General features: G+C 42.1%; 80 protein-coding genes and 3 tRNA genes. 17 read left to right on the plus strand and 66 right to left on the minus strand.

Annotated elements, in window-relative coordinates; genetic code table 11:
- Window positions 1-123: 123 nt before the first annotated feature.
- The 5 genes from WMO37_RS11770 to WMO37_RS11790 form a co-directional block, all read right to left on the minus strand.
- Entirely contained in the window at window positions 124-1,812 is a 1,689-nt protein-coding gene (locus WMO37_RS11770) for an NADH-dependent [FeFe] hydrogenase, group A6 (protein WP_349155107.1), read from the minus strand.
- The gene (locus WMO37_RS11775; protein ID WP_349155108.1) at window positions 1,806-3,641 is read right to left on the minus strand and encodes an NAD(P)-binding protein; all 1,836 of its coding nucleotides are present in this window, start codon (window positions 3,639-3,641) and stop codon (window positions 1,806-1,808) included. Before WMO37_RS11775 ends, WMO37_RS11770 begins: the two co-directional genes overlap by 7 nt.
- A 248-nt stretch (window positions 3,642-3,889) precedes the next feature.
- Window positions 3,890-5,647, minus strand: a complete 1,758-nt coding sequence (gene thrS, locus WMO37_RS11780; protein WP_349155109.1) for a threonine--tRNA ligase — start codon at window positions 5,645-5,647, stop codon at window positions 3,890-3,892.
- A gap of 107 nt (window positions 5,648-5,754) precedes the next feature.
- On the minus strand, window positions 5,755-5,901 hold the full coding sequence (locus WMO37_RS11785; protein ID WP_227090428.1) for a hypothetical protein: 147 nt from the start codon (window positions 5,899-5,901) through the stop codon (window positions 5,755-5,757).
- Window positions 5,902-5,976: 75 nt separating this feature from the next.
- On the minus strand, window positions 5,977-6,702 hold the full coding sequence (locus tag WMO37_RS11790; protein ID WP_022432077.1) for a hypothetical protein: 726 nt from the start codon (window positions 6,700-6,702) through the stop codon (window positions 5,977-5,979).
- Between the two features lie 178 nt (window positions 6,703-6,880).
- On the opposite strand from WMO37_RS11790, the gene WMO37_RS11795 reads away from it, so the two are divergent.
- Window positions 6,881-8,284: an MATE family efflux transporter gene (locus WMO37_RS11795; protein WP_349155110.1), complete on the plus strand. Its 1,404-nt coding sequence runs from the start codon at window positions 6,881-6,883 to the stop codon at window positions 8,282-8,284.
- Window positions 8,285-8,385: 101 nt separating this feature from the next.
- Here the strand turns inward: WMO37_RS11795 and WMO37_RS11800 are convergent, their stop codons facing one another.
- Genes WMO37_RS11800 through WMO37_RS11815 form a run of 4 tightly spaced genes read right to left on the minus strand, consistent with a single transcriptional unit; the run spans window position 8,386 to window position 9,803 of the window.
- On the minus strand, window positions 8,386-8,841 hold the full coding sequence (locus tag WMO37_RS11800; protein ID WP_349155111.1) for a GNAT family N-acetyltransferase: 456 nt from the start codon (window positions 8,839-8,841) through the stop codon (window positions 8,386-8,388).
- An 11-nt stretch (window positions 8,842-8,852) separates the two neighbouring features.
- Window positions 8,853-9,083, minus strand: a complete 231-nt coding sequence (locus WMO37_RS11805) for a hypothetical protein (protein WP_022432080.1) — start codon at window positions 9,081-9,083, stop codon at window positions 8,853-8,855.
- A 1-nt stretch (window position 9,084) separates the two neighbouring features.
- A complete protein-coding gene (locus WMO37_RS11810) occupies window positions 9,085-9,588 on the minus strand; it encodes a DUF3990 domain-containing protein (protein ID WP_349155112.1) in 504 nt (167 codons plus the stop codon).
- The gene (locus WMO37_RS11815) at window positions 9,585-9,803 is read right to left on the minus strand and encodes a DUF3791 domain-containing protein (RefSeq protein WP_022432082.1); all 219 of its coding nucleotides are present in this window, start codon (window positions 9,801-9,803) and stop codon (window positions 9,585-9,587) included. Before WMO37_RS11815 ends, WMO37_RS11810 begins: the two co-directional genes overlap by 4 nt.
- A gap of 188 nt (window positions 9,804-9,991) precedes the next feature.
- On the opposite strand from WMO37_RS11815, the gene WMO37_RS11820 reads away from it, so the two are divergent.
- Both WMO37_RS11820 and WMO37_RS11825 read left to right on the plus strand, forming a co-directional pair.
- Complete coding sequence (locus WMO37_RS11820; protein ID WP_349155113.1) at window positions 9,992-11,320, plus strand: MATE family efflux transporter; 1,329 nt, start codon at window positions 9,992-9,994, stop codon at window positions 11,318-11,320.
- A gap of 40 nt (window positions 11,321-11,360) precedes the next feature.
- Complete coding sequence (locus WMO37_RS11825; RefSeq protein ID WP_349155114.1) at window positions 11,361-12,239, plus strand: YitT family protein; 879 nt, start codon at window positions 11,361-11,363, stop codon at window positions 12,237-12,239.
- Between the two features lie 105 nt (window positions 12,240-12,344).
- Here WMO37_RS11825 and WMO37_RS11830 read toward each other — a convergent pair whose 3' ends face one another.
- On the minus strand, window positions 12,345-12,644 hold the full coding sequence (locus tag WMO37_RS11830; protein ID WP_331464631.1) for an ATP-binding cassette domain-containing protein: 300 nt from the start codon (window positions 12,642-12,644) through the stop codon (window positions 12,345-12,347).
- A 315-nt stretch (window positions 12,645-12,959) separates the two neighbouring features.
- On the opposite strand from WMO37_RS11830, the gene WMO37_RS11835 reads away from it, so the two are divergent.
- Window positions 12,960-13,493 (plus strand): LacI family DNA-binding transcriptional regulator, encoded by a 534-nt coding sequence (locus tag WMO37_RS11835; RefSeq protein WP_022432086.1) that lies wholly within the window; start codon window positions 12,960-12,962, stop codon window positions 13,491-13,493.
- On the opposite strand, the gene WMO37_RS11840 is transcribed toward WMO37_RS11835, so the two are convergent.
- Window positions 13,484-14,275: an AAC(3) family N-acetyltransferase gene (locus WMO37_RS11840; RefSeq protein WP_349155115.1), complete on the minus strand. Its 792-nt coding sequence runs from the start codon at window positions 14,273-14,275 to the stop codon at window positions 13,484-13,486. The two genes, WMO37_RS11835 and WMO37_RS11840, sit on opposite strands and share 10 nt — an antisense overlap.
- Before the next feature lie 399 nt (window positions 14,276-14,674).
- On the opposite strand from WMO37_RS11840, the gene pckA reads away from it, so the two are divergent.
- Complete coding sequence (gene pckA / locus WMO37_RS11845; RefSeq protein ID WP_022432088.1) at window positions 14,675-16,279, plus strand: phosphoenolpyruvate carboxykinase (ATP); 1,605 nt, start codon at window positions 14,675-14,677, stop codon at window positions 16,277-16,279.
- Window positions 16,280-16,459: 180 nt separating this feature from the next.
- Here pckA and WMO37_RS11850 read toward each other — a convergent pair whose 3' ends face one another.
- Window positions 16,460-18,109, minus strand: coding sequence for a SulP family inorganic anion transporter (locus WMO37_RS11850; protein ID WP_349155116.1), 1,650 nt, complete (start codon window positions 18,107-18,109; stop codon window positions 16,460-16,462).
- Between the two features lie 317 nt (window positions 18,110-18,426).
- On the minus strand, window positions 18,427-19,596 hold the full coding sequence (tig, locus tag WMO37_RS11855; RefSeq protein WP_349155117.1) for a trigger factor: 1,170 nt from the start codon (window positions 19,594-19,596) through the stop codon (window positions 18,427-18,429).
- A gap of 205 nt (window positions 19,597-19,801) precedes the next feature.
- Between tig and WMO37_RS11860 the strand changes: the two genes are divergently transcribed.
- The 4 genes from WMO37_RS11860 to WMO37_RS11875 all read left to right on the plus strand — a co-directional run bounded on the left by WMO37_RS11860 (window position 19,802) and on the right by WMO37_RS11875 (window position 23,696).
- Window positions 19,802-20,797, plus strand: a complete 996-nt coding sequence (locus WMO37_RS11860; RefSeq protein WP_349155118.1) for an FAD:protein FMN transferase — start codon at window positions 19,802-19,804, stop codon at window positions 20,795-20,797.
- 100 nt (window positions 20,798-20,897) lie between these two features.
- Window positions 20,898-21,617, plus strand: coding sequence for a lysophospholipid acyltransferase family protein (locus tag WMO37_RS11865; protein ID WP_349155119.1), 720 nt, complete (start codon window positions 20,898-20,900; stop codon window positions 21,615-21,617).
- A 73-nt stretch (window positions 21,618-21,690) separates the two neighbouring features.
- Window positions 21,691-22,143: a hypothetical protein gene (locus WMO37_RS11870; protein WP_022432093.1), complete on the plus strand. Its 453-nt coding sequence runs from the start codon at window positions 21,691-21,693 to the stop codon at window positions 22,141-22,143.
- Window positions 22,144-22,247: 104 nt separating this feature from the next.
- On the plus strand, window positions 22,248-23,696 hold the full coding sequence (locus WMO37_RS11875) for a nicotinate phosphoribosyltransferase (protein WP_349155120.1): 1,449 nt from the start codon (window positions 22,248-22,250) through the stop codon (window positions 23,694-23,696).
- Window positions 23,697-23,731: 35 nt separating this feature from the next.
- On the opposite strand, the gene WMO37_RS11880 is transcribed toward WMO37_RS11875, so the two are convergent.
- The 10 genes from WMO37_RS11880 to WMO37_RS11925 form a co-directional block, all read right to left on the minus strand.
- Window positions 23,732-24,022 (minus strand): MarR family winged helix-turn-helix transcriptional regulator, encoded by a 291-nt coding sequence (locus WMO37_RS11880; RefSeq protein ID WP_320055238.1) that lies wholly within the window; start codon window positions 24,020-24,022, stop codon window positions 23,732-23,734.
- Window positions 24,023-24,179: 157 nt separating this feature from the next.
- Entirely contained in the window at window positions 24,180-24,947 is a 768-nt protein-coding gene (locus tag WMO37_RS11885) for a PD-(D/E)XK nuclease family transposase (protein WP_349155121.1), read from the minus strand.
- A gap of 275 nt (window positions 24,948-25,222) precedes the next feature.
- Window positions 25,223-26,254, minus strand: a complete 1,032-nt coding sequence (locus tag WMO37_RS11890; protein ID WP_349155122.1) for a branched-chain amino acid aminotransferase — start codon at window positions 26,252-26,254, stop codon at window positions 25,223-25,225.
- Window positions 26,255-26,394: 140 nt separating this feature from the next.
- Window positions 26,395-27,369, minus strand: coding sequence for an aldolase catalytic domain-containing protein (locus WMO37_RS11895; RefSeq protein WP_022432098.1), 975 nt, complete (start codon window positions 27,367-27,369; stop codon window positions 26,395-26,397).
- Between the two features lie 134 nt (window positions 27,370-27,503).
- Window positions 27,504-31,118, minus strand: a complete 3,615-nt coding sequence (gene mfd / locus WMO37_RS11900) for a transcription-repair coupling factor (protein WP_349155123.1) — start codon at window positions 31,116-31,118, stop codon at window positions 27,504-27,506.
- Between the two features lie 26 nt (window positions 31,119-31,144).
- Window positions 31,145-31,705, minus strand: coding sequence for an aminoacyl-tRNA hydrolase (gene pth, locus WMO37_RS11905; RefSeq protein WP_022432100.1), 561 nt, complete (start codon window positions 31,703-31,705; stop codon window positions 31,145-31,147).
- A gap of 462 nt (window positions 31,706-32,167) precedes the next feature.
- Window positions 32,168-33,889, minus strand: coding sequence for a methyl-accepting chemotaxis protein (locus tag WMO37_RS11910; protein ID WP_349155124.1), 1,722 nt, complete (start codon window positions 33,887-33,889; stop codon window positions 32,168-32,170).
- A gap of 215 nt (window positions 33,890-34,104) precedes the next feature.
- Complete coding sequence (locus WMO37_RS11915) at window positions 34,105-38,904, minus strand: right-handed parallel beta-helix repeat-containing protein (protein ID WP_227090414.1); 4,800 nt, start codon at window positions 38,902-38,904, stop codon at window positions 34,105-34,107.
- Between the two features lie 367 nt (window positions 38,905-39,271).
- A complete protein-coding gene (locus WMO37_RS11920; RefSeq protein WP_227090413.1) occupies window positions 39,272-43,279 on the minus strand; it encodes a pectinesterase family protein in 4,008 nt (1,335 codons plus the stop codon).
- Window positions 43,280-43,457: 178 nt separating this feature from the next.
- Window positions 43,458-47,621, minus strand: a complete 4,164-nt coding sequence (locus WMO37_RS11925; RefSeq protein WP_349155125.1) for a right-handed parallel beta-helix repeat-containing protein — start codon at window positions 47,619-47,621, stop codon at window positions 43,458-43,460.
- A 293-nt stretch (window positions 47,622-47,914) separates the two neighbouring features.
- Between WMO37_RS11925 and WMO37_RS11930 the strand changes: the two genes are divergently transcribed.
- A complete protein-coding gene (locus WMO37_RS11930) occupies window positions 47,915-48,754 on the plus strand; it encodes a helix-turn-helix transcriptional regulator (RefSeq protein WP_227090411.1) in 840 nt (279 codons plus the stop codon).
- Between the two features lie 83 nt (window positions 48,755-48,837).
- Here WMO37_RS11930 and spoVG read toward each other — a convergent pair whose 3' ends face one another.
- From spoVG to WMO37_RS11945, 3 genes are read right to left on the minus strand one after another with little or no spacing between them, the layout of a single operon-like run.
- Window positions 48,838-49,107 (minus strand): septation regulator SpoVG, encoded by a 270-nt coding sequence (spoVG, locus tag WMO37_RS11935; RefSeq protein WP_022431600.1) that lies wholly within the window; start codon window positions 49,105-49,107, stop codon window positions 48,838-48,840.
- Between the two features lie 59 nt (window positions 49,108-49,166).
- Window positions 49,167-50,282, minus strand: a complete 1,116-nt coding sequence (gene glgD / locus WMO37_RS11940; RefSeq protein ID WP_022431599.1) for a glucose-1-phosphate adenylyltransferase subunit GlgD — start codon at window positions 50,280-50,282, stop codon at window positions 49,167-49,169.
- The gene (locus WMO37_RS11945) at window positions 50,279-51,553 is read right to left on the minus strand and encodes a glucose-1-phosphate adenylyltransferase (protein WP_349155126.1); all 1,275 of its coding nucleotides are present in this window, start codon (window positions 51,551-51,553) and stop codon (window positions 50,279-50,281) included. The genes glgD and WMO37_RS11945 overlap by 4 nt, the downstream gene beginning before the upstream one ends.
- Before the next feature lie 495 nt (window positions 51,554-52,048).
- Between WMO37_RS11945 and murC the strand changes: the two genes are divergently transcribed.
- The 4 genes from murC to WMO37_RS11965 all read left to right on the plus strand — a co-directional run bounded on the left by murC (window position 52,049) and on the right by WMO37_RS11965 (window position 57,135).
- Window positions 52,049-53,431 carry a UDP-N-acetylmuramate--L-alanine ligase gene (gene murC, locus WMO37_RS11950; RefSeq protein ID WP_349155127.1) on the plus strand — a complete coding sequence of 461 codons (1,383 nt, stop codon included), beginning with the start codon at window positions 52,049-52,051 and terminating at the stop codon, window positions 53,429-53,431.
- Between the two features lie 263 nt (window positions 53,432-53,694).
- Entirely contained in the window at window positions 53,695-54,852 is a 1,158-nt protein-coding gene (locus WMO37_RS11955; RefSeq protein WP_349155128.1) for a DnaD domain protein, read from the plus strand.
- A 13-nt stretch (window positions 54,853-54,865) separates the two neighbouring features.
- Window positions 54,866-55,858 (plus strand): ATP-binding protein, encoded by a 993-nt coding sequence (locus tag WMO37_RS11960; protein WP_349155129.1) that lies wholly within the window; start codon window positions 54,866-54,868, stop codon window positions 55,856-55,858.
- A 92-nt stretch (window positions 55,859-55,950) separates the two neighbouring features.
- Window positions 55,951-57,135, plus strand: coding sequence for a ribose-phosphate pyrophosphokinase (locus WMO37_RS11965; protein ID WP_022431594.1), 1,185 nt, complete (start codon window positions 55,951-55,953; stop codon window positions 57,133-57,135).
- A 187-nt stretch (window positions 57,136-57,322) separates the two neighbouring features.
- Here WMO37_RS11965 and WMO37_RS11970 read toward each other — a convergent pair whose 3' ends face one another.
- The 14 genes from WMO37_RS11970 to WMO37_RS12035 all read right to left on the minus strand — a co-directional run bounded on the left by WMO37_RS11970 (window position 57,323) and on the right by WMO37_RS12035 (window position 70,912).
- Window positions 57,323-59,530, minus strand: coding sequence for a transglycosylase domain-containing protein (locus WMO37_RS11970; protein WP_349155130.1), 2,208 nt, complete (start codon window positions 59,528-59,530; stop codon window positions 57,323-57,325).
- A 12-nt stretch (window positions 59,531-59,542) separates the two neighbouring features.
- Window positions 59,543-61,540, minus strand: a complete 1,998-nt coding sequence (locus WMO37_RS11975; protein ID WP_349155131.1) for a hypothetical protein — start codon at window positions 61,538-61,540, stop codon at window positions 59,543-59,545.
- Between the two features lie 31 nt (window positions 61,541-61,571).
- Window positions 61,572-62,717: a class I SAM-dependent methyltransferase gene (locus WMO37_RS11980; RefSeq protein ID WP_349155132.1), complete on the minus strand. Its 1,146-nt coding sequence runs from the start codon at window positions 62,715-62,717 to the stop codon at window positions 61,572-61,574.
- A gap of 102 nt (window positions 62,718-62,819) precedes the next feature.
- Window positions 62,820-63,689: a YwmB family TATA-box binding protein gene (locus WMO37_RS11985; RefSeq protein ID WP_227090403.1), complete on the minus strand. Its 870-nt coding sequence runs from the start codon at window positions 63,687-63,689 to the stop codon at window positions 62,820-62,822.
- Between the two features lie 65 nt (window positions 63,690-63,754).
- Entirely contained in the window at window positions 63,755-64,159 is a 405-nt protein-coding gene (gene atpC, locus WMO37_RS11990) for an ATP synthase F1 subunit epsilon (RefSeq protein WP_227090402.1), read from the minus strand.
- A gap of 42 nt (window positions 64,160-64,201) precedes the next feature.
- Entirely contained in the window at window positions 64,202-65,593 is a 1,392-nt protein-coding gene (atpD, locus tag WMO37_RS11995) for a F0F1 ATP synthase subunit beta (RefSeq protein WP_227090401.1), read from the minus strand.
- Window positions 65,594-65,633: 40 nt separating this feature from the next.
- Window positions 65,634-66,494, minus strand: coding sequence for an ATP synthase F1 subunit gamma (gene atpG / locus WMO37_RS12000; protein ID WP_022431587.1), 861 nt, complete (start codon window positions 66,492-66,494; stop codon window positions 65,634-65,636).
- A gap of 30 nt (window positions 66,495-66,524) precedes the next feature.
- The gene (gene atpA / locus WMO37_RS12005) at window positions 66,525-68,030 is read right to left on the minus strand and encodes a F0F1 ATP synthase subunit alpha (RefSeq protein ID WP_022431586.1); all 1,506 of its coding nucleotides are present in this window, start codon (window positions 68,028-68,030) and stop codon (window positions 66,525-66,527) included.
- 35 nt (window positions 68,031-68,065) lie between these two features.
- Window positions 68,066-68,614 (minus strand): ATP synthase F1 subunit delta, encoded by a 549-nt coding sequence (gene atpH / locus WMO37_RS12010; RefSeq protein ID WP_022431585.1) that lies wholly within the window; start codon window positions 68,612-68,614, stop codon window positions 68,066-68,068.
- Window positions 68,602-69,153 (minus strand): F0F1 ATP synthase subunit B, encoded by a 552-nt coding sequence (gene atpF / locus WMO37_RS12015; RefSeq protein WP_022431584.1) that lies wholly within the window; start codon window positions 69,151-69,153, stop codon window positions 68,602-68,604. Before atpF ends, atpH begins: the two co-directional genes overlap by 13 nt.
- 53 nt (window positions 69,154-69,206) lie before the next feature.
- Window positions 69,207-69,464: an ATP synthase F0 subunit C gene (gene atpE / locus WMO37_RS12020; protein ID WP_022205028.1), complete on the minus strand. Its 258-nt coding sequence runs from the start codon at window positions 69,462-69,464 to the stop codon at window positions 69,207-69,209.
- A gap of 39 nt (window positions 69,465-69,503) precedes the next feature.
- Window positions 69,504-70,220 (minus strand): F0F1 ATP synthase subunit A, encoded by a 717-nt coding sequence (gene atpB, locus WMO37_RS12025; protein WP_022431583.1) that lies wholly within the window; start codon window positions 70,218-70,220, stop codon window positions 69,504-69,506.
- Between the two features lie 16 nt (window positions 70,221-70,236).
- Complete coding sequence (locus WMO37_RS12030) at window positions 70,237-70,641, minus strand: ATP synthase subunit I (RefSeq protein ID WP_349155133.1); 405 nt, start codon at window positions 70,639-70,641, stop codon at window positions 70,237-70,239.
- Complete coding sequence (locus WMO37_RS12035; protein ID WP_349155134.1) at window positions 70,616-70,912, minus strand: AtpZ/AtpI family protein; 297 nt, start codon at window positions 70,910-70,912, stop codon at window positions 70,616-70,618. Before WMO37_RS12035 ends, WMO37_RS12030 begins: the two co-directional genes overlap by 26 nt.
- Before the next feature lie 193 nt (window positions 70,913-71,105).
- On the opposite strand from WMO37_RS12035, the gene WMO37_RS12040 reads away from it, so the two are divergent.
- The gene (locus WMO37_RS12040; RefSeq protein ID WP_022431580.1) at window positions 71,106-71,615 is read left to right on the plus strand and encodes a ribonuclease FAU-1 family protein; all 510 of its coding nucleotides are present in this window, start codon (window positions 71,106-71,108) and stop codon (window positions 71,613-71,615) included.
- 175 nt (window positions 71,616-71,790) lie between these two features.
- Here WMO37_RS12040 and WMO37_RS12045 read toward each other — a convergent pair whose 3' ends face one another.
- The 8 genes from WMO37_RS12045 to WMO37_RS12080 all read right to left on the minus strand — a co-directional run bounded on the left by WMO37_RS12045 (window position 71,791) and on the right by WMO37_RS12080 (window position 79,139).
- Window positions 71,791-72,276 (minus strand): deoxycytidylate deaminase, encoded by a 486-nt coding sequence (locus WMO37_RS12045; RefSeq protein WP_022431579.1) that lies wholly within the window; start codon window positions 72,274-72,276, stop codon window positions 71,791-71,793.
- Between the two features lie 32 nt (window positions 72,277-72,308).
- On the minus strand, window positions 72,309-72,734 hold the full coding sequence (gene rpiB / locus WMO37_RS12050; RefSeq protein WP_227090400.1) for a ribose 5-phosphate isomerase B: 426 nt from the start codon (window positions 72,732-72,734) through the stop codon (window positions 72,309-72,311).
- A complete protein-coding gene (locus tag WMO37_RS12055) occupies window positions 72,715-73,143 on the minus strand; it encodes an arsenate reductase/protein-tyrosine-phosphatase family protein (RefSeq protein WP_264473969.1) in 429 nt (142 codons plus the stop codon). The genes rpiB and WMO37_RS12055 overlap by 20 nt, the downstream gene beginning before the upstream one ends.
- An 81-nt stretch (window positions 73,144-73,224) precedes the next feature.
- The gene (locus WMO37_RS12060) at window positions 73,225-74,280 is read right to left on the minus strand and encodes an L-threonylcarbamoyladenylate synthase (protein ID WP_022431576.1); all 1,056 of its coding nucleotides are present in this window, start codon (window positions 74,278-74,280) and stop codon (window positions 73,225-73,227) included.
- Between the two features lie 37 nt (window positions 74,281-74,317).
- Window positions 74,318-75,064 carry an N-acetylmuramoyl-L-alanine amidase CwlD gene (cwlD, locus tag WMO37_RS12065; protein WP_349155135.1) on the minus strand — a complete coding sequence of 249 codons (747 nt, stop codon included), beginning with the start codon at window positions 75,062-75,064 and terminating at the stop codon, window positions 74,318-74,320.
- Between the two features lie 52 nt (window positions 75,065-75,116).
- Window positions 75,117-76,823, minus strand: coding sequence for a glycosyl hydrolase family 18 protein (locus WMO37_RS12070; RefSeq protein WP_349155136.1), 1,707 nt, complete (start codon window positions 76,821-76,823; stop codon window positions 75,117-75,119).
- Window positions 76,824-77,074: 251 nt separating this feature from the next.
- Window positions 77,075-77,734 carry a CpaE/TadZ family protein gene (locus WMO37_RS12075; protein WP_349155137.1) on the minus strand — a complete coding sequence of 220 codons (660 nt, stop codon included), beginning with the start codon at window positions 77,732-77,734 and terminating at the stop codon, window positions 77,075-77,077.
- Window positions 77,688-79,139 carry a serine/threonine-protein kinase gene (locus tag WMO37_RS12080; protein ID WP_349155138.1) on the minus strand — a complete coding sequence of 484 codons (1,452 nt, stop codon included), beginning with the start codon at window positions 79,137-79,139 and terminating at the stop codon, window positions 77,688-77,690. Before WMO37_RS12080 ends, WMO37_RS12075 begins: the two co-directional genes overlap by 47 nt.
- Window positions 79,140-79,297: 158 nt before the next feature.
- Between WMO37_RS12080 and WMO37_RS12085 the strand changes: the two genes are divergently transcribed.
- Entirely contained in the window at window positions 79,298-80,158 is an 861-nt protein-coding gene (locus WMO37_RS12085; RefSeq protein WP_349155139.1) for an adaptor protein MecA, read from the plus strand.
- Between the two features lie 100 nt (window positions 80,159-80,258).
- Here WMO37_RS12085 and WMO37_RS12090 read toward each other — a convergent pair whose 3' ends face one another.
- The 3 genes from WMO37_RS12090 to WMO37_RS12100 all read right to left on the minus strand — a co-directional run bounded on the left by WMO37_RS12090 (window position 80,259) and on the right by WMO37_RS12100 (window position 81,095).
- Entirely contained in the window at window positions 80,259-80,465 is a 207-nt protein-coding gene (locus tag WMO37_RS12090) for a DUF1858 domain-containing protein (protein ID WP_022431570.1), read from the minus strand.
- Between the two features lie 97 nt (window positions 80,466-80,562).
- The gene (locus WMO37_RS12095; RefSeq protein ID WP_349155140.1) at window positions 80,563-80,736 is read right to left on the minus strand and encodes a hypothetical protein; all 174 of its coding nucleotides are present in this window, start codon (window positions 80,734-80,736) and stop codon (window positions 80,563-80,565) included.
- 80 nt (window positions 80,737-80,816) lie between these two features.
- On the minus strand, window positions 80,817-81,095 hold the full coding sequence (locus WMO37_RS12100) for a carbon storage regulator (RefSeq protein WP_349155141.1): 279 nt from the start codon (window positions 81,093-81,095) through the stop codon (window positions 80,817-80,819).
- 268 nt (window positions 81,096-81,363) lie between these two features.
- Between WMO37_RS12100 and fdxA the strand changes: the two genes are divergently transcribed.
- Window positions 81,364-81,534: a 4Fe-4S ferredoxin gene (gene fdxA, locus WMO37_RS12105; RefSeq protein ID WP_022431567.1), complete on the plus strand. Its 171-nt coding sequence runs from the start codon at window positions 81,364-81,366 to the stop codon at window positions 81,532-81,534.
- Window positions 81,535-81,643: 109 nt separating this feature from the next.
- On the opposite strand, the gene dnaB is transcribed toward fdxA, so the two are convergent.
- The 15 genes from dnaB to WMO37_RS12180 all read right to left on the minus strand — a co-directional run bounded on the left by dnaB (window position 81,644) and on the right by WMO37_RS12180 (window position 91,889).
- On the minus strand, window positions 81,644-82,990 hold the full coding sequence (gene dnaB / locus WMO37_RS12110) for a replicative DNA helicase (protein WP_022431566.1): 1,347 nt from the start codon (window positions 82,988-82,990) through the stop codon (window positions 81,644-81,646).
- Window positions 82,990-83,439 carry a 50S ribosomal protein L9 gene (gene rplI, locus WMO37_RS12115; protein WP_349155142.1) on the minus strand — a complete coding sequence of 150 codons (450 nt, stop codon included), beginning with the start codon at window positions 83,437-83,439 and terminating at the stop codon, window positions 82,990-82,992. The genes dnaB and rplI overlap by 1 nt, the downstream gene beginning before the upstream one ends.
- 2 nt (window positions 83,440-83,441) lie before the next feature.
- Window positions 83,442-85,502: a DHH family phosphoesterase gene (locus WMO37_RS12120; RefSeq protein WP_022431564.1), complete on the minus strand. Its 2,061-nt coding sequence runs from the start codon at window positions 85,500-85,502 to the stop codon at window positions 83,442-83,444.
- Between the two features lie 109 nt (window positions 85,503-85,611).
- Complete coding sequence (gene rpsR, locus WMO37_RS12125) at window positions 85,612-85,875, minus strand: 30S ribosomal protein S18 (protein WP_022431563.1); 264 nt, start codon at window positions 85,873-85,875, stop codon at window positions 85,612-85,614.
- A gap of 17 nt (window positions 85,876-85,892) precedes the next feature.
- Window positions 85,893-86,351, minus strand: coding sequence for a single-stranded DNA-binding protein (locus WMO37_RS12130; RefSeq protein WP_022431562.1), 459 nt, complete (start codon window positions 86,349-86,351; stop codon window positions 85,893-85,895).
- A 51-nt stretch (window positions 86,352-86,402) separates the two neighbouring features.
- Window positions 86,403-86,690: a 30S ribosomal protein S6 gene (rpsF, locus tag WMO37_RS12135; protein ID WP_022431561.1), complete on the minus strand. Its 288-nt coding sequence runs from the start codon at window positions 86,688-86,690 to the stop codon at window positions 86,403-86,405.
- A 100-nt stretch (window positions 86,691-86,790) separates the two neighbouring features.
- On the minus strand, window positions 86,791-86,970 hold the full coding sequence (locus WMO37_RS12140) for a DUF951 domain-containing protein (RefSeq protein ID WP_022431560.1): 180 nt from the start codon (window positions 86,968-86,970) through the stop codon (window positions 86,791-86,793).
- A 12-nt stretch (window positions 86,971-86,982) separates the two neighbouring features.
- Window positions 86,983-87,702 (minus strand): NAD-dependent protein deacylase, encoded by a 720-nt coding sequence (locus WMO37_RS12145; protein WP_227090390.1) that lies wholly within the window; start codon window positions 87,700-87,702, stop codon window positions 86,983-86,985.
- Window positions 87,695-88,273 (minus strand): P-loop NTPase family protein, encoded by a 579-nt coding sequence (locus WMO37_RS12150; RefSeq protein ID WP_349155143.1) that lies wholly within the window; start codon window positions 88,271-88,273, stop codon window positions 87,695-87,697. The genes WMO37_RS12145 and WMO37_RS12150 overlap by 8 nt, the downstream gene beginning before the upstream one ends.
- Before the next feature lie 15 nt (window positions 88,274-88,288).
- On the minus strand, window positions 88,289-89,548 hold the full coding sequence (locus tag WMO37_RS12155; RefSeq protein ID WP_349155144.1) for a YveK family protein: 1,260 nt from the start codon (window positions 89,546-89,548) through the stop codon (window positions 88,289-88,291).
- Between the two features lie 16 nt (window positions 89,549-89,564).
- Window positions 89,565-90,491, minus strand: coding sequence for a nucleotidyltransferase family protein (locus WMO37_RS12160; RefSeq protein ID WP_022431556.1), 927 nt, complete (start codon window positions 90,489-90,491; stop codon window positions 89,565-89,567).
- Window positions 90,492-90,569: 78 nt separating this feature from the next.
- Window positions 90,570-91,367, minus strand: coding sequence for a hypothetical protein (locus tag WMO37_RS12165; RefSeq protein WP_022431555.1), 798 nt, complete (start codon window positions 91,365-91,367; stop codon window positions 90,570-90,572).
- 224 nt (window positions 91,368-91,591) lie between these two features.
- Window positions 91,592-91,662: transfer RNA gene (locus WMO37_RS12170), tRNA-Cys, on the minus strand.
- 33 nt (window positions 91,663-91,695) lie between these two features.
- Window positions 91,696-91,767, minus strand: a tRNA-Glu gene (locus WMO37_RS12175).
- A 50-nt stretch (window positions 91,768-91,817) separates the two neighbouring features.
- Window positions 91,818-91,889, minus strand: a tRNA-Asn gene (locus WMO37_RS12180).

Here is a 91,889-nt window from a genome sequence, read left to right on the forward strand (position 1 = left end):
GTAACTTAAAAATCGTATTTTTATAGGAAAAAGAGGCTGGTACCCTAACGATTTTCAATCGTTAAAGCGACAGCCCCTTTCCTTTTCCATTATAAATTATTCATTTGTGTTAAGTGCCGCCACTTATTCCTCTACGTGCAGCAGCTCGTGCGCGCGATGTGATAATGGTTTTTCAAAATATTCCTTGTAGCAGGCCTGAACGGAAGGATTTTCGTGTGAAAATCTGATACTATTATGACGGTCAAGACCGTAAAGCACATTTTTGCGGGCTTCAACGTCTGAGGCATCTTCTTTGTATGGCTGTCCGCCGCCATTGATACAGCCGCCCGGACAGGACATGATTTCCACAAAATCGTAATGCACTTCTTTGTTTCTGATGGCATTCATCAGGCGGCGTGCGTTGCCAAGCCCGCTGGCAACCGCCACACGGATATCCGTTCCCGCAAGATTAAACTTCGCTTCTTTCCAGCCGTCCAGACCACGCACGGACTGGAATGCATCTGCCTCCGGATTTTTACCGGTTACCAGAAAATAAGCGCTTCTAAGCGCAGCCTCCATAACACCGCCTGTTGCACCAAATATAACACCTGCACCGGTACCACTGCCTAATGGGTCGTCAAATTCGTCCTCACCCAGTTCCTCCGGTTTGATGAAAAATGCTTTAAACATTCGCTCAACTTCTCTTGTTGTAAGCACTGCATCAACATCTTTTCCGCCGTCCCATGTACATTCATCTTTTTTCGCGATACACGGCATAATTGATACGCAGAATATCTTTTCCGGGTCCACACCGAGTTTTTCGGCATAATAAGACTTTGTTACCGCACCAAACATCTGCTGTGGTGACTTTGCACTTGAAAGTCTGCCTGCCATATCCGGGAACTGGCTCTTTATGAACTTTACCCAGCCCGGACAGCAGGAGGTAAACATCGGAAGCCCCGACTCCTTAATCTCCGGAAGCCGTTCAAGGAACTCGCTTCCTTCTTCCATGATGGTCATATCGGCGGCAAAGGTTGTGTCAAATATGTAGTCAAAACCAATTCTTCTAAGTCCTGCAACCAGTCTTTGTGCTGTTGCAAAATCTTTTGAAAGTCCGAAGCTTTCGCCCCATGCTGTTCTTACGGCAGGTGCTACCTGTACCACCGTTATGATATCCTCATTTTCCACAGCATCGAGCACGATACCTACATCGTCACGCTCTGTCAGCGCACCGACAGGGCAACTGCTCACACATTGTCCGCACAATGTGCAGGCAGTTTCATGGATTTTGTGGTTTCCACGCACATTTACAGTTGTACGGGAACCTGTATTTACAACGTCCCACACATGCATACCCTGAATATTGTCGCATACCTGCACACAGCGCATACACTTGATACATTTTCTTGCATCACGGATTAGTGGAAATGTTTTATCCCAGTTGTCCTTTTCTAATATTGAATCATACGGCATTTCTGAAATGTTCAGTTCATTTGCCAGTGACTGCAATGTACAATTTCCGCTTCTGATACAGGTACCGCATTTATAATCATGCTGGGAAAGTATCAACTTTACATTGGTCTTTCTGGTTGTACGCACCTTCCTGGAGTTTGTGTATACTACCATGCCCTCCTCAACGAAATTATTACAGGCTGTAACACAGCGTTCTGTACCCTCAACCTCTACAACACAGACTCTGCACGCACCAATCTCATTGATGTCTTTCAGATAACACAAGGTTGGTATCGTTTCACCAATGGATTTGGCAGCATCAAGGATTGTCGTACCTTCTTTTACGGATACATCACGTCCATTAATCTTTAAATTTACCATTTTTCTTCTCTGCCTCCTCTGAATGAACCGAAACCAAAATGGTCACATCGTAAACAGCGCCCTGATTCCTGACACGCTTCTTCACATGAAAAACCATATTCGATTGGCTCAAAGTCTTTCTTTCTGTCTGCGGCATCACGGAGTGCTACCTCAACCCGTCCGCAAGGCTCTTTGTCTTCATAACCGGCATAAGGTATCTCGACATCACTTGTAATCTGATGGTGGAAGCCTAAATATTCATCAATATTGGCTGCTGCCACCTTTCCTGCCGCAATTGCCCTGATAACGGTTGCCGGGCCGGTAACGCAGTCTCCGCCTGCAAATATTCCTTTGTGATCCTTGATTTCACTGGTATCAAGTGCCTCAATCGTACCACGCTTCACCGTAACACCATGCTCCTCAAAATATCTTGTTTCGATACCCTGTCCGATTGCCACAACAATCAGGTCGCACGGAATCAGCACCTCAGCCTTTTGTGCTGTCTTCGGGGCTGGTCTGCCACCTCTTATTTTACTGATCATCTGCGGCTGTACCCAAAGACCAACAGCTCTGTCATGCTCGTCTTTTTCTATTCTTACCGGTGACATCAGTTCAAGGATATCGCAGCCTTCTGCTTCTGCGCCCTCAACTTCTTCTTCAAGCGCCGTCATGTCTGCCTTACGTCTTCTGTATACAATGCTTACCTTTTCTGCCCCCAGTCTGACAGAAGAACGGGCAACGTCCATTGCTACATTGCCGCCGCCGATAACAACGACTTTCTTGCCTGTATAATCCGGCATTTCATCATCGCCGATGACACGAAGCATTTCAACTGCTGAAGTCACACCTTCTTTTGCGTCCTCACCTTCAATGCCCATTTTTTTGTCTGCATGGGCACCGATTGAAATGTACATCGCATCGTATTCTTTATGTAACTCCTCAATTGTCACATCGACACCGACACTGACATTTTTCCGAACCTCAATGCCTGTAGAAAGAATGGAGGCAATCTCATCATCTAACTTCTTTCGCGGCAGTCTGTAATTCGGGATTCCGTATCTTAACATACCGCCAAGCTGTTTTCTCTGTTCAAAGATTGTAACCTTATGTCCCATCAGTGCCAGATAATACCCAGCACTCAGTCCGCCCGGACCGCCGCCGATAATTGCAACCTTCTTTCCGGTGGCTTCACCACATTCCGGCACCGGAACATTTCCTGCATTATCCACAGCCATTTTCTTCAAACCTCTGATATTGACAGGTGCGTCAATCAGTGTTCTCTTACATCTGTTTTCACATGGATGTTCACAAATATAAGCACAGGTTGTCGGCAGCGGATTATCCCTTCTGATTAAGCGCACTGCATCGGCATATCTTTTTTCATGCACAAGTGCAATATATCCCGGAATATCCACACCTGCCGGACAAGACTTCACACAGGACACCGGCTGGCTGCTGTTACATGAACAAAAACCTCTCTCAATATGGGATTTAAAATCATCTTCACAGCCATCAATACATTTTAATACCAGCTTTGCCGCCTCATATCCAATCGCACAGTCCGCTGAATAATAGATGCCCTCTGCCGTAAGCCTGATGACATCAAGCGTTTCCTGTGTTGCATTGCCGTCCAGCACATCATCAAAAAGTCTGGCAAGCTGTCTTAAACCCACACGGCATGGGACACATTTGCCACATGACTGTGCAAGACACATTTTTATAAATGATCTGGTAAGGTCAATCGTACACAATCCCGGCGGACTTGCGACAATTCTGCGTTCCAGATCCTGATACAAAGACTCCATTGTTACCTGAGCCTTATCCTTTGTTATAATTGTTAATCTGCTCAAAATCTGCTCCATTCCTGCGTGTGAAACATTTATTTATATTATGTGTTGTATTAATATAGTCATACATTTCACCGCAAAACATTCTTACGCAATATTTTACACAATAATTTACTAAAAATAAAGCAAAGTTATTTTTTTCACATAGTTATGGTGTTAGTATGAACGAAAATACAAAACAGCCGGCAGTCCCGTTTTATCAGGTCTGCCGGCTGTCTGCCGTTATTATCCCATCACAAAGCCCAATGGAATTATCTTAACTTATTCTTGATTTCATTTTCAATCTTTTCTACAAATTCATTCAGCGGCAGGACTGTTGTGTCGGCTTCGCCGTGGAGTCTGTAGGATACGGTCTTGTTTTCCTGTTCGTTGAAACCGATGACGAGCAGATACGGTACTTTCTGAATCTGACCTTCACGCATACGGTAGCCGAGCTTTTCGGCACGGTCGTCTAATTCCACTCTTACGTTCTTTTCTTCAAGTGCGTCACAGATTTCGTGTGCGTATGCCATGATTTCTTCGTTATCGGTCTTAACCGGCATTACCTTGACCTGAACCGGTGCAAGCCATGTCGGAAGATTTCCCTTTGTTTCCTCTAAGATGTAAGCCATAAATCTGTCGAGTGAACCAAGGATTGCTCTGTGAAGAACAACCGGTGTCTTCTTTTCGCCATCCTTATCAATGTATGACAGGTTGAATTTTGCCGGAAGACAGAAGTCAAGCTGGCATGTTGATAAAGTATATTCATTGCCGACAGCCGGTTTTACATTCACATCAAGCTTCGGACCGTAGAAAGCGGCTTCGCCGATTTCTTCTGTATATTCGATACCGAGGTCGTTCATAACTTCTCTTAATCCATTTTCTGCCTTGTTCCACATTTCATCATCATCGTGGTACTTTTCCTTATTTTCAGGGTCACGTAAGGACAGTACGCAGCGGTAATCTGTAATACCGAAATCCTTGTATGTGCTGAAAATCAAATCTACAACCTTTGTAAATTCATCTTTAATCTGTTCCGGTGTTACAAACAGATGCGCATCGTTCTGGCAGAAATGTCTTCCTCTTTCGATACCCTTTAATGTTCCGCTGGCTTCAAAACGGAAATCGTGTGCAATTTCACCGATACGGATTGGTAAATCCTTGTAAGAGTGCATTCTGTTTGCATAAATCATCATGTGGTGCGGACAGTTCATCGGTCTTAATACGAATGATTCACCATCCACTTCCATTGCCGGGAACATATTTTCCTTGTAGTGGTCCCAGTGACCGGATGTCTTGTAGAGGTTTACTGTACCGACACAAGGTGTCATGACATGAAGGTAGCCGAGTTTTCTTTCCTTATCTTTAATGTAGTTTTCCAGTTCCTGCCAGATTGTGTAACCCTTTGGTAAGAACATCGGAAGTCCGCGTCCGATAAGGTCGTCCACCATGAACAGTCCCATGTCTTTACCGATTTTTCTGTGATCTCTTTCCTTTGCTTCTTCAAGCAGTCTTAAATGGTCTTCGAGTTCTTCCGGTGTCGGGAAACATACGCCGTAGATTCTCTGTAATACTTTATTATTGCTGTCGCCCTTCCAGTATGCGCCGGAATGTCTGATTAACTTAAAGTTGCGGCATAATTTTACGTTGTCTACGTGCGGTCCGCGGCAGAGGTCTGTAAAATCCCCCTGCTCGTAGCATGAAATTGTACCGTCTTCCAGATTGGAAATGAGGTCTAATTTATATTCATCATTTTTGAACATTTCCATAGCTTCTTCTTTGGAAATTTCTTTTCTGATAATTTTCTTGCCGGATTTTGCAATCTTTTTCATTTCCTTTTCGATTGCTGTAATATCCTCGTCACGGATTACGTCATCTCCCAGATCGACATCATAGTAGAAGCCTTCTGCTACAACCGGTCCTACCCAGAACTTTGCCTGTGGGAAAAGATGCTTGATTGCCTGTGCCATTAAATGTGCGCAGGAATGGTTTAATGTGCTTAACTGTTCATCTTCTTTAAAATTTACCATTGTGATTTCTCCTTTTCTTGATTTATATTGAAAAAAAGCACCCTTAGATACTGTAACAATATCTAAGGGTGCTTACACACGGTTCCACCTTACATTTCACTCTTTGCTTATAACGCAGCTACACGGTAACGCTTCAAAACCTTGATTTCTTCTACGCACAGCTCGGGAATGGTCTTCATGTACCTTTTGCATAAACAGCTTCCACCAAATGCTGTTCTCTCTGTATGTTCCGGATACACTACTGTTTCTGTCATCGCTTTTTCAATATAGTTTTTTGTTTTTCTGAGTGCTATTGTAGCACAATGCGTTTTTTTTCACAATAGGTTATTTTATGGAATTGATTCTTTTACAAAATCAACTACTTCCATATTCTTTTTTTCAATATTCTCATCGTGTTCCATTTCTTCCAGTGTCATCCAGTAGTAATGCCTGCCGTTTAAAACAAAATCCGTCTGTCTGGTCTGCTCCGGAAAATGGTGTATCTTTAATTCATATAATCTGTGATTATAAACTCTATTCTCTCCATGGCTGACAGAATATTTTTCCTGTACTCTTGATGTAATGTAATGACATTCCATATCTTCCCTATTCAATGCCAAATCTGCTGCAACTCTGTCCAGAATAGAATTTTCATTATCTCTATCCATTGTCTTATAATTCAGAAAAAGTTTGCAGTCCCATTTTTCATCATAATAGACAAGGAATTTCTGCTTGTTTTCTGTAAACAAATTTCTTATTACTACCAGTGAATGATTATGCTGTATCATGTCTAACCCTGTTATATCTTTCATTAAATCGTTATAGTCGTATTTATCCTTATACATATGAAAAATATCTTTTGCTATCTTCATACAATATAAAATACCTATCATACAAAAAATCGTTTTTAATACAATACCGGGAATCCCCAAAATATCATCATAACTAGCTGTAAACACTGAAAGCAAAAATGAAACTCCTGCAATAATTGTATCTATTGCGACTTTATTTCCGATAAATTCTCTTTTCTTTTCCAGAAGTAATTCTAAGTCCTTTTTATCTATTAATAACCTCATTATCCCACCTTATGTAACCTTTTAACAAATTATAACTGAATTTATCGAATAGCACAAGAAATTTTGACTTTTATCTCTATTTATACTATACTTTTTGCGCAGATAATGAATTACATTATTTTCGTGCTTCTGACATATTACAGCAGCATTTTAAAGACATTTGAAAGGATACCGATTTATGAAATCATCAGATACAACACCGGAAACTTCAAAGGACAATCCTTTAGGATATGAAAAAGAATCCAAGCTTTTAGTCGGATTTGCGATTCCGTGCATTATTTCCATGCTGGTAACGGCACTTTACAACATTGTCGACCAGATTTTTATCGGACAGGGTGTCGGAATGCTCGGAAATGCGGCAACCAATATTGCCTTTCCGCTTTCGACCACCTGCACGGCGATTTCCCTTTTACTCGGAATCGGCAGTGCCACCAACTTTTCACTCCACCTCGGTGCCGGTGAAAAAGACGAATCCGCAAAATACGCAGGAAATGGCATGTGCCTTATGGCAGTTTTCGGAATCAGCCTTTTCCTTCTGACAACGATTTTTCTGACACCGATGCTGAAATTTTTCGGTGCAACCACAGACGTGCTTCCGTATGCAGAAGCTTATACACGCATTACGGCAATCGGCTTTCCGTTTCTGATTGCCAACACCGGCATGAGCAAATTGATTTTAGCTGACGGTAGTCCGCGCTACTCTATGATTTCCATGCTGATTGGCGCTGTCGTGAATACGATTTTAGACCCTGTTTTTATTTTTGTCCTGAATATGGGCATGACCGGTGCGGCGCTTGCAACGATTATCGGACAGATGATTTCATTTTGCATCAGCCTGCGCTATATGTTTCATTTTAAAACAATACGGCTGACAAAAGACAGCTTTCATGTTACCGGAAGACACTGCCGCAATATTTTCATGCTGGGTGCGAGTGCCTGCTTTAACCAGATTGCCATGACCGTTGTACAGATTGTCATGAACAACACGCTTGCACACTACGGCGCACAGTCCGTGTACGGCGGTGATATTCCGCTTGCCTGCTCCGGCATTATTACAAAGGTCAATATGATTTTCATGTCCTTTGTCATCGGCATTTCACAGGGAACACAGCCGGTTATCGGTTTTAATTACGGTGCTAAAAAATACCGCCGCGTAAGCAATACCTACCTGCTGGCACTTAGTGCCGCTTCGGTGTTGTCCGTGATTGCATTTATCTGTTTTCAGGTTTTTCCGCGACAGATTATCAGCGCTTTCGGAAACGGAAGCGAGCTGTATTTCCAGTTTTCGGAGCGTTACTTTAGAATTTATATGTTCCTTACGATTATCAACGGAATCCAGCCGGTAACGTCAAACTTTTTCAACTCTATCGGCAAATCGCGGCTGGGTGTCTTTATGTCACTGACAAGACAGATTTTGTTCCTGCTTCCGTTGATTGTCATTTTCCCGATTTTTATGGGAATTGACGGCGTGATGTATGCCGGTCCGATTGCCGACGGGGCGGCAGCGGTTGTCTGCGGTTATTTTACCGTGCGGGAACTGCGGGAATTAAAACAGCTTGAAAATAATGCTGCTGTAAATTAAAAATCAGGGGAAAGACTTCGTCAGAAACTTCTTTCCCCTGATTTTCTTATTTATCTGTATTACATTGTCTACGGCTGTCAAAACTTCTTTTACAAATTTTTCTACTCGTTGGTTATCATTTCCATGTAAGGCAATACGTGAAATCCGTTCTTTTCATAAACTTTTACTGCCCGTTCATTTTCTTCTTCCACTTCCAGACGAATGACACAGCCTGCATAGGTCTTTTTGACATGCTCTATAAAGCGGCTTCCGATTCCAAGTCCTCTGTAGGAATCTTTGATATAAATGTCTTCAATCCATGCACACGGCTTGCCAAATTCCGTTGAAAAGCTTTTTGCCACCATGCCATAGCCCTGTATTTCGCCCGAATCCGCCGCAGCAAATATATATCCGTCCAGATACGGATTTTTTCCCGTACACGCCTCTATATCCTGTAAAAATATATTTTCTGAACCGTTGCTAAATACCGCCGGAGATGTATAAAACACCCGCATCATTTCAATCACGGCTTGCTTGTCCTGTTTGGTCATTTTTCTGATATTTGTATTACTGCTCATGTTTTTCCTCTCTATATTTCTGCTTGTATGATGTGTCCGAAGTTCATTTCATCTTTAAAAAGGTCATATACATATGCTGAACTTTCCTTATATAAACCGGTTTCTTCATCCTGGAGCTTTTCAAATACTTCTGAATTATAAAACTTATTCATTGCTTCATCATATTCCATTTCCTGCTGGACAGTAAGCATTTCAATAATGTCCTGAATGATATACTCCATTAACTGCTGTTGTAAACTCAACTCAATCTTCCACCTTTCTTAAAAGTCTGATACTTTTTTCTGTATGAAACGAATATTGTGAAGATGTTTTCTTATATACCATGCCTTTTAATAATGTTTGAAAATCTATTATTTCATTTTCATACTGACGAAATAACAATGCCATGTTATCGTCTGCTACCGGTCCGATAACAATATCATATTTATTATCCTGATTGCATAATATATCCTCTATGTTGTCAAAGGAATGATTTCTGTTATTCATAACAAATCTTGCCCATTCCTCTGTTGTCTGTTCCCCAAAATCTTTTATTTTAATCCCCGGCAGTTCTCTAAAATCATCTTGTATATCAAAAACATTTAAAACCGGACTACCACCATAAATTTTAGCTACCCTCACTGCCATTTTTTCTGCCTGCTCTCTTATATCCGTCAGGTAAAATCCTATTCCGAAATCTTTATACGGTCTGCACATTGCAAGATTAATACTGTTGATACCTGTATTGCTTCCATGATATAATCTCATAATTTTCCCCCGTTTCTCCTACACAAAATTCCTAAGTCCTCTAATACCGTATCAAACGACAATGTATGCTCTGCTTCATAATTTTCCTTTATAAATTCAATGCCTTTAAACTGAAATAAATACTGAAATGCTTCTTTTACGCTGAGATTATTTTTTTGAGCAAATTCATCTACACAGGCAACTGTGAAATTAATTTTATTTTTCAACTCACTCATATCAACCCTCGCTCTCATTTTTATAAGTTCATTATACCCTGTATCCCGCCGTTTTTCCACTCCTGTTTGTTTCTACATTTTTAATGCATTTTTTGACACAAAACTTGCCCCGGAACTCTTATCAAATAAAAGAAAGTGTGCTAAAATAGCCCTGCAAAAAGATACTGCTTATTGAAATGGAGTTTTTTATGGAAAAGGATTTAACGACCGGAAAAATAACACCACAGCTTATCGGCTTTACAATACCGCTTGTGCTGGGAAATCTCTTTCAGCTCACCTACAATGCCGTTGACAGCATTATTGTCGGACGGTATGTTGGAAAAGAAGCGCTTGCTGCTGTGGGTATCTGTAACCCGATATCGACTTTATTTATACTGTTTTTAAACGGACTGTGTATGGGCGCCAGTATTTTAATGGGCAACCAGTTCGGTGCAAAGGATTATGACCGCCTGCACCGCCAGATTAGTACCACCATGCTGTCCGGTATTGCATTTTCACTGATTTTGTCGGTGCTGTGCATTGTCTTTGCCCGCCCGATTCTGCTTTTAATGCAGGTCGACGCGTCTATCATGGGTATGACAATCAATTATCTGCGCATTATATTTGCAGGACTTTTATTTACCTTTATGTATAACTGCTTTGCAAGCACCCTGCGCGCGCTCGGTGACAGCCAGTCGCCGCTGTACTTTCTGATTACCAGTGCCGTTATCAATATTCTCGGCGATTTGTTTTTTGTCCTATTTTTAAATATGGGCAGTGAGGGCTGTGCGATTTCTACCGTTTTAAGTGAAGCACTTTCCTGCCTGCTGTGTATCATTTACATTCAAAAAAAAGTGCCGATTTTGCAGTTAGGGAAAAAATGGCTGGTATTTGATAAGGCTCTGCTTGGCAAAACGATTTCCTACGGCTGGGCATCTGCCATGCAGCAGGCAACCGTCCAGCTTGGAAAGCTTGGGATTCAGGCAATTGTCAATTCCATGGGTGTTGCCATTGCCGCCGCATTTGCCGTTGTAAACCGTATTGACGACTTTGCCTATACACCGGAGCAGAATATCGGACACGCTATGACGGCGCTTATGGCTCAGAGCAAGGGTGCCGGAAAAAAGAGCCGTTTAAAAGAAGCTTTCCGGTGCGGCATGCGCATTGAAATGGTGTACGGTGTCATCATTTTTATCATCTGCTTTGTATTTGCCAATCCGCTGATGCGGCTGTTTACAAGTGATACAGATGTCTGCCGCCACGGTGTCACCTACCTGCGGCTGATTTCCATTATGTATCTGCTGCCTGCGGCAACCAACGGTATTCAGGGATATTTCCGCGGTATCGGCGATTTAAAAATCACTTTAATCAGCAGTTTTGTCAACATGGGCGTGCGTGTCATTGCCGCCGCCATTCTTGTATTTGCATTTTCATTGCAGATTGAAGCCCTGCCGTATTCGTACCTTGCAGGCTGGATTGGCATGCTGATTGCGGAACTGCCGTTATTAATAAGAAGCTATCGGAATTATGATAAATAAAACACTTGCGACAAAGTCGCTTATCAGAAAGGAGAATTGTATGTTTCAATCTTTAGAGATGAAGCACCCGAAGTTTTATCAGGTGTTTCGGTTTTTTGTGGTGATTGCCGCATCGATTTTTTATGCTTGGAATTTACGCTGCTTTGCTAAGACTGCCGGACTGTTTCCGGGAGGATTTTCGGGACTTTCCCTGTTGTTACAGGAAATCGGACTGGCCTTTTTCGGGATTAGTATTCCATATACCTTATTAAACGTCCTGTTAAACCTGTTTCCGACCTATATCGCTTATAAATACATCGGAAAACGGTTTACGCTGTATTCAATTGTTGTCATTGTACTGTCGAGTATTTTTGTCGATATTCTGCCACCGTATATGTTTACGGACGACATTTTACTGCTGAGCGTGTTCGGCGGTATTTTAAACGGCTTTGCCACCAGTCTGTGCTTAAATGTCGGAACGACAACCGGCGGAACGGACTTTATCAGCATTTTCTTTGCACATGAAAAGGGCATTGATGCATGGAATTATATTTTAATCGGAAATGTGATTATGCTTGTCATTGCGGGTGCGCTGTTTGGCTGGTCGAGTGCGCTGTATTCGATTATTTTCCAGTTTTGCAGCACACAGGTTATTCAGGTACTGTATAAACGATACAAAAAAGAAACACTATTTATTATTTCCGATAAATCCGATGAGGTTTATCACGCTATCCGTGAAATGACAAATCACGATGCCACGCTGTTTAAGGGTATCGGCTGTTATGAAGGAAAGGAAAAGACACTGATTTATTCGGTTATTAATTCCGAAGCCAAGCGGGAACTGCTTCCGCTCATCCGCTCGATTGATGAGCATGCGTTTATCAATGTGGTAAAAACAGAAGAATTAGACGGTCGTTTCCACGACATTCCGCACGATTGAGAATGTTTGGCATGTTGAGAATGTGATGAATGTTGAAAGCATTGAGAATGTTGAATTTCTTTCTGCATCTGGATTCTTGTCAGGGCATCCAGCGCTCCGAACGGTTCATCCAATAAAAGAATCTTCGGATTGTTGACAAGCCCTCTTGCGATTGCCGCACTGCGGTCCCGGTCCTTCGACCTTATGTCCGTTGCGCTCCACAATGCCGTCCTCATATTCTGCCAGCCCCGATATAATACGAAGCAGTGTGCTTTTTCCGCAGCCGCTGTGTCCCACAATTGTAACGAACTCGCCTTCCTTGATTTCAAGCGATATATCCTTTAATACATCTACCGGTTTCTTATCGACAATGTATTGTTTGTTTAAATGTTCTATCCGAATAATAGCCTGCTTTTCCTCTCTCATTTTTCCAGTCCTTTCTTTTGCGCTTTGCATTTCCTACTTTTGTTATATGGATTATATGAATTGATGCCTCATTTTTCCAGTCTAATCTGTGAAACCGTTTTCATTCCTGTGGGATTTTTCACTGTTTTCATGAAATATAGGGGGATTTTTTAGAAAAAAAGACTTTTTTTTATAAATCAAGCCGTTTTATACAACTTATCGTGAAATCGTTTTCACTTTTTATTCTTCTGCGTTTGCGGCAAATGTGATGCAATACCGATAGACTTACTAGACTATTAACTTTGATTTTCAAAGATTTTCAGAAAGGAGCTGCTTATGTCTATTAAAAAAATTGCAGAAATAACCGGAACTTCCCCCGCAACCGTTTCGCGGGTTTTAAATAATCCTTCTTATAAATGTGCCGTACCGGGACTGCGCGATAAAATATGGAGGGCGGCAATGGATTTTTTTTACCCGGAATATGTGATTGAAACATATCAGACCGAAAAAGAAGGTTTTCAGACCATGCAGAAGTTTTTGAAATTAAAAGAACCGCCGACCGGCATTTACTGTGCCAATGACATTACCGCAATCGGCATGTTAAAATGCCTGAACCGGTACAGCAGCATTTTATACCGCCCTTCGATTATTTCCTGTGATGATATTGAAGAAGGACAGTTTATCAAGCCGATGCTTTCAACCGTCCAGCTTCCGAAAGAAAATATGGCGCGTTTCGCATTATTTGTCCTGCTCGACAGAATCCGCGGCGGACATAAAGAAGTGATTCGCATTGAACTGGAAGGAAAACTGCTGCTTAGAAGCAGCTGCTGCCGCGTGGAAGACGTCAGCCAGCCGGAGTATTATATATAATCCGCCCACCGTTCCTTCTCAATCCGCTCCCGCGTCACCAGACACTCCGGCTCCGGCGCAAGCACATGGCGCGTGACATCAAACACCTTTGCCGCATCACACAAAATGCAATCCGCACTGCCAAGCACCGTGTTTTTTGCCGCGCCACAGTCTGTAAATGCCTGCGTTAATTTCACAAAATCCTCTGAAATATGCGGCTGGTCGGGATTATAATGCTTTCTCATATAAACGTCCCTCTGCCCCTGCGGCCAAACCACCGTCAGCTTCACAGGCTTATCTGACAGGCGGTTTGGCACATTCAGCACTTCTTCCACGCTGTGAATATACGTATTTCGTTCATGTCCCACCCCGACAAGCAGAATTTTTCCGCCTGCGTCTTTTAACCTGTCGTAACAACCGCCCGGCGTACACGGTGTATTGCGGTATTCTTCTCCTGCAAGGTATTCTGCCGCATGTTTACCAAAGCCCGCCATGCTGTGGGTCGGGTGCAGGGAGCGCACAACACCTTCCCGCTTCATAAACAGATTGGTTAAAACGCCGACGCAGGACGGCTCTTTTTGGCTGTCAAAAACCGGGTGGCTTTCATTAACCGTTTTCCATGTATGCGTCGGAAGCAATAACAGACCTTCCTTAAAATACTCCATCCACGCATCCAGCACGGTTTCCGCACCGCCCTCTACATCGCCGATTGCTTTCATGGACGAATGAATCAGTATGGTTTCCGTTCCGTTAAGCCCCATTTGATAAAGCTGTTCTTTTAAATGCTTTTTTGTATACTGCATACATGTACCCTTTCCACTCTGAAAAAATCTCCAAATAACACCAGACACAGGCTGTATCTGCCGTGTAAACTATCCCCTCTGTTTCTATTATTTCTACTATACCGTACTTCTCTTCACATTGCAAATGTCCTGTTCCAAATACAAACCTGCATGCAGTCCCGGCACATTTTCATATACCGGAAGTTTTCCGGGTCAGTTTTGTCTAACCTCGTTATAACATATTGAGATCTGAAATGAAATTACAAAATTTAATGTTTTTTTATTGATTTTGCCAGTGAATTATGTATAATTATGGTAAGGCATGTGAAATTTTTCACTTATTGCATATGAATATTGTAAGTTCCGCACTTTGCGGCTTCTTACATATTACTATTATGAAGGAAAGAGGTTAAATTCAAGATGGCAGGAATTGATTTAAGCAAGTATGGTATTACAGGTTCAACTGAAATCATTCATAACCCTTCTTACGAATTATTATTCGAAGAAGAAACATCTTCTAAAAACGAAGGTTATGAAGTCGGTAAGGAAAGCGAACTTGGCGCAGTAAACGTTATGACAGGTATCTATACAGGACGTTCTCCTAAGGATAAGTACATCGTTGTTGATGAAAATTCTAAGGATACTGTATGGTGGACATCTGACGAATACAAGAACGATAACCACCCAATGTCAGAAGATGTATGGGCTAAGGTTAAGGATATTGCAAAGAGCGAACTTTCTAACAAGAGACTTTTCGTAGTTGATGCATTCTGCGGTGCCAATAAGGATACAAGAATGGCTGTCCGTTTCATCGTTGAAGTAGCTTGGCAGGCACATTTCGTAACAAATATGTTCATCAAGCCTACAGCAGAAGAACTTGAAAACTTCGAGCCTGATTTCGTTGTATACAACGCTTCTAAGGCTAAAGTTTCTAATTATGCAGAATTAGGTTTAAATTCTGAAACTTGTGTAGCATTCAACATCACAAGCCACGAACAGGTTATCATCAATACATGGTACGGCGGAGAAATGAAGAAGGGTATGTTCTCTATGATGAACTACTACCTTCCATTAAAGGGTATGGCTTCAATGCACTGCTCAGCTAACACAGATATGAACGGTGAAAACACAGCAATCTTCTTCGGTCTTTCAGGTACAGGTAAGACTACACTTTCAACAGACCCTAAGAGACTTCTCATCGGTGATGACGAACACGGCTGGGATGACAACGGTGTATTCAACTTTGAAGGCGGCTGCTACGCTAAGGTTATCAACCTTGATAAGGAATCTGAACCGGATATCTACAACGCAATTAAGAGAAACGCTCTCCTTGAAAACGTTACTCTTGATGCAGACGGTAAGATTGACTTCGCTGATAAGAGCGTAACAGAAAACACCCGTGTTTCTTACCCAATCGACCACATTAAGAATATTGTACGTCCGATTTCTTCAGCTCCTGCTGCTAAGAACGTTATCTTCCTTTCAGCTGATGCTTTCGGTGTACTGCCTCCAGTATCTATCCTGACACCGGAACAGACACAGTACTACTTCCTTTCAGGATTTACAGCTAAGCTTGCAGGTACAGAACGTGGTATCACAGAACCTACCCCTACATTCTCAGCTTGCTTCGGACAGGCATTCCTTGAGTTACATCCTACAAAGTATGCTGCTGAACTTGTTAAGAAGATGGAAAAGAGCGGAGCTAAGGCTTACTTAGTTAATACAGGTTGGAACGGAACAGGTAAGAGAATCTCTATTAAGGATACTCGTGGTATCATCGACGCTATCCTTTCAGGTGCTATTAAGACAGCTCCTACAAAGCAGATTCCAATGTTCAACTTTGAAGTACCTACAGAACTTCCGGGCGTTGACTCAGGTATCCTTGATCCTAGAGATACATACGCTGATGCTTCTGAATGGGAAACAAAGGCTAAGGATTTAGCTGAAAGATTCAACAAGAACTTCGTTAAGTACACAGGCAACGAAGCTGGTAAGGCTTTAGTAGCTGCCGGTCCTCAGCTTTAATCTGAAACTTCAATTAAATACTATAGGTCTTTGCCTATGATTTACAGCGGCTGTTGCTTTTTAAAGGAACAGCCGCTGTATTTATCTGAATCTATAAATAAAAACACCGAATATCTCTTATTGTAGAGATACTCGGCATTTTGGTCTGACTTTTGTTGAATTTTCGTATTTTGCGGGTTTTTACCGGTCAATTTCCGCTGCGTGTGCAAGTGCCGCATCAATATTGGCACAGAAGTTTTCTTCTCCGACCAGTTCCACAAAGCCTGCTTTTTCCATCATCGCACGCGGCTGTTCCTGTACATGGGAAAGCACCAGCGTAATGCCCTTCTTTTTGCAGATTTCATGAATATTCGTTAATGAGCGCAATGCGGTTACGTCCATTGCCGGTACACCGCGCATACGGATAATAACTACCTTAATGCCCGGTTCTGCTGAAATTTCCAGAAATTTATCTGCGGCGGCAAAGAACATCGGTCCGATAATTTCGTAAACCAGTGTATGCTTTGGCACAACCTTTAAAGAAATCTTATCTGGGTCATTATTTTCATCAATCTCACTTCCAAGGTACTTCCAGCTCTTTACCGCTGTAACATCAGACATTCTCTTTAAGAATAAAAGCGCTGCCAGTACGATACCGACTTCGATTGCCACAACAAGGTCAAATACAACAGTCAGTACAAAGGTAACAAGTAGCACGGCAACATCACTCTTTGGGGATTTGCGCACTAATTTAACAAATTCTCTCCAGCCGCTCATGTTATATGCAACCATAAACAAAATGGCGGCAATCGCAGGCATTGGAATCCATGCGGCATACGGCATTAATACAACAAGTACTAAAAGCAGTGTCACGGAATGAACCATTCCCGCAACCGGTGTTCGTCCACCGTTTTTTACATTGGCTGCGGTTCTTGCAATCGCACCTGTCGCCGGGATACCGCCAAACAGCGCTGATACAATGTTTCCGGCGCCCTGCGCAACCAGTTCCATATTCGGCTTGTGGCGGCTGCCAATCATACCGTCGGATACGACACAGGATAACAGGGATTCAATTCCTGCAAGCACCGCAATTGTCAGTGCATCCGGGAATAAATCACGAATCATGCCAAGACTTATTTTCGGCATGGAAATGCCCGGTACTTTATTGGATATTGTATACAAATCGCCAATCGTCTTTACATTCATGTGAAGCAGCTTTACCATTAAAATTGCTACGATAACTGCAATCAATGACGGTGGAATTTTTTCCGTGACCTTTGGAAACACAATCAGAATCGCAAGGGATACCAGTCCGACAATTAATGCCTGCACCTGAATTGTTCCGATACACGTAACACATTCTTTAACCTTGTCTATGGTTTCCACCGGTGAATATGTAAATGTCAGTCCCAAAAAGTCCTTGACCTGTCCGATAACAATCGTTACGGCAATACCAAAGGTAAAGCCCGATGTAATCGTATACGGAATGAAGCGGATTAAATTTCCGAACTTTAAAAGTCCCATTATAATAAGAAGGATTCCCGCCATAACGGTTGCCACAACAAGACCTTCCATCTGGTGTTCTGCGACAATTCCGGCTACAATCGTTGCAAATGCGGCGGTCGGTCCTGCAATCTGCACACGGCTTCCGCCCAGAAACGAAATGACAAATCCGGCAAAAATTGCCGTGTAAATACCCTGTTCCGGTCCAACACCGGAAGCAAGGGCTAACGCAATCGACAGCGGAAGCGCAATAATCGCCACAATAATACCGGCAATCACGTCTTTTACAAACTGCTCTTTTGAATATCCTTTCATGCAGTCAAACAACTTTGGTACAAACTGATTCATTTTTCTAACCTTTCTCTTTCTTTTCTTTGAAACACGCTGTTATACACCACATCCACGCGTGACAGCATTTCCTCTTACAGGCATGTCCAATTATAAATTTAATGTAAAAATTTTATAAACAAAAAACGTTTCTATTATAGCACACCTGCATAAATTTGCAAGCAAAAAAAGCAGGCCGGAATGTGCCGTCCCTCAAAGGATAAACCTTTTGGGAAACGGTCATTCCGACCCGCTTTATATGTCATACCTTATAAGTCCTGTCTTATATACTATGGCTTTATGTGTTTATAAACCAATACAAATGCACTGCGAGCTGTTTATGACTCAGATTCTACCGCATTATCATTTAAGAAATTCTGTACCTTCTGATACAGCACTTCGTAACCGACTTCTGAATTCATTTCATTGCCGTAGTTGTCTAAGATTTCCTGATAATTTGTGTATCCGTAGTAATCTGCAAGCTGTGCACCCATGTCGTTAATTTCATCGGCAGAAACCGTGATTTTTTCATTCGATGCAATCAGTGTCAGCACCATTTTTTCAAGAAGGTACTGCTGTGCATATTCTACTGCATAATCATTAAAAGCGTCCTGTGATTCAAATCCGTATACCTGTGAAAGATATGAATCTAAATCAGAAATGCCGTAAGATGAACCGTATGAGTTAAACTCTGATTCAACATTAGACTTTAATGTATTTACAAGGCTGTCTAATTCTTCCTGCGGATAACCGCTTGGTGTCAGATTTTCGCTGAGCTTGGAATAAACTGCCTGATATTTGTCACTTGCAAATGTAGATTCTGCCTGTGATGTCAGGTAATCCTTTACATAGCTTCTTAATTCAGCAACTGTTGTTGCTTCTACGCCGAGTGTAGACGCATTTTCAGCAACCCATGCATCTGTCAAATCCGGCACAGTGCTTTTCTGGATAGACTTTACGGTTACAACGAAAATAACATCTTTTCCCGCAAGGTCAGAGCTTGAGTAGTCTGAAGGGAACGTACACGGAATATTATATTCCTGACCGACTGTCAGACCGATAAGTCCCTGGTCTAAATCGGTAATAAACTTGCCTGAACCGATGGTATAGCTGGCATCCGTTGCTGTACCACCTGAGAACGCTTCTCCGTTTAACAGACCGCTGTAATCAAGCTTTACCGTATCGCCGGAAGCCGTCACGCCTTCTGTAACCGTTTCTGTTGTAGCTGTCTGTGATAATAACTTTGAAATGTAGCTTTCTACGTCATCATCAGATACCGTAAGAGATGAACGGTCTACAGATACTTCAACGCCCTTGTAATCCGGCAGTGTTACATACTGCTTGTAAACATCTGCATTGGATGTAATTGTTCCTGCATATTCTTCTGCTGTAACCTCTTTATTCACTGTAGATGCCGCATTATCCTGTGATGTCTTCTTGCCTCCGCAGGCTGTCAGGGACACTGCTAAAGATGCGGCAAGCATAACACCGAAAAATCTTTTTTTCATAAATCAAATTTCCTTTCGTTTCATCATTCCTATATTTTGATGTGTCACAATTTTACATGACTATATTGTTATAGCATAAATCATGATAAAAAAAAAGCCGTTTCACATTTTTTTCATGATTCCGGCGCAATTCTTCTTAATTTTTATAGATTTTATACGAAATATCCGCTATAATCATTTTGTTATGAAAATATTTTTTAGAAAATTGAAAACGGCTTTTTTTACACCGCTGCTGATACTCTGCATGCTTTCGGCCTGCGGCTGCCAGACACGGCTCTCTGACCCGGTCACCGTCACCGGATATAAGCTCAATACTTATGTACAGATTTCTTCCTATATAAATGTATCCAGATCCGTTTTAAACGGCTGTCTGGATTTGTGCGATACGTATGAACAGCTCTGCTCCCGTACTTTAGAGAGCAGTACGCTTTATGCCGTGAACCACCACCAGACCGATGAAATTCCGGCAGAGCTTGGTGAGCTGATTGCCACCGGCTTAGACTACTGCCGCATTTCCGACGGTGCGTTTGATATCACTATCGGAAGTGTCTCACAACTCTGGGATTTTACCGCAGAACAGCCGGCCGTTCCGGATGCTGCCGCCATTGCCAATGCATTGCAATATGTCGATTATACAAAAGTGGAACTTACACCGCTTGAGAACGGCAATTACCGCATTACCATGCCGGAGGGTACGATATTGGATCTCGGTGCGATTGCAAAGGGCTATATTGCGGATAAGATCAAAGATTATCTGTTAGCACATGATATTACAAGTGCCATGATTAATCTGGGCGGCAATGTGCTGTGTGTCGGCGGAAAAAGTGACTCGAAGGATTTTACGGTCGGTGTAAAAAAACCATTTACACAAAGCAATGAACTTTTGCTGACGTTAAATCTGCGGGACTGCTCTGTGGTGTCTTCCGGCACGTATGAACGGTATTTCTATGAAAATGATACCTTTTATCATCACATTTTAAATCCCGCAACCGGTTATCCTTACGACAACCGGCTGACAGATGTCACCATACTCTCTGCCGTTTCGCTGGACGGCGACTGTTTAAGCACCACGTGTTTTGCACTGGGGTTAGACGACGGTCTGGCACTCATTGAATCGCTGGACAATATCGAAGCCGTCTTTGTCACCACGGATGGAAGCATTTACTATTCCAGCGGCATGAGCCGGTATCTGAATGAGTGATACCGCAAATAAAAATTTGGAGGAAAAATCCTCTCCTCGCTTTAGGAGAAATGTGAGTAAACTCACATAGGATTTTCCTTCGGAAAACATGGAGGATTATATGATTCGTTCTTTTCTTGTTATTGTGTTCCTGATCCTGTTCTTTATCTTCAGCCTGATTGCGCTGCCGGTTGAATGGGTTATCGGAAAATTCAATCCCGATGTAAAGGCAGTTTCTTCCCTGCGGATTGTGCAGGGCGCTTTTCACATCATTTTATTTTTAGCCGGTGTGCATACAACTGTGACCGGACTGGAAAATATCCCGGACGATGAGCCGGTTTTATTTATCGGAAACCACCGCGGTTTTTTTGATGTGATTATTTCTTATACGTATATGAAACGTCCGACCGGATTTGTTGCCAAAAAGGAAATGAAAAAGGCGCTGATTATCCGCCGCTGGATGGACAATTTATTCTGTCTGTTCTTAGACCGTGAAAATATGAAGGAAGGCTTAAAAACCATTTTAAAGGGAATTGACTACATTAAAGACGGCAAATCCATTGTTATTTTTCCGGAAGGCACACGCAATAAAGGCGAAGGTGTTCAGGATTTCCACGCCGGAAGCTTTAAATTTGCAGAAAAAACAGGCTGTAAGATTATTCCGATGGTACAGACCAATACCGACTGCATTTTTGAACGTCAGTTTCCGCGCTTAAAGGCAACACACACCACGCTCGCTTTCGGCAAACCGATTGATGTTAATTCTTTCCCAAAGGAAGAACGCAAAAAAATTGCCGCCTATACGCATGATGTCATTGTAGAAATGTATGAAAAAGAATAACTTTTTTCTTTTCAAATACGGGCATATATGCTATACTTTTATAGATATTTTAATAATTTAGGAGGACGATACTATGCCAGTCTGGGGAATCGTTTTATTAGTAATTTTCGTCATTTTACTTGCCGTATTTATCGGTTTAATGATTTTTGGAAACAAGCTCCGTAAACAGCAGGACGAACAGCAGGCGCAGATTGATGCGGCAAAGCAGGTGATGTCCATGTTAATCATTGATAAAAAGAAGATGAAGCTTAAAGATGCCAATCTTCCAAAGATGGTTTTAGAGCAGACACCAAAGTATCTGCGCGGCAGTAAGATGCCTATTGTAAAAGCTAAAATCGGACCGAGAATCATGACACTTATGGCAGACCCGAAGGTTTTTGACCAGCTTCCGGTTAAGGCCGAAGTCAAAGCTGAAGTCAGCGGTATTTACATTACAGGAATCAAATCTGTACGCGGCGGTAAAGTCGTTGCAGAACCGGCTCCGAAGAAAAAAGGACTTAAAAAATTTTTCAGTAAGAACAAATAATTAATTTACATAAGGGCTGTTGCAGAAAGTATTCCTATTTTTTGCACAGCCCTTTCATCTAATTGAGTGCCATGTATCCGATGATACATAAGAATGGAGGATTTATGCGTAATCTCACACTTTTAACAGATTTATATGAACTGACTATGATGCAGGGATATTTTAAAACCGACAATAACCGCACGGTTATTTTCGATGCCTTTCACAGAAAAAATCCATGTGACGGCGCTTATGCGATTTCCTGCGGCTTAGAACAGGTCATTGACTACATTAAGAATCTTCATTTTACAGAAGATGATATTGCATACCTGCGTAGTCTGTCTATCTTTGATGAAGACTTTCTGGAATATTTAAGTAACTTCCACTTCACAGGTGATATTTATGCCATTCCGGAAGGTACGGTCATTTTCCCGCGTGAACCGATTGTCAAGGTCATCGCACCGATTATGGAAGCACAGCTTGTTGAAACAGCTATTTTAAATATTATCAACCACCAGAGTTTAATTGCCACAAAGGCCGCCCGTGTCTGCTACGCCGCAAAGGGTGACGGTATTATGGAATTCGGTCTGCGCCGCGCACAGGGACCGGACGCCGGTATTTACGGTGCAAGAGCCGCTGTTATTGCAGGCTGTGTCGGTACGAGCAACGTCCTGACCGGTCAGATGTTTGGTGTGCCGGTAAAGGGAACACACGCCCACAGCTGGATTATGAGCTTTCCGGATGAATATACTGCATTTAAAACCTATGCCGATTTGTATCCGGATGCGTGTATCCTGCTTGTCGATACGTATGACACCCTGCGTTCCGGTGTACCGAATGCGATTCGCGTATTTAAGGAAATGCGTGAAAAAGGCATTGATTTAAAGGACTACGGTATCCGTCTGGATTCCGGCGATTTAGCTTATCTGACAAAGAAAGCGCGTAAAATGTTAGACGATGCCGGATTTGAAGATGCCATTATTTCCGCTTCCAGCGACTTAGACGAATATCTGATTGACTCCTTAAAGACACAGGGTGCGGCGATTACTTCATGGGGTGTCGGAACCAATCTGATTACTTCTAAGGACAACCCGGCATTCGGCGGTGTTTATAAGCTTGCCGCAGTGATGGGCGATGACGGCACATTTATTCCGAAAATCAAGCTGTCCGAAAATTCAGAGAAAATCACAAATCCGGGCAACAAGACGGTTTACCGTGTCTACGATGCCGACGGCATGATTAAGGCGGATTTAATCGCGCTGGCCGATGAAACGTATGATGAATCACAGCCTCTGCTTTTATTTGACCCTGTGGAAACGTGGAAAAAGACACTGATGGAGCCGGGCGAGTATTCTATGCGTGAGATTATGGTGAAAGTATTTGATAAGGGCGAGTGTGTTTACGATTCGCCAAATGTCATGGACATTCAGAAATACTGCAAACAGGAGCAGGCAACGCTTTGGGATGAATCCAAGCGGCTGATTAATCCTCAGGTTGTTCATGTCGATTTATCACAGAAGCTTTATGATTTAAAGCAGGAACTCCTGCACAATTACGGACGGGAAAAGCTGTAGCAATACGGCTTCCCGCCCTTTTTTAATTTGCTTTTCTATTTTTCCAGTGTATTTAACAGTTCATACAGAAGCGTATACAACTGTGCAGCTTTTTCCTGCGGAAGTGCCGCGCATGCCATCATTTTCTGCGGAATCAGCACCGCTTCGTCTTTTAAGTCTTCTCCCTTTGGCGTAATGGCGGCAATTAACACCCGCTCGTCTTCTTCGCTTCGGGTATGTGTCACATAGCCTTTCTGCTCTAATTTTTTTAAGAGCGGCGTGAGTGTTCCGGAATCTAAAAACAGGCATTTGCCCAGTTCCTTGACACTGATTTGCTTTTTTTCCACAGCACCATCATGGCGATGTACTGTGTATAGGTTAAATCTATTTTTTCAAGAAATGGTGTATACCGCTTGATAATCTCTCTGGAGCAGGCATACAGCGGAAAACACAGCCCGCCGGACATTTCATGATTATCTGACGGACTGTGTTTTAACTCATTTTTTACTTTTGATTCTGCTCAAGCTGTTCCAGCTTTTCCGCCATTTCCCGTAACCGGCGTCTGGCTGCTTCCAGTTCTTCTTTTTGTGTGTCAATGGTTGCTTTCTGTGAATCAATCGTTTCCTGCTTTGCTTCCAATTCTTCCTTCTGCGTGTCAATCTTTTCCTTCTGAACATCAATCGTATCCTGCATTTCATCTATCATGTACTGCACCGTATTTCTATCCAGTTGAATCAATTCCTTTGAAAACATTTCCATCACCTTTTCCACATTCTGGCACATGACATAGATTTCTTCGTACATTTCTTTAAACTCCGGGTACTGACTGATTAGTTCAATGATAATCTCCGGTTCGTCTGTACTTAGAAATGTGAGCCACGCTTCTGTCTTATTCCTAAGATTATTGTGGTAGATTCCACGGAAAATGTCAAGCGGTATGAACACATATTTTTGCAGTAATTCCAGTTCCAGACCTGTGTCTGACTGCTGTTTGAATTTGTGAATGTAGTTTTGTGGATATTCATGAAATTCTTTGATACTTGTTTCAAAGAATACTATCGTATAGACGGATTTTATATCCTTATAACTGAAGGCTTTTTTCTTTTCGCCTTTGACCCCGGTGCAGTAGTCTAAAAATTCTTCCTGCTGTTCTTCGTCCCATTCCCGATATTTTTCTAAAAGTTTTGGATTCTCGCGGATTTCTCTTTCAATATCCTCCCGCTCACGAATCATCGGAAAATACTGTTTTAATTTTGTTGTGCTTTTTGGCAATCGCATCGCCCCTTTCTTTCGCATTTTATTCATCATTCAACAATATTTATAAATATTGTTGATGTATATAATATACTTCATATAATAAACCTTGTCAATATATTTTTTACACTATACAAATAGCATTTAAAACCATTTTCCTCCGTCCTGACAAAGTCCCTTTAATACAAAAAGAGCAGACACAAAAATTCCTTCTGTATCTGCTCTCTATCTGCTTTTTAACACTTTATCACAAAACCGTATCAACAAAATTCATGATAAAATCATTAGACGAATTATTCTACTGTATAAATCCAGCCCTTAGGTGCTTCAAGCTTGCCCATCTGGATACCTGTTAAAGTATCGTACAGCTTCTGGATTGTAGGACCCATCTTTTCCATACCGCTTGGCATGCAGATTTCCTTGCCGTGGTCAACAATCTTACCAACCGGTGAGATAACAGCTGCTGTACCGCAAAGACCACATTCTGCGAAATCCTTTACTTCTTCCAGTGTAACTTCACGTTCTTCAACCTTCAGTCCTAAGATTTCCTTCGCAACATATACGAGTGAACGACGTGTAATAGAAGGAAGAATACTGTTTGACTTTGGTGTTACAACTGTACCGTCTTTTGTAACGAACAGGAAGTTTGCACCGCCTGTTTCTTCTACCTTTGTTCTTGTTGCCGGGTCTAAGTACATATTTTCTGCGTAGCCTTCTTTATGTGCTGTTACGATTGCATGTAAGCTCATGGCATAATTTAAACCGGCCTTGATATGACCTGTTCCGTGAGGTGCTGCTCTATCGAAATCAGATACCTTAATTGTAAGAGGCTTTGCGCCGCCCTTGAAATACGGACCAACCGGTGTTGTAAGGATTCTGAACTGATATTCATCAGCCGGCTTTACACCGATAACCGGATTGCTGCCGAACATATATGGACGGATGTATAATGTAGCACCTGAACCAAATGGCGGTACCCATGCTGCATTTGCCTTTACTGTATCTGTAACAGCCTGTACAAACTTGTCTACAGGGAATGGCGGCATTTCCAGTCTTTCGCAGGAATCATGCATTCTCTGTGCATTGAGGTCCGGACGGAACATAACAATATGACCGTCTTCTGTTGTATAAGCCTTTAAACCTTCAAAACAAGTCTGTGCATACTGAAGTACACCTGCACACTCATTTAACACGACCTTATCATCATCTGTAATGACTCCGTCATCCCACGCTCCATCTTTATAATTTGCTACAAATCTTTTATCTGTCTTTACATAACCGAATCCAAGATTTGCCCAGTCAAGATTTTTCTTTTCCATCTTCATTACTTCCTTTCGCGTCTAGTCGGATTGTTACGAAATGATATCTTTTACTTCATTCCACTCAATTCTTAACAGTTATTTTACTGCGATACCTTGTGAAAGTCAATATCCCAGTTTCTGCATTTTTAGGAAGTTTCATCATTTTATTCCCGATCTAATAATGACTGATAAAATGCCGCATAATCTTCACGTTGTTCTGCCGTAAACGCAATGGCAGTTCTTGGGTGCTGATTCTGCTGTCCTGTCAGCATATACTGTACATCACAGCCCCATACAAGCCCTGTCTTCTTTAACGGAAGCATCTGGTTCTGTAAAAATTTTAATACCGGATTCAAACTGTACTTCGGATTTCTAAGGAAGCCTAACAGCAGTTCCATGTTGCAGTTTCCTGCACCGCGTCCCATGCCGCTCATCGTTGCATCCAGATAGCTGACACCTACGGTGCAGGCTTCAATCGTATTTGCAAATGCAAGCTGCTGGTTGTTGTGTGCATGGATACCGACCTTCTTGCCGTATTTTTCTGCAACCTTCAAATACTTATCCGCCAGTCTGCGGATCTGTTCCGGATATAAAGAACCATAGCTGTCAACCAGATAAATCGTGCCGACCTCGCTCTGTGCCAGTAAATCCAGTGCCAGATCCAGCTCAGATTCTGCCGCTGTGGAAACTGCCATAATATTAATCGTGGTTTCATAGCCCATCTCCGCACAGTAATGAATCATCTCGATTGCCGCCGGAATTGTATTAATATAAGTAGCAATACGAATCATGTCAATCACGCTGTCTGTCTTTGGAATAATATCTTTTTTATAATCGGTACGTCCGACATCTGCCATAACGGAAATCTTTAAATCGGTGTTGTTATCACCGACAATATCACGGATATCCTGCTCATCACAGAACTTCCACTTGCCGAATTCCTTAACGTCAAAAATTTCCTTTGAAGCCTTATAACCGAACTCCATGTATTCTACACCTGCTGCCACGTTGGCGGTATATAAATTTCTTACAAATTCATCGTCAAAATAAAAATTGTTGACCAATCCTCCGTCTCTGATTGTACAATCAACGACCTTAATATCCGGTCTGTAAGAAATTAATTCGCCCTTCTGTTCCATTTCCTTTTCCTCCAATATCTGCTTTTGTTTTATTTTTCACTTTAAAGCGTTAAACTTTAACGTATTATAGCACACTTTTTTCAAAATGCAAACCCCTTTCAGAAGAATCCTTTCCAAAATGCTTTATAACCGATTTACGTCAGCTGCTGCATATCCTTTACCAGGGCTTTTAATCCTGCCAGATATTCCTGCGCATTGCTGAATTTCTTCTTTGTCACCCTCCAGACAAATTTCGGTTCCGGACTGCTGATAAACCGCACCGCACCGCCGTATCCGGCTACAAAATTTTCGATTTTATCCCCCTGAATGTCCGCTTTCGGATAAATCTTCATGACCGTCCGCCACTGCGATGCACCCGGTGTTTCGTCCGTTCCGCCCTGAATCTCGGTAATGCCGATTTTGTGTGCCATAGACTTAACCAGTGCAATATTTAAAAGATTGGAGGCACTTGCCGGCAGACTGCCGTAACGGTCACCGAGTTCGTCGCACATATCCGACAGTTCCTCCTCGCTTTCAATACCCGCAATCCGCTTGTAGACATCCAGCTTCTGATATTCGCTCTTAATATAAGAAGACGGAATAAATGCATCTACATTCAAATCCACATTTGTTTCAAAACCATATTCATTTTTAATGCCCTTCAAATCATTCACCGCCTGATTGAGCATTTTACAGTACAAATCATATCCAACCGCCGCCATATGCCCATGCTGGGAGCGTCCAAGCACATTTCCTGCGCCACGGATTTCAAGGTCTTTCATCGCAATCTTAAAACCGGAGCCGAAATCCGAAAATTCACGAATCGCACTTAAACGTTTCTCTGCCACTTCCGTGAGCATTCTGTCCCTGCGGTACAATAAAAATGCATAGGACGTTCTGCTGCTTCGTCCGACACGCCCGCGTAACTGGTAAAGCTGTGAAAGCCCGAATTTATCCGCATCTTCGATAATCATGGTATTGACATTTGAAATGTCCACACCGGTTTCGATAATCGTGGTTGAAATTAAGACATCAATTTCTCCGTTGATAAATTCGTACATGATTTTTTCAAGCATACGTTTTTCCATCTGACCGTGTGCATAGGCGACATTGGCCTCCGGCACCAGTTCCTCAATGTGTGCCGCCACCTCATCAATGCTGCGGACACGATTGTATACATAATACACCTGTCCGTTTCTTGCCAGCTCTCTGTGAATCGCCTCCCGGATCATTTCATCGTTATGTTCCGTTACAAAGGTCTGTATCGGCACGCGGTCTGTCGGCGGTTCTTCCAGTACACTCATATCACGGATACCGACAAGGCTCATATGCAGTGTTCTAGGAATCGGGGTCGCACTGAGCGTCATGACATCCACATCATTTTTTAATTTCTTAATCTTTTCCTTATGGGTTACACCAAAACGCTGTTCCTCATCAATAATCAACAGTCCCAGGTCCTTAAACTCCACGTCCTTGGATAACAGTCTGTGTGTACCGATTACAATATCTACAAAACCTTTTTTTAACTCGGAAATACTTTCCTTGATTTCCTTGCTTGTACGGAAACTTGACAGCTGTGCCACCGTCACCGGAAAATTTTTCATCCGCTGTTCAAAGGTGTTGTAAATCTGCTGGGCAAGAATGGTTGTCGGCACAAGATATGCCACCTGCTTGCCCTCCTGTACCGCTTTAAATGCCGCACGGATTGCGACTTCAGTCTTGCCATAGCCGACATCACCGCAGATTAAACGGTCCATAATGCGGGTACTTTCCATATCACGCTTGGTGTCTTCTATCGCCGTCAGCTGATCCTGCGTTTCCTCATACGGAAACATTTCTTCAAATTCCCTCTGCCATACGGTATCCGGTCCAAACTGATAACCCTTTTCCTTCTGCCGCGCCGCATACAGCGCAACCAGATCCTTTGCCACTTCTTCAACCGCGCCGTGTACCTTGGATTTTGTTTTATTCCACTCCTGTGTCCCCAGCTTATTGAGTTTCGGCTTCTTTTCGGTATCCGCCGCCGCATATTTCTGTAAACGGTCAAGCTGTGTCGCCAGCACATAAAGGTTACTGTTTCCGGCGTATTCAATCTTGATATAATCCTTTTCCACGCCCTCGACCGTAATTTTTTCAATACCCTTATACACACCCAGTCCGTGACTTTCATGCACGACAAAATCGCCGATATTCAGTTCGTTAAAACCGGCTATCGACTTTCCGTCATACTTTTTCTTCTTTTCACGTTTTTTGTGCCTGCTTGCAAAAATATCATTTTCCGCAATCACGACAAACTGCAGAAGCGGATACTCAAAGCCCTTGTGCAGACTGCCGTAAGTGACCATAATCGTGCCTTCAAGCATTTCATTTTCAAAATCTTCACTGAAATACGCCGTCAGCCCCAGATCCGCCAGATCCTGCACAATTCTTGCCGCACGCGTTCTCGAATTGCACACCAGGATACTCTTATACCCCGAACGCTTATATTTTTTTAAATCGTCCGCAAGATACTCAAAGCTGTTGTGGTACGGACTGATACTGCGGGTATCAATGCGCACATATTCCGCCACGGCAAATTTTTCCGGCTTGTAATCCAGCGCCGACAACAGCAGGGTACGTTTCTTTTCAAGTCCCACATAAATGCTTTCAATCCCGTGAATCATATCGGTCTGTCCCGGCAGAATATATCCGCCCTCCAGACGGTTTTTCATACTTTCCGTATATTCATATAAAATAAGTTCCATCCGCTCATTTAAGCGGTTCGGCTCATCTAATACAAACAGCGTGTCTTCCCTTGGAAAATAGCTTAAAAATCCGGTCAGTTCCTCTGCAAACATCCGCAATGCCTTGCTGTAATCACCGGTACGCTCCATATCTGCCACATTTCTGCGGATACGGTTGCATTTCTCAATATCCTCTGCCGTCTTTTTCTTCTTATCATTACCAAAGGCGGTCAGCTGTCCTGCCAGTTCTTCCTGTAACTTTTCCCTGCCGCGCGCAATTTCTTCTTCGCTTAACAGGCATTCTGTCGCCGGAAAAGCTTCAAACCGCTCAATCTTTTCAATGGAACGCTGGCTCTCCACGTCAAACAAACGGATTGAATCCACCTCATCGTCCCACAACTCAATGCGCACCGGTGTTTCTTCCGTATACGGGAAAATGTCGATAATACCGCCGCGCACCGCAAATTTGCCCTGTCCGTCCACAATCGCACATCGCTCATAGCCAATCTGTACCAGTTTCTTTGAAAGTGCTTCTAAATCAAGAACCTGTCCTTTTTCAAATGAAATCGTGGCATTTTTATATTTTTCAAGCGGAACGAGCAAATCAGCACAGCCGTCAATCGTTGTCACAACCGTAAGTCCCGCCGCATTTTTGTTTTCCGGCTGTATGCCGTCTGTTTTACCGTTTGAAATACTGTCTTCACTGATATGCTTCTGCGCCTGAATGATTTTGTAAATGCATGCAAGCCGCTCTCCCGCAAGCTGGTTGCCATGCACATCGGCGCTGTAAAAGATAAAATCCTTGGCAGGATAGTAAATACTGCTCTTATCAAAAAAGAGACAATCCTCACAAAGCTGTCTTGCCTTGACCTCATCGCTAGTAATCACGACCCGGATTGGATACTGCTCCCCGAGTGCTTCCAGCAGATGTGCTTTCTGCGTGTCAATGCAGCCGCTGACCATTACCGCATGCCCCAGCCGGCTAAAAGACTTTTTAATTTCTTCTATCCCTGCCATCCCCTGCACAGGCTCAAAAAATGTTTTCATACTTCCTCAATTCTACAATTTTTATTTCATCCATTAAATTTATTCATCGCACCGGTAATACCCTCTGTCATGATACAGGCAACCGCTTCGCAGGCTCTCTGATTGGCATCCCGCAGTGTATCGTATAAATCTGCCGGGAATTTTCCGAGTACCCAGTCTGCAAGGTCCCAGCCCTTCGGTTTGTCACCGACACCGAACTTAACACGCTTGAACCGGTCACTGCCAAGCTGCGCGATAATACTTTTAATACCGTTGTGTCCGCCTGCGCTTCCCTTTGCCCGCAGACGCAGTTTGCCCGGTTCTAAGCTGATGTCGTCAAAAATAACGATTAAATCATCGATATCCGCCTTATAATAATCCATGACTTCACGGATACATTCCCCGGACAGATTCATATACGTCATCGGCTTTACAAGAATGACCTTCTCTCCCTCAATCATACCCTTGCCAATCATCCCTTTGTGTTTTTGTGTGTCTACGCTGATATTATATTGATCTGCCAGCGCATCTATCACAGAAAATCCTGCATTGTGTCTTGTTCCCATATACTGTGTGCCGGGATTTCCCAGCCCCGCTATAATATACATACATACCTCTTTCTGAGCGATTTCCCATCTGCCATCATAGATGTTTGCTTTCGCCCGGAAGCAAACATCTGTGTGAACAAGCTTTTGTTTATGGCTTGTTCACACTTCGCAGGCATTTTAATGCCGGAGGAACCGCGAGCCAAATGTCAGATTTGGCTCTGCGATAAAAGCTATTTTGTGACGCCTGCGGCACAAAATGCTGTGTGAAAAATCAGCACATCAGTGTGATTTTTCACACTTATCTCCATTTCTGAGCAACTTGTTGCAAAGTGGCGATGAGAAATTCGCATAGGCGATTTCTTATCTGTCATTATAGATGTTTGCTTTCGCTCAGAAGCAAACATCTGTGCAAAAAAGCGCGAAGTCCATTTTTCATGACTTCACGCTTATCTGTTCTGTATGCTTTCACTGCGTGTCTACGCATTTTTAAATTCTAGCATATTCTGATATCAGTGTCAAAAATTACTTTTTCAGCTTAAACTGCTGTACAAGTTCGTTCAGTGAAATAGATTCTGCTGAAAGCTCTTCACTTGTTGCAGAAGATTCTTCCGCAATAGCGGCATTGCTCTGTACAACCTCTGAAATCTGGTTAACACCGGCTTCAGCCTGCTTCATCTGTTCTGTCTGTGTTTCTGAAAGCTCCTCTAGCTCTTTAGACTTTTCTGCGACTTCATTAATACCCTGAACCAGTTCAATAATCGTCTTAGAAGTCTTCTCTACGGCACGGTTACCATTTTCAATTTCCTGAATAGAATTCATAATGAGTTCTCTTGTATTCACTGCAGACTGAGCACTTTCGTCAGCAAGCTTGCCAATCTGTGTTGCAACAACAGCGAATCCGCGTCCGGCTTCTCCGGCCCTTGCGGCTTCAATAGAAGCATTTAATGCAAGCAGATTGGTCTGTTCAGCAATTTCTTCGATTTCACCGATAATGCTTTCAATCTTCTGAGACATTTCACTCATACGCTGCATAGCTTCCGTAACCGCCTGCATCTCCTGCTGGCTTCTGTCTGCTTCTTTTGCATATTTCACAGATAAATCATACGAAACGCTTGCACTGTCATGTGTATGTTCTACACCTTCTGTAATACTTGCAAAAGAGGCAAGTAATTCTTCAACTGCACCGGCCTGGTCTGTAGAACCTTCTGCAAGACTCTGTGACCCCTCTGCAAGGTTGCCTGCACCGATTGATACCTGAGCGGCAGCTTCTTCAATGTGGCGCATTGTATCGTTCATATCTTCGTTCATCTGATGGATTGCATCATTCATGGCTGCAAAATCACCCAGATACTTTTCAGGAATTGCAGACGAGCCTGTATAATCATTCTTTGCCAACAGTTCCATACGGTAATTAACATCCTCAATAACTGCTGACAGATTCTCTGCCATATCCTTTGCAACAGTAACCATATCAGATACTTCATCTTCTGATTCCATTACCGGAAATTCACTTGTCAAATCACCCTGTGCAAAGGCCTTAAAACGTTCTGCCAATGCATCGAGCGGATTTACAATATTTAACGCAAGCGCATCGCCCAGCTTCCTTGCGATTAAAATTGCTGCAATAATAATAAGAACAACTACCGCCAGTAAGACATATGTTAATACCTTTAAATTCGTTTCCAATTTGTTACCTTCGCTGGTATTGGCGTCCATCAGCTGTACCATATTCTCATAAATTGCTTCGTACTTCGGTACCACTTCATCTTTTGCCAGTCGCTGTGCCTGATTTCTCTGATCGATATTCGTTACATCTTTACCCATCTGTACTACCTTATCAGCTGATGTAAAATAATCTTCCATACCGCTCATGATCTGATCATACAATTTACGTTCTTCAGCGGAAGCAACTGTTTCTTCTACTATAGCTGCATAATCCTTACATGCCTGCTTCTTTGTTTCATACGCTTCGTAGGTTTCCTGTACCAGTGTCTTATCCTGATAACCGATTGCCGCCCGCAGGTTACTTCTGGTATCTGCAAATGTAATCATCATCTTACCGATATCACCCTGCGAAAAACCATAATTGGTTAATGCGTAATGGTACTGGATACCCATTACTAACATGGCAGTTCCTCCAAGAATACCAGAAAAACTTACCAATATTGCAACTATTAAAATTGCAGATGAAATACGCTGCCGCAGTCTTTTCCCATTCAATTTTTTGACCATTGCCTGAATCATATGTTGTTCCTCCTTACTGCTGTTTTCTCGTGTCGTCTATGTCACTTTTTTCATATCTAATTATTTTAATTATACCATTGTATCCAACCTGTTTCAATAAAATATTACATGTTTTTTTGTTAAGGTTTTTTGTTAAATAGAAAAACCGGCAGAGATGCTGCAATGCGCTGCACCTCTGCCGGTCTTTTTATAAATTCAATCTTAGTTTGTCAGATTTATGCTTTTACAGCATATCCATTGGTTACGGTATAATCCTGTCCGCCAAAGCTGATTGTACCTGAATAATCAAAAGCGATTGTTCCGTCTTTAAAGTACCAGTCGCCGTATTCATTACTGCCGACACCCGTAAATGTTAAATCAAGCAGACCATTGTTAAAATACCACCAGCCGTATTCATTTAATGCCATTCCGGTATAGCTTAAATCCAGAACACCATTGTTAAAGTACCACCAGCCATAGTCATTTAATGCCATTCCGGTATAGGTATTACTGATATAACCATCTGTAACATATACCCATGTATCGCCGTTTAATATCATACCTGTAAAGCCTGCATTTAAAATACCGTCTGTAAACAGCCATGTACCATATTCATTTGTGGCAAATCCGTTATAGCCAAAATCAATCTGTCCATTGCTGAAATACCACCAGCCATATTCATTCACTGCCATTCCGGTATAGGTAAAGTCAACCTTACCATCCTTGAAATACCACCAGCCATAGTCATTTAATGCCATTCCGGTGTAATCTGTCAGTACCTGTCCGTTCTGAACATAAAGCCACTCGTTCTCCGGAATAATCATTCCTGTAAAGTCGAAGTTTAACTGTCCGTCTGTGTAGAACCATGTTCCGTATTCATTGCTTGCAAGTCCATAGAAGGTCAGGTCAAGCTGTCCGTTGTTGAAATACCACCAGCCGTATTCATTGCATGCCATACCGGTATAAGTGAAGTCTACATCACCATTCTTGATATACCACCAGCCATATTCGTTTAATGCCATGCCGCAGTAATCCGTTGCAATTTTATCATTTGCATAGTAATGCCAGTTGCCGTCTGCATCCTGACGCATTTCATATACAACCTTTTCTTCTTCAACAACCGTTGTCTTTGCCGGTTTTACGGATTTTGCTGCATCACTTGTTACATCTAATACTGCACCTGTGTTCTTAGTTGTATCCTTTAAAAGAAGCAGACCGTGCATATTGATTGTACCGTCTTCATTTCTTGTCGGTTTTACAGATGTATCTACATTTTCAAACCAGTCTTCTGTAGCCTGTTCGCCCTTATTGTTATAAGAAGCTGCACCGTCATAGATATAGTTGTTTTCACTGTGAAGTGCGAATGGGATTAAATCCTCCAGCTTTGTATTCTTGCTGTTGTTTAATGAAATTAATCCTGTTACTTCCCAAGCCTTGATGTTAGAATCCTTTGTATTTAATCCTACATTGTATGCACTGTTATCCAGTGAGTTGTTGTAAGAAATACAGTTGATAATCTTACAGTCAGGACAGCTGTTTGAAGTAATACCCTTTGCATGGTTGTCAAATGAAATACTGTTCTTTAATACATGAGCACCCTTCATCTGACCACCGCCAAGCTTGAAGCCGTTACCTTCGCCGTATTCATAGCCTTTAGCTGTTACATCATCTGTTGTCAGCCAGCCGTTGTTATAAGTTACACAGTTTTCAATTGTTACAGCACCGATTTCACCGGATACGGATTTTGCATATAAATCCCATCCATCATCGATGTTGTTATGGCTGATACAGCCATAGAACTTATTGTCTTCACCACAAGTCAGCTTTGCTGCAAAACCATCGGCATCATTACGTCCTTTATCACAGTTATCAAATGATTCACAGTTCTTAATGAGGTTGCCTGTAGGCCATAACTTGCCCTTTCTTCCGGCATCATTATCTGCACCGCCTTCACGGCTGATCTGGATACCTGAATTTGCTGCGTGGTTTACTGTACACATTTCAATTGTATTGTAGTTACCGCAAATCTGGATACCTACACCCGCTGAATCTTTTACATACAGACCATATACATGCCAGTATGAACCTGTGAGCCTTACTTCACCTGTAAATACTACACCGTCTGTTCCGTCTGTAGAAAGTGATTCTGCTACAAGGTTGATATTCTTATCTGCTGTACCGCTGACACTTCTTTCAACCTTTGCACCGCTGTAAGTACCATTCTTTAAGAAGATGGTCTGACCCGGCTGTGCATACTTTAATGCATTAGACAGGCTCATCGGGCTTTCTTCTGTTCCCTTACCTTCTGCATCAGCATCTGCGGATACAATGATTGTCTGACCTTCCTGTCCGTATGACTGATGATCAACAACTGTTTCCTTAATAACTGCTACTGTGCTTGCAATGTTATCTGCTGCTGTTGGCTTTAATGTTGACTTTACAGTATTCTTTCCGTTGTTTAACGGAACATTTACTCTTACAACTTCATTTGCAGCAACTGCCTGATCTACAACTACATCTGTATCACCGTTTGATACTGTCAATGTACCTGCACAATTTGGTACATAGATGTATTCATAATTTGAAGAACCACTTGTACTTGTTGAGTATACTCTTCCGTCCGGTGTAATCTTTGTATCACCGTTGTCATTTGATGTAATACCCTTGCTTTCAGACTTTGAAAATTCAACATCAGATACCTTTACAGATACCTTTCTGGATACTGCAATACCAACTACAACTGTTCCATCTTCCTGTACAGATGTAAAGGAATTATCAGAAAGCTTCTGCTCTGAACCGTTGCAGGCTGCTGTATAACCTTCGTCTGTCTTTTCTAACGAAAATGTATATTTGTTGCCTACTTCAAATTTAACTGTCTGGTCTGTAAACCTAGCATTTGTTACACTTCTTTCCACACCGTCATTGCTTGATGTATCAGCTGATGTATAACCTGTAACCGTTCTCATAAACGGATTACTCTGCTTTGAGCTAAACATCATAGAAGATGCATAGTTGAAATACTTATGTACATAATCCGGATTGCCCCATACATTTAATCCAAGTGCATCGGCTGCAACAATACCAAAACCGGTCTGATTATCCGGTGTGAGAGAAGTATCCGTAATCTCAAATGTTGCACTCAGCTTAAAGTTTTCTTTGTTCGGATCAATCTTTGTATAGTAATATGTAAATCCGTCTTCATCATCAGAAATCTTACCGCTTGCCTGTCCCTTAACTTCCAGTGTTCCGGCTGTTCCTGCAATTGCCGGTGATTCCTGATTATTACTCTTTGCTGCGCTATTGTCAGATACGGAAAGCTTTACATTATCCGTCTGACCGTCAGCCGTTGTAAATGTAACATCGCCTGCCTGTGCAGAACCTACGATTGCCGTATACCATGGCTGTTCTTCTGCTGTTGTTACTTCAAAATCTTTTTCTGTATAAACAGATTCAAAACCGTCTGACTTTCTGAGTGCCTTAATCTGGATATCATAAGACTTGCCTGCTGTCAGTCCTGTCAGTGTATAATTGCCCGTTTCTGCAGATAATGCTGATTCTACAACCGTGTAATCTGCTGTGCTTCCGGATTCCTTATAAGCTACAGAATAAGAATCTGCATCTTCAATATTAATCCAGTCTAAGTAAACATCGCCGTTACCCTTGTTCTGTGCCCATGTGATAACCGGCTTCTTCACTGCCAGTACATAATCCTTGTATGTATAAACTTCACTTGCCTTATCAGCTTCGCCATATCTTTGTGCAACCACTACGAATGTGTAAGTACCTGAACGGTATGGTGCAAATGTAGCTGTTGATGCCTGCTTTGTAAATGTCTGTGTAGATACTTCCAGACCATCCTGTAACATTGTAACCTTTACATCATCAGCACCCTTGTATGCATCAATGACTGCTGAGAAGTCTACAACGAAATCTCCGGCTTCATCTGTTGTTACACTGTTAATCACCGGTGCTGCAACATCTGCCCATGCAGTCTGCTTCTTTTCACCGACTGCTAAGGATACCTGGAAGATGTTTGCTGTTGAACCTGACATATATGCATAGTAGGTCTTGCCTTCTTCCACATCAATTGTAATGGTATCATATGTACTTGCTGAACCTGATGTCTTTGTATCCTTTACAACTCCGTCTGAATCTACTACATAGAAGCTCTTATTAGACTTCTGTGTCTTTTCCATAATTGTCAGCTTACCGTTTTCGGTCGCCGTATACTGTAAGTAGCATCCTGCTGTCGGAACTGCGCCATTATTTGGTGTCGGCTTTACACCTCCTGCCTTTACATAATCTCCTGCTCCAAATGCTTCTGCTCCGGCTGTATCTGTTCCGCTTGTCCAGCCGTCACCCTTTAAGGATACGCCGTTATCCTCTGTTGTTGCTGCTGCAAGTAAGCTTGCTGCATCCCATGTTCTTACAACCTGTGTCGGTGTATATACAACCTGGAAAATGTTGGCTGTTGAACCTGACATATATGCATAATAGGTCTTGCCTTCTTCTACATCAATTGTAATGGTATCGTATGTACTTGCTGAACCTGATGTCTTTGTGTCTTTTACAACACCGTCTGAATCTACAACATAGAAGCTCTTATTAGACTTCTGTGTCTTTTCCATAATTGTCAGCTTACCGCTGTCGGTCGCTGTATACTGTAAGTAGCATCCTGCTGTCGGAACTGCGCCATTATTTGGTGTCGGCTTTACACCTCCTGCCTTTACATAATCTCCTGTTCCAAATGCTTCTGCTCCGGCTGTATCTGTTCCGGTTGTCCAGCCGTCACCCTTTAAGGATAAGCCATTATCCTCTGTTGTTGCTGCTGCCAGTAAGCCTGCTGCATCCCATGTCTTAATGTTGGTTACGCTGCCTACAGTTGCTGCTGTTTCCTCCTGTGCTGCCACACCGGCATCTGCACTTACCTCTTCTGCCAATACATTGTAAGGTATTAACACACCATACGGTACAGAACTGCTAGCCATCAGTACTGCTGATAAAAGCGCTGCTGCCTTTGTCACCTTTCTTCTCATAATCGTCCTCCTGATTTGTTTTTAGTGTTTTTATAAAAGCATTCCTGAAACCTCGTATTTTTAGCACATTTTTAAAAAATCACGAACTTTTTAAAAAACTTTTATAAGTTTTCACCAATTGTTTTTATTATATTATTTTTAAATCAGATAGTCAACCATGATTGCAGTTATTTTTGCTACTCAACTACTGATATTTGTCACATTTTTTGTGCATTTTACATATTTTTCACTCTTATATCAATTTATATGCAAATTCTTACATATATCTTTCCCAAAACCGTCTACCGGCAATGCAAAAAGGCTGCCACGAAATTTTTGAATTTCCATGGCAGCCCCGCGGGCTATCAAATTTGAGTAATTATCTTTTTTATCTGCGAATCAGCTTTCTTTTTCTAAGAAATTCATAAGCACCTGCTCCTGCCGCTGCAACTGCTGCTGCAAGGAATCCAAATCCATTGGCTGTATCTCCTGTCTGTACGCCTGTATCCGCAGACTGCTGTGCATTTTCTGATTTCTCTGACACATCACCGGTATTCTCACCCTGCTGTGTTCCTGAACCTGCATCATCCTTCTTTACATCGTCTGTTTTTGTATCATCCGGCTTGGTGATATCATCGTTTTGTACCGTTTTATTCTCATAGTATACTGCAAACGGACTGAAGCTGTCTGCCTCAAAACGGATACCTTCGCTTGTAAGCTGTGTTTCCAGCTTTTCAATGACACCGGTCTTTTCATTCAGATGATATACAATTACATTCACTTTACTGTAATCAATTCCTTCTTTATAAGCAAATGTAATCTGGATTTTACCGCTTTCAAGCATAACTGCCTGACCGTTCTCATCCTGTAATTCAATGTCATAATAATCTACTGTACTTCCGTCAGCAATTAATATTCCGCCGGCTGTAAAGCCTTTCATAATTGAGTCAATTACGCTGTTTCCGGCTTTTTCAATGACAACACTGACTTCTCCCGGATTTACGGTTTCACCGGCTGCATTTTTAATTACGGCATTTTCATCAACCGCTACATTCTTAACAACCTCTGCCTTATCAACAACCGTTATATCTGTTTTCGGTTTTTCCTGCTGTGTTCCATACAATGTAGCAGTTCTTGCACTGTAATCATAGTCCCCCATGACTGTGTCCGTCTTAAATTTTGCTGCCTGTGCACTTGTCAGGTATGGGCGCTTATTATTTACTGTATATCCCGGACCGTAAGAACCGTATTCTGCAAATCTTGCATTTTCAGCTAAGTTACCGCTCATGTCGCCGTAAGATGTTTCCAGTGAAATCGCCCTGCCTAAGTAACAGTTCATAAATGTTGTTGAATCATCTGCGCCCCACGGACGTGCCATTCTGTATGCACCGTCTGCTACGCCTTCTTCTGCAAGGAAGCGGCAGTTGTTAAATACGTATCCGTAAGGTGTGGAAGCATATGTTCTTCCGGCTGTATAGCATCCGTCTGATTTGTATTCTGTATATCTTGCAACAATATCACAGTCTTCAAATACGGAAGTACCTGCACCATAGATAAAGTCAACATTACCTGTAATATAACATTTATTGAAATACTGTCTTGTCACAGCATAATTGCCGTTTTCATCTTTCGTTCTTGTATCGGTCAGCAGGGTATCCTGATAGCCGATTAATCTTACATTAATACATGCTGTCTGGTCAGCCACAATACACAGGGCATCTGCCTGCTGGTCCGAACCGTTTGTATAGTCATAAGAATTTTCAACCGTCAGATTTTCTGCCGTGAAGCCTGTCGCTGCCGTATCTACATACATTGCATTACGGTTCCACATACTGTCTGCATTTCCGTTGGCAACACATACAGAATAGAATAAATGGGTCTTTTCACTGTCCTGTCCGAGAAGACTTACATATGGTGATTTTACTTCAACCCGTTCATTATATTCACCATTTTTAATGTAAATCACTTTGGCTTCTGCATTATCTTCCGGCACTGCATTGACTGCTGCCTGAACAGTCTTGTATACCGGCAGTCCGTCTGACTCTGCACCGTCTTCGCCTGTATATGCCGCATCTACAACAATATCAACATCCGGGTTTGCAACAAAATTAAATGTCTTTCTTGTCGCATTGCCCTCTGCATCAGTAAATATAACAGTAACGTCATTTCTGCCTTTCTTTAATTTAGGTTCAAACTTCATTTCATCGCCCGCACCGACAGTTTTGGTATCTGCCAGCACGTCATTTACATAAAGCTGTGCTGTTCCTGCTTCGTCTGCTGTAAGAACCAGCAGTGCATTATCATCAAAAACAGTATCATTGGACTTATATGCTACTGTCAGTTTTGTTGCTTCATTTTCATATACATAAGCACCTGTATGGCCGTCTGATGTCAGTACCTGCATCGTTGCTGACGGATTACTTGTATTCTTGTCATTTTTTGCTATAACATAGTAATAATACGGTTCTTCTTCGACAACATCTGTATCTGTAAATGCATTCTCTGCTGTTGTCTTAACCAGCACTGCTTCACCGTCAGAACCCAGTTTTCTGTATACATCATAAGAAGATGCACCTTCTACGGCATTCCATGACAGTTCTACCTTAGATTTGCTGCCTGCGGCTGTTAATTCAGCCTGTGCAAGCGGTGCCTGATAGTCCGTTATTTCAGTTTCTACGGCTGTTCCCATTGTTGTTCCGCCATAAGGCACAATCTTAAACTGATAGTTTCCGTCGCCGTCCATTCCGGCATAACTGAAGCTGTTCACCTTAGAATCAGAAATCTTTGTATATTCACCGCCATCCTTTGATACATATACGGCATATTTAATATTGCCTGAGCCTTCTTCTGCGACATCCCATGTAATATTCATGCTCTTTCTGTCAGAAGCTACTTCTGTTGCGGCATTTGTAATCACCGGTGCAACACCGACTGCCACATAATAATCGTTCTGGTCATATACAACCGTACCTTCTGCATTCTTTAAGGTCAGGTTACTGATTTCTGCCGTAACACCTGAAAATGCCAGACCATAGCGTACTGTCTGTCCTGTCTGCAGGTCTGCATAAGACTGTGTCAGGTCAAATTCGCCCGGATTTGCTTCTGAACCCATAAGCACCGTTCCGTCTGCGCTTACAACCTGCATTTTAGCGGTATTGCCACTCTTTGTGTAAGTCAGTGTATATGTGCCGCCCAGCTCATATCCGTTTGCTGTGTCAGTTTTTTTGCCAACCTTTGGAGAACCGCAGTTACCCGTTCCGCTGACCGTTGAAAATGTATGCTGGATCACAATATTTTTCTGGATATGTAATACGTCACACTTCATGGCGCTGCCGGTCTTCGCGTTAAACTGTCCGATGGCAAGCCCCTGCTTATCTGTACCGGAATCCAGCTTTGTCACTGTAATATCTGCTGAAATCGTCATATCTTCTGATGTTTCCGGGAACAATAAGTAATCCATTCCTTTATCATCTCTGATATTTCCTTTCACTGTTGCGCTTCTTGTATGATTTACGGATAAAATGTTGCCGTTTGCGGAAGTTTCAAAGGAATTTCCGGCATCATAATTTCCTGAGTAATCTTTACTGCTTGACTGTGAGAAGTTTACTTCTCCTGCCTCTGAATCAAAAATCTGCTTGTTTACCGCAGCACCGTCATCCGTTGTATATGCAGAAGTTACCGTTACATCCGAAAATTCTGCAGTTACTCCTTCTGTTGCAAAGAAACCGATTGTCTTTGCTGATAATCCGGAAATTGTCTGTGTCTTTACCTTTTCATCTGAAAAATCAGCTGTCGAAGCAACGTGATAGGTTGCTTTATTCTCTGAAACTTCTAATTTAATATAAATGTCAGAAGAAGCGGTTGTGACTGCCGTATTGACCTGTGATGCACCGCCGCCTGCTGCTTCTTTATGGTATCCGTAACGGATCTGATTCTTGCTTCCATTTGCAAAATCTGCATACAGTGCTGCACTGGCACTTCCCGCTTCATCTGCGGCATTACGGATTAACAGTCCTGCGTATCCTGCATTGCCGTTATTATTGACGGTCATCTTCGCTGTAATGGTTAAATCTCCTTTACCCTCAAAATAAGCGTAGAATAAATCATCACTTCCTGCTGATTTATCAAATTTTGTACCGGCACCGTTTACCGTCACCGTCTTTGCTGCTGCATCATACGCATAAGTTCCTGTTCCCTCGTGTGTACCGACTTCCTGCGTTTTCCAAAGTGTTGTAAGCGGCTTTGTACTCTGCGCCGTTTCCTCAGCATAAGCTGTTACCCTTCCTGCTGCATTTCCCAAAATAGAATCCACTGTCTGTACCGGTACTGCACTTACAACCAGACATGTTGCCAATGCCATGCTCAGCAGTCCGCTCGTCCTTCTGTTTTTAATCATTGTAAAAAAACCTCCCTTTTTGTTCTTTTCCAAAAGAAAATACATATCTTTTTGCAATTAATTTAATTGTCAAAATATATATTTTCTTTAAGAAAAGAACCCCCTTATTAAGTCACCTCAATAAAGGGGTTCCTTGACTTTTATATTCGTTTATATTCGTCTGAATCCGGCATCATGCTTATGCGTGCTTTCTTTTCTTAGAAGCTGCATATACACCTGCTGCACCAAGCAGTAAGAGGATATAAAGCATCATATTTGCCATATCACCTGTTTCTACAGATTCACTGCCTGTTGTCTTCTGGAATAACAGACCACCTGTCATCTTACCGCTCAAATCAATCTTTGCAGAAGCCTGACCGCCTACAACAGCGCCAGCCTTTGCATTGGCTGTAAGTACCAGTAAGCCGTTCATATTGATTGTATTGTCACTGTTTCTTGTAACCGGAATCGCTGCATATACGTGTGTGTCATAATTCATCTTTGTGTCTGTAGATACAAACCAGTCTGCCGTTACGGCTGTTGTACTATTATTTGTTCCTGCTTCCGTGCAGTTCCAGAAATAGTTGCTTGACTGATATACCTTAGAAGCATCCTGTGTACCCTTGAACTTAAATGTTTCATTCACACTTGTCTTCTGTGTTCTCCATGAAAGAACACCTGTTGCCATAAAATCGGTATTTGCTGCATCATTTGTATACATGGCTACGTTTGAACCGCCATTATTGTATGATGTAGAATTGGTTACCTGAATATCCGGACAGCTGTTAGAATCAATACCCTTTGCCTTGTTATCAAATGCTACGGAATTGATTAACTTGTGGTATCCTGACATGCTTGAACCACCCATCTTAAATCCGTTACCGTTACCGGCATCAGTACCGTCTTCCAGATAACCGTTGCCATAAGCTACACAGTTCTGGATTGTTACAGCACCGATTGAGCCTGTTTCTACCTTTGCAAATAAATCCCATCCGTCATCTGCATTGTTGTATGCGATACATCCGTCAAATACATTGCCTTCACCGATTGTCAGCTTTGCTGCAAATCCGTCTGCATCTTCATAACCCTCATCGGCATTGCCGTATGATGTACAATTTAATACTAAGTTGTTGCTTGGCCATTCTTCTTTAGTATCTGTTGATGTAAAACGGCTGATCTGTAAACCGGTGTTACCGTTGTGATAAGTCCGTACGTTATCTACTGTACAGCTGCTTCCGCAAAGTCTGATACCATCCTTTGCATTTGCTGAATTTGTTACATCAAATCCCTGATAATACCAGTGATCACCAGCTAATACCATACCTTCACAGTTCTTGCCGAAATCAAATACCGGTCTGTCTGTAGAAGACTCTGCTGCCATAATGATTGGCTGGCTTTCCGTACCGTCGATACCCGGCTGTACCGTAACTGTTGATTCTAAGTTGTATGTACCTGAAAGGAGTACAATCTTTTGTCCCGGTGAAACATATTTTACTGCTGTGTAAATGTCAATCGGATTTTCCTTTGTACCGACACCGTCTGATGCCGCATCCGGTCCGACATAAATCACGTCACCATCAAACTTGTTGTATGTTACCTTATAAGTAAATGTTGAAGCTTCATAAGAATCCAATACTTCAAATTCACTTGGTCTGTAACCTTCCACCGGTGTCATCGTTACTGTAAATGTATTCTCACCTAATGTTAATGTCGTTTCCCATACATATTTCTGACCGGCTGTTACATCTTCATCTGCAATGACCGTTCCGTCTGCTGCAGTAACAACAACGTGACCGTCTGCATTGGCTACATAAGATAACTTGTAGCTTTCTGAATTGGATACAGAAGCAGATGTTACTTTATATGAAGGTGCTACAGTTGTAACCGGCTGTTCTTCTTTTGCCACATCATTTTCAGGTGAAATCGTTGTTAAGTTAATATCTGTTACGCTAATCTTTGCTGTTCTTGAAGCAAAGAAACCAACATATACATTGTCTTCATCTAACTGTTCCAATGCCTTTGTATCATAGTATTTCTTTGTCACAGTTTCGCCTGCTTCGTTGGTATAGCTTACGAAATAACCTGTGTTATTTTTCTGAATAGACATCTTAAAGGTTGTCAGCGGATTCTCAACAGTTCCTGTAACATCCTTTGTTGCATTGCCAATCAGATTTCCCGTTACACCGGAGCTTTCCAGTGTTGTCATCTTTGAACTGAATTCATTGTTTACGGTTGCTGTATCGTTTGCTTCAAGCTTAGAAAGGTTTGCCTTTGTAACACCTGTCTTTTCCTGTGAGCCGATACCTAACTTCATTGTTGCCTTTACAGAACCCTCCGGTGCTGTTGTGCCACCCTGCTTAATCGTGTCTAATGCCATGCTGCCATCTGCGTTTACATAGTATTCAACCTTTGTGACAGATGCCATATAGGAGTTGTTCCAGAATACAGAAGAATCACCGTTCTTACCAACTCTGTCGGCCGCCATTAAACCAAAGCCTTCCTGACCGTTTGTCAATGTCCATTCATCAACTGTTACGGTTGCTGACAATGTAAAGTTCATATTAGAAGGAATGGCTGTATAGTAGAAGGATAAACCGTCTGTAGAAGCCGGTACAATCTTACCCTTGCTGTTTAAATTCCAAAGTGTTACCTTTCCGTCATTCGCACTGCCTTCATAGCCTGCATTCTTTTCATCTGAGCTGACGCCCTGACCGAATGCTGAAAAAGCCCATACCTGCTGTGCTTCTGCAGTTGCTTTTGCTGTAATCGTTGCAGCTTCTGAAACGGCTGCCGGTAATACTCTGACTGCTGTCAGCTTGAAAGTATATTCCTTGCCGACTGTCAGTCCTGAAACGACATATTCTGTTCCTGTTACAGATACAGGCTGTGTAAAGTCTGTTCCGTTTTCGCTGTATGATACTTCATAAGAAGAAGCTTCTGTCACTTCGTCCCATACGAGTGAAACCTTACCACCGCCCTGGCTTGTTGCACTCTGGAAAGACGGCTTAGCAAGAGGAAGTTCAAAGCCCTTAAATTCCTTATCTGTTCCTGTCTTGTCTGCTTCATCTTTTCTTGCTGCTGTAATTGTAAATGTATAATCACCGCTTGCAGCCGGTGTAAATGTAACTACACCTTCTGCTGCATCTTTTGCATAATTTTCTGTGGCTACAACCGTTCCTGCTGCATTCTTCATATCAACGGATACACTGTCTGCACCGTCATAGCCGATTACCATTGTAAACGGAACTGTAATTTTACCGTCTGCTGCCGTAATCTCACCAATTGCCGGTGCTGCTACGTCTTCCCATGCTTTTCTTGCCGGTCTTTCGCCGCTTGCTGTCTGCTCTGCCGTAAAACTTAATACTCTGGCACCTCTGTTACGTTCTGCATCTTCCGGTGATACAATCTGATAAATACCTGCCGGTAAGCTGCTGTATGTAAGCTTTGTTGCGTTTGTTCCCTTAACAATAGTTGTTCCTGCATCTTCTGCAACCGTACTGTTGTCTGCTGTATTTACAAGTGCAATTGCCGATTCATTCGAACCGCCTGTACTGCTTGCTTCAAAAGATACTGAAGCAGTACCTGTTACAGTAAACTGTAATGCACCGGATGCCTTTGAACCAAGTTCAATTGCCTTTAATGCACTGAAATCGGAAGAACTCTTTGTTCTGAATGTTGCTGTTCCGACAGTCTTTACATAATCAGAAGCAAAGACTGTTCCTTCAGCAATTGCTGTCTTATCGGCTGTTACGCTGTAAGCTGCCGGTGAAAGGTCTGCAACTGCGAATGCATAAGTTGTTGTAACTGCTGCAGCTTCTTCTTCCTCAACAGTAATGTCTAAGAATCTTGCGCCTCTGTTACGTTCTGCATCTTCCGGTGATACAACCTGATAGGTACCTGCCGGTAATGCTGTATACTTTAACTCTGTCTTTTTTGTTCCTGCTACAACAGCTGTTCCTGCATCTTCTGCAACCACACTATTGTCCGCTGTATTAATCAGTGCCACTGCGGATTCATTAGAACCGCCCGTACTGCTTAATCCTACTACTACGGAAGAAGTGCTTTCCGTTGTAAACTGCACGGCACCTGCCGCCTTAGATGCCAGTTCGTAAGCCTTTATGCTTCCGTCACTGTTGGTTCTCTGGGTCACTTTTCCTACGATTTTAAAGTACCCGTCATTAAATGTTGTTCCCTCTGCAATCACGGCTTTGTCATCCCCAACTGAAGCCTGCGCTGTTGCATCAAAAGAGTGGACTGTACTTGCTGCTGCCTTTGTTACAGCCCAGTCCATAGGCATAATACCTACTGTGAGTAAAACCGCCATTACGACCGCCATTACTCTTTTTGACTTTTTAGTCTTCATAATTACTCTCCTCTCGTGAAATTAGCCCTATTGTCAATTTTTAATCAAAAATGTAAAATTCGTGTTACATTTTTGTTAAATCTCTCCAATGACTCTAATCTATCACAAACATCCCACCTTTTCTACAAAAAAATAGTGATTTTTGCTCTTGTTTACTGATTATTTTAGGTGTAAAATATAGTATATGTTAATATTACGCAAATATATTATGATTTTTTGTGCATTTTTACCATTTTATATTCAAAAAACATCCGAACAAAATTTTATAAAATTGTTCAGAAACGAGGATTCCTATGGCTGTAACATCACGATTTGAAATTTCCAAAAAGACCCATCAGGCGTCTTACCATATGCACTCTGCGCATGCACATTCTTATTATGAAATGTTTTACCTGATCAGCGGCGGGTGCGATTTATTTATCAAAAACAATGTCTACCACCTGACGCCCGGCAATATTACATTTATTCCCGCAGATACACTGCACCGCACTTCTTACTCAGATGCTGCCCTGCATGAATGTGTATCGATTGAATTTACACAGAGTTATTTAAGTGAGCTGGTTGCAGAATTCGGCACAGTATGGCTGCAAAGCCACCTGTTTTCCAAAATCTTTTATCTGCCGGAGGACTGCCGCAGTGATATCAATGCCATGCTGAGTCTGATTCTTGCCGAACACCAGTCGTCTGATATTTTTTCAAACTGCATGTTAAAAATGTATTTTCAGACCTTGGTCGTGCGTATTTTACGATATATTAATGATGCTTCAATTCTGATTGTCAACAACAACACGCGCGCCACCGATGAAGCACTCCAGATTGCCGTTGACTATATTAACGAACACTTTAAAAATAATATTACACTGGATGACATGGCAGAACTGCTGCACTTAAATCCTTCGTACTTTTCCAAAAAATTCAAGTCTGCAAACGGTCTGGGGTTTAAAGAATACTTAAATAATGTGCGGATTAATCATTCTGAAAAACTGCTTCTGGAAACCGGCATGAGCATTACGGAAATCGCCTTTGAATGCGGCTATGATAACAGCAACTACTACGGCGACGCCTTTAAGAAAGTAAACGGCGTGTCCCCATCGACATTCCGGAAACTGAAAGGGAATATTGTTGACCGGTGATACGGAATACAAGAAATAAAAGCTGCACAGATACTACTTTTTCTGTGCAGCCTTTTTATTTTACTTTACAATTTTATTGCCTGTTATTCCTCTGGCGATTCTTCTGCCTTTTCATAGGCTTCCAGAATCACCGCCTGTAACCGTTCTCTTGTCGAGGTGTTGATTGGGTGGGCTACATCCCTGTACTCACCGTCTGACGACCTTCTGCTTGGCATCGCAATAAATAACCCCTTATCGCCTTCGATAACCTTAATATCGTGTACAACAAATTCATCATCTATTGTAACCGATACAACTGCCTTCATCTTTCCTTCTTTGCTGATTTTTCTAACACGTACGTCTGTAATATTCATAAGCGCCCCTTCTGCTGCCCCCTGTTGCAGCCATAATCTTTTTGTGTCGTTGCAGTTTTTTAGTAATAAATCGGACTGTTTTCATCAAGAATCAGCGGTTCACCCTCACCCTTGTAATTGGTATTGGCTTTAATGGTACTTCCGCTTTCCACAATGCAGTTCTCCAGATAAGAGTTATCTCCAATATATGCATTATTTAAAATAATGCAATTCTTTACCACACTGTTATTTCCGATATAAATCTTTTTAAACAAAATCGAATTTTCAATTGTACCGTTGACAATGCAGCCGCTTGATACAAGGCTGTTGCTGACCTGTGCACCACAGTTGTACTTTGCCGGCGGTAAATCTTCTACCTTTGAATAAATATCCGGATACTGCTTAAAGAAATAATCACGGACATCTTTCTTTAAAAAGTCCATATTCGTTTTATAGTAAGACCTTACGGATGAGATATTGCTCCAATAGCTTTCCAGCTTATATCCGTAAATCTTTTTAATATTCTTATAACGTATCAGAATATCCCTTACAAAATCATGACGGTCTTCTGAAGCTGCCTTTTCAATCAGTTCAATCAGCAGTCTTCTGCGGATTACATAGATTCCTGTTGAAACAGTGGAAAGATTGGTTTCCAGCGGTTTCTCATCGATATCGGTAATCCGTCCTTCCTCTGTCATCGTTACCAGTCCGAAACGGTTAATCTCCGAACGGTCTGTCATTTTCTTGACAACCATCGTAATATCCGCTTTCTTTTCGATATGGTACTCCAGCACTTTATTATAATCCATCTTATAAATACCGTCACCGGATGCGATAACAACATACGGCTCATGGCTTGTCTTTAAGTAATTCAGATTCTGATATAAAGAATCTGCCGTGCCGCGGTACCAGTAGCTGCTGTCTGCTGTAATTGTCGGTGTAAATACGAACAGTCCGCCCTGCTTTCTTCCGAAATCCCACCATTTTGATGAACTTAAATGCTCATTTAAAGAACGGGCATTGTACTGTGTAATAACAGCCACTTTATTAATACGGGAATTGGACATATTACTTAATGCAAAATCAATTGCCCTGTAGCTTCCCGCAACCGGCATTGCCGCGATTGCCCTCTTTTTTGATAAATCTTTCATCAGTTTGTTATTGCCACCGGCCAGAATAATTCCTATTGCTTTCATACATTATCACCTGCCTTAATTATGATGCCTCCGCTTGCAAGCTGCCCTTCCTGATAATCATCAATGGTCGTCTCGCCGGAAATAGCTGTATTCTTACCTACTGTTACATTGTCCGGGATAACGGAACATTCACCGACTGTAACAAGGCCTGAATTATAAATTTTTGGTTTAAATACATTCTCTGCTTCTTCGCCTGCCCCAAGTTCAACATGGCTGCCAATCTGAACATCTTCTGCAATAATCGACTTTGTAACAATACTGTCTTTTCCGATAACAGAATTGTTCATAATAATTGAATCACGTACCACCGTGCCTTCTTCTATGACGACGCCGGCACCGATAACGGAATTATAAACCTTTCCGTAAATTTCCGTTCCATCACCGATAATACTCTTTTCTATGTAAGCATTTTCCCCGATATACTGCGGCGGAATCGTATCCGTGCGGGTATAAATCTTCCAAAATTCTTCATACAGGTTAAACACCGGGATAATATCAATCAATTCCATATTTGCTTCCCAATAAGAACTGAGTGTTCCGACATCTTTCCAGTATCCGTTGTACTCATACGCAAAAATGCGTTTATTGTTCTCGAAGCAGTACGGAATAACATGCTTGCCAAAGTCACATTCATTCTGGTCTTTCAGCTTGATTAAAGCTTCCTTTAATACCTTCCAGCTGAATATGTAAATACCCATTGACGCCAGATTGCTCTTTGGCTGCGTCGGTTTTTCCTCAAATTCTGTAATGCGGTTATCTTCATCTGTTACCACGATACCAAAACGGCTCGCTTCTTCCATCGGAACCGGCATTGCGGCAATCGTAATATCCGCATTGTTCGCCTTATGATAATCCAGCATGATTTTGTAGTCCATCTTATAAATATGATCTCCTGACAAAATCAAAACATAATCGGGATTATACTGTTCCATATACTCCAGATTCTGATAAATGGCATTGGCTGTTCCTGTATACCACTCACTGTTTGAACTCTTTTCATACGGCGGAAGTACGGTTACACCACCGACATTTCTGTCCAAATCCCACGGAATACCAATACCGATATGCGAGTTCAGTCTTAACGGCTGATACTGTGTCAGCACACCTACCGTATCAATGCCTGAATTAATGCAGTTACTCAATGGAAAATCGATAATCCTATACTTTCCACCAAAAGATACCGCAGGCTTCGCTACCTTTGCAGTCAGCACTCCCAGTCTGCTGCCTTGTCCCCCTGCCAATAACATGGCAATCATCTCTTTTTTAATCATGCTATCACCTCTGATGTTATAATAATAAACCTGTTTTGATAAAACAATTATATCATATGTGACTCATTAAGTAAAAAGAATTTTGTAAAATTCTAAATATTTTTATCCTTTAATAAAACAATTACACTTGTATATAACACATACGCAATACAATTTACATTTTATGCGGATATTTTCAAATAATACCTATTTTTCCGATATAATTTAAGATGTCAAGGTCATAATCCTTATCACCGCGATGCGCTCGCGCAAGCGCGGCTGTAAGGATTCATGACCCGCCCAGTATTCGCATAAAAGTAAAGCGAATGCTTCACGATATGCGAATACTGGGCAGGATTGTGAAAGTGCGCAGCACGGAGCAATCCATATGACATCTGTACCGTAAATATTATGTCAGCACCGGTGAAAATAAAGTTTGAATTTTTCCGCAATACGTTTATAATATGATTGTATGATGTTTTTCATCTGCTATATTTAATAAGAAAGGATTCAACCATGTATCATATTAATTTTAATAATCCTATTCATGTACATTTTATCGGTATTGGAGGAATCAGCATGAGCGGTCTTGCACATATACTGCGGGATAAGAATTTTACCGTATCCGGCTCAGATGCTGCTGAATCTGCACTCACGAAAGAACTTACTGCCGCAGGCTGTCATATTGTATACAACCAGACGGCTGACAATATTACCAGTGACATTGACTTAGTAGTCTACACAGCTGCCATCAGGGACACCAATCCTGAACTTTCGGCAGCAAGAGCTGCGGGTATTCCTACGATTACCCGTGCTGAACTGCTCGGACAGATTATGACCAACTACAAAACTGCTGTCAATATCGCCGGTACACACGGAAAAACAACGACAACTTCCATGCTGACGGAGATTTTAATGGCAGGTAACTGTGACCCGACCATTTCTGTTGGCGGCATTTTAGACAGTATCGGCGGTAATATCCGTGTCGGACAGTCCGGTATTTTTGTAACAGAAGCCTGTGAATATACCAACAGCTTCTTATCCTTCCACCCGACCATGAACATTATTTTAAATGTCAAGGAAGACCACCTCGATTTCTTTAAGGATATTGACGATATCCGTCATTCCTTTAAGCTGTTTACGGAAAAGCTTCCGGCAGACGGTACTTTAATTATCAATACCGATATTGACAATTACGAATACTTCTATCAGGACACTTCCTGTGAAGTCATTACTGTCGGTTCTGACCCGGCTAAGAGCATGTACAGCGCTGCAGATATTGCTTTTGATGAAATGGGCTGCTGCACGTACACTCTTTTAATAGAAGGAACACCTTCCGGCCAGATTCATCTTTCTGTTCCCGGCGTGCATAATGTATACAATTCTCTTGCCGCCATTGCCGCCGCAAAAAAGCTGGGACTTTCACTTGAAGTGATTGCCACCGGTCTTTCAGGTTTTCACGGTACAGAACGCCGCTTTGAAAAGAAAGGCGAATTTAACGGTGTCACAGTCATTGACGACTATGCCCACCACCCGGATGAGATTAAGGCAACGCTTGCTTCGGCTGCCCATTATCCGCACAAAACCGTCTGGTGTGTATTCCAGCCGCATACGTATTCGCGTACCAAAATTCTGCTCACGGAATTTGCAGAAGCGCTTTCCCACGCAGATAAGGTTGTTCTTGCCGATATTTATGCTGCAAGAGAAACGGATACACTGGGCATCAGCTCTCTTGATTTAAAACACGAAATCGAAAAACTGGGCAAAGAGTGTTTTTATTTTGGCTCTTTTGAAGAAATTGAGAAATTTTTATCAAAAAATTGTATCAACGGCGATTTGTTGATAACTATGGGTGCCGGAAATGTCTATCAAATCGGGGAAGCCTTGATTTCTCAATAATTTCAGTAAAATAGTTTGGTTTTCAACATAGTTATCCACATTATCCACATACTTAATCACATTTTTGTTGATTCTGTGTGTGGATTTCCTGTTTATAAGGACTTGTCCACAATTCCGCTTTTTACACGCATTTCATTTTTCTTTTACAAGTTATCCACATTATCCACAATATCCCCAGTGGATAACCCTGTGTTTTCCACCTGTTGATTTTGTTTTGGTGTGTGTTATAATGAAGAAACTGAATTGATAAGGAAGTTTTTTGTATGAATACAATTACATTACATATGGAAAACCGTGCGGATAACACCGCCGTTTCCAATTATTTTATTGACACCTTAATGCCACAGGCAAATGGTGAATTTGTAAAAATATATTTGTATCTTCTGCGTTGTGTGTCTGCCGGTCACATTTCTTTATCTGTGTCTGAAATGGCAGATTTATTCAACCAGACGGAAGCCGACATTCTGCGCGGGCTGCGCTACTGGGATAAAATGAATGCCCTGCGCTTAAATTTCAGCCCGGACGGCATGCTGACAGGCATCTCCTTTACGGATTTATCCGCTTCGTCCGCTTCCAGGGGGGCTGACCCCCGCTATGCAGACAATTCTGGCATGCCAAATGCCATCGTAAACAGTCCGGCTGTCAATACTGCCGTGTCAGCTTCTGCACCTCACACTATGACATCCGCTGTGGCTCCTCTGATGGAAACGGCAGCCGCAAAAGAAACCGCCGGTCCGGAATCCTATTCCATGACCCGCATCAGCGAATTTAAACTTGGCGATGAAAATTTTGCCATGCTTTTATTCGCCGTAGAAGAATACATGGGCGAACCTCTTGGTTCTTCTGCACTTCAGCGGATTGCCTATTTTTACGACACCTTAAAACTGCCCGCAGACCTGATTGAATATCTGGTCGGCTACTGCGTACAAAAGGGTCATAAGAGTATGCGCTATATTGAAAAAATTGCTGCCAGCTGGGCAGAAGCCGGAATTACTTCCGTCAAACAGGCAAAGCTTGAAACAGCAAACCACAATATGACCATTTACTCCGTGATGAATGCTTTTGGCATCGGAAGCCGCGACCCCGGACAGCGGGAACGGGAGTTTATCACCAAATGGACGGACACGTACTGCTTTGATGCCGATATGATTATTGAAGCCTGCAACCGCACTTTAAAGGCAACGCATCAGCCGAGTTTTGAATACGCAGACTCTATCCTTACCAAGTGGAATAAGGCAAATGTAAAAACACCCGAAGATATCCGCAAATCAGATGCTGAATATGAACTGCTGCGCAATCAGAAAAAAGCATCCAATGCAGCTTCTGCTCCCGGCACGAATAACAACCGTTTTCACAATTTTCACCAGCGTGATACCGACATTGACAGCTTAGAGAGCGCTTTAATCAGCAATAACAGCTAGAAAGGACAAGGTTATGGCACTTACCAATTCCCAACATGATGCAATTATGCGGACTTACGATGCGATCCGCACCGAAAACCGACATATCCAGAATGAACGGTATGCGCAGGTGACTGCCGCATGTCCTGAAATTGCCCAAATCGAAGACGATATTATCGGGCTTTCCATGCAGGCGGCGGCAGAAATGTTAAAAAATCCGGATTACAAGACCGCCTACCGGAAAAAGCTTTCAGAACTTGCAGACCGTAAAGCCGCCTGTCTTGCCGCTCTTGGCAGACCTGCAGACTATTTAGAACCTGTCTATACCTGTCCGAAATGCAAGGATACCGGCTATATCGGTCAGCATAAATGTGCCTGCTTCACCAAAAAAGCCATTGAGCTGGTGTATCACGATTCTAATTTAAAAAATATCATCACGACGGAAAATTTTGATACCTTTTCCTATGAATGGTATGATAAAAAAACGCCGATTCCGTCCATTGGACTGACACCCTATAATAATATGCAGAATATTGTGTCCATATGCCACCGCTTTGTGGATGAATTTGACACCACCTATGATAATCTGCTGCTTTTTGGCGATACCGGTGTTGGAAAGACTTTTTTAACCAACTGCATTGCAAAGGAACTGCTTGATTCTTCGCACAGTGTCATTTACCTGACTGCCGTGGAATTGTTCCAGTGCTTTGAACAGCAGGATTTTAACAAGCCGGATACATCTGATACGGCAATTGACAGCAGCTACATTTTAGACTGTGATCTGCTCATTATTGATGACCTCGGCACGGAATTTGCCAACAGCTACACCAGTTCCCGCCTGTTTTACTGTATCAATGAACGGATTCTCAGAAGAAAAAGCGTGGTTATCTCAACCAACCTTTCGCTCTCAGATATCCGCAACATGTATTCGGAGCGAATTTTTTCGCGCCTCACCAGTGCTTATAAGCTGTTAAAGCTTGCGGGTGCCGATATCCGTCTTTTGAAAAAAACAGGGCAAAAACCTTAGGAAATCATTGACTTATCGGCAAAGAATGATTATATTTTATATTGTGTTAAATACAAATTTGTATCGTATTATACTAATGGAGGATTTTAATTATGCCACGAGACGAACGTCACACACAAACTATTCCATATGGTACCTTAGGTATCGTTCCTTTAGCCAGCTGCTCAGAATTAGGCAAAAAGGTAAATAATTATCTTGTTGACTGGAGAGAACAGCGCGACCACGAAGATGAATCTACACTCGCTTTCAGCGGATATAAAAGAGATTCTTATATCGTAAGTGCAAGCACCCCTCGTTTTGGTTCCGGTGAAGGAAAGGGTGTTTTAAACGATTCCGTACGTGGATATGATTTATATATCATGGTTGACGTATGTAATTACAGCCTTGAATATTCTTTATGCGGTTATAAGAACCATATGTCACCGGATGACCACTATGCAGATTTAAAGCGTGTTATCGCTGCTGCCGGTGGTAAAGCACGCAGAATTACCGTTATTATGCCATTCCTGTATGAAAGCAGACAGCATAAACGTTCAGGACGTGAATCCTTAGACTGCGCACTTGCATTAAAGGAACTCACAGATATGGGTGTGGATAACATCATTACATTTGATGCACATGACCCGCGTGTACAGAACGCAATTCCGTTAAAGGGATTTGAATCCGTTTCTGCTACGTATCAGTTTATTAAATATCTTTTACTGGGTGTTGACGATTTACACATCGACAGCGACCATATGATGGTTATCAGCCCGGATGAAGGCGGTATGGGACGTGCTGTTTACTTTGCAAACGTCCTCGGTCTGGATATGGGTATGTTCTATAAAAGACGTGACTATACAAAGATTGTCAACGGACGTAACCCGATTGTTGCCCATGAGTTCTTAGGCTCTAACGTAGAAGGAAAAGATGTTGTCATCATCGACGATATGATTTCTTCCGGCGAAAGCATGATTGATGTTGCTGCTGAATTAAAGAGAAGAAAAGCAAAGAGAGTCTTCTGTGCGACAACCTTTGGTCTGTTCACAAATGGATTTAAGAAATTTGATGAAGCTTATGAAAACGGCGTTATCGACCGTGTTCTTACAACGAACCTTGTATACCAGCCGGAAGAACTGCTTTCTAAGCCTTGGTATATCAATGTAGATATGAGCAAATACATTGCTTTATTAGTTGATACGTTAAACCACGATTCTTCTATCAGCAACTTATTAAGCCCTGTTGAAAGAATCCAGCAGCGTGTTAAGGAATACAACGAAACACATTACGGCAAGTAATATTAATGTATGCAGGCTTTGGGCGCTGCCCGGCAAAAAGGGATAGGAAAATGTTGATTCACATTTTCCTATCCCTTTAATTTATGGCTTGTTCGATTTCTCATCTACCCGCATCAACGGACGACTTTGTGCCGCTGTCGGCACAAAGTGTTATGTGAACAAACTTTGATTTATGGCTTGTTCACATTTACCACTCTCCGCGTGCCGTTGCATCGGGATCGGTTCTTGTCGTGGCGTCAATATCGCCATACTGCATCGGTGCCGTTGTCTTTGGCTGTGCCGGTGCTGTCGTCCATCGCTGATACGGTGTTGTTGTTGGCACCTGTGCTGTCGTGGACGGAACCTGCTGCGGTGTTACCTGTTCAATACCTGTCGTTTCCGGCACAATTGCTGTAGTTTCCTGCGGTAAGGATTCCGTTTCCTCCTGTACTGCCGCTGTCGTCTCCGGTTGTGTTGTCTGCTGTGTAACCGTACTGAAATCTGTTACAGGCAGATTGGTATGCACCGCCGTCATAAAATCTTTAAAGATTGCATTGACACGGCTGTTGACACCGGACATTTCTTTTGGATAATCGTATCCTGCCCATACCGTTGTGGTGTAATACTTGCTGTATCCGCAGAACCATACATCTTTGCTGGCATTTGTCGTTCCCGTTTTTCCGGCAACAACTGCATTTTCCACATTTGCTGATGTTCCCGTACCGCTTAATACAACTTCTCTTAACATCTGTGTCATCATGCGCGATGCACTTTTATCATAAACCTTGCTGTCACGGTTCGTTTCATTGACAACCGTTTTATTGGAAGCATCTACAATAAGACGGATACAGGTTGCTTTTCTGTATACACCGTCATTGGCAAGTGCTGCATATCCGCCTGCCATTTCTTCCGTTGTCACACCATACGTAAAACCGCCTAATGCACCGGCATTGTAATCTTTATCCACCCAGATTTTATGAAATCCCATTTTTATTAAAAAGGAACTTCCCGTCTTTGGCGTAATCTGCTGATAAATGTTCCATGCAACCGTATTTTTAGACCATTTTACGGCATCTGTCAACGTCATCTCTCCGGCATAGCTTGCATCGGCATTGGCAGGACCGCCGTCAATCTGCGAATCGGTAACCTTCGTATCCGGCGTATTGCCAAGCTGCAAATACGGTGTGTAGACATTTAACGGCTTAATACAACTGCCCGGCTGGCGGTAACTCTGATACGCACGATTTAAAACATAGCCCTTGATGTCTTCCTGACTGCGCGAACCGACAATCGCCACCACATTTCCGGTGCTGTTATCCACACACGTTGCCGCTCCCTGCATACTGTATACACCTTCCGAAGACTTTTCCGTATATGCCGCCAGATTGTTATCTACTGCCTGCTGTAACTGATTTTGTATATTCATATCAATGGAGGTGTAAATGCTGTAGCCACCGCTTAAAAGCTTCTGCTGACACATATTGTAAAATGTATCATACGTAGCTTCATATGCATTATAATCGTCTTCCGAACTGAAATTATAGCGGAAGGTAAAGCCCGATACACTCATCAGCGATTCGGTTGCACAGTGCCTTGCATACGTTACAACCGAATTGTTAATCTCCTCTGTCTGATGCGGATTTAAGACAACCTCTTCTATTTCAGCCATATAGCGGTCGAGCGAACCAATATCATCCGCCTCGTAAAGCTGCTGTAAAATGAGGTTTTTACGCTGGACGGTATTGTCATAATTTGTCAGCGGATTATAGCGTGTCGGATTGTTGGGAATCGCCGCGATAAAAGTCTGTTCCGCAAGCGTAAGCTCTGACACGGATTTGTCAAAATATCCTCTTGCCGCAGCTTCCACGCCATAATATCCGTTTCCGAAATAAATATTGTTCAGGTAAAATTCCAGAATCTGATTCTTACTGTACTTCTTTTCAAGACCGACCGCAATAAAAATCTCCTCAACCTTACGCTGCCATGTCACTTCCTGCGACAGGAAAATATTTCTTGCAAGCTGCTGGGTAATGGTACTTGCCCCCTGCGCAATATCATTGCTTTTCTGATTAATCACAATGGCACGCAGAATTGCCTTGATATCATAACCGGAATGTTTATAAAACTGGCGGTCTTCCATGACGACAAAGGAATTGACCAGTGTCACCGGAATCTCCTGATACGACACATAATACATATCCTTTGTATTCTTCATTGTACAGAGTTCCTGGTCATTCGTATCATAGATAATCGTTGTCTTTGAATCTTTAAAGGTACTGACCGAGCTTGCCGCTACATAAGAATCCGCCGCACGTTTTAAACGCACAACCGTAATCACTTTTGGAATCAGATAAATGAGTCCCGCAAGCACCGCAAGCACCAAAACTGCCCGTATGATTTTCTTAAACTTTTTCATGCAAACCTCTCATTAGTGTTTCATTAATAAATCCGATGTTTCATCCTTCTTAAAAATCATCTTATCTGAGTAACGCACCGTGATATTATTCACATTAGAAATCGCTTTTTTTAACACAAGAATCACCTCGGTCTTTCGGTTGGTCGTTGAAATGGTATCAATAACCAGACCGTCACTGGTGCTGTTTTCTTCCCGGTTAATCAGCTGATCCATCGTTGTTTCTGAAAAACTGCCGTCTGCATTTTTCACAACACGGTACAGATTCACACGCAGCTTATCGACAATCGCATTAGACACATAAATGCCCGGCTCATTATATTCTTTCTGCATAGTATAATCCGATGCCATAATATTCACCTGATACATCGGGAAAAAAGTATTGCCGTCGCCTTCGGATACAATGTCCTCTGCATCAGCAATGCCATAAATAAAATCTGAATTAATGTAGCCCAGCACCTTGAGCTTTTCACCCGCATCTGCACGAATGGTATAATCCGTGCCATCCTGCATATTGAAAATGCGGATACTGTCCGTATCATATTGCGAATGATTTTCGCTGTATGCAATCATATTTCTGCCTTTAGAAACGGCATACGTTCCCTGTGCCAGCCCTGAAACTTCTGTCATGACTTCACGGCTGATTAAATTAATGGCATACAATGTATCGTCAATTAAAATATAAAACAAATTGTTGTCATTCACATAAGCAATGCCGCCAATGCGTTCTTCCATACTCTCATAGGAAACATCTACCGGCAGATACAGTTCTTCCTGCACCACATTTTCCCCATAATTATACGAACACAGCGAAATGCCCATTTCCCCTTCATGCGCACCACGGCTCATGTAGCCGCAGATCAGAAAATAAAGGCTGCCTTCGTCCGATACGCTCATAATGCGGATTTCATGCTGGCTGCCGCGTTCCCGGATATTGTCCGAATCCTCTGCATCAAATGAAAAGACCTTTGTTAATTCTGAATTGTCCGAATCCAGTTCCCAGAGTGTATTCCGGCTGACAAATGCCGTATACTGCCCATTATCACTTGCCTGCGCCATCACATCCGTATCCGGCTGTATACCCAGATTAATTTTGGAGGATGACAGAAAATCATTCTGACCGTCAAAATACTGCCCTGCCTCACGCTCATAATCGAGCAGATACAATTTACTGCCGGACTGGCGTATTTTATAGTAATCTTTTACACGATATGTATCATAGGAATTATTATCATTTTCTGCACCCACCATATAATCTATTGTAATTTCTGCCGTTTCCTGACCAATCTGTGTAATTGAAGGAATTCTGTCACTTTCAATAAACGGTCCTAATTCACCCCAGCCAACCTGTGACTGCTTACTGTGAATATTGACCTTTCCGAAATTGGAATTATCTCCGGAAGATGTCGTTTCCAGATACTGTGTCAGATTTTTCAACTGTGTCTGGTCATACGCATAGCTGTTGAGTTCCAGCACATAATTCAATTTATCCTGCACCTGAAAATCCGTACCGCTGATAATCCGCGTGTAATAATAAATTTCTTCCTGCTTTTTTGTCGATATCGTAACCTCTAACAGATATTCTTTATTGTTATCAATCAGATTCTTAATATTAAGCACAACATCTGCACGGCTTTTGTCCTGCGTATAATCTTCTACTTTTGTATTTTCAATCAGCGATAAATCGCTTAAATCTCTTACCTTGTACGAAACACCCTCTAATTCCTGTCCATACAAATCCACTACAACGGACAATTTCTTATCTGTCGGCAGCGGTGTCAGTGTTTCTCCCATCATTGAAGCATCGACTTTCTGTGTATAACCGTATAACCGGTTATACAACTGGCCTTCTTCGGTCTGCATCATAACGACCGGAAGCGTTGCCTGTGTCATTGTCATTGTCGATATGGCTGACGTCTCATAATTCATGGATATAAATGTAACCACGACAGTTACCATAAATGCGACTGCCAATATAATATATTTATATGTAGCATTTTCCCTGTTGTCCATAACTTAATCCTTTCCATTATCCATCTGCGGCCTATTCGCCCATCAGTTTATTTAAGGTCAGATTCAAATGGAGTGCTTCCTCCATATTTTTCAATGCTTCTGCTGCATTTTCACTGTCTTTTCCGGTATAAACCGCACGAATCAGCAGATTTTTCGGTGTATGTTCCATATCAATAAATTCCAGTATCTGTGTGTCATACCCTTTTGCTGTCAGAAGATTTGCCCGTACGGCATCCGTCATAATTGCCGCCATGCGTTCTTTTAAGATACCATACTGCAACACCGGCTGTAACAGTTCATTTTCCATCATTCTGTTGGCTTCATGCTGGCAGCACGGTACGGATAAAATGACTTTTGCGCCCCACTGCACGGCTTTAGCCAGCGCATAGTCCGTTGCCGTATCACACGCATGCAGTGTCACCACCATATCAACCGCATCAACATCGGTATAGGATGCAATGTCCCCGACAAGAAATGACAGCTTTCCGTAGCCGTATTTGTCCTTTAACTCATTACAGTGTGCAATGACATCTTCCTTTAAATCCAGCCCGATAATACGGATATCATAGCCTTTCAGTTCCTTTAAATAATAGTACATGGCAAAGGTCAGATAGGACTTTCCACAGCCAAAATCAATAATCGTCTGCTCCCGTTCTTTGCTTAACTGCGGCAGAATGTCTTCGACAAATTCCAGAAAGCGGTTAATCTGACGGTATTTATCATACTTCTGCCGTACAATTTTACCCTCTTTGGTCATAACACCCAGATCAATCAGAAATCCAACCGGCGTTCCTTCCGGCAGAATGTAACGCTTGGTACGGTTGTGCGACAAATCCCTCTGCACCCGGACTTCCTTACATTTTTTGTATTTCACGGTCTGGCTGTGCTTCCCGGACAAAATCTGTGCCGTTGCATCGGTCATGGTAAACTGTGCCTGCTTGTAGTCCTCCTGCATCCAGTCTGTAATCTTCTTTTTCAATTCGTCTTTTTTATAATTCTTATGAAATACTTTCCTTCCGATAAACTCTGAAACCTGATATTCTATTTTATCTTTCATGGCAACCGGACGTACCTTTATCTTTACCGGAAGTTCTTCGTTTTTCTTTTTTAATCCGCTGATTGTCAGATCAATCAGATTCTTCTGGATGCACTGTTCAAGTAATTCTTCTATCGTCACTGATTTGTTCCTCTTTTACTTTCAAATATTGATGAATAGTTTTATTTTAATCTGTTTACCAAAAAACTACAAGCCTAAATGCAGATTTTCATAGTCTGCCGTTTAGTAATCCTGCATATTCATCGGTGTCGCAAGATACACCGTGGTTTCATTTTTTTCTTCGTCATATCCGATGCAGATATTGACATTCACCTTGTCTTTTCCTATCATAATATAATTTTTAATCCCTTTGTTATATGCGTATACAGTATACACATCTTCCATATGACGACCGACACTTAGTTTTGCATTCATCATATCAAGCATATCCTGTGCAAACTGCTCTTTCTGCGTATCGGTAAGCGCCCCGTGAATCTGTCCCTTTAAATTGACATTGACTTCCGTATCAATCTGCATTTCTTCCATTATCTGACGAATGAGCTTCTCATATGTAAAAGAAGCATCTACCGTATTTTTTAATGTCACACCGATGTAAAGGTACTGCTCGTACTCCACATTTTCCTGATGAATCGTTATAAATCTGCAAAGAACACTGCCGTTTTCACCGTTTTGGGAAAGCTGCATTGTTTCCACATTGTCCCGGCTTGTCTGTTCTATCGTATACCGGTTAATCCCTATTTTTTCTGCCGCCTTTTCCAGGATAATCTCTTTTGCCGTATCCGTAAGCTCCATACTGCCATATTTGCCATATGCAGAAATATCTGCGCACACTTCCTTGTAGGATGCACTGCCAAACGCACTTAAAACATTTTCCTGCACACCCGTCTGCGGCATATTCCAAAATACCCTCGCTGCCGCTATCAGCCACAAAATTCCCGCAATAACAACCGCGGTCTTTTGCAGCAAAAATCCCGCCTTTCTGTGTGTTGTCCTATTTATATTTTCTTGTTTCTTCCTGTTTTGTTTCTGTCCGTTTTTTAAAATCGTATCCTGTATTTTATAACAGATATAATCCCAACAATCCCTGAACATAAATAAACCTCCCAACTTATGGTATTCTTAAGTATCGCCATAAATTGGAAGGTTTATACATTTATTTAGCGTGCTGCACCCAGTCGTGCAAGAGAACGCTTTAACGCTGCTTCCGCACGTACCACATCAATATGCGGATCGTTACTTGAAAGTCTGCGTTCAGCTCTTGTTTTGGCTTCATTGGCACGATTTACATCAATTTCTTCCGGCCACTCTGCAATTTCTGCAAGCACCGTTACCTTATCCTGTAAAATCTCAACAATTCCGCCGTGTACAGCAGCTTTTTTTACATCTCCATCTACATGAATATTCATAACACACGGTACCAGTACTGATGTAAGAGGAATATGTTCTGCATATACACCAATCTCACCTTCCGTTGTGGAAAGCTCTACCATTGTCACATCATCATTGTAGAATACTCTGTCAGGCGTGTTTACCAACAGCCTGAATGTCTTCATATCTGCCATTGATTCCTCCATTCTTACCCGTGTCGTTTAACCTGTTACAGATTATTTACACTTTGCAAGTACGTCATCAATATTACCGCAGTTTAAGAAGTAACTTTCAGGAATGTCATCATACTTACCTTCGATGATTTCCTTAAAGCCCTGAATTGTTTCACTAATCGGCACATATCTTCCTTCCAGACCTGTAAACTGTCCGGCTACGAAGAATGGCTGTGACAGGAATCTCTGTACTTTTCTTGCTCTTGATACGACCAGCTTATCATCCTCTGAAAGTTCGTCCATACCAAGGATTGCGATGATATCCTGCAATTCTTTGTACTTCTGTAAAATTTCCTGAACTGCTCTGGCTACCTTATAATGTTCTTCACCTACAATACGTGGGTCAAGGATTCTGGAAGTAGACTCAAGCGGGTCTACAGCCGGATAAATACCAAGTTCTACGATTGAACGTGAAAGTACGGTTGTCGCATCCAGATGTGCGAAAGTTGTAGCCGGAGCCGGGTCCGTTAAGTCATCGGCAGGTACGTATACGGCCTGTACAGATGTAATAGAACCGCTCTTTGTAGATGTAATACGTTCCTGTAATGCACCCATTTCCGTCTGAAGTGTCGGCTGATAACCAACGGCTGAAGGCATACGTCCTAAAAGCGCTGAAACTTCGGAACCAGCCTGTGTAAAACGGAAAATATTATCAATGAAAAGAAGTACATCCTTACCGCCCTGATCACGGAAATACTCAGCCATTGTAAGACCTGTTAAACCAACTCTCATTCTGGCTCCAGGTGGTTCGTTCATCTGTCCGAACACCATGGTTGTCTTTTCGATAACGCCGGATTCCTTCATTTCATAGTAAAGGTCGTTACCTTCACGGGTACGTTCGCCTACACCAGTGAATACGGAATATCCGCCGTGCTCTGTTGCAATATTACGAATCAGTTCCTGAATTAATACCGTCTTACCTACACCGGCACCACCGAACAGACCGATTTTACCACCCTTCTGGTAAGGGCACAGTAAGTCAACAACCTTGATACCTGTTTCAAGCATTTCTGTTGTTGTAGACTGTTCTGCAAAAGTAGGTGCCTTTCTGTGAATCGGCATGTACTGTTTCACTTCAGGAGCCGGTTTATTATCTATAGGTTCACCCAGAACATTAAACATTCTACCGAGAGTTTCTTCACCAACCGGTACGGAAATAGCAGAACCTGTAGATTCTGCTTCCATACCTCTGACAAGTCCGTCTGTCGGACCCATGGCAATACATCTTACTGTATCATCACCAAGATGCTGCGCAACCTCAACTACGAGCCTGCCGCCATCTTTTGTCTGAATATCAATTGCTGAATTAATCTCTGGCAGTGTGCCTTCCGGAAACTTAATATCCAGTACGGCACCGATAATCTGAGTAATTTTACCAACATTTCTTTCTGCCATTCTTTACCTCCATGCTGCATCATTGATGCGGTTTCACTTTTTATCCCTCTATGGCGTTTGCACCGGAAATAATCTCTGTCAGTTCCTGTGTAATTGAAGCCTGACGTGCTCTGTTAAACTTCAATGACAGGTCTGAAATCATTTCTTCTGCATTACTTGTAGCACTATCCATCGCCTGCATACGGGCACCGTTCTCACTCGCTACGGATTCAACAAGCGCACCATAGATTAAACTGCAGATGTACTTTGGTATAATCATATTTAGTGCCTCATCTTCATCCGGCTCATAGTTCATCAGTGCCGTGCTTTCTGTACCGCCCTCTTTTTGCTGCTCCGGTTCAACCGGAAGCAGCTTAATGAGTTTTGGTTCGTGGACAACGGTGTTCTTAAAGGATGTATAAGAAAGATAGATTTCGCCAATTTCTCCGTTTGTGAAAAGCTCCAGCACTTCATTGCAGATTTCTTTTGCATCGGTGTACATCGGCTCGTTAATCACATCGGAATAATCCGCCTTGATTTCATATCCTTTTCTTTCAAGAACTTCCCTACCCTTTCGTCCGATTGCATAAATATATGCATCTTCCTTCGGGATATCGCTATTTGTAATGAGCTTGGCTATATTGTTGTTATAGCCGCCTGCAAGTCCTCTGTTTGCAGTAATCACAATCACCGCTTTTTTATTGGAATCTCCTGCTTTTAAAAACTTGTGGTTAATATTTCCTGACTTTGCAAGAATATTGCTCACAGTTTCATACATTAAATCGGAGTACGGTTTTGTGCTCTCTGCTTTTCCCTTCGCTTTCTGAAGTTTTACAGTGGAAACGAGCTTCATGGCTTTGGTAATCTGACCGGTACTTTGAATACTGTCTCTACGCCTTTTTATGTCTCTCATTGAGGCCATAATCAATTACCTCCATTCTAAGCTTCGCTATTATTTGAAAGTTTTCTTAAATTCTTCAATCGCACTGATTAAAGCTTTTTCTGTTTCTTCATCAAGCACTTTTGTTGTACGGATTGTTTCCGGAATCTGCGGATACTTTGTATCAATCAGTTCAAACAATCCTTTCTGGAAATCGAGAATTCTGTCTACTGCAACATCAATGACATACTTCTTCGTAACCGCATAAATAATCATGACCTGATATTCAACAGGCATTGGCTGATACTGCGGCTGTTTTAACATTTCCTTAATTCTTTCACCCTGTGCGAGCTTTTCCTTTGTATCTGCATCCAGTTCTGAACCAAACTGAGCAAAAGATGCCAGTTCCCGGTACTGTGCCAGTTCCACACGGATTGGCGCTGCAATCTTTTTAATCGCCTTAATCTGGGCAGCACCACCAACTCGTGATACAGAAAGACCGGCATTGATAGCAGGTCTGAATCCGGCATTAAACATTTCTGTTTCCAGATAGATCTGACCATCTGTGATAGAAATAACGTTTGTCGGAATATATGCAGAAACATCGCCTGCCTGTGTTTCGATAATCGGAAGCGCAGTCAGGGAACCTCCGCCGTACTCATCTGACATTCTTGCAGCTCTCTCTAAGAGTCTTGAATGTAAGTAGAATACATCACCAGGGTAAGCCTCACGTCCTGGTGGTCTTTTAAGGAGTAAGGAAAGTGTACGGTATGCAGCTGCGTGCTTGCTCAAGTCATCATAGACAACAAGTACATCCTGTCCCTGTTCCATCCATTCTTCACCAATCGCACATCCGGCATATGGTGCAATATACTGTAACGGTGCAAGTTCACTGGCAGTAGATGCAACTACTGTTGTATAGCTCATCGCGCCATATTCTTCTAATGTCTTTACAATCGAAGCTACGGTTGAAGCCTTCTGTCCGATTGCAACGTAAATACACTTTACATTCTGACCTTTCTGATTAATGATTGTATCAATCGCAATGGCAGTCTTACCTGTCTGACGGTCACCGATGATTAATTCTCGCTGTCCACGTCCGATTGGTACCATGGCATCAATCGCTTTGATACCTGTCTGTAACGGTGTATCTACGGATTTTCTTGTAATAACACCTGAGGCAACTCGTTCAATCTGACGGAACTTCTCGGTATTAACCGGTCCCTTGCCGTCGATTGGCTGTCCCAGTGCGTTTACGACACGACCTAACATCGCATCGCCAACAGGAACCTCTACAACTCGGCCTGTTGTCTTTACGGTATCTCCTTCGTTGATGTTTCTTGAATCACCAAGTAAAACCGCACCAACGTTATCTTCTTCCAGGTTTAAAACCATGCCGTATACTTCACCCGGGAATTCCAGAAGTTCACCCTGCATCGCCTTTTCAAGGCCATGAATACGGGCGATACCATCTGCTACCTGAATAACCGTACCGACGTCAGATACTTCGAGTTCCGTAGAATATCTTTTGATCTGCTCTTTAATTACCGAGCTGATTTCTTCCGGTCTTAAATTCATGGAGCCAACGCACCCTCTTTCTATTAATGTACAAGTTATGCCAGCTGGATTTTTTTCAAATCCTTTGCAAACTCGTCTAATTTTGTCTTTATACTGCTGTCTACGACCCTGTCACCGATTCGGATTACCATACCGCCGATGAGGGACTCATCTACGATATAATCAATCTCAAAATCCACATACCCTGTCGTTGCAAGCAGTCTGGAAAGCACTTTTTCTTTTTGTGCGGCTGTCAGCGGCTTTGCTGTAGATACTACCGCGCTGCCGATTTTTTTATATTCTTTGATTTTGCCGATAAAATACCGGAGTGTTTCCATAATTTGTTTCTGCCTGTCTTTTGAAACCATCAGCACAAGCAGACCGGTTATATCCTTTGAAACAAACTGTCCAAAAGCATTTTCAATAACCTTTTCTTTTTCACTCTTATCAATCTTAGGGTGATTCAGTAATCTGCCAAGCTCGCTGTTTTCTTCAAAAACCTTCAAACAGTCTGTTGCTTCCGCATACAATGAATCTACTTTGGATTCCTCCACGGCAAGTTCAAATAACGCATCACCATAAGTTGCTGATACTAACTTAGCCATGTATTCTCACCCATTTCATTTAAAGTTTGCTCAATCAGAGCATCATTTTCCTGATCATCCATTGCTTTTGCAACAAACTTTGACGCCATTACAGCAGCAACTGAAATAATCTGTTGTTTTACTTCGTCTGCAACTCTTTGTTTCTCAAGTTCTGCTTCCGCATTTGCGCGCTCAATGATTCGTGCAGCTTCCTGCTTTGCTTCATCAACAATCTTCTGCTCATTGTGCATGGCAACTTTTCTTGCTTCACTCAGGATACTTTCAGCTTCTTTATCAGCTGCTTTTAACTTCTCTTCATATTCTTTCTTTAATGCGAGAGCCTCTGCCTTGTCGGATTCAGCGGTTTCTCTGTCGCTTGTAATCTTATCCTGTCTTTTCTTAAGCATCGTCCGTACCGGATTATACAAAATATAAGAAAGCAGAATAAAAAGAATAAATACGTTCACCGCAGTGATTGCTGCGTCGAGAAGAAGCTGCAAATCAAGTCCAAATAATCGCCCGCCTTCTGCCAAAGCGACAAATGTACCTAAATTATTCAAGTTTTTAGCCTCCTTCCTGCCAGCTTAAATGTTTCTACACTTATCTGTTGGCATTAACCTTTGAATGGCTGTACAAACATTAAGATAATCGCTACGGCGAAACCATAAAGACCTGTTGTTTCGGCAACGGCCTGTCCAAGTAACATTGTTGATGTGATATCAGACTTTGCACCCGGATTTCTACCTACTGCAGCTGCACCGTGACCTGCTGCGATACCCTGACCAACACCAGGACCTACACCGGCGATCATTGCGATACCGGCACCAATTGCTGACATAGCCTGAATAAATTCCTGTCCACTAATATTCATGTTTCATTTCCTCCATTTAAATAGAATAATATTTTGCCCTTAGTCGGCAATCTTGTCGTTGACATAAACCATCGTCAACATACTGAATACGTATGCCTGAATGCAGCCTGAAAACAAATCAAAATAAGCATGCAGCAGGGCCGGATACGCTACCGTATACGGTCCGAGCAGATCATAAATCAAGCCCATTAAGACGGTTCCTGACATAACATTACCAAACAAACGCAGTGAAAGAGACAGCGGTACAGCAAACTCACCAATTAAATTAATTGGGAATAAAAACCATATTGGCTGAAACAATGCTGTAAAGTGCCCAACGTGATTCTTTTTAATACCGTTAAACTGTACCAGTACAAATGTAATCAGACCCAGTGCTAATGTAACACCGTAGTCTGCCGTTGGTGGTCGAAGACCAAAAAGCCCTGAAATGTTTGAAATTATGATAAAGATAAACAGGGTTGTAATGTAATTTACAAATCTGTTGGCATTCCTACCCATAATTCCATCAACCATGCTGCCAAGCATCTCTATAACCAGCTCAATAATATTCTGGAACATTCCCGGCGTATCCGATGCGTTTGCTTTATTAATCTTGACTCTTGCAATAATCGCAACAATCAGGATAAACAAAGACACTAAAAGCATCGCCACATGGGTGGTATTGATACTGAAGTCATAATCAACCCCGGGTATCCGGAATGAACAGAGCGACTTAATCATAAAACTGCTGTCGCATGCCACCAATGATGTCATCATTGTGCTTCCCACTTTCTCACCTTCCTTTTTTTGATAATATTTTATTAGTAAACGGCTGTAAATAAGCCGATACTTTCATAGAAAACATTCCTATCAGCGCGCACAATAAATCGCCGATATGAAACAGATATAATACTGTAAACAGTACAAGCATCACTGCAAGACGGATAAAATATCCGATAAGCAGGGTCTTTGATTCATTCGCGTGACCGTAAACAATCTTACGAATCCGAAAACTCATATGAACAGATGAGAATATGGAATAGACTACACCCATAAGAAATCCCACGGCACACATCTGCTTATTGGGTACCAAAAACCAGATAACCAGCTCTCCTGCCAGCAGATAAAGCAAATCTACCAGAAACACTTCCGGAAGCACTTCATTTAACTCTTTAATCCTGTCGATGATTTTTCTCATCCTTCGCCTTTCGCAGAACTTCTTGAATCTGCTCCTCCTGTTCTTTTTTCCGTCTTTTTTCGTCCATCCTGATAGTATCCATCGCAAGTGCATAAGCATTTCTGGCTCCCGCGGCAATCCCCAATATCAGCAATGGAAGCGTAAACCATGTATGAAATCTGTTATCCAGCCATACACCGACCGCTACACATATAAACACAGGAACAAGCATATTAATACCAATCTGCGAAATCAGGACAATATTCCGATACGGTGAACCCTTTCCACTCATATTTTTTCCTTTCGACCTATATGCTTGTTAATATAATAACATTTCTCGACAAAAAAGTCCATTTATTTTTGTGCATTTATTTTAGAAATATTTTCATTTACATTGAATTTTCCTATAAAAATTGCTATAATTTGCCCATAAACTTTGGTTGTGAAACAATTTTACACAAATTACTTTTACAGGAGGATGGTCTATGCCTGAACTTTACCGAAAACGCCTCATTCCTTCAGAATGTATTCACTTAAAAAATGATACGATTGTGTCCATTTCAGACGGACATATCATTACCCGCTGGAAAACACTGCATCCAAAGGAAGAATTTTCCTATGGAATATCCTACTATGTCGTAAAACACGGCTGGAAAATCAGCAAATTTTATAAGGAGAACGGAACGCTCGCTTATATTTACTGTGATATTATTGACACAAGCTATGATAAAAATACCGACACTTATATTTTTACCGATCTGCTTGCCGATGTTATTATTGAAAATGACGGTTTTGTCCGCGTTGTGGATTTAGATGAACTGGCAGATGCCTGCCGCATGTCCATTATCAGCAATGATATGCTGGTAACTTCCCTGCACCGCCTCAATGCACTGCTTTCTATTATTTATAACGGGGATTTTAAAGATTATTTAGATGAACTGGAACGGTATGAAGTATTAAATCCGGCTTTGAATCATTTATCAAAACTGCAATAACACGTAAGTACATCAATTTCCATGAATTTTTTAAGAACTGTAACTGACAGTACGCTCTGAGCATTTTTCTTCGCGCTTTGTCATTTACAGTCCTTTTTATCTACACTTTTCCTTAAACACACTGTACTGTTTTTGTCCATGCTGTCATGCACAAACAGCATATTTCCACGGAACCCTACAGTTCAATCTGCACGGTTCTTCCGGTCGAATCGTATTTATAATACCGTACGCCTGCGGCATTGAGCATTCTTTTCGATGCAATCACCGATGCCGTATCAGAATACTTGTCGCAGTCATAGACCAGTGTCTTAATGCCCGCCTGAATAATCGCTTTCGCACATTCATTGCACGGAAACAGTGTCACATACATTTTTGCATTCTGCAATGTGCCGCCCTGATAATTTAAAATGGCATTCAGCTCGCTGTGTGCCGTATACAGATATTTATTATCCAGCGGATCGCCTTCCCTTGACCACGGAAATTCATCATCGGAGCAGCCCCTTGGCAGTCCGTTATATCCCATGGAGAGAATTTTATTATCTTCGCTGACAATACACGCACCCACCTGTGTATTCGGATCTTTCGAACGCAGGGCGGAAAGCTTTGCAACGCCCATGAAATACTCGTCCCATGAAATGTAATCTTTTCTCTTATCGCTCATTGCATTCCCTGACCTTTCTTCTAATCCGCCATTTAGTCAAACATGCTGATTCTTCTGATATGACGTTCATCGTTTGAAAACGGAGTATCAATAAAAATGTCTGCGATTTTGCAGGCAAGTCCTTCCCCGATTACTCTTGCACCCATACATAATACATTTGCATTGTTGTGCTGTTTTGTGGCTTCCGCGCTGAAACAGTCATGGCACAATGCCGCACGGATGCCATCCTCTTTATTGGCTGCCATGCTCATGCCGATACCGGTACCACAGATTAAAATACCCAGTTCGCATTTTCCGGATGTCACCAGATCTGTTACCTTCTTTGCATATACCGGATAATCACAGGATTCTGTGCTGTAACAGCCTGTATCTTCACACTCAATGCCGCGTGCCTGTAAATGCTTGATTACCTTTTCCTTTAACTCTACTCCGCCGTGATCACTGCCGATTGCTATCATCTTTTTCTTCCTCCATGTTCTTTCTGATTATTTCTGCTGCTTTTTCAATCAATACATACAACTGTTCAAAACATTGGTTATACTCATCAATGCCCCGTCCATACGGATCTGCAATTTCTGTTTCGCCCGCTCCGGCAAACTCCCCGAGCGTATACACATTAATTGCCCGGTCATAGCTTTCATAAATCTTCTGCTTCATTGACTGATTCATCACAAGTACCAGTGTGTTGTTGTCAAAATCCGTATTCTCAAGCTGTGCTGCACTGTTACTCGGCATAATCATGCCGTGTCCCGCACAGACTGCAACCGCCTTGGGATTATAAGGTTCAGGAAACAAGACAACCATTCCTCTTGAATCTGTAAGGATACCCATATCCTGTACAAACTGCTGCATGATTGTCGCCGCCATGGGACCTCTGCATGTATTTCCTGCACAGACAAACAAAATTCTGCTATACGTATTCATAGAAAGTCCTCGCTTCTGTCACTTTCAGACATTTATTATAGTATGTCCGGCGGCTTTAATCAACCGGTTCATGACTGCCTGCCCTACCTGATTTTCAGAAAAGCCCTCTGAATAAATGTATGCCACCTGCTGTTTGTCAAACTCCCGCAGAGCTGCGTACAGGTTGTGAGCGACAGTCGCCTCATCTTTTCTGCTGCCGACTACTTTTATAACACCGCTTTCATAGCGGTCTTTTGTTTCCTGTGTTGCCATAATACCTACACGGTATCCTAAGGCTTCTTTTTCCTTTGTCAGTGCGTTGATTTTATCTACAACTTTATCGATGTCACCCTCTACAATTGCAAGGTCTGCATCGGGCGCATAGTGCTTATATTTCATGCCCGGCGCTTTCGGTACAACGCCCGGCTTTACACTGCCCATAATCGCCGGATCAATACGTACTTCTCCCAGCACTTCCGAAAGCATTTCTTTTGTAATATAACCCGGTCTTAAAATTGTAGGAACATCTTCACTTAAATCTACAATCGTAGATTCTACACCAATATCAACCGTATCGTCTACAATAATCATATCAATTCTGCCCTTCATATCATGAATGACATGTTCTCCTCTTGTAGGACTTGGTTTCCCTGAAATATTGGCACTCGGTGCTGCAATATACACCCCGGAAGTTCTGATTAACTGTGCTGCAACCGGATGGCTCGGCATACGGATGGCTACCGTACCCAGTCCGCCGGTAATGGATTTTGGCACACAGTCACTTTTCTTTAAAATCATGGTCAGCGGTCCCGGCCAGAACTTCTCCGCCAGAAGCTTTGCCTGTGCGGTAACATCACAGGAAAGCTCCTCCAGTGCCTTTGTATCCGCAATATGCACAATCAGCGGATTATCGGACGGTCTTCCCTTTGCCGCATAAATTTTAGCCGATGCCTCCTCATCAAGCGCATCTGCACCCAGTCCATATACGGTTTCTGTAGGGAAAGCTACCAGACCGCCTCTTTTTAAAATGTCTGATGCCTGCTCATATATTTTTTGATTCTGTTCTTCATTTTCTGTGATTTGTGCAATAATCGTTTCCATGTTCCTTCCATTTCTGCTGCCGTATGCAGCGCTTTCTTCATTTTCCTGTAGATGTAAAATATTCCAATATTCCTTTGCAGAGTGCTTCTGCGACCTTCTGCCGGTATTCGGCAGTATTTAACAGAGCCGCTTCCTGTGGATTGGATAAAAAGCCACACTCCGCAATCACAGTCGGCGCACCGGTATGCAGCAGCATATAGTATGTACTATCTTCTTTTTCCTGCCGCTTATTCTCCGTATCCAGATTTTCCTTCAAAGATTTCTGCAAAATCTGTGCCAGTTTTTTACCTTCTGCCGAATGTTTATAATAAAATACCTGCGCACCTTTTACTTCCGGGCTTTGATAGCTGTTCTGATGAATGCTGACAACAATATCCGCCTTTGCTGCATCAATAATCGCACACCGCTTTTTCATATCTGCAATTTTTTTATTGGAATCACTCTCTGTATACAGACCATTATCGTCTGTCCGCGTCATCACAACCCGGATTCCTTCTTTCTCCAGCAGTTCCTTTAACTGCTCTGCAATTGCAAGATTGATGTGTTTTTCTAATATGCCGTCGCTGCTTTCTTTACCCGGATCAAATCCGCCATGCCCGCTGTCCAGTACAACGGTTCTTTTGGTACTGTCTGTCTGTGCCGTCTGATTTTCTTCCTGCCTGCTCTCTGACGTTTCATTTTTCCCTACTGTCTGTCTTGCCGCGGGCAGTACAATATACATTCCCGTATACACTGCCAGCAGCAAAATCACCGTCATGCCCGTAATCAGTCTTTTTCGATTCAAACTACCCTGCCACATCTTATTTTTACTGTATTGTATGAACCGTACCGTTCTATTATGATGCGTAGTTTAGTCCATTACTAATAATACTCCATACCGACGAGGTTTCAAGTCCCAGTTTCCATTCTGCCACACCGCCCAGCTTGTATTTTGAATACAATTTCATCTTTTCACCGATAGAGCGGTCTTCTTCAAACCATATCTGAACCGTTCCTGCGGATGTTTCATAGGTGCAGTAATACTGTCCTGTTGTTTCGTCCCATTCGGCTGTTGCACCATTTTCCTGCATAGCATCCATCGCCGCCTGCATTCCCACTGCACGGCTCTTGGTTTCCCCGGCATTCTCCGTCCAGATGCGCGTGTAAAACGGAACAGCATTAATCACCTGTTCTGACGGTACCATGCTGACAGCTCTTGAAATACCGTCCTCCACAAATGGCAGGGAAGCCACCGATCCCGCATCTGAACCTGCGTAATGCTCATCATACCCCATAATCACAATGTAGTCCACAAAAACCGCCTGTTCTGCCAGTTCATAATGGGCATTGTGGTTTGCCGGTTTGTAATTATCCACGGATAACACCAGCCCGTTATTCTGGCATGCGATAGACAGTTCCCGCAAGAACTGTAAATAATCGTCCGCGAAATCTTTCTTTACATATTCAAAATCAATATTGTAGCCGTCATAACCATACTGACGTGCTTCCTGCATCAGGTTGTTAATCAGCTTCGTTCTTGCCGTTTTACTGGAATAAAACGCTGCATAATCAACATTATTATTAAAATCATTGACAAGCGGCCACACTTTTAAGCCCCTGGCGTGCATATTGCTTACAAACGTATCCGATGCCAGACTGGTCAGCTCTCCGGTGCCGTCTGCAATCGAATACCATGTCGGTGAAATCGTATTAATACCGGAAACATCCTCTAAATACGTATCAATATAAGCATTGGCGGCACGCTGTGTTACCTGAAACCACGTCATATTCACCTTGTAACCGCACAGATTGGACTGGTATTCTTCCGTATATGTATCTTCCGGTACTGCCGTGTATACATCCGAAGCCGCATTCTTTTTCACATAGCCCTGATAACCGGACGGCGTAATCACCTCAATCCAGTCATCATCTACCGCACCCACGTACTGGCACACTGTACCTTTTTTCACCTTTTCAAGTACTTTGCTTTTAATACCTGCACGATACCGCACCACAGTGTTTTTGCGGATTGTCACTTCATTTTGTTCTTCATGGGTTGTATGAAGCACCAGACGCTGTGGTTCTTTTGCATATTCATAGGAAATGTTGCTGACTGCTGCCATGTATTCGAAATTGATATAAATCACACCGTCTGCCGTTTTTATCACTTCATACTCCGTATCATACGTATTACCGTTCTGGTCCCGATACCCCTTGACGTCCGGATAATACGTATAGACTGCGCTCCAGTCCGAATACAAAACCGCATTGCTTTCTTTGTCATAATAAAAACGCATATTGACATTATCCTGTACAAATGACTGCTGTAAATACAGCCTTCCGTCTATATAGCGCCCTTTATCGTAAAGTATTTCATTGTCCAATATCACCAGTGTGCTGTCATTTTCTGCTGCCGAATCTGTCTTAAAATAATCATATCCGCTCATTTTCTGACCTGTCGGCATATATTTTCTTATCAGCAGCACCGCTGCAAGAATTACCAGAATCCCTGCTGATACTGCCGCTGTTATCTTCCATAATTTTCTTTTTCTATCCCGTTCCATGATTTTCTCCTTTAACCCTGCCTTACGGCGTTCCTGTTTTCCTGTACACTAAAACTGTACGACAATTATAAACGAGATTTTGGCTTTTCTCAATACCAAATGGGCAGGGAATGTTCTTTCTTTGTCCATTCCCTGCCTTTTTTCTGCACAAAGGGGGATTCATACAGAAACTTTTGTAATTTTGTGATATATATTCATAGGTTTAAAATCCGGTGTCCGTAAATAAACCGTATGATGTCTGTAGTTTCTTTTTACATCTCTGTTAATTTTACAAGTTCCAAAAATCCGTCCGGTGATAACTCAAACGGATTTCGCTCTGCCGGAATCAGCCCAACCCGGATGCCGTATTCTTTTTCCAGCTTTTTTGCCAGTTTCCTGTCATAACCCAGTGTGACACAGCGCCAGTGCGATGACGGCAGTTTCTCATTTTTTAAAAATGCTTTCAGCCGTCCTGCCTGCCATAAATTCATGCCGGCAACGACAATCTTTAAATCACTGCGCAAAAACTCCGTCATCACCTCTTTGCTGCCATATTTCATATCCAGTATGACTGCCTCGTATTTCATTGCTGAAATTTTTATAAGTTCTTCTTCCGAAATACACCGGTAAAAATCAATTCCTGCATATTGAAATGTGTGAATGTCACCCGAAAGACTTTTTGTTTCTTGTGCCAGATGCAGGCAGGCACTGCCCGTATCATGCACGCCGTACTCAACAAATGCGGTCCGCACCTTAAGCCCGTTTGCCATGCTGTTTGCAAGCATCATGCAAAGGTGTGTCGTTCCGACACTCCCGCCAATACCCATAACTGCAATAACGCAGGGTGATACTGCTTTTGCACCCCAACGGACTGCCGTGCTTTTTTTACTTATTCTTTGAAATAATGTACTTCCGGCCAGCACCTGCACCACCTTTCACCTGCTTTCGGCACGGTTTAGAAATCACTGCAGACAACGCTTCCAAAAATACCCTGTCTAATAATTTACTGCCATTGTTCCAGTCATAGACACACGGTATCCTGTAAAACTGCCGTTTAATTTCAAGCCTGCCTGTTTCTTTATAAAAAACATTCCCGTCTGTATGATTCACAAAAATCAGACTGTCCTTATCTGACTGTAAAAGCCGTTCATACTCCAGCCTTCTGCGGTATCCGAAGTCTGTCACAACAATTTTAATGTCTGCCTGCGCTGACAACCCCGCAATTGTGCCGCAGTCCCTTACGATATAGTCGTACCCATACAGGTCAGCCTGTACCGCACCATGATACTGCGGACATACTGCAATTGTTCCACACCGGAACGTTCCGTCAGTCTGTAAGATGCTTTGACGGATTTCGCAGATAAAATCTTCTTCATCTGCTTCCTGCACATAAACCGCGCGAAAACCGTTCCGGGTAAGATATGCCGTCAGACAAAGTGCTATGTGCGTTGTCCCGACACCGTGTTTTGTGCCATAAAGAGAAATGTTTTGAGCTTTTATGTTCTCTGATAATTCATTTTCTGCCTGTAAACTGTATACCGCCTGCCTTACCTGTTTCACGCTGCGGTAACGCTGCCATATACTGTGATGAATACATTTTTTTACAATGGGATAAAACTTCTTATGATGCAGAGATTCTGCGTGACATTGTACATGTCCGTTGTCCATGTACAAAATTAACATCCCCAGACTATAAATATCTGCCCGGCAGTCCTGATACAGCCTGTGGTACTGCTCCGGCGCCGCAAATCCGATACTGCCGTAATGTGTGGCATATCTTTCTCCCATCCTGACTGCATTGTCAAAATCGATGAGTTTTACACTGCCTGTATCTGTAATCAGAATATTATCCGGTTTCAAATCCAGATGAACCATTCCTTTGCTGCCCTGACTATGCAAATATTCCAGTATGTCACATATCTGCAGCACAAAGTCTGTTATCTGCGCAGCTGTAAGCATTCTGTATTCTGCCACGTATTCTGTCAAAGATTTACCAGATATAAATTCTTCAATTATGCAGATACTATCTTTATCTTCAGCAATATCATATATTAAGGGGATTCCGGAATGTCTGAGAATTTTTAGAAAATCAGCTTCCCGCAGGATTCGCATATATCCGCCGGTATCTTTTCTGACGAACTTTGCTGTACGCAGTACATTAAGCTTCTTATGCCTTACAAGATACACCGTTGAATGATGCGTCTGTGCCTGCACACTGATGATATCATACGCTTCTGAGATTAATTTACCATAGGACCACTCCTTTCCATATCGGCATATAAAATTATCATTGACCAGCTCAATAAAGAGTATACTATAAAAATATTGAATTTGCAATATATTTTTTCTTTTTTTGATAAAATTTTTTCAAAATTATCTTTTATTTATTTTTATTTTTTTACAATTTCTTATAATATATTCATCAATATAACCTTTACATATCCACTAAAAATGGGTATTATAAATTTAGGACAATAGTGATAGGAAGTGATAATATGAAAATCGAAAAATTAAGTGAAAACCAAATACGCTGCACCCTGAATAAATCTGACCTGGCAGCCCGGCAGTTAAAAATCAGTGAACTGGCTTACGGCAGTGAAAAGGCAAAAAAGCTTTTTCAGGATATGATGCAGCAGGCTTCCTATGAATTCGGTTTTGAAGCGGAAGATATTCCTCTGATGATTGAAGCAATTCCTGTTTCTGCTGACTGTATCGTTTTAATTGTTACAAAGGTAGACGATCCGGAAGAACTGGATACCCGTTTTTCCAAATTTTCGCCGTCCGACCCGGACGACGATTATGAGGATTATGATTACCCCTATGAGGATTATGATTCCATGGAAACAATTGATGCATCAGCAGCACATGCACTGCCATCTGCTAATGATGAGTTAAATGAATCTGATACAGACGCGGATTCCATTAAAGATGACGTTTTAAATATTTTCAGCAAATTAAATGATTATCTGAATAAAGACTCGGCATCCGGTTCAAAAGGCACCGGAACTGTCCCCGTACCTGCGGCAAATAAACCGGAATCGTCTGCCGATACACAAAAAGACGCCCCTGTCATCCGCTGCTTTTCTTTTGAAAATCTGGATGCCTTCAGTGAGGCCGCAAAAGCCGTTCTTCCGGTATACAATGACAAGAGTCATTTATTTAAGCATACCAACGGGCGCTACTATGTATTTTTGGAAAAGACCCGCTGTTCTTCTGTGGACTTTAACAAGACCTGCAACATTCTTTCCGAATACGGCAAAAAAGAATATCTTCCGGACAGCAGCCTTTTATTTTTCACGGAACACATGGATTCCATTATAAAAAACCGTGCAATACAGGTTATGGCAAAACTTTAGCTTTTAAATATAATGTATGCCGTCCCCCGGCATATCATCTAAAAAGCGGCGGAATTTACCGATTAAACGTAAATCCCGCCGCTTTTATTTTATTTATGAATTAACCTACTGACTGAAGATAGTCATGAATATCCTGTAATAATTCATCACAGTCTAAACCATGAACCATAGCAGCTTCTTCTAATGTTTCACCTGCTGATGACGGACATCCAACACAGTGCATTCCTGCACCCATAAGAATTGAAACAATCCCTGCATCATACTGAATTGCTTCGCCAATTGTTGTATCCTTGGTTATTCTTGTCATAAATATGTTCCTCCTGTTTATCGTAATGATTCTACTATAAGCTTGCCCCATTAAAATGTCAAGTATTCATTGAATCTCTGCTTAAAGCCGCCGCACATTATTTCTCTTTTTCCAGTACTGCCTCGACTTCTTCCCTGCTCTTTTCCGTAACGTCGGCTATCTGCTCTATTGTGTAGCCTTTTTCGTTCATATTGATGATAAACTTAATTTTGCTCTGTTCCCATGCTTCTTCTGCCGCACTTTCCACAAGGCTTTCTCCTAATCCGCTCACTTTCCTCACATCCTTTCGCAATTCATTTTTCGCTTCAATGTTATATTCTGATTCTATGATACTGATTTTCTCATCTGCCGTCACGGCTTTTCATTTACCGCGTTGCGCTTCTTTTCGCGCATTAAAATGCTGACAATCTCACGCTGTGCTTCTTCGGATATACCTTTTTTCCTGTAATATGTCCGAGCACTCTGTTCCGGCTGTTCCTTTTTCTTTCCGGCTGAGCTTCTTGCTATATTGACTTCTTTGGGTGCATCAACCAGCAAATGAATGTTATTTGCCGAACCACCTGAAAAAATCACACGGACATTCTCACCGATATCAATAAACTCACCCGGTCTTAACGTAAGCTTTACCATACAAACCTCCTTGTTTTTCCGAAGGAAAAATGCCATGTGAGCTTGCTCACATTCTGTCCTAAGCAGGAGCAGAGGTTTTTACCTCCTTGTTTTTATCATTATGTCAATTTGTTTCGTTCAGAAACAAATTGCTTTCCGCAAACGCAACATTTTTTATAAAAAATGTTGCATTTTTTTATACTCTTAACAAAGAAACTATTATCCGATAGTTGAATTTTAACTGTAAATATCGTATAATGAACTAACAAAATCTAAGGAGGATTGAATCATGGCATATGTAATTAACGATGACTGCATCAATTGTGGTGCTTGTGCAGCTGGATGTCCTGTAGAAGCTATCTCTGAAGGCGCTTCTCATATGGAAATCAATGCTGATGTATGTGTAGACTGCGGCGCTTGTGCCGGTGTCTGTCCTGTAGGCGCTCCAAACCCACAGTAGACTACATACAACTATTCATTAAACGTGTTTCAAGACACAAAAAAAGAACCGGAAATAAAGGATATTCTTTGTTTCCGGTTCTTTTTTGATATTAAAAATATTTCTTTCATCAGTGTGGAATCTGTTCTTTTGTGAGTAAATCCGCAAAACGGGTCTGTTCCGGTATCCACGCCATTTTTACCGTACCAATCGGACCGTTTCTCTGTTTTGCAATAATAATTTCCGCAATGCCTTTAATGTCTGTATCCTTATTGTAATAATCATCACGGTATAAAAACATAACAACGTCGGCATCCTGCTCAATTGCACCCGATTCACGCAGATCCGAAAGCATCGGACGATGGTCGGGTCTTTGTTCTACCGCACGGCTGAGCTGTGAAAGCGTTACCACCGGCACATCGAGTTCTCTTGCAAGTGCCTTTAATGAACGGGAAATATCCGAAATTTCCTGCTGTCTGGAATCCGTCTTTCCGTTTCCGCTCATTAACTGTAAGTAATCGATAATTACCAGTCCGAGATTATTTTCCATTTTGTACTTTCTGCACTTTGAGCGCAGCTCCGCAATCGAAATACCCGGCGTATCGTCAATAATCAGCTGCGATTTTGCAATGCTGTCGGCGCCTTCAATGAGCTTACCCCAGTCATTGGAATCCAGACGGCCTTTACGGATTTTATCCGCATCAACGGTCGATTCCAGACTGAGCATACGGTTAACAAGCTGTACATTGGACATTTCCAGACTGAATACGGCTGTTGTAATGCCCTGCTTAATCGCCACATTTTCCGCCACATTTAAGACAAATGCTGTCTTACCCATAGACGGACGCGCCGCAACCAGTACAAAATCCGACGGCTGTAAGCCTGATAAATACGTGTCCAGATCTTTAAATCCGGTCGGCACACCGGTAACTGCACCTCTGTTTTTGGCAGCTATGGAAATCTTATCCAGTGCTTCCAATACAACTTTATCAATCGGCATATATTCATGTCCGCCTTTATTTTTTACGAGTTCAAAGATACGTTTCTCCGTATCGGCAAGAATATCTTCTGTACTTTCCTTACCCTCGTAACACGCTGTTGCAATACTGTCATTGACCCGGATAATGTTTCTTAAAATCGCCTTATCCTTTACAATCGTCGCATAATGCCGGATATTGGCAGATGTCGGCACGGCTGCCAGCAGTTCCCTGATAAATTCAAGACTGTAAACCTCAGGCGGTACATCCTTTTCCTTGAGTGCTTCCTGCAAGGTAACAATATCCACCGGTTTTGCCGCATTGTTCATATCAACCATGGCCTGAAACATAATTCCATACTGTCTGTGATAAAAGTCGTCTGCCGAAAGGATTTCGCCTGCACTGATAATCGCCTGCTTGTCCATTAACATTGAACCAATCACAGACTGCTCCGCCTCCAGGCTGTTTGGCATAATTCTGGTGATTGCAATATCGTCCATTATTTACTTTCCCCTACTGAAACAGTGAGTTTTGCTGTAACATCTTTGTGAAGCTTTACAGTAATAATATGATTACCCAGTGTCTTAATCGGCTCGTCCAGCTTCATTTTCTTCTTATCAATATCAAGACCCAGCTGCTCTTTTGCAGCGGCAGCAACTTCCTTTGTAGAAATTGTACCAAATGTCTTTCCGCCTTCACCGGTCTTCATGGTCAGGCGTACCGGCTTTTCTTCTACCTTTACTGCCAGTTCCTTTGCTGCCTGTAATTCTTCTGCTGCTTCTTTGGCTTCTCTTGCTTTCTGCAATTTTAAATCGTTTAAATTCTTTGGTGTTGCCTCTAAACCTAACTTCTTTGGCAGTACAAAATTTCTTGCATAGCCATCATTAATCTTTACAATCTGACCTTTTTTACCCAATGACTTTACATCTTCTAATAAAATAACTTCCATTTCTATATTTCTCCTTCCGCAAGCATATTATCCAGTGTTTCTTTGATGGTATCGACCGCCTCTTTAACGGTACAGCCTGTCAGCTGTGCTCCGGCAATGCTCATATGCCCGCCGCCGCCTAATTTTTCCATGACAAGCTGGACATTGACCTCATCAATAGACCTTGCACTGATATAAATTTTTTCATTATATTCTGTAATGACAAATGAGGCTTTAATTCCCGAAATATCCAAAAGCTGGTTTGCCGCTTTTGCACCACCGATTGTCGGGCTTTCCAGTCCTTCGCCATTAAAGATTGCAATTGCAAATGCATCACGGTATACTTCCGCTCTGCTGACCGCATGTGCGACCGCCTTATACTCGTCCATATCATTGCGGAGCATTTTACGCACACGCGTCACATCCGCACCATGCCGTCTTAAAAATGCTGCCGCTTCAAATGTTCTTGGTCCTGACTTGCTATTAAAACCATCCGTATCAATATTAATACCGGCATACAATGCATCAGCTTCAAATGCCTTAATCTTAATGTTATCGTCCACATACTGAATCATTTCCGTAATCATTTCAGAAGCGGAAGAGGCATACGGGTCTACATAAGACAGCACCGCTCCCGTAATCTGGTCACTGGACTGTCTGTGATGGTCAAATACAACGATGGTTTTACATTTATCAAGCAGTTCCGGGCATTCCGTAAGCTGCGGCTTATTGACATCGACCACAATTACCACCGTTGCCGCATCCACATACTCCGGTGCTTCCTCTTTTAAAAGGAATAAATCTTCCGGATATTCGTCCTTGCCAATAAAACGTTTCATAAACGGTTTGACACTGCTTGTAACCTCGTTGATGACGATATGCACATTTTTGCCGAGCTTGCGGCAGATGGTATAAATACCGATTGCCGAACCAAAGGAATCAATATCCGCCAGCTTATGTCCCATAACAAGCACATTGTCCGTTGTATCTAAAATCTGCCTTAACGCATGTGCTTTTACACGCACCTTTACACGGGTATTTTTCTCCATCTGCTGGCTCTTACCGCCGTAATATAAAATCTTGTCGCCCTTTTTGACCACTGCCTGATCGCCGCCGCGTCCCAGTGCCAGATCCATTGCGGCTTTTGCCAGATCATAATTTCCCGCATAATTATCTGCACCCGTTCCAATACCGATACTTAAAGTCAGTGTCATCTCATTGCCGATTTTTACACTTTTAATATCCTCTAAAATGCTGAATTTATCCGCCAGCAGCTTTTCTAAATATTTATACCGGAAAACTGCCAGATACTTATCCTTTTCCAGTTTCCGCACAACTGCCGCTCCGGTTGCAAAATACTTGTTGACACGCTTGTCAATCAGACCGATAAATAACGAACGGCGCACATCATCAATACTCTCTAAGGCTTCTTCATAATTGTCAATATAAATCAGCCCTGCAACAAACTGTTCGTCATTTAACTTTTGAAGATACATATTGACATCGGTTTCATCAAACATATACAGTGCAATAAACGAGTCTTTATCGTCACTTTCCACCAGTCCGACATCCTGTAACAGCATATCGGCGCTAATCCGCTTCATTTCCACACAGTAATCCCGCTCTTCATACGTAATGCGTACTTCCTTCGGCTCTTCTCCTGTCGGGAAAATGTTGGCAGTAATTTCAGGAAAAAGCGTTGATATGTTTTTCTTGAAATCTTTCTTCTTATTAATGCAGGCACACATTGCCTTATTCAGCCACATCACTCTGCCATTGGTATCTAACAGGCAGTATGGCACACTCAGCTCATATAAAAGCTGCCGCTGCACCTGTGAATAATTTGATGAAAAAGCGATAATATCGTGCATAATGCCCGGTTTTAATGCCAGCTGCATATATAAATAAATGGCAATATAAAATACCATAAATACAGACATGACTGTTGCCGCCGGAAAGTCAATAAAATATAAAACTATATTTAACACAATCAGCAGGACAGCAATATAAAACGGCAGCGCAAAAAATACCCGCAGTCTGCCAACCGGTTTAAACGCTTTGGTTCCGTCATTTTTATTAAACATCGCAACTTCTCCAATAACCCTAAAGTGATACTATTATATCATTTCTCGTATTTAAAGTAAACAAAAAAGCCATGATACCTTTCGATATCATGGCTTTTCAATCCACTAATTAATCAATGCTGTATGGCATTAATGCTACGTGTCTTGCTCTCTTAACAGCTACTGTAAGAGCTCTCTGATGCTTTGCACAGTTTCCTGTGATTCTTCTTGGAAGGATTTTTCCTCTTTCAGAAACATACTTCTTTAATAAAGCAACATCTTTATAATCCAGAGCCTTGTTGGCATCTGCACAAAATGCACATACTTTCTTTCTTCTGCGCATTGGTCTTCTTCTCATCTGACCTTCTGGTCTTTCAGACTTCTTTTCTGGCATTTCATTTACCTCCTGTTTTAGTTAAAAGGTAAACCTTCGTCTTCCACTCCATCAGGAATATTCATAAATCCATCTCCGGCTGCCGCACTTGGTTCCGGTCTTGATGGTGTATAGGCAGCACCACTATTTGCTGCTGCTGAAGATTTACTCTCTGCAAATTCCTGTTCTTCAACAACTACATCAGTCGTGTAAACTCTCTGTCCGTCCTTATTCGTATAGCTTCCTGTCTGGATTCTGCCGGTAATGGCAATCTTGGTTCCCTGATGAAGATACTTTTCAGCAAATTCACCCTGTCTGCCAAATGCAACACAGCTGATAAAATCAGCAGTCTGCTCAGCGCCGTCGCTATTGGTTCTAGCACGTCTTCTGTCTACAGCTAATGTATATCTTGCAACTGCCATAGAGCCGTCAGAGTTCTGTGAATAACGAACATCCGGTTCTCTGGTCAGTCTACCCATTAATATCACTTTGTTCATACTTAATCTCCTCTTCTATTCAAAGAGTTGTAAGCCAAACATCAAAATCAATTATTCTCCGTCTTTTACGATTAAGAATCTGATTACATTTTCCATGATACGAATTCTGCTTTCTACTTCAGCAGGGCAAGCTGCATCTGCATCAAACTTAATGAAGCAGTAGAAGCCTTCGCTCATCTTCTGGATTTCGTATGCAAGCTTCTTCTTTTCGCATGTACCCGGGTCAGTAATTGTACCGCCGAAACGAGTGATTAATTCTTTCACCTGTTCAACTGTGGCATTTCTTACTTCCTCATCGACGTTTGCGCTAACAACTAATGCTAATTCATACTTATTCATTCTACGTCGCACCTCCTTCTGGTCTTGTTGGTCCCTCTATTAGAGAGGAACAAGGAATATATATCACAAGATATGATTTTATCATATATCTAAAATGATTTCAAGCCTTTTTTAAATTTTTTGTATTCTTTTCTACAAGCGAGCGTCTGACCATTATTTCATGACCGCAGCCGCAGCATTTCAGCTTAAAATCTGCCCCTACGCGTAAAATTTCCCATTCACTGCTTCCGCAGGGGTGTTTTTTTTTGAGTTGTACAATATCTCCAACCTGATAATCCATATGCACTCCTGTTTATCCAATTTTTGAAAATACCTCACCTAAGGCATCATGAATCAGCAAGTCTGCCCGGTTATCATACGGTGTTTCGGATTTATTGATAAGTACCAGCTTATGTCCGCGGTAATAATCAATCAACCCGGCTGCCGGATAAACCCCCAGCGAAGTGCCGCCTACAATGAGTATGTCGGCTTCCCGGATTAAACGGACTGCCTCTTCAATGTTTTCTTCATCAAGTCCTTCTTCATATAATACGACATCCGGTTTGATTCTTCCGCCGCAGCTGCACTTCGGAACTCCTTCACTTTGTAAAATGGCATCAAGTCCATAAAACTGATGACATCGCTCACAGTAATTGCGCAATACCGAACCGTGTAGTTCAATGACATGACGGCTGCCCGCTTTCTGGTGCAGACCATCAATATTCTGGGTCACAATGCCTTTTAACTTTCCGTCTGCTTCCAGTTTGGCCAGCTTTTTATGCGTTGTGGAAGGCTCTGCCTTTGGAAAAAGCATCTTGTTTTTATAGAAGCGGAAAAATTCTTCCGGTTTCCTCATATAAAAAGAATGACTTAAAATGGTTTCCGGCGGATAGTCATATTTCTGATGATACAGACCGTCCACACTCCGAAAATCCGGAATTCCGCTTTCTGTGGACACGCCTGCACCGCCAAAAAATACTATATTATCCGATTCTTCCACCCATTTTACAAACTGCTCCATTTTATCATTCATCAATAATCACACCTAACACTGTACATCCGTTTTTGTCAAGTTCTGCTATTCTTGTTTCGGCAGTCAGTTCACTGTACTGTGACTCCTCCAGTATCAGAACGGCTGCATCGCATACACCGGCCGTTCTGCCCTGTTCATCAGACTGCACAACTACAAGATCATACTCCTTTGCGTATTCTTCAAGCACCGTCTTTAAAGCTGTGCCGTCAAAACGCAGGTTTTCAACATTTCCCGTAAACACAACATCCAGTTTTTCACGGTTTGTTACACAGATGATATCTTTGGCAGTACCCTCACCCTGTGTATAATCAAAAATGCCTTTTAAATTTTTGCCAAGCTTATATTTTCCCAAAAAAACTTCCTGACTAAAATCTGCATCGGCAAATAATACACGTTTTTCTTTTTCCATAAATGCCGCTGCAAGTTTAAAAGAACTCATGCCGCTGCCGACAACCGCCAGCATATTTCCTTTATCTGCAAGCAGATTTTCCAGTGAATCCGCAGCTTTTGCATAGCTTTCTGCTTCCAGCGGTGTCATTTTTATTAATTTATCAATATTAACACTAAACACTTACAAAACCTGCCTTTACTTTTGAATTCTTGCAATTACCCGGCTGCTGGACTGCTGTCCCACGCGGTATATATCAATTGCGGTTTCTTCCGGTACTTCCGCCACCTTCGCTTTATCCGTTCCGGTTTCTGCTGCAGCAGCTTCGTCTGAAACATCTTCCACGATATCTTCTTCTACAACGTCTTCCTGTATAACATCATCGTCTGAGTCATTATCTTCTACGACATCGCCTTCCAAGATATCACCGTCAAATTCATCATCAGTTTCATCATCATCAGATGTGGCATCTGCAAATACATCTTCCTCTGTATCCGGATGAGTGTCCTCCGACGTTTCTGCCGTTTCCTGTTTTTCTTCCTGCTGTGAAACTTTCATCTGTGAATCCGGTTCCTGTCCGGCTTCTTCCTGCGTAATTGCCGCTTCCTGTAATGCCTTCGCTTCTTCCGGTTCATCTTCGTCTTCTAAAGCGTCATCGGCAAACACATCTTCATCTTCTTCCGCATAATCTTCGTCAAAATCTTCTAAAATGTCTTTCATTTCCTGCGGTTCAGAATGTTTTTTCTGTGGCTGCGGCTCATGGCTTTGTTTTACATTGTCATCTTCCCGCTTTTCTTCCTCATGCTTTTTATCATCAATAAACTGCTGTGGCTGCGGTGCACGCAAGGCTGCATATTTGCCGTAATATTTTTCATATTCAAATTCATCATCTGAATGGTCTTCCGGCTTTTTAAATGCACACAGTATCAGGACAATAATGATTTCAAGCACTGCACAGACTGCTCCGCACGCGCCTGCAATCATCAGCGTATTACGGTATAAATCCGGCTTCACCGGTGTATTCGTAGAGGTTCCTTCTGATAAAATCTGAATGGACTTTACCGGAATAATGCTGGTTGTCTTTAATGCAGTCTTTGCAACCGCATCCACATACTGTTTTGCCGTATTCTGGTCCGGATTGGTACAGGTAATCTCAACGATATTACTGTTTGCCGGTGAAGACACCGTAAGATATGATGCAATATCTTCTGATGTTCCTGCAATTCTTTGCGCTTCCTGAATAACAACATTGCTCTTAAAAACAATGATAAAATCATCTTTGAGTCCGCCATTTACTGCTCTGACAGTTGCTTCATTTTCCTCTCCCGGTACTACATAAAGCTGTGTTGTTGAGGTATACATCGTTGTCAATGTCTTGTCTTCGTAAAAATAACCGCAGGCACCGCTGACAATGATGACAAATATTAATATGAGAACACATCTTGCAAACTTTTTCATTTGCCCTTACTCCTTATTATTTGTACAGTTTTTCAGGATACTTTCCTTCTGCAATCAGTTTCTTAATAGACTCTACTACAACCGGCTTATCTTCCTTATATGTAACACCAAACCACTTATCTGTTGTTTCAAGAACAGATACATTGGCTCTGCCGGACTTAATTAACTGGTCTACAATCGTAGGAAGCAGATATTCGCTCTTAATATCGCCTTCCTTTTGCTCTGATAAGAATGTGCGGAAACCGCTTTCAAGTTCGTCTAAGAAATCCGGTGTAAAGCCCCACATATTCATGGATACATGGCTTGCCGGGTCACATGCTGTCTGGTTGCCGTCCTTGTCATCGCATGCTGCACCTGTTGCAGTCTTTACAATGCCACCTGTTTCATTGACACCGATTAAATGTTCATTTTCATCAACAACGCAGATTCCTCTTGTAACGGCACCATTATCACTTAATGTATTGCCAAGGATAAATCCTGCCATACAGAAGTCATACTGTTTTTCTGCCTTTTCAGCATGGTCTGATACAAGGAAATCATGAATCAGTTTAAATGCTTCTTTTCCGTAATAATCATCTGCATTAATTACAAGGAACGGCTCATTGACAATACCCTTACATGCAAGAACCGCCTGACCTGTTCCCCATGGCTTTGTTCTGCCTTCCGGTACAGAAAATCCTTCCGGTACATCTGAGAGTTCCTGAAATGCATATTCTACAGGAATGACCTTTGCAATTCTGTCACCGATAACTTCCTTAAATGTTGCAAGTAAATCTTTTCTTGTTACAAAAACTACTTTATTAAATCCTGCTTCAATAGCATCATAAATGGAATAGTCCATGATAATTTCGCCGTTTGGACCCATTGCTTCAAGCTGCTTGATTCCGCCCCCGAATCTGCTTCCCATTCCTGCTGCCATGATGACTAATGTTGTTGATTTCATTTTGTTCATACTCCTTTATCGTATATTATTTTCTTCATTTATTTATTAAAAGCGCTGCTTTCTGCCCTTTAATAAGCTTTATTCCGCAGATTCTTCTTCCGGATAATAATACCACCGGATTGCCGTAATGATACCCTTATCATCAATATCAAATGCAATCTGGGCGAAATCATCCGTCACTGCTGCAATACCGCTCTGATACGGCGGTTCAAAATACGTAAACTCTACAATATACGTTTCAGCTGTTTCAAGTGATGAAGCCCCATTATAATTAATCACGCCATATTCTACCTTGTCTTTTGTCTTGACATTTTCCAATGCATCCATAGTAAAGCTGCCATAAAGCATCTTGCCCATAACCGCAGTCTTATCGTCAGAATAGTAGGTATGATTCATATAGTCGGCATCCCTGTAATATCCATCATAAATTTTATCTACGGAATCTCCGACTTTAAGACCTCTTGAAAAAGTATCGTTTTCTCCGACCGAAGCTGCCGCCGTCAAAACATATTTCCCCTTAATTTCCGAAAAAATAAGTGTCAGCTCGTTATACGAATAAATTTTTTCTTTGACGACTTCCGTCTGGGCTGCCGTGCTTTTTTCATTCGCATTATACGATGTGACCGGCTCGCCTAAAATCTTTATCACTTCATCTTCTGTCATCAGATACTCGAGTTTTCCTACTGTTAAATCATTATATGAAAACTTTTTGGCACGGCTTTGTGCCACGGTAGGATATTCCTTTTCCGGTTCGGAAAATTCTTCACCATCTGTTGTAATTACTGCTTCCGTCTTTTTTCCGCACGCAGCCATTCCGGCAGCTAGCAGAACCACTGCCCCAATAGAAGCCATCTTTATCATGAATTTTTTTCTCATATCTTTTACCCTGCTTTGCCTGTCTTAATCCGTGCATGAGGGCGTTCGCCCTATCATCCGAAAGTCCAGAAAAGAACTTTGTGCGAGCACAGTTCTTTTCTATCCTTCCGTACGGCACGGCTCATTGTTTATGCATATTATAGCATAAATACATTTTTATGAAAACAGATATTCTCCATAAATGCAAAAAATCTCATAAGCCGAAACTTATGAGATCCTTAGAGAGGCGACAATCAGACTCGAACTGATGATCAGGGAGTTGCAGTCCCACGCCTTACCACTTGGCTATGTCGCCATAGTCTATACTATGCAATTCATTAGTAAAAAATGACTCCAAGGGGATTTGAACCCCTGTTACCGCCGTGAAAGGGCGGTGTCTTAACCGCTTGACCATGGAGCCTTATTTCATAGGGAGAATGGACAAGTAGTCCTACTCATTTATAAAATAAACTCCCCGAGTAGGGCTCGAACCTACAACAACTCGGTTAACAGCCGAGTGCTCTACCATTGAGCTATCGAGGA

It is taken from the genome of Lachnospira intestinalis, assembly GCF_040095895.1.
Taxonomy (GTDB): domain Bacteria; phylum Bacillota; class Clostridia; order Lachnospirales; family Lachnospiraceae; genus Lachnospira; species Lachnospira intestinalis.

What these genes read in the sequence shown, in the direction of transcription:
- WMO37_RS11770 (WP_349155107.1), bottom strand. Translation starts at nt 1,812, where the DNA reads ATGGTAAATTTAAAGATTAATGGACGTGATGTATCCGTAAAAGAAGGT.
- thrS (WP_349155109.1), bottom strand. Translation starts at nt 5,647, where the DNA reads ATGGTAAATTTTAAAGAAGATGAACAGTTAAGCACATTAAACCATTCC.
- WMO37_RS11785 (WP_227090428.1), bottom strand. Translation starts at nt 5,901, where the DNA reads ATGACAGAAACAGTAGTGTATCCGGAACATACAGAGAGAACAGCATTT.
- WMO37_RS11790 (WP_022432077.1), bottom strand. Translation starts at nt 6,702, where the DNA reads ATGAGGTTATTAATAGATAAAAAGGACTTAGAATTACTTCTGGAAAAG.
- WMO37_RS11795 (WP_349155110.1), top strand. Translation starts at nt 6,881, where the DNA reads ATGAAATCATCAGATACAACACCGGAAACTTCAAAGGACAATCCTTTA.
- WMO37_RS11800 (WP_349155111.1), bottom strand. Translation starts at nt 8,841, where the DNA reads ATGAGCAGTAATACAAATATCAGAAAAATGACCAAACAGGACAAGCAA.
- WMO37_RS11810 (WP_349155112.1), bottom strand. Translation starts at nt 9,588, where the DNA reads ATGAGATTATATCATGGAAGCAATACAGGTATCAACAGTATTAATCTT.
- WMO37_RS11815 (WP_022432082.1), bottom strand. Translation starts at nt 9,803, where the DNA reads ATGAGTGAGTTGAAAAATAAAATTAATTTCACAGTTGCCTGTGTAGAT.
- WMO37_RS11820 (WP_349155113.1), top strand. Translation starts at nt 9,992, where the DNA reads ATGGAAAAGGATTTAACGACCGGAAAAATAACACCACAGCTTATCGGC.
- WMO37_RS11825 (WP_349155114.1), top strand. Translation starts at nt 11,361, where the DNA reads ATGTTTCAATCTTTAGAGATGAAGCACCCGAAGTTTTATCAGGTGTTT.
- WMO37_RS11830 (WP_331464631.1), bottom strand. Translation starts at nt 12,644, where the DNA reads ATGAGAGAGGAAAAGCAGGCTATTATTCGGATAGAACATTTAAACAAA.
- WMO37_RS11835 (WP_022432086.1), top strand. Translation starts at nt 12,960, where the DNA reads ATGTCTATTAAAAAAATTGCAGAAATAACCGGAACTTCCCCCGCAACC.
- WMO37_RS11840 (WP_349155115.1), bottom strand. Translation starts at nt 14,275, where the DNA reads ATGCAGTATACAAAAAAGCATTTAAAAGAACAGCTTTATCAAATGGGG.
- pckA (WP_022432088.1), top strand. Translation starts at nt 14,675, where the DNA reads ATGGCAGGAATTGATTTAAGCAAGTATGGTATTACAGGTTCAACTGAA.
- WMO37_RS11850 (WP_349155116.1), bottom strand. Translation starts at nt 18,109, where the DNA reads ATGAATCAGTTTGTACCAAAGTTGTTTGACTGCATGAAAGGATATTCA.
- tig (WP_349155117.1), bottom strand. Translation starts at nt 19,596, where the DNA reads ATGAAAAAAAGATTTTTCGGTGTTATGCTTGCCGCATCTTTAGCAGTG.
- WMO37_RS11865 (WP_349155119.1), top strand. Translation starts at nt 20,898, where the DNA reads ATGATTCGTTCTTTTCTTGTTATTGTGTTCCTGATCCTGTTCTTTATC.
- WMO37_RS11870 (WP_022432093.1), top strand. Translation starts at nt 21,691, where the DNA reads ATGCCAGTCTGGGGAATCGTTTTATTAGTAATTTTCGTCATTTTACTT.
- WMO37_RS11875 (WP_349155120.1), top strand. Translation starts at nt 22,248, where the DNA reads ATGCGTAATCTCACACTTTTAACAGATTTATATGAACTGACTATGATG.
- WMO37_RS11890 (WP_349155122.1), bottom strand. Translation starts at nt 26,254, where the DNA reads ATGAAGATGGAAAAGAAAAATCTTGACTGGGCAAATCTTGGATTCGGT.
- WMO37_RS11895 (WP_022432098.1), bottom strand. Translation starts at nt 27,369, where the DNA reads ATGGAACAGAAGGGCGAATTAATTTCTTACAGACCGGATATTAAGGTC.
- mfd (WP_349155123.1), bottom strand. Translation starts at nt 31,118, where the DNA reads ATGAAAACATTTTTTGAGCCTGTGCAGGGGATGGCAGGGATAGAAGAA.
- pth (WP_022432100.1), bottom strand. Translation starts at nt 31,705, where the DNA reads ATGTATATTATAGCGGGGCTGGGAAATCCCGGCACACAGTATATGGGA.
- WMO37_RS11910 (WP_349155124.1), bottom strand. Translation starts at nt 33,889, where the DNA reads ATGATTCAGGCAATGGTCAAAAAATTGAATGGGAAAAGACTGCGGCAG.
- WMO37_RS11915 (WP_227090414.1), bottom strand. Translation starts at nt 38,904, where the DNA reads ATGAGAAGAAAGGTGACAAAGGCAGCAGCGCTTTTATCAGCAGTACTG.
- WMO37_RS11920 (WP_227090413.1), bottom strand. Translation starts at nt 43,279, where the DNA reads ATGATTAAAAACAGAAGGACGAGCGGACTGCTGAGCATGGCATTGGCA.
- WMO37_RS11925 (WP_349155125.1), bottom strand. Translation starts at nt 47,621, where the DNA reads ATGAAGACTAAAAAGTCAAAAAGAGTAATGGCGGTCGTAATGGCGGTT.
- WMO37_RS11930 (WP_227090411.1), top strand. Translation starts at nt 47,915, where the DNA reads ATGGCTGTAACATCACGATTTGAAATTTCCAAAAAGACCCATCAGGCG.
- spoVG (WP_022431600.1), bottom strand. Translation starts at nt 49,107, where the DNA reads ATGAATATTACAGACGTACGTGTTAGAAAAATCAGCAAAGAAGGAAAG.
- glgD (WP_022431599.1), bottom strand. Translation starts at nt 50,282, where the DNA reads ATGAAAGCAATAGGAATTATTCTGGCCGGTGGCAATAACAAACTGATG.
- WMO37_RS11945 (WP_349155126.1), bottom strand. Translation starts at nt 51,553, where the DNA reads ATGATTAAAAAAGAGATGATTGCCATGTTATTGGCAGGGGGACAAGGC.
- murC (WP_349155127.1), top strand. Translation starts at nt 52,049, where the DNA reads ATGTATCATATTAATTTTAATAATCCTATTCATGTACATTTTATCGGT.
- WMO37_RS11955 (WP_349155128.1), top strand. Translation starts at nt 53,695, where the DNA reads ATGAATACAATTACATTACATATGGAAAACCGTGCGGATAACACCGCC.
- WMO37_RS11960 (WP_349155129.1), top strand. Translation starts at nt 54,866, where the DNA reads ATGGCACTTACCAATTCCCAACATGATGCAATTATGCGGACTTACGAT.
- WMO37_RS11965 (WP_022431594.1), top strand. Translation starts at nt 55,951, where the DNA reads ATGCCACGAGACGAACGTCACACACAAACTATTCCATATGGTACCTTA.
- WMO37_RS11970 (WP_349155130.1), bottom strand. Translation starts at nt 59,530, where the DNA reads ATGAAAAAGTTTAAGAAAATCATACGGGCAGTTTTGGTGCTTGCGGTG.
- WMO37_RS11975 (WP_349155131.1), bottom strand. Translation starts at nt 61,540, where the DNA reads ATGGACAACAGGGAAAATGCTACATATAAATATATTATATTGGCAGTC.
- WMO37_RS11985 (WP_227090403.1), bottom strand. Translation starts at nt 63,689, where the DNA reads ATGTTCAGGGATTGTTGGGATTATATCTGTTATAAAATACAGGATACG.
- atpC (WP_227090402.1), bottom strand. Translation starts at nt 64,159, where the DNA reads ATGGCAGATATGAAGACATTCAGGCTGTTGGTAAACACGCCTGACAGA.
- atpD (WP_227090401.1), bottom strand. Translation starts at nt 65,593, where the DNA reads ATGGCAGAAAGAAATGTTGGTAAAATTACTCAGATTATCGGTGCCGTA.
- atpG (WP_022431587.1), bottom strand. Translation starts at nt 66,494, where the DNA reads ATGGCCTCAATGAGAGACATAAAAAGGCGTAGAGACAGTATTCAAAGT.
- atpA (WP_022431586.1), bottom strand. Translation starts at nt 68,030, where the DNA reads ATGAATTTAAGACCGGAAGAAATCAGCTCGGTAATTAAAGAGCAGATC.
- atpH (WP_022431585.1), bottom strand. Translation starts at nt 68,614, where the DNA reads ATGGCTAAGTTAGTATCAGCAACTTATGGTGATGCGTTATTTGAACTT.
- atpE (WP_022205028.1), bottom strand. Translation starts at nt 69,464, where the DNA reads ATGAATATTAGTGGACAGGAATTTATTCAGGCTATGTCAGCAATTGGT.
- atpB (WP_022431583.1), bottom strand. Translation starts at nt 70,220, where the DNA reads ATGATGACATCATTGGTGGCATGCGACAGCAGTTTTATGATTAAGTCG.
- WMO37_RS12030 (WP_349155133.1), bottom strand. Translation starts at nt 70,641, where the DNA reads ATGAGAAAAATCATCGACAGGATTAAAGAGTTAAATGAAGTGCTTCCG.
- WMO37_RS12035 (WP_349155134.1), bottom strand. Translation starts at nt 70,912, where the DNA reads ATGAGTGGAAAGGGTTCACCGTATCGGAATATTGTCCTGATTTCGCAG.
- WMO37_RS12040 (WP_022431580.1), top strand. Translation starts at nt 71,106, where the DNA reads ATGCCTGAACTTTACCGAAAACGCCTCATTCCTTCAGAATGTATTCAC.
- WMO37_RS12045 (WP_022431579.1), bottom strand. Translation starts at nt 72,276, where the DNA reads ATGAGCGATAAGAGAAAAGATTACATTTCATGGGACGAGTATTTCATG.
- rpiB (WP_227090400.1), bottom strand. Translation starts at nt 72,734, where the DNA reads ATGATAGCAATCGGCAGTGATCACGGCGGAGTAGAGTTAAAGGAAAAG.
- WMO37_RS12055 (WP_264473969.1), bottom strand. Translation starts at nt 73,143, where the DNA reads ATGGCGGCGACAATCATGCAGCAGTTTGTACAGGATATGGGTATCCTT.
- WMO37_RS12060 (WP_022431576.1), bottom strand. Translation starts at nt 74,280, where the DNA reads ATGGAAACGATTATTGCACAAATCACAGAAAATGAAGAACAGAATCAA.
- WMO37_RS12070 (WP_349155136.1), bottom strand. Translation starts at nt 76,823, where the DNA reads ATGGAACGGGATAGAAAAAGAAAATTATGGAAGATAACAGCGGCAGTA.
- WMO37_RS12085 (WP_349155139.1), top strand. Translation starts at nt 79,298, where the DNA reads ATGAAAATCGAAAAATTAAGTGAAAACCAAATACGCTGCACCCTGAAT.
- WMO37_RS12090 (WP_022431570.1), bottom strand. Translation starts at nt 80,465, where the DNA reads ATGACAAGAATAACCAAGGATACAACAATTGGCGAAGCAATTCAGTAT.
- WMO37_RS12100 (WP_349155141.1), bottom strand. Translation starts at nt 81,095, where the DNA reads ATGGTAAAGCTTACGTTAAGACCGGGTGAGTTTATTGATATCGGTGAG.
- fdxA (WP_022431567.1), top strand. Translation starts at nt 81,364, where the DNA reads ATGGCATATGTAATTAACGATGACTGCATCAATTGTGGTGCTTGTGCA.
- dnaB (WP_022431566.1), bottom strand. Translation starts at nt 82,990, where the DNA reads ATGGACGATATTGCAATCACCAGAATTATGCCAAACAGCCTGGAGGCG.
- rplI (WP_349155142.1), bottom strand. Translation starts at nt 83,439, where the DNA reads ATGGAAGTTATTTTATTAGAAGATGTAAAGTCATTGGGTAAAAAAGGT.
- WMO37_RS12120 (WP_022431564.1), bottom strand. Translation starts at nt 85,502, where the DNA reads ATGTTTAATAAAAATGACGGAACCAAAGCGTTTAAACCGGTTGGCAGA.
- rpsR (WP_022431563.1), bottom strand. Translation starts at nt 85,875, where the DNA reads ATGCCAGAAAAGAAGTCTGAAAGACCAGAAGGTCAGATGAGAAGAAGA.
- WMO37_RS12130 (WP_022431562.1), bottom strand. Translation starts at nt 86,351, where the DNA reads ATGAACAAAGTGATATTAATGGGTAGACTGACCAGAGAACCGGATGTT.
- rpsF (WP_022431561.1), bottom strand. Translation starts at nt 86,690, where the DNA reads ATGAATAAGTATGAATTAGCATTAGTTGTTAGCGCAAACGTCGATGAG.
- WMO37_RS12140 (WP_022431560.1), bottom strand. Translation starts at nt 86,970, where the DNA reads ATGGATTATCAGGTTGGAGATATTGTACAACTCAAAAAAAAACACCCC.
- WMO37_RS12145 (WP_227090390.1), bottom strand. Translation starts at nt 87,702, where the DNA reads ATGAATGATAAAATGGAGCAGTTTGTAAAATGGGTGGAAGAATCGGAT.
- WMO37_RS12155 (WP_349155144.1), bottom strand. Translation starts at nt 89,548, where the DNA reads ATGAAAAAGTTTGCAAGATGTGTTCTCATATTAATATTTGTCATCATT.
- WMO37_RS12160 (WP_022431556.1), bottom strand. Translation starts at nt 90,491, where the DNA reads ATGAAATCAACAACATTAGTCATCATGGCAGCAGGAATGGGAAGCAGA.
- WMO37_RS12165 (WP_022431555.1), bottom strand. Translation starts at nt 91,367, where the DNA reads ATGAGAAAAAAATTCATGATAAAGATGGCTTCTATTGGGGCAGTGGTT.